Here is a 115,343-nt window from a genome sequence, read left to right as displayed (position 1 = left end):
AAGCTCTGACTGGACAGCGTGAGCTGGATGCCTCGGCTATTATCGATTACTTCCAGCCTTTGATGGCGTATTTGGAAGAGCAGAACAAGGGGCGCCAGTGCGGTTGGTAAGTGAGCGCTTCTAGAGGTTTGCCTGTCTGGAAAAGGGGAGTTTAACTCCCCTTTTTTTATGGACTTTGTTCTGCTAATCACTGTATTGGCGTTTCTCTGGAGTCTAATAGCTCTGCATACTGAGCGGTAATAACGTTCATATTCCGAAGCATCAGATCTGTTGTGCCAGTAATCACCTGAATCTGGCGCTGTTCAGAGATCTTCATCTCCCCCTCAAATCCGCGGCTGGCATAGCTAAGATGATCTTTTGCTTTCAGTAGGTTGCGGTTTATATCTGGGGTATTGAAAGGGCTTTCAAGTAGTTGGGTTAGGCGGCTGGAGTACTCGACAAGATCCTGTTGTAGCCCACTCTCTGCATCCTCTGGAGAAATACCCCAAAGTTTAGCGGCGTAGTTTTTTCCAATTCGTTGAGAGAGCATGCGCTGCCGACCGGCAATATTGATCAGTTCGGCCGAATTGTGATTAGCCAGTTGCTGTAGTTTTACAACGTAAAGATGAGCTTCTGATAAAAGTCTATTGCTGAGCTGGAATAATTCAGTTGCCCTCTCTCGGCTCACTGGTTGTTGGCTGATTTTCTTAAAAGCTTGCCACTCACTCCTTACTTTTTCTAATTGAGTTTTAATTTTTTCTGCTGCAGGGAATGCTCCGAGTTTCTGGTTGTTTCGCTCAAATTCCTGTACAGATCGCGTTAAGACCTTTTGGTGGCGCTGTGCATCGGACTGTATGCCGCAGAGAATATAGGCTTGTGTTATACGTTGTGACAGCATCCGCTGACGCCCCGCTATATTAATCGCTTCACCCATGGTTAATGCTGCAACATCCAGGCTAATCACTAATAGGAGAAATACTGCGGATAACTTCATGGTTTTACTCTTGAATTTTGGTTTGCTTTGTTTGGGTGATTCTTTTAGGTGTTTTCCGTTGGTGCATCCTGGGGCACTTTATCCGTTGCGAATTGCCAGTGGCAAAAAACAATTACTGGCTGGACGTTCTGGGCTCTAGTTTTCTTATGTCTTCAAGGTAAAGGCTTGTGTCTCTATTTTAGCGGGACCGCTATTGCGCACTATGATGGGTCGCAAAAAACGATTCAGTGTTATTTATTTTTCGATGAGATAAGGGTTTTCTATTTTTGGAAATGCGCATTTAATTTATTTGATTTGATAATAAATCGATTTCTGGTTTGATTTTTTTGGGGGTGGGGGAGGTATAACAAATTTTTGTCGGTAGATATCTAACCACTTTTCTTGAGGGTAATTCTTTGGTGGTAAAGAAATTAGGCTGGGTAGGAGGGGGATAGTTGAGAGGGGAATTAAAAAAGGCCCTACCGGGGTAGAGCCTTTCGTATACCGACAGGGGCAATTAGAAGCTGTAGTTTACAGCTGCGCTGAATAGCCAGGCCTCGGTCTTGGTGGTGCCGCCGTCGTAATAAGTAACGAAGCCGTTGATATTGGAAACTTCCTGAATTAACTCGTCGTCACCCCAGAGGTAAGCAAAGCCAGCATCAACGCTTAGGTGATTATTGTGCTTATAGGTGCCACCTATGGTTAGCCACTGGCGGTCAGTATCAGGAATTGAGAGGGTGCGCCAAGTAACCGGTAGGTCCAGCCCCGTTTCCTCCAAGAGTTCCTCTTCCTCGTTTCGGTTGAAGCCATCACGTGCCGCGCCTTCATCATAGGCGTAGCCGAATCGAACAGTGAAACGATCATTGTAGAAGTACTCGCCTGCCAGGCTGTAACGGGAACCACTCATGAAGTTCTCTTCTTTAATAGGAAGAGGATTATATCCTTCGCCGCCTGAGGGAATGAAGGCTTCAAGGCGCTCAAAGCGGCTCCAATTGGTATACATATAGCCAAAGGCGATTGCCCAGTTGTTCTCGAAGCGGTGGTACAGGCCTAGCTCCAGAGTATCCGGTAGGTTCAGGGTCAGATTACCACTGGCATCATCAAACGGTGTTATTGGGTTGGGAGCGATATCGGAACTCACATCCCCTTTCAGTTTGGGATCATATTTCGCATGATAGGAAATACCCGCGCGGGTGTTGTCATCAATACGCCATAAGCCGCCAACGCTCCAGCTTACATCCCAGCCGTCACCCTCAACGTTTAGGATGGTGGCCCCTTCAGGATTAAAGCCTAAGTTTCGCTCTAGCTGTGCGCCTACAGGAAAATCGGTGGGGAAGGTGGTTTTTAGTTTCGCATCGGCGTAGAGGAAGTTGATAGATGCGCCAATGCTAAAGGTATTATTTATATCATAGGCGATGGATGGCTGAATATTCAGAGTCAGCAAATTTGTATTGTTGGCAATAATTGTCCCGGGGAAGCTGTCGGGAAAATCAGTTTCCAGGCCAAAGTCGGTATACATAGCCAATCCCCAGGACCAATCGTCGTTGATTGGGGCAGCCAGGTAGCCATTGGGGATAAAGGCGCTGCTGGCATAGTCGCTAGCATCGGCTATTTCGCTGGATTCAACGTAAACAATGCCATCTGGGCCGACGCCGGCAGGAAGATAATAAGTAACATCACCGGCTACATCGATTTCGGGGTCGACATAAGTAATGCCGCCGGTCAGAGTGTAGGTATCAAACAGTGCAGAACCCGCTGGGTTACGAGCGAGGATGGCGGCGTTATCACCGATAGTGTTTTCGGCAGCGAAGGCGCGGCCAAGGCCGGATGCGCTGGTTTCCTGAAGGTAGAAGCCCGCGGCCATAGCGCCTTGGGAAACGGAGCCGATTGCTGCGGCTAGAACTGCATGTCGCAGGTATTTCTTATTCATGAGAGCCCATCTCTAAGTCTGCTGATTACTGATAACCATAATTAGCATTGGAAATGCCAGGATATGGAGGGAAGGCCATTAGATTTATATAGATACCTTCCGTTTTCGTAGCAAATCCCTCGCTTTAAAACAGGGTAGGCAATAAGGAATTGCCCGCGCAAGGGAATGGAATCACTTTATAAAGAGAACAGAGGCAAAAATCCATCAAATGTGAATATTTTTTTTGCCTCAGTAAAAAAATGGTAATTTATTGGCCTGCACCGACAGTTTTGCCGTTAATAGTTAAATTTTTCAAGGTGATTTGGTATTTTTTGCCATTTTCTTCCAGTTGCACCAGTTTCACCAGGGCGTAATTCCACTTGGGGGCAATCCAAACGGTCGTCTCTCTTTCTGAGTCGGCATCCCTAACCCGGCGCACCTTTATGGTTTCTACTTTCCCCATAGGTGTTTTCAAGATTTCGGTTCCTTCCTGGGCAAAAGTGTATTTACGAATCTTCTTACCATCGGCAACTTCGTACTGCAGGTTTTCTTTGCCTGAGGCGACATCTAACGCCAACTGCATTTGATAGCTCAGTTTGTCCAGGATGTTTGGCGATACATTTTCCATGTCTCGCTCGGGATTGGAGACATTAAGGACCATATTTTTGTCGGGCTCAAAACTGAGAATGGTACCGCGATCGCGACCAAGGCCCTTTCTGCGATATTCATAGTGGTAGGGAGTAATACTACCGTCCTGATTAGTGAAGCGAGAGTACTCTTTAATGCTGGCAAAAAGCGCCGACGTGCTAAAGTCCAGTCGCCAATTGCCTTCTTGCCCTGTAAGTTCACGGGTGGCAGTGACGCTGATACCGTTGTACCTTGCGGTATATGTTGCCTTAAAAGGCTCCAGTTGACTGGCGATTGATTGGCTGGAGAGAAGAAGGAAAAACAGAGAGGAGATTAAAATGCGCACGACAGAGCCTCGCAAAATCTGAATCTCCTTGAATATTAGCTGGCGGGAATCGCAAAGTACACTGCAGGGCTAATCCCGCCAGCTTGGCTTGAGCTAGCTGTCTATTCGGGCCCCGCTGGGTGGCAGAAGCTCGCCGTCCAGTTGCGAGCGGTCTTCAAGCATCTTTAGGCGCCCTTGAGCAAACCAGGTGACAGCCATAGGGTAAATGACATGTTCCTGTGCCTGAACCCGCTTTGCCAGGGATTCGGGAGTATCCCCTTCCTTTATAGGCACAGCGGCTTGAACAATGGGTGGTCCGCCATCGAGTTCTTCGGTGACAAAGTGGACAGTAACGCCGTGCTCACTATCTCCAGCTTCCAGGGCGCGTTGATGAGTGTGTAGCCCTTGGTATTTCGGCAGTAGGGAGGGGTGAATATTAAGGAGGCGACCGCTGTAGTGGCGAACAAACTCGGGAGTGAGGATGCGCATAAATCCGGCCAGGACAACCAAGTCTGGCTGATGGCTGTCGATTTCTGCGATTAGTGCCTGGTCGAAACTTTCTCTGCCGGAGAAGTTGCGATGATCAACCACCGCTGTGGGAACCCCGGCTTCGGCAGCGCGCTTGAGGCCGAAGGCCTCGGGCTTGTTGCTGATTACTGTGCAGACGGAGAAGTCTGCCCCGGCATTCGCCGAGGCATCCAGGAGCGCCTGCAAGTTGCTGCCGCTACCGGAGATCAGTACGGCAACTTTGCATACTCCTTGTGACATTACAGGCCCGCCAGCTCTACGGCTTCTGCGCCTGCAGCGGCATCTTCGATTGTGCCCACTACGAAGGCATCTTCGCCGGCTTCTTTCAGCGCTTGCAGCGCTTTATCGGCTTGTTCTGCTGGAACGCAGATCACCATGCCGACACCACAGTTAAAGGTGCGGTACATTTCACGTGCGTCAATATTGCCCGCCTGCTGGAGCCAGCGGAATACCTCGGGCATCTCCCAACTGGTGACGTCTACGCGAGCGAGGCAGCCTTCCGGGAGGACGCGGGGCAGGTTTTCCAGCAGGCCGCCGCCGGTGATATGGCTCAGGGCATTTATCTGGACGCTCTTCATCAGTTGCAGCAGGTTCTTAACATAGATGCGCGTGGGGGCCATCAATGCCTTGGCAAGCGTTTCGCCGCCCATTTCCTGTTGTAGATCGGCGCCACTAACTTCGAGGACTTTTCGGATCAAGGAGTAACCATTGGAGTGGGGGCCACTGGAAGCGAGTCCAATCAGCACGTCTCCGCTTTTTACCTTTTTGCCATCGATGATCTCTGACTTCTCCACCACACCGGTGCAAAAACCGGCTAGGTCGTAGTCGTCGCCTTCGTACATACCTGGCATTTCGGCGGTTTCGCCACCGACCAGGGCACAGCCTGCGAGCTCGCAGCCTTTGCCGATACCGGAGACAACCTCAGCGGCAATATCCACATTCAGCTTGCCGGTGGCGTAGTAGTCGAGGAAGAACAGTGGCTCGGCGCCCGCTACGACCAAGTCGTTGACGCACATGGCGACCAGATCGATACCAATAGTGTCGTGAATGCCCAGATCCATCGCCAGGCGCAATTTGGTGCCCACGCCGTCGGTACCGGAAACCAGGACTGGCTCTTTATAGCCGCTGGGAAGTTGGCACAAAGCGCCAAATCCGCCCAGGCCGCCCATGACTTCCGGGCGGGAAGTACGCTTGGCGACATGCTTGATACGCTCTACCAGGGCGTTACCCGCGTCGATATCGACACCGGCATCTTTATAAGAGAGGGATGTTTTAGTGGATTGCGGCTTGGAATCGCTCATGATTCTTCCTGCGGTGGGTATTCGAAGGGCGCGTATTCTAGCCGGGTCTTGGCCCGGTAGCCACGCCCAGTGGGCATCTCAGTGTAGGAATCTGGTATTTATCTTCAGTAAACCCTCTAATAGTGAGAACTCGGGGCTGAGAGAAGTCGCTGACGCTGATACAATAGCCCCAATTTTTATCCCGACCGTGGATTTTGGCGTCTTGCGCAACAGCATCGATTTCGTGCAAGCTCACGGGTTGGAATGAGGTTTGGAGAGAAATCCTATGCACAAGCTGCTCCGGCAGGGATTGGTGTTGCAGTTTTTGGTCCTGTTGTTCGGCGCCCTAATTCTGCCAGTCCAGGCTCGAGTTATCTCGGACCTGTATGAAGTGGTCGAGGCTGTACCGAGCCGTGGGGCTACAGACCGCGCGAGTGCCGGCAGCCGGGGGCTGGAGCGGGTATTTGTGCGTGTCACCGGGGATGCTGCCATCGGCAACAACCCAAATCTGCAGCCTGTTTTACAGAAAGCCCAACATTTTATCCAAGGCTATCGCTACACTAGCGAAGATAACCAGCTCTACCTCCATCTCTCTTTCGACCCTCAAGCCATCTCCAGGCAAATACATCAGTTGGGGCTGCCCATGTGGCCTAATAATCGCCCCGGCACCCTGGTATGGCTGGCGATGGATACCCTGAAAGAGGGGCGCAGTATTCTCCGGGAAGAGGATGCTCCAGAGCTCTTTTCCGTATTGGATGCCATGGCCGTGGAGCGCGGCGTGCCTCTGGATTTTCCCGTGATGGATCTGAACGATCAACACAATATGCCTCTGGGCGACCTCTGGGCGCAGAGTGAACAGGCCGCTGAACGTGCCGGTTTGCGTTACAGGCCGGATGCCACCTTGATGGGGCGTTTGCTCCAGGCTTCGGGACGGCGCTGGCAGGCCGATTGGTTGTTACTGCACGGCGGCCGCAGTTACGCTTTTGACAGTAATGGCGGCTCTTTAGAAGAGGTTGCGTTGCGCGGCGTCAACCAGATGGCTAATCTACTCGCCCAGCGCTATGCGGTGCGCCCCGGTGTTGAAGATACTGAACAAGATTCAATTTTTGTGGAGCTATCCGGTGTGGATAGTTTTGCTGATTACGCAGAGGCCTCGGCCTATTTGCAGGGGCTGGCGCAGGTGAGCAGTGCAAACCTCCTCTCAGTGGAGGGAGACCGGATGCGCCTGGCTCTGGACACTACTGTGGGACTCCGCAGCTTACGCGATGCTCTAGTGTTAAATCATAAGCTGCGGGCACATGGGGACGGGGACGCCATTGAATTGAATGGACACCGTGCGCCCCTGGGCAGCGCTGAAAATCCGTTGCGCTATCGCTGGGACTAAGATGAGTATTCCGCAACAGCTGCCGCTGGGCGTATCCCTGCGAGACGATGCCACTTTCGATAACTTTTATCTGTCTGAGTCGGACCCCAACCGCCAGGTTGTAGCCTTACTGCAGTCATTTGCCAGTGGGCAAAACCCCGAAGCGGTGATTTATGTCTGGGGGGATGCGGGTAGCGGCGTCAGCCATCTGCTACAGTCCGCCTGCCAGAGTGCCGAGGCTAATGGCCGCAGTTTCCAATACATTCCCATGGCCGAATTGATGACCATGGACCCGGTAGTGCTTCTCGATGGTCTTGAGCAGCTCGACCTGGTGTGTATTGATGACCTGCACCTGTTAGAGGGGCAGCCTGAGTGGCAGACGGCGATGTTCCATTTATACAACCGAGTGAGAGACAGCGGCAGGCAACTATTGCTGGGGGCGCGTAAATCCCCGCGGGGAATGGATATCTCCCTGGCAGATCTGCTTTCGCGCCTGCAGTGGTCGCTGGTATTCCAGTTGCAGCCGATGAATGATCTCGACAAGGTAGCCGCCCTGCGCAGGCGGAGCCGCCTACGCGGTTTTGACCTGCCGGAAGATGTTGCCCAATATATTTTGCACCGCGCACCTAGAGATACTCGCGCGTTGTTCCTGCTTTTGGAGCAACTGGACAGGGCCTCTCTGATGGCACAGCGCAAAATCACTATTCCTTTTGTCAAGCAGGTGCTGGATATCTAGGGCATATCCAGGCAACCCTGAAGTCCAAATAGTTGACCCGGGAGACCAGGCCTCCTGGGCCACTCCCTTTTCTAACAGCCCAGCCCAAACTCCCTGGTTACTCCTTCTTGGTGCGCTTGCTTTTTTCTCTTTTTTTGGCGACCAATCTGGCCTTTTAAGTCTTCCTCTGTGAATTGAACTGTTCGCACAGTATTAAATGGTGGTGGCCACAGGGGGCACATGGAGGTTTCCGCCTGCTTTTACCTCCAATGCTCACAGTTTGAGGAAAGTGTTATGCCAAATATTTATAAAGTCCTCTATGTGAGCCATGCCGCTGAAGATGAATCCAGTGGCTTGCTGCAGGCATTTGCTATCGCCCGTAACAATCAGGCGGAAATTAAGGTGCTGCTGGTCTGCCCTGCGGTACCGGAGGGGTTTGAGGATTTCAGTAACTTTTGTGTTAAGGCGATGCTCGAGCGGGTAAATGGAGGGATTGCGGCAGCTCGGGAGCGAATGAATCTGCCGGAAGAGCAGGTGAAGGTAGAAATTGAATCGGACTGTGGTCCCCGCCCGGCGGAGAGGGTTATTCGCCGAGTGCTCACCGAAGACTACGATCTGGTGATTAAGAATGTAGAGGGGCTGAGTCAGCTCAAAGGCTTTAAAGCCATTGATATGGAGCTGCTGCGAAAGTGTCCATGCCCGGTGTGGCTGTGTCGCCCCATAGAGCGTACGCATACGGAGATAAGGGTGGCAGTGGCGATCGATCCTGAGTGTGAAGAGGCCAGCACTTACGATCTGGCGATTCGCTTACTGCGCTGGGCGCGAGTATTGGCAGACAGTTGCAATGGTGTTCTGCATGTTGTTTCCTGCTGGGATTATGATGTGGACGAGTACTTGCGTCGCCATTTCCCCATCAGCGCCTCCGAAGAGGAGTTGGACCAAGCTACCGAAGCAGCTCGTGCCCAACATCGCTCAAAATTGGATGTCCTGATACGGGCCTCGGGTATCGGTGGTGATATCCAGGTTCATCATATGATTGCCCACCCAGATAACTATATCCCCTTATTGATCGATGAGGAGGGGCTTGACCTACTTATCATGGGCACAGTGGGGCGTGCCGGTATCCCAGGCTTTATTATGGGAAACACTGCGGAGAATATCCTACAAAAGGTGACCTGCTCTCTGCTTGCGTTAAAGCCCAGTGATTTTGTTTCTCCCATCAAGAGTTAGTGCTTAATATGGGAGTGCGGTATGTCGGCAAGATGGTTTTATGGCCGACCATAGCGCTCTCAGGGCGGGGCCGTCATGGGGCGGGGAGGCGTTAGCACCGCAATATCTTAATTAGGAGAATAAAAAATGATTAAAACCTTAGCCAAATGGCTTGGTGGTATTTTGTTATTGGGGGTTGCGGCAGTTTCTGTTTTTGCAGTCAACGCAATCTATTTTAAGCCCTGGTCGATAGATGTGTATTTTGAACGGGCTTTTTTCAAGCTCGGCAGTACCAGCCCGGAAATCCTCTCTCAATTGCGGTTGCTCGAACAGTTTGGGATCGATGGACACAACGCCCATCTCGATGATGTCTCTGAGGCAGAACAGCAGCGCCAGATGCAGATGATTAAGGATGAGCTTGCCGTATTGCAGGAGTATGATCGTGCAGGCATGAATGGTCAGCAAGCCATCTCTTACGATGTTTTTGCCTATTTCCTTGGCAATATGGTGGAAGGCGAGCGCTGGAAATACCACGATTATCCGCTCAACCAGATGTTTGGTGTGCAAAACAGCCTGCCGGAATTTCTCGCGGAAGTGCACCAGATTCATAATATTAAAGAAGCTGACTACTATCTTTCCCGCCTGAGTGAGGTCGACCGTAAATTTTCACAGGTACTTGATGGCCTAAAAATTCGCGAGGAAAAAAATATTTTGCCTCCCCGCTTTGTGATCGACAGTGTGCTGGAGGAGATGCAGGATTTTATTGCCGTACCGGCCCATGAGAATATTCTTTATACCTCCCTGGAGGAGCGTCTCAATAAGATCGAAGGCCTGGAAAATGAGGAGCGTGTACGTATCCTTGGTCAGGGAGAGGCCCTGATTGATGCAGAGGTATATCCTGCCTATAAGAGTCTGATCGCTTACTATCGCGAGTTACAGCCTAAAGTTTTCGAAAATAATGGTGTTTGGGCGCTTCCTGATGGGGATGAGTTTTACGCTTATCAGGTGCGCAGTCATACCACAACGGATTTGTCCCCCGAGGAGCTGCACCAGATTGGTGTTGAGGAAGTAGCAAGAATAGAAGGGGAGATGAATCGTATTTTCTCTTCGATTGGTCAGGATAGTGGCAGTATCAGCGCCCGCTTCTCTGCAATTAACAATGACCCCCAGTTTTTATACGAAGACTCGGATAAGGGCCGCGAGCGGATAGTTGCCGACTACCAGGCGATTATCGATGAGATTAATGCCGGGTTAGGAGGCTACTTCGATGTGAAGCCGGCAATGGGCGTTGAAGTACGGCGAGTTCCAGAGTTCAAAGAGCAGGGCGCGCCGGGTGCCTACTACAATCCTCCGGCCATGGATGGCTCCCGTCCAGGGGTTTTCTATGCAAACCTGCGCGATGTACATGAAACCAAGAAATTTGGTATGCGTACACTGGCCTATCACGAGGCGGTTCCCGGCCACCACTTCCAGTTGGCAATTGCTCAGGAGCTAAAAGGTGTGCCGACTTTCCGCAAGTTGGGTCTGTTTACGGCTTATGCAGAGGGTTGGGCGCTTTATGCTGAGCAGGTAGCCAAGGAAGCGGGTTTCCAGGAAAACCCCTATGATGATCTCGGGCGTTTGCAGGCCGAGATGTTCCGTGCAGTGCGCTTGGTGGTGGATACCGGTATGCACTACAAGCGTTGGAGTCGTGAAGAGGCCATCGAGTATATGGTGGAAAAAACCGGTATGACAGAAACCGAAGTAACCACTGAAATTGAACGTTACCTGGTTATGCCTGGACAGGCGCTGGCCTATAAGGCTGGAATGTTAAAAATTCTGCAATTGCGCGATCGAGCTCAGGTAGAGTTGGGCGAGACATTTGATGTTCGTCAATTCCACAATGTGGTGCTGACCAACGGCGCTCTGCCATTGGCGGTTTTGGAGCGCCAAGTGGATGACTGGATTGCGGCAAAAAAAGGATAAAGTAATTATTTATTACTTTTTATAGTCGTAAAAAAGGCCACTCTGTAAGTGGCCTTTTTCATTGGGCACTACTTATCTGATGCAGTTAGCTCTTAGCTTTGACACCAGCAACCCAGTCGTCCACCAATTCTTCGAGAACGTTTAGCGGTACCGCACCATTAGCCAAGATGGTGTCGTGGAAACCGCGTACATCGAATTTGTCACCCAGTTGGGTTTTGGCTTTCTCACGCAGTTCAATAATTTTTAGCATACCGATCTTGTAAGCCGTTGCCTGACCAGGCATTACAATGTAGCGTTCGATGGCTTTAACTACATCGCCTTTCGGGTTGGGTGTATTTTCAACCAGGTAATCGATGGCCTGTTCACGAGACCACTTCTTGGCGTGAAGGCCGGTGTCTACGACTAGGCGGCCGGCACGCCACAATTCCATTGCCAGGCGGCCAAAGTCGGAGTAGGGGTCTTCATAGAGGCCCAGTTCCTTCGGTACCAGCTCAGAATAGAGGCCCCAGCCTTCGGTGTAGGCGGTGTAACCACCGTATTTGCGGAATTTGGGGATATCCTGCAGTTCCTGGGCGATTGATAGCTGCATGTGGTGGCCGGGAATGCCCTCATGGTAAGCGAGTGCTTCCATTTGGTAGGTGGGCATATCTTCCATCTTATACAGGTTGGCGTAGTAGATACCTGGGCGCGAACCGTCCGGAGCCGGGCGCTGATAGAAGGCTTTGCCTGCGGATTTCTCCCGGAAAGGCTCTACCGCTCTCACATTCAGGTCGGCTTTGGGTTTGGTGATAAACAGCTCGTCCAAACGCCCCTTCATGGTGTCGATAATGGCGGTGGCCTTCTCCAGGTATTCTGTTTTGCCTTCCTCGGAAGAGGGGTAGTAGAACTGTTTATCGGTGCGCATGAATTCGAAGAATTCCTGCAGGCTGCCCTCGAATTTCACTTTGCGCATAATCGCGCGCATTTCATCGTGAATACGCGCTACTTCCTTGAGGCCCGTCTGGTGGATCTCATCGGCAGTCATATCGGTGGTGGTATACACACCCAGGCGGAATTTGTAGAAATCGTCACCGTCGGTCAGCTTCCAGGCACCGTCGTCGGTAGTGGCTTTCTTTTCCAGCTCTTGTAAGTAACTGATCAGTTTTTTGTAAGCCGGGCCGGCGCTCTCCTGTAAAGCCGTGCTGGCTTTATCTATCAGCGCTTTTTTCTGTTCGGCACTAATCTCCAGTTTTTCTACCTTGCCTTTGAAATCAGCAAAAAGCGGGCTGTCTTTTTCACCCTCAAACGGTGCGCCGCTGATCAGGTTTTGTGAATCGCTGATCACATAGGGGAAGACAAACTTCGGCACAATGGTGCCGGCCTTGGCATTGGCTTTCAGGTTTTCTTCCAGCTGGGCAAAGTATTGGGGCATGCCATTCAGGCGGGCGATGTAGGCCTCGGCATCACTCACGTCATCAATACGGTGCTGGCTAATCAGCAATGTGGCCGCACTGGTGTGGGTGGCATACATCTGGTTGACAGGGTAGTAGTGGTTGCGCCACTTGTAGCCTTCAATATCCTGCTCCAGATTACGCTTGGCAAGACGCAGGCTCAGGCGGGTCGCTTCATCCAGAGTATTTGGATCAATTTTATTCAGTTCGGCGAGCTGACGCTTGTTAATCTCCAGAGTCTCTTGGGCGAACTCCGGGGTGAGATTATCCCACTTATCGTAATCTTCTTTCTTGCCGAGGAAGGTTTTGAATTCGGGGCTGCGTGATAGGTGCTCTTGGAAAAAGTCCTCGAACATCTGGTTCACCTGCTTGATGGCCTCTTGGTTCACCTTAGCAGTGCCGCCATGGGTGGATTGGTTTTCCGCAGTGGCAGAGGCCGCATTCTGTTGCGCAGCTTCAGGGGCACTGCGGTCACAGCCGCTGATAACCAGCGCGCTTATGGCGGCTGCGATCAGGGTTGGTTTCAACTTCATAAGCATATTCCCAGTGTTCGGATAATCATTGCTACTTTGTGCCACTTGGGTGGCATTCTTTAGATTTTCTTGGCTGTTCTCTGCCGTGTTTAATGTATCTTTAACAGCACAGATCAGCGGGTATTGTGCGCACTAGTGCGGTCTTTGGCCAGGGGTAGTATTTTGGCGTCAAACCAGGAGTGACTTTCACCCGCTGAAAATAAAAAAAGCGGGCTTAGCCCGCTTTTTAGGTGATCTCGCGATTAGGCGAAATTCTGGTTTACAAATTCCCAGTTCACCAGCGCCCAGAAAGCTTCCATATACTTAGGACGCAGGTTGCGGTAATCGATGTAGTAAGCGTGTTCCCATACATCGCAGGTCAACAGTGGGGTAATGCCTTCTTCGGTCAGCGGAGTGGCCGCATTGGAAGTGTTTACGATGGCTACTGAGCCATCGGCTTTTTTCACCAGCCAGGTCCAGCCAGAACCGAAATTGTTTACCGCGCTGGTAGTGAACTCTTCTTTGAACTTGTCAAAGCTGCCAAATGCTGCAGTGATAGCCTCTGCGATAGCGCCGGTCGCTTCGCCGCCGCCGTTGGGGCTCAGACAGTTCCAGTAGAAGGTGTGGTTCCATACCTGGGCGGCATTGTTGAATACGCCACCGGAGGAGGATTTGATGACTTCTTCCAGGGATTTGTCGGCGTCTGCAGTGCCTTCCAACAGGCCGTTCAGCTTGTCAACGTAGGTCTTGTGGTGTTTACCGTAGTGGTACTCCAGAGTCTCTTCAGAGATATGGGGGGCCAGGGCATTCATCGCGTAGGGGAGTTCGGGCAATTCGAAAGCCATGGGGTCTTCCTTCCTTTGTTTCGGGTTATTGGTGAGAGCATTCTACACGCGCCGTATGCCAGAATTAAGCCGGCGCAGTTGAATAGGGGATTTTGGGACGTTTTCCTCGAACTCAAGGGGTGGTATCTGATGTCATCCTTGTTTTGCTGTCGTCTATTCTTACTTGTGGCCGCTTACTTTTTCGTCAATTTTTGGTATAACTGCCGCAGAATTCGACGAATCTGTCCCGGCTTGATTGTCCCTAAGTAGTGAATTTAGCGGTGCCGGGCGGGACAATCCCGAACTGACCAGTACCGAACCACCAGATTAGTTACCGGGTGTATTGATACATGCAACGTAGAGAGCCCACATTGGACGGCAGTGCCGCCATTGAACCCACACTGGAGCCCAGCGCCCCCGAGCGCACCGAGCCGACCCGTGAGTCACAAGTAATCGTTGAGGAGCGCCGTGGAGGCTTCTCCTTCCTGGGACTCTGTGCCCTGGTCCTGGCTATGGGCGGCCTAGCTGCTTCTGGCTTCCTTTATCAGCAGTGGCAGGAAAGCCGCACCCAGCTGGTCAATGCGGAGAACCGCATCGCTGATGCCGAGAATCGCATTGCCGAATTGGAAAAACGCTTCAGCCTCTCCGATGAGGAATCCACCGCTTCTGTTGAAGTACTGAGTGCCAAGGCCAAGGAAAATGCCTCTGAGATCCGCAAGCTCTGGGGTGTGGCTTATGATACCAACCGCAAGGATATTGCCGCCAATAAGGAGGCAAACGATGCGAACAAGAAGCAGATGGCTTCACTAAACAGCAAGCTCGGCAGCCTTGATGCCAGCGTGAAAAAGATCGCTTCGGTGGAATCTGCCCTGGCGGAATTGCGCAAAGGCAGCATTGAGAGCAAGCGTGAAATGACTGATAAAATCTCCAGCTTGGAGCGTCAGCTGGCTTCTGTGCGCAGTGACTTGACTATGCGTGTCGGCGCCAACGAAGAGGCGGTGGAGTCGATCGATGCCTACCGTCGCTCGGTGAATAAGGATCTGGTACAGCTGCGCGATGCAATTCGCTCCTTGCAGTCCAGTGAGCCAACAGCTTCCTCGATGTAAACTTTTAATAGGCTATGAAGGGCGAACCTGGGTTCGCCCTTTTTTTTTGCCTGGGGAAAATCTATTAAGGCCCTGAGTAAAACCAGTAGCCATATCAATAACGGGCCAATACCCCTACATTTCGTGTAGAATCGCCGGCCTTGAGACGTTAATCGGAGTTGGCCATGACCACTATCCGCCAGGATGATCTGATCGACAGCGTTGCTGACGCGCTGCAATTTATCTCTTACTACCACCCACAGGACTTCATTCAGGCCCTGAACAAGGCTTATGAGAAAGAGGTCAACCCGGCGGCCAAGGACGCCATGGCCCAGATCCTGATCAATTCACGTATGTGTGCCGAGGGCCATCGCCCTATCTGCCAGGATACCGGCATTGTCACCGTGAAGCTGAAAGTGGGCATGAATGTGCGTTGGGAAGCGGACATGAGCGTTACCGACATGGTGAATGAAGGTGTGCGCCGTGCCTACCAAAATGCCAGCAATGTGCTGCGCGCTTCTATTCTTGCCGATCCGGATGGTGCCCGTAAGAACACCGGTGATAACACCCCGGCAGTGATTCACTATGAAATCGTTCCCGGTGATACGGTGGAAGTTTATGTGGCAGCCAAAGGTGGCGGCAGTGAAGCTAAAACCAAGTTTGCCATGCTCAACCCTTCCGATTCCGTAGTGGATTGGGTTCTGAATATGGTGCCTCAAATGGGCGCTGGCTGGTGCCCGCCGGGCATGTTGGGTATTGGTATTGGCGGTACCGCCGAGAAAGCGATGCTGCTGGCTAAGGAATCCCTCCTCGATCCTATCGATATCCAGGAACTGCAGGAGCGCGGTGCCTCCAATCGCGCAGAAGAGTTGCGCTTGGAGCTTTACGATTCCGTCAACAAGTTGGGTATCGGTGCCCAGGGTCTTGGTGGCTTGACCACAGTGTTAGACGTCAAAGTGAAGGATTATCCCACTCATGCAGCCAATAAGGCTGTGGCGATTATCCCTAACTGTGCCGCTACCCGTCACACCCACTTTACCCTGGACGGTAGCGGACCGGCTCAACAGACTCCGCCAAAGTTGGAAGACTGGCCTGAAATTACCCGCGAAGCCGGCAGTAACACCCGCCGTGTGAATCTGAATACCGTGACCGCCGAAGACGTGCGTAGCTGGCAGCCCGGCGAGACTCTGCTGCTCAATGGTAAAATGCTTACCGGTCGTGATGCCGCGCACAAAAAGATGGTGGATATCCTTGCTAAGGGCGAGAAGCTGCCGGTGGACCTCACTGGCCGTTTTATCTACTACGTAGGCCCGGTAGACCCGGTGCGCGACGAAGTGGTTGGCCCGGCTGGCCCAACTACCGCAACCCGTATGGACAAGTTCACCCGCACTATGCTCGAAGAGACCGGCCTGCTTGGCATGATCGGTAAGGCCGAGCGCGGTCCTATGGCCATTGAAGCAATTCGCGATAACAAGGCGGTTTACCTGATGGCTGTGGGTGGCGCAGCCTACTTGGTCGCCCAGGCGATCAAGGCTTCAAAGGTCATCGCATTCCCGGAACTGGGAATGGAAGCTATCTACGAATTCGACGTGGAAGATATGCCGGTAACAGTCGCCGTGGACAGCGAAGGTGAGTCAGTGCACACCACTGGCCCGCTGATCTGGAAAGCCAAGATTGAAGAAGGTGTGGTTTAAGGGGTAGGTTAACCCGCCGCCCCTCAATAGTTGCCCACTGAAAAAGTCGATTGCCTCTGGTGATCGGCTTTTTTTATAACGGCACTTTTTATAATTGCACTTTGATTTACTGAGGCTACATAGGTATTGGGTTAAAGATCACCCTTCTCCTCAATTTTGGCCAGCATAAGTTCACGGATAATAGGCACTGGTGCGTTCCCGAAGCTTAAAAAACTCTCATGGAATTTTTTTAAATCGAATTGATCCCCGAGTTTCTTTTTTACCTCTTTACGCAGGGCGAGGATATCGGTAAAACCAGCAAAATAGCTGGTGAGTTGAACCTGGCTGAGGGTAGCTCTGCGCCACTTACCCTCGGCTTCCGCCTGTTGTTGGAAAGCTCCATCAATCATTAATTTCATTGCTTCGGCTTCCGTCATCCCTTTAACCTGTACACCGTAATCCAAAATGGTGTTGGTGATCACACGTAAATTCCACTTGTAATACATCAGCCAGAGTTCAGGCGAAAAATCACCATAGCCAGCATCCAGCATCATGCGCTCCGCATAGACAGCCCAACCTTCAATCATGGCACTGTTTCCGAGAATAGTTTTAATAATGCTGGGAGACTGGTTGGCGTAGACCAATTGTGTGTAGTGGCCGGGGATGGCTTCGTGGATATTTAGTATTTGCAAAGTGTAATGGTTGTATTCCCGTAGCAAGCTATTCGCGAGCTCATCGCTGTATTCCTCTATGGGTAACACATTGTAATAAGTGTTAGCACTTTTATCGTAGGGTCCGGGAGCATTTATAGAGGCAACGGCAAAACCGCGTAGATAGGGCGGAGTAGTGCGCACTATCAGTGGCTTCCCCTTATCCAAGTAGAGCAGGTTGTGTTGCGTAACAAAATTTGCCAGTTGAGGTATCTGCTTTTCTATCACATCTTTAAACGTGTCCTTGCTGGCATGGTTAAGTGAGAGTTTCTCGAGTAGTTTACGGATTTTTTCCATCGCGTCGGTTGGTGCCTGGGTATCGGGAAAATGCTTAGGCCAAAGTTTCCCGGCGAGTTCTGCCATTTTATTGTGAACCTGATTTTTTTCTTCCATTGCGCGTAGGTAGAGCGCACTGGCACTCGTATCGATCTGAATGTCAAAACGGAATTTTTCCTCGTAAAGCTTTTGCCCAATACGGAAATCGCGAAATCCAGAAGATTTTTCCAGTTTGGTTTGCAAGTTTTCTAGAAAGTTGATGTAGTCTTTTATCGCTTCGCGTGAAGCTTGTAGGCGCAACCTGAATACTTCTTTTTCATCGTCAAACATCTGACTGTCTTCCACCAGCTTCTCTACCTTTTCCCCGAAAACCTCCAGGGCACCTGTGTTTTGCTGAATGGCTAGTGTTAATTGTGGCGCGGCGGGATCGCGTATTGCCTGTTTTGCGGCCTGATAGTAATCGGGCACTAGGCGCATACGAGTGTTGAAAGTGCGTAGTCGATTTTTCAGCGGTGCGTATTGAGTATTTAGGATCAGAGAAAAGGGATGGGATACGTTATAAATCGAAGGATCCCACTGATAGGATTTAAAAGAAGTGTATTCCCATTGTAGGCGTTGCAAGAAATTTTTAATGAGCGCTAAATCCGTAAGGGAATTGATACTGAGCAGGTTGCTATCCAGGGCGGCAAATTTGCGCTCATAAGTTTGAGCAAAGTCCAGTAGATAGGCGCGATAGGTCTTATCGGGCACTTGTATATGTATGGCGGCTTCATAATAACCTTCACGCACTGCCCAGGAAGGGAAGAGTTTCCAAAGGCCATTGATGAACTGCTGGCTCAGTTGCTGAAAAGTCAGCTCTGTCTCGGCGCGCATCTCACTCATCGTTTCAGTTTGCGGGGGGACTATGCGCTCTTTGTCTGTACTCTGGGGACCGCAGGCACACACAAGAATGAGTGACATTAAAGTCAACATCGTAAATAGGGTTTTCATGGCGATCCTTGCCCTGGGGGTCCGTAATCACTTATGCGGCTGTTTAAAAGCTATCACATCTGCCAGCACCCCTTGTCCAGCCTGACACTGGATGTTTCCACAGCGAAGCGAATTCCAAGCATTTAGCATACTGTTCCATATTGGCAGGAAAAAACCGTATAAAATGCGTTTTTACCGCCTGTGCTTGTGTCGTTGAGAGGGCCCGGTTAGAGTGGCCCTCACGCGAAATAACCGATAATAAACAAGGTTTTGAGGACTTATTCATGACTGAACTAGCCCAACAACAGTGTGAAGCCTGCCGCGCGGATGCCCCTCTCGTCAGCGACGATGAGCTCCCTGGGCTGTTGCGCCAAATCCCTGATTGGACGCCAATGACTCGCGACGGCATTATGCAGCTGGAGCGAGTGTTTAAGTTCCGCAACTTCAAGCAGGCACTGGCTTTCACTAACCGCGTTGGCGCCATTGCCGAAGAAGTGGGACACCATCCGGCACTGCTCACAGAATGGGGGAAGGTAACCGTTACCTGGTGGAGCCATGAGGCTAAGGGGCTACACAAGAACGATTTCATTATGGCAGCGCGTACTGACCAACAAGTGGATGCCGAATAGGCAGCTACCCTGGGGCGCATCTAACGCCCCAATTTTCTACCAATCAGGCTGGCTCCTAAACTGATGTTGGTAAAGGGGGGTCTTTACCCCTCTACTCACAGCTAATACCTTTACCTCTATAGGCCTGAGCGGGAAGTTGTTCTGGAGCCTCTGAGTATCGATAGTTGAAATTGTGTGCCCTGGATAGAAGGAGATGGATATTGTCTGAGTACACTTCCACGGTAATCTGGCAACGCGACGACCAGATTTTCACTGATAATCAATATAGTCGCGCCCATACTTGGCAATTTGACGGCGGTTTATCTGTCCCTGCCTCTTCCTCCCCCCACATTGTCCCAATTCCTTATTCACACCCGGAAAATGTCGACCCAGAAGAAGCCTTTGTGGCGTCGCTATCCAGCTGTCATATGCTGTTCTTCCTCGCAATTGCAGCCAAACGCGGCTACGTGATTGATGAATACCGCGATGAGGCGATAGGGGTGATGGCCACGACTGAAAAGGGCAAACTGGCCATGACAAAAGTCACCCTGAGACCCTTGGTACGCTTCTCCGGCGATAAAAAACCCAACCGGGAGCAATTAGAGAAAATCCATCACCTTTCCCATAAGCAGTGCTTTATTGCTAACTCGGTAAAAACGGAAGTGGTTACCGAAATTCGGGAGGTATAGCTACTCATTGAAGTGGCTAGGTTTCATAAGCATTCATATAGACAGCAGTATGTTTACAGTTATTGAAACGGTGGTCTCAGTTGAGGATTTTCTTCGCCTCAGGCAGATTAGTGGGCTCTCCCCAAGAAGTAGGGAGGCAGCAGAGAAGGGGTTACCAAACAGTCTCTACGGTATTCACATTCAAACCCGCTCAACCACTATTGCCATGGGGCGGGTAGTTGGTGATGGAGCCCTGAACTTTGAGATTGTGGATGTCGCTGTCGACCCAGTTTATCAAGGTCAAGGGTTGGGGAGGATTGTGATGGAACACATTATGTCTTACCTGGATCGTGAGGCCCTTCCTTCTGCTTATATTACCCTCATGGCGGATGTCCCTAAGTTATATAAAAAATTTGGCTTTGAATTGAGTAGTCCAAATACAGAGGGTATGTACCTTATTAAGTAGCTTGTCTAAATGTTGCCGATAGTCGTTAGACTGGACTTCTCAGTTTCCTTGGGGATTTTGGCTAGTAGTGATCATTAAAAATTGAGAGTGTGGTTTATGCCGAAAAACACGTCCAGAGTGTTATTTTAAAAGTAAAATAATATCACTACCGACTATTTTATTTCTAGGGGTATATAAGTTTGGCAACGTGAAACCTAATTTTATTTCGCCTATATATTTTCCTTTCTTGCACCATTTTATGTAGCTTCACCTTGTCGTATTTTTATTATTGCCGTAAACATAAGTATATTTACATTGAAAGCTTATTCCCTGAATGAAATTTACATGCGGTAACATCGGACGACGCCAATCAAATTCTGGTGGCAAATATGTACCCTCATTGTTGAGTATTGCAGAAACTTTAAAATGGTTTTTCTTATCATTAGTTTTAGTTACAAAAATATGAAGCCAGGATGATTTTAAGTCTATGGTTTCACCCATTACGAAATCTTTAACGTTTATTGCTGGCAGAGTACTTGAGGTGGATTTGTTTGTCTTTAAAGAGCTAATAAATGACCAGCAGGTGATCAGGGTTCTTATTAGCATGAGTATGGAGGTGCTTACTACCAACCCCCATTCTGTAATTGTTCTAAACTATCGCCTTATAGGTGCTACTGAAAAATAAAAACTCAAACACCCTAATTTTGCCCCTACGTTACAATAGTGGGCCAGTTGAAGAAGCGCCTACGGGTATTACATGGGCGATGTTTATAGAGTGGAATTCCGTCAGTATCGAATTCATAGTTAATTATTTTGGCTCAACTTTAATATGGTTGATGTCCCAGATATATAATTCATGTTTAACAATTCGGTTGATAGGGCAAGACTCCAGCCGGCCTTGACTTCTATAGGTTTTGTGAGTGAGTTTACGCATGTTCACTAAACGCCAGTTTTAAGCCGAGCGCGGCAAAGCAGCTAGCAAAACCTTTTTGTATGTTGTTGCTCGCTTTTTTAGAACTTATTATAAACTCGCTGAAAAGGCCTGACATTAAACCGTATACTATAAATACCACGAAAGTCATTAACATAAACACGGCGCCTAGGATCAGCATATAGGTTAGAGCACCATTAGCTGTGGCCGGAATGAATTGCGGTAAAAATGCAAGAAAGAAGATTGAGAGTTTAGGATTTAAAATATTTAGAAGGAATCCTTTTAAGACAATGTCAGTAATTTTTTTGTTAGTTTTTTGTTCATTTGCAGATAGAAGGGTGGATGATTTCCACATTTGCCAGGCGAGATAGAGTAAATAGGCGGAGCCGGCATACTTTATGACCTGAAAAGCAAGTATGCTTGTATGAAAGATAGCGGCAAGGCCAAATGCGCTGGCCAGTAGCGCCGGAATAATGCCAAGGGTGCAACCCAGTGCTGCAAAAAGACTGGCTCGCTTTCCTACAAAGAGACCAGTTGCGACAGTATATAAAACGCCTGTACCTGGAATTAAAGCTACGATCAGAGAAGTGATTAAAAACTCAACAGAAACCATTCTATGTTCCCTTTTCTTGGGGGGGAATTTCTTAATGCTAAATTATCAAGTTTATATAGGTTTTGCACGGATAATTTTATAGTAACTGAGACGGTCCATGTAAGTTGGAAAGTACATGAGCTGCATGCTTATGATTGGATCCTATAGTAGGTGTTTATTAATGTAGAGGACTTCAAAGTTGATAATAAGGTTATGGTAGCAACGTTGTTACTTCAGTGGTATGGACTCTTATGTCCTATTAGGGTTTCCTTTGCTGGTCAGTCCCGCAAAAGTAACTTCAGTTTCATTATTGAAGTTTGGTGTGTTTGTTGATGGATTTGTATATAATTATTCCTCCATAAACTTTTAATCGGCTTTCGTGCCTTTTGCGATACCAAGTGTGTTGTATTGCATATTGATTTCTTAGAAGTTAATCGGTATGAAAGTTGGGTTGAGAATTAGTCATCAAGAATAAAATTGTTTTCCGGGTTGTAGTAGCAGAAATCTCGATCCATATTTTTGCGGAAACAATAGGGATCTATTGCGTTAGAATCCTCCCATAGCCCTAGATTAGAGTAGTAGGCAATATCCTGCTCAAGTTCAAACTTGTTCCCACAATAGTAGGCGTAATTCCAGGCGGCACCCCGTGCAACCATTTCCTGGTTGATGTTATAACCGTTGACGAAAAGATAGCCTGTTTCCCTGCCATATTGGTCCCTCCCTGTTGATTGGAAATCTACAGGACCATATGACAATAAGCTGATCAATGTTTGAGTGGATTCTGGCCCATAGGATTGGGTGCTAGGATAGGTTTCCGGTGCATCAATACACTGTAGGCGTATCTCTGTGTACTCACTTCCAATATAACCGTGAACCGTATCACCATCTATGATCCGATAATTGGTAAGTGGCGCGGCTTGTAATGTGGTAGAGAATGCACACAACAGAAGGAGTCTTTTCATTAGATTTATCCTGGTTGTTATTGGATGTGCGCAGGATAAGGGTCGGTTGTTACATACTTATTGAGTGTTCGTGATAGAAAAATTATTTTTTATTAAGAAAAGGATGGAAGCTTTAAATAGATAACTTTTTACTGTGTAAGATGTTTGTGTCTTTGTTTATTTTCTTTGATTATCTGGGCCCTTTTTATTTAAGGGCCCAGTGATGTGTGTAAATTTAGAGAAAGTAGGACATAGGTTATGAAAACCTGGCTTAGATGGTTTGCTCTCTTGATTTCTCTGTGTTCTCAATGATTGTTTTTCTGAACAGCCCAGAGTAAAAATTCCCGGTTACCGTCCCCACCTGTAATTGGGCTATCAATATATTCTTTTACCTCAAGGCCAAGTTCATCACATAAAGCTGTAATCCTTTCTTGCACTTGAGGATAGAGTTTTTCGTCACGCACTAACCCACCTTTACCAATACCCTCTGGTCCCACTTCAAACTGCGGTTTTACCAGGGTTAATAGTTGGCCTTTGGGTTTCAGTAGGGCTGGCAGTTGCGGGAGTATCAGTGTTTGGGAAATAAAGGATACATCCATAACGATGGCATCAAAGCCATCATCCGCATAGGGAGAAAGGTGTAATGCCTCTAAATGGCGTGCATTAACTCCTTCAAACAGGTGCATGCGTGGATCATCCATTAATTTCTGAGCAAGTTGGTCTCTCCCAACATCCACCCCCACTACGGAAGTGGCACCTCTCTGCAACAGACAGTCACTAAAGCCGCCGGTAGAGCAACCCACATCCAAGGCATGCCAACCATGAGGGTTCAAACCTGTTTGGTCGAGAATTGCGGCGAGTTTCAAGCCGGCGCGCGAAACATATTGGTCTTCGGGCAGTGCTGTGACCTCCAGATCGCAGTCTTCACTGACAGATTGACTGGCTTTACGTGCCGGCTCCATGGGACCGCCTTCGGATAGCATGACCCTGCCGGCATCAACCAGCTTCTTGGCGTGGGTGCGGGAATTGGCGAGTTTTCTCTGTACTAGCAGTTGGTCCAATCGGGTCATGTTTTGTTACTGGGTCCTGTCAATATGGTTAAGAATACAGTGGCCATGCTAACCTCTGGCTCCCATAGGTAGAAGTGTGGCCCCACATTTAGTAGGGCTAATCTTTAGGAAAGAGGATGTTTGTCGATGGCAAAAAGCGTTCTGAACAAGTTCAAGGTTCGCAAAGGAAAGGTTTTTGAGGCGCCGCTGGAAGAGGCATTTGGGCGCCTGGTGACACCTTTCGAAGAGTTCATCCATCGACAAAGCAGCAGTGGCATTTTACTGATGCTTTCTGCATTGGCGGCGTTAATTATCGCAAATTCCCCTTTGGAAGATACTTATAAGCACTTACTACATATGCCCATCAGCCTAAGTGCAGGAGATTGGGAGTTTTCTCTATCTCTGCACCATTGGATTAACGATGGACTGATGGCGATCTTTTTTTTCCTGGTAGGGCTTGAATTAAAACGCGAATTTATGGTGGGGGAGTTATCTGACCTGCGCCAGGCGGTTCTCCCGGTAATGGCGGCCATTGGCGGCATGGTGGTGCCGGCATTGATTTATAGCACTTTCAACTCTGGTGGTGAGGCTGAGCGCGGCTGGGGCATTCCCATGGCGACGGATATCGCTTTTGCTGTGGGTTGTATTGCGCTGCTGGGCAACCGGGTTCCCCGTGCGGTGGTGACTTTTTTGGTCGCGCTGGCGATTGTGGACGACTTGGGCGCCATCCTGGTAATTGCCATCTGGTATACCGAACAGGTGAATGTGGCAGCGCTTATCGCTGCAGGCTGCCTGATCGTGATTATGTGGTTGCTCAAGGCCGCAGGCGTACGCAACTCTCCGGCTTATGTATTCGTGGGGATTCTGCTGTGGTATGAGTTTTATCTGGCAGGGGTACATGCCACCATTGCGGGTGTTATTACCGCCATGGCGCTGCCGGCTAAACCTAAATACGATCCAGTGGCCTTTAGTACCTTTGTTAAAGATATCATCCGCAGCTTCGATCGCTGTTTTCGTCCCGGAGATAAAATTATTGCCAACGACGCCCTGCGCGCTCGGGTTATGGCGTTAGGTAATGGTGTAAATCTGGCGCAGTCTCCCTTGCAGCGTATGGAAACCCGCCTGCATATTCCCGTGGGCTTTCTGGTAATTCCCATCTTTGCCTTGGCCAATGCGGGAATCCCCTTCGACAGTTTCACCAGCTCCGCTGCAGTGTTTAATCCGGTGACCCTTGGGGTTATCGCGGGCCTGGTGTTCGGTAAACTCATTGGGATTGTGGGCGCCACCTGGATCGGTTGGAAATTGGGCTTGGGCAAATTGCCTAAGCTGGCCAGCTTCCAACATATTGTCGGCGTGGCACTGCTCGGCGGTATTGGCTTTACCATGTCGATCTTTATCTCCGAGCTGGCCTTTAGCGGTCAGGGTAACCTGCTGATTCAGGCCAAGGCAGGCATTTTACTGGCCTCTGTAATCGCCGGCATTGCTGGTTTCCTGGTACTGCGCGCTGCGCCGGTTTCCGAGGAGTTTGATGCCCAGACAGAAGATGAGGCGGTCGAGGAAGGGGAGGGTAGCAGGGCCCAGTCCGAGAGCACCGAGAAGCAAGATAATGCCACCCAGGAAAACCCCGGTCGCCAGAACTGAGGTTCTTAGCCGGCAGGCCCCGATATTTTGGGAAGGGGCCTGGCTTCCCTAACCTCTTAGCCCGGCAAATTATCTAATAAGAAATCAATTCCGAGAGAAACAATAATGAAACGAGTGGTAAAGGCGGCGTGCCTGATTCCTGTACTGGCCGCATCATTATTCTTTGTCGCCTGTGAGGGTAAAGAACCCCAGGAGGCAAAGTTACAGAAAGCAACAGATGTCGAGGCGGTACTGGCCGCAGATAAAAGGAACGGAGATATGTCGATGGGCTCTGTGGCCAGGGACTATGTTGCCTTGGTGCTGGAATTGGGTAATCACGATAAAAGTTATGTCGACGCTTATTATGGCCCGGCGCAGTGGCGAGAACAGGCAGAGCAGAGCCAGGCCAGCCCGGCGGATATTGCCAAACGCGGCAGTGCCCTGATCGCTCAGCTACCTGGGGAGGGAACGGCGGATGGTTCCCTTGACGGTCTGCGTCTGCACTACCTGCGAACTCAACTGGCGGCACTAGTGGCTCACGCCCGCAGCCTTGCTGGTGAAAGCGAGCGTAACTTTGTCAAAGAGGCCCGCGAGCTCTACGACACCGAGCCCCCAAGGCAGGACTACTCCAGTTTCGACCCTCTGTTGCAGGAGTTGAATGAACTGTTGCCCGGAGAGGGGCCTTTGAGTACGCGAGTACAGGCGTTTCGCCAACGGTATGAAATTCCTGCGGATAAGCTTCAGGGGGTTTTTGATGCGGCGATTGCGGAGTGTCGCCTGCGTACTAAGCACTATATCCCGCTGCCGCAGGATGAAAATTTTGCCCTGGAGTATGTCAGCGACAAACCCTGGAGCGGTTATAACTGGTACCAGGGAAGTTCGCATAGCCTGATACAGGTGAATCGCGGCTTGCCGATCACCATTGATCGCGCTATCGACCTGGGCTGCCATGAGGGCTACCCGGGCCATCACACTTATAACGCTCTGTTAGAACAGACTTTGGTAAAGGAGCACGGTTGGGTGGAATACAGCGTCTATCCGCTGTTCAGCCCCCAATCTTTGATCGCTGAAGGCAGTGCCAATTACGGTATCGAGCTGGCTTTTCCCGGAGAGGAAAAAACCCACTTCGAAATGAAGGTGCTTTATCCCCTCGCCGGATTGGATCCGCAAAGTGCACCGAAATATGATCGGGTAATGGCTCTAGTCGATAAGCTTAGTTTTGCCGGTAATGAAATTGCGCGCCAGTATATCGACGGTGAAATTGCCGCTGATCAAGTAGCGGCTCTGTTTGAAAAATACACTCTGATGAGCCCTGCTAAGGCAAAACAACGCAAAGATTTTGTCGATGCCTACGGTGCCTATGTGATTAATTACAACTGGGGCAAGAAGTTGGTAGCGGATTATGTGGAGCGGGATACCAACAGCGCAGAAGAGCGCTGGCAGCGCTTCGCTAAGCTGTTGTCTTCGCCGCGCTTACCCTCCTCGCTGGATTGGTAGGGCCCAATGATGCAAAGAGCGGAACTGAGAAGTTATCTACTCGCCCGGCCCGAAGTGATCGAGGATTTCCCTTTTGGTCCGGAGGTTGCGGTGTTCAAGATCAAGGGGCGTATGTTCGCTACTCTCAGCCGCTATCGTGAAGTAGATGCCACCAATTTGAAGTGTGATCCCGATGAGGCCCAGGCCCTACGGGATATCTTTCCCGGTGTGTTACCGGGTTACCATATGAACAAGAAGCACTGGAATACTGTATTGCTCGATGGCACAGTGCCGGATTATGAAATTGAGCGGATGGCGGATCGCTCCTATGGCCTGGTGGTAAAGGGGCTGCGCAAAGTTGAGCGGGAATCCCTTGAGCTGGCTTACGGCACGGATACACTCTACCGCTAGAACAACAGCAGAATAGCAAGACATTACTCAGGAGAGTTTGTGAACGATTTTATTGTCGATGTAACGGCAGAAAACGCCCAGCAGGTACTCATCGAAGAATCCATGAATCGCCCGGTCTTGGTGGATTTTTGGGCCGATTGGTGTGAACCGTGCAAACAGTTAATGCCGGTTTTGGAAAAGCTCGCGAATGAATACGCGGGCCAGTTTCTCCTGGCCAAAGTGAATGCCGACACTGAGCAGATGATCGCCGGCCAGCTGGGGGTGCGCAGCCTACCCACAGTCATGCTGCTTAAAGAGGGGCAGCCGGTGGATGGCTTTGCCGGGGCGCAGCCGGAGAGCCAGATCCGCGAAATGCTCGATAAATATCTGCCAAAACCCTGGGATATCAAACTGCAGCAGGCCCAAGCCCTGATCGGCGAGGGTAAAGTGGATGAAGCCCTGCCGTTGTTGCGTCAGGCGTATAGCGAGTCCTCCGAGCGGGTGGATATCGCTAAGCAGTTGGCGGCGTTATTACTCGATCAAAACCGCACACCGGAAGCGGAAACGGTGCTCGGTAAAATCCTTCTGGCGGACCAGGATGCAGAATACCAGCGCTTAATGGCTCAGTTGGAACTGAAGCAAAAGGCGGCGGATACACCGGAAATTCAGGCGCTGCAAAAAGCCTTGGAGCAAAACCCGCAAGATTATGATTCTGCCTATAAGCTGGCGGTTCAGTACAGCCAGGCCAACCGCCATCAGGAAGCTTTGGAGCTGTTGTTGGATATCCTGCGCAAGGATATGAATTTTGCCGATGGTGCGGCCAAGCAGGCATTTCTCGATATCGTGAAAAGCCTGGGTGCCGGCGACCCTATCGCCACCCAATATCAGCGCAAGCTGATGACACTGTTGTTCTAAAGCGTTTCAATCGTAATGCACTACTAAGGGGCCCTGATGGCCCCTTAGCTTTATCCATCTGTGAAAAGTGAATAACCGGAATGCATAAGCTTTGCATCTATATACCCGCAACGCATCTGGAAGTTGTGAAACAAGCCCTGTTTGACGCTGGAGCCGGCAGAATTGGAGATTACGACAGTTGTTGCTGGCAGGTTTTGGGTGTTGGCCAATTTCGTCCATTAGAGGGTAGCCAGCCATTTATTGGCGAATCCGGGCAGGTTGAACAAGTGGAGGAATATCGGGTTGAGATGGTGTGTGCCGATGAGTCTGTGGATGCGGCCCTTGAGGCCCTGTACCAGGCGCACCCCTATGAAGAACCGGCTTTCGATCTTTGGCGCCTGGATAGCCGTTGTGGCGGTAAAAACCTCTAAAAGCAGGATATGATCGATATCCTGCCATTCGCTTGAGAGGGTTTTAGAGGTTATCCAGTGCCTGTTGTCGCTGCTGGCTCTTTTCTTTTAGTGCCTGAACCTCTTTCAAAATTTGTGAGATTCGGTTTTCGCTTCCGCTATTTTCCTGCAGGAGTTGCGCTTGGGGCTCTTGCGGTTTTAGGTCGCCACCAGTCTGGCTGGCGGGCAGGGTATTGATAGGTTTTATCTGGTGAATATGCACATCGGTATCCATCCCCTCGGGGATCGAGTCAGAGAAGTGCCAGTTCCCCTCACTATCCTGCCAGCTAAATACTTCCCTGGTTGGCTTGTTTTGCTCTTCCGGCAAAAGGCCACTGGACTCCACCAGGGTTTCCAATTGCCCGGCTGACTTCTGTGTGCTGTCGCTCACCGCCTGAAAGGCGCGCTGGCCTTGCTGGCGTACTGAGTCCAGGGTCTGTTGATCTGGTAGCCAATCCTGGGGGGACATTATCGGCTTGCCGTCGGGGCCAGGAATAATCATAGGTAAGCCCACGCCCACCAAGAGCAGGACCGCAAGCATGTAGGCGTATTTCATCGAAACATCCTTTTTATATTTATTGAGCAGGGTTAGTACTTTTCCCGCCCAGCGCCCTCAATCAGCGCTGTTTATTCGCGTGGCTTGCGGAGCCACTATAGTTTCCGCGAAATAACACCTCGGTGCAGCTGGTATTGCCCCTGTTCTGTGTCGGCGAAATAGTGCTTGAGGGTCTTATGCATAATCGGGAAGGCAATTTCACCCCAGGGGATTTCCTCCTGGCGAAATAGCGATACCTCTAATGACTCCGGTCCAGGGCCGAAATTGGTATCGGTCAGTTCTCCGCGATACATCAGGTAGACTTGATTGATATGGGGAATGTCGTAAATCGAATAGAGTTCATCCACACGAATACTGGCGCGAGCTTCCTCCCAAGACTCCCGCAATGCCCCCTCTTCACTGGTTTCCCCGTTTTCCATAAAGCCGGCGGGCAGGGTCCACAGTCCCAGGCGCGGCTCAATGGCACGTTTGCACAGTAATACTCGGTCTTCCAGGTAGGGCAAAACACCGACGATCACACGCGGGTTGATGTAGTGAATAGTGCCGCAACTGCCACACAGGTGGCGTGGGCGGTCATCCCCTTTGGGGATGGAAAATGTGACGGCATTGCTACCGCATTGGCTACAGAATTTCATGGCGTCAGTATACCTATGCAAGATTCCAGCGCCAGCTCCCAGCTTTTTGACGCCTATAGTTGTTAAAGATGTTGAAGTTCATAAGGCGGTGCCTGCTTCACTATGGCGCGTATTTTATTTTTTGGGCTCTTAGTGATCGCCTTGTTGGCCTGTGGCGGCAAAGACGATGAGAAAAAGACACCACCGCCGCCTCCCGTAGAGGTGTTAGTGGTGCGTGAGCAGCCTGTCATTCCGCGCTTTGAATATGTTGGCCGGGTAGAAGCTACCGATGAGTATAAGGTGCGCCCACGTGTAGAAGGCTATATCCAAAGTCGCGATTTTAGGGAGGGGGAAACCGTCAAGGAAGGGCGCCTGTTATTTGAAATAGATCCGCGCCCCTTCGTTGCCGAGCTGGATAACCAGAGCGCGAACCTGGAACGTGCCGAGGCATCACTGCGTATCGCTGAGCGCAATTATCGCCGTGGTCGCAAACTGGTGGCGACGGGCGCAATCAGCCAAGTGCAGATGGATGAACTGCTGGGCACTTTCGAAGAGGCCAAGTCCCAAGTAGATGCAAATCGCGCCAAAGTGGAAAGTGCCCGGTTGGATCTTTCCTATACAAAAATATACGCGCCACTTACCGGTCGCATTGGCCGCACACAATATACCGAAGGCTCTCTGGTGGGGCCCAACTCGGACCCACTCACTACCATCGTCAAGATGGACCCGATCTATGTATTGTTTGAGGTTCCTGAGAATCAGCTCTACGCCGTGCAGGTGGATGCTGAGCGCCGCCGTCGGGAGGGGCTGCCACCTACGAGGTTGGATGTACGCATAGAGCTGCCGGATGGCAACTATTACCCCTATGAGGGGCGGATTGTGTTTATCGACAACCAGATAGATCCGAATACCGGTTCTGTGGCCGTGCGCGCGCTTTTCCCTAACCCAGGCAGTCTGTTGGTGCAGGGGCAGTTTGCGCGGGTTTCCATCCGTTTATATACCGGCAGCGAAGCGCTAAAGCCACTGGTGCCACAATCGGCGGTGATGGAGGACATGCAGGGGCGTTATCTCTTCGTTCTTGGTAAGAAAAATATCGCGGAAAAGCGCTATGTCACCCTGGGGCAGCGGGAGGGTGAGCTATGGGCGGTTAATCACGGTCTGGTTGTCGGTGAGTCGGTGATCGTCAACGGCCTGCAGCGGGTTGTTGCAGGTAAACCGGTGACTCCGCAAAACACCCCACGCGACCCCTATGACGTGACAGAAAAGCCGGCGGAGCCTGCACGCGGAGGCAGCTCACCGGAGAAAAAACCGAGTTCAAAACAGCCAATTAGTGGAGGGCAGGGGACGCTGTTGCCGGATGACATGGAGCTTCCTGAAGGTGTTGAAGACAGCGAACGCCATCGATACGAGGGAGAAGTCGATGATTATAAATAGCCCACCCAGGGCGGGGGGCTCTTAACGCTTTTATGATCAGTGCTTTTTGTATACGGCGGCCCCGATTCGCCTTTGTTATCTCTATTCTGATCACCCTTGCGGGCATCCTTTCACTGCCAATGTTGCCCGTTGCTCAGTTTCCTGAAATTACTCCAGCCACCATTAACGTCGCCGCCAATTACGCTGGAGCCAGCGCCGAAGTTGTGCGCGATAGTGTTGCCGTACCCATTGAATCCCAAGTGAACGGGGTCGAGGGTATGGAGTATATGTCCTCCACCAGTGGCAACGATGGTTCTTATAGTCTCACGGTAACGTTTAAGTCCGGTTATGACGACGATATTGCTCAGGTCAATGTCCAGAATCGAGTGGAGCAGGCTACGCCACAATTACCAGAGGATGTAAAGCGCGATGGCGTAGTGGTGTCAAAGCAGAGCAGTACTCTCTTGTTATTGGTTAATTTATTTTCACCAGATCAAAAATTCGATGACTTATTTTTAGCAAATTATGCGGAAATTTATTTAAAGGATGAGTTGGCACGTGTATTGGGTGTGAGCGGTGTAGTGATTTTTGGCTCGCGCAATTATGCAATGCGTCTGTGGTTGGACCCGAACCGGATGGCCTCTTTGGATGTCACTACCCAAGATGTGATCAGTGCGGTACAGGCGCAAAATGTGCAGGTAGCGGCAGGGCAGATTGGCTCACCTCCTATCCGCAAGGATCAGCAGTTTCAATATAACATCCTGGTGCAGGGGCGTTTAGTCGACCCTAAGGAATTTGAGGATATTACCATTCGCGCCAAGCCTAATGGCGCCATGGTCAAGGTGAAAGATGTGGCGCGGGTGGAATTGGGCAGTGAGTCCTACTCCTCCTACGGGCAATTGGATAACCAAGCATCGGCGGTAATCGGTGTTTATCAACTGCCGGATGCCAATGCGATTAATGTAGCCGAAAGCATTAAAGCCAAGGTGAATGAGTTATCCCAGCGTTTCCCTAGCGGCTTAAAGGCCGAGATTTTCTACGATACCACTCTGTTTGTGCAGGCCTCTATCAAGGAGGTAGTACTGACACTATTTATCGCCTTGATCCTGGTGATTGTGGTGGTCTTCCTATTTTTACAGGATTGGCGATCGACCCTCATTCCCGCGATAGCCATCCCGGTGTCCCTGATCGGTACTTTTGCCTTAATGTTGGCGTTTGGCATGACCATTAATACCATCACCTTGTTCGCGCTGATCCTGGCAATCGGTATTGTGGTAGATGATGCGATTATTGTGGTGGAAAACACCCAACGCCTTATGAGCGAAGGTCTGATGCCAAAAGAGGCCGCGTTGCAGTCCATGCGCGAAGTGACTGGTCCGGTGATTGCCACAACTCTGGTATTATTTGCAGTCTTCGTGCCAGTGATGTTGATGCCAGGTATCACCGGAAAAATGTACCAGCAATTCGCTATAACCATTTCTATGTCAGTGGCAATCTCCTCTCTGAATGCACTTACTTTAAGTCCGGCACTCTGCGCCAGTATTCTCAAGGTGGGTAAGGATGGCGAAGTGGCAGGGGTTAAAGAGACCGGCATTTTTGGTTTTTTCAACCGCGGACTGCATCGCTCCACCAACTTTTATGTGGGTATGGTAAAAGCCTGCGTAAAAATACCTTTGATCGGGATTGTCTCTGTTATCGGTATTTTCCTACTGGCCTTTTGGCTATTCAAAAGTATTCCCACAGGGTTTATTCCCGATGAGGACCAGGGAAATTTTATGCTGCATGTGCAGCTTCCGGATGGCTCCTCTCTGGAGCGCACCGGGCCAGTGGTGAATCAGGTTGCGGAAATATTGTTGGAAGAGCCCGCTATGGCGAATGTAGTGGGGGTGCCCGGATACAATCTTCTCACCAATAATGTCGCTTCCAATGCTGCTGTGATGTTTGCCGTATTAAAACCCTGGGATGATCGCCCCAGTAAAGAGGATCATCAGTTTGCTGTTATGCAGCGGGTACAGAAAAAACTGTCGCAGATCCCCAATGCGCAGATAATGTCTTTTGCTAGACCAGCCTTGCCAGGTATTGGCACTGTTGGAGGATTTCAATTTGTTTTGGAGGATTTGCAGGGACGCAGTATTACGGAATTATCCCAAGTACTCTTCGATCTACTGGGTGCCGCTAACCAGCGCACCGAAATATCCCAGGCTTTCACCAGTTTCCAGGCGGCTACACCGCAGTTGGAATTGAAGATCGATAAGGAGAAAGCCCATGTGCTTGGCGTGCCGCTACCGGAAGTTTACTCGACCTTACAGACTTTCCTGGGGGGCTATTACATAAATGACTTTAATTTATACGGCAAAGTATTCCGTGTTATTGCCCAGGCGGATGCGCAATTTCGAGATGATGAACAAAACCTGGCGGGCTTTTATGTGCGCGCTAATAGTGGTGGTTTAGTACCGATCACCTCTGTTTCTACTATTGAACCTGTCGTAGCCCCACAGACCGTTACTCGATATAACCTTTATAACAGTGTGACTATTAACGGCGCGCCGGCGCCGGGTTATTCCAGCGGCCAGGCTATGGATACCATGGAGGAATTGGCCTCCAGATTGCCCGAAGGATATGGTTACGAGTGGACGGGGATCAGTTTACAGGAGGTTACCTCGGGTAATTTGGCACCAATTCTGTTCAGTCTGGCCATTATATTTGTGTACCTGTTTCTGGTGGCCCAGTATGAAAGCTGGAGTATCCCTATCGCCGTGCTTTTGTGTGTACCTATTGCTATTTGTGGTGCCATGTTGGTGGTGTGGTTGGCGGGCTCCATTAATAATCTTTATACCCAGATTGGCCTGGTATTGTTAATTGGCATGGCAGCGAAGAGCGCCATTCTGATTGTTGAATTCGCTTGTGTGGAGCGCGATAAAGGCAAGTCCATTGCCGAATCCGCGATTTCCGCCACTCGTTTGCGTTTCCGAGCGGTATTGATGACGGCGATGTCATTTATTCTCGGAGTGATACCGTTATTGGTAGCCACTGGTGCCGGTGCTGTGAGCCGTATTTCTCTGGGCCTAGTGGTGTTTGGCGGCATGCTGGCCGCCAGCTTGTTTGCCACTCTACTGGTCCCGGTGTATTACGCTCTGGTGCAGGCGATTAGGGAAAAGCTCAAGGGGGGCTATACCCCTCAGTCGCAGCAGGACACAGGTGCGGCTGAACGGCAGTAACAGGCAGGGAGCCGCAAATGGGAATTGCGGCATACAACTCGGTGTTATCACCGGGAATTAGTATGATGAAAGTTAGGGAGCCTTCGTTGTTAAGGGGGCAGGGCAAGTGTATATGTTATCGATTATTGAGAAAAAAATTTCCCAGCAAATTGAGGAATTGGAGGCTGGTGTACCAACGGGACCGGAGTTGTACGGTCACGCTGCCGTGTTGATCGCACTCACTGAAGAGCCGGATCCTCATGTAGTACTGACCAAGCGCGCCGATACGCTCTCCACCCACTCTGGCGAAGTTTCCCTGCCGGGAGGACGCTGGGATGCTACCGATCCCTCCCTGCAGTACACGGCCTTGCGCGAGGCTGAAGAGGAAGTGGCTCTTCCCATGAGCCAAGTGCGGATGCTTGGCCCCCTGTGGCCCCGCACCACGCGTTGGCAGGTGCATGTTACTCCTTGGGTGGGGGTAATTCCTCCGGATACCCACCTCAGCCCCAATCCCGGTGAGCTGGACGCCATTTTTCGTGTACCCTTGTCGTTCTTTCTCGCCGATCCCCGTATCCGCACAGATCGAGTCACAATTGATGATCAGCCTATTTATCTGCCTGCCTATCAGTTTGGTGACTACGAAATCTGGGGGTTTACGGCCGGAGTGTTAACCGAGTTTCTGGTAAAAATACTGGGTGCTTCTATTGGGCGCAGGGATGATGTGCCACTGAGGACATTAAATTAGTCTCGTTCTGGAGGGGTATTTTACAATTTAAGATTTTTGGGTTCCTACTAGGTGGCAGTATTAATCCGATATCTGTTCACCCAGGTCCTTCCAAGCATCCTCCAATAGACTTATCTGATCGCGAGTATCCGGATCAGCAGTGATAATTGGAAAGTCAGGATCTTCCGGCAACTTAGCCACATCACCACGTCGACATTGAAATAACCAGTTGCCATCTATCTTGACCAATTTATCCCGGTATTCTGCAGCTACAGCAACATGATAACCAGACCGGGTCGCTAAGATAAACACGGTGGTTGCTTTGCCTGAGGCAGATTGTCCATCTTCCGAAATATGGTGTAGTGGCGAGCAAGTGATATGTCGGCTCCCCAGTTTGTTGTGGATTACGGCATAGCGCTCTAGTTTTTCCCTTCCTTGAATCACACGATTGCCATGTTCAAAACGGCCATCAGGTGTAAATAGTGACGCCCAACCATGGGCATCACAATTATCAATGGTTAAGGTGTAGCGAGCGAGCAGATCACTAATTGCAAATCGATCTTTGATTAATTGAAAATCATTCATTTTTCTATCCTGATAATTGATATGGGGAGATGTTTTTGGAAATAGCTTTTACTGAGCGTTTCAGAGTGTATATCTATTGCAGGTGCCTTCTTCCAACAAAACATAGGTGTATTTGATACACTTTTCTTATTTGTTGTCATTTTTTATCACCATGCTCCACGCTGGTGGGAATCAAGCTGCCATTGATGACTCCGCTATATTTTTATATCGCCCTACAGATATGGTGGTTATGGTAGTTGGGTATTTAGACTTGGAGTAATAATTAGGATTCCAAATGAATATTTTGATACCGCTATAAGGCCAAACTGGAGGTGGGTGATAGAGGGGCTTTTTATTTAAACGAGTTACGCTTTATGCAGCGGCTGGCCGTAGACTGCCTTTTTTGCAAGAGAGATTTCATTGAGAATCTATTCTCGTCTCCATAAAATTGAACCAAAATTTATTCTTCTGGTTTAATGTCAAATGTGGATAGCTTAAGGATAAGCGCGCCATGCAGAATGAGTTTATAGGCGGCGTCACTAAAAAACCGTTTTTTGATTGGGTGGCAAAGACTGAAAGCTTCCCACCCAAAGAGCGTTGGCGTCGCTGGAAAGATCTGATGGAAACAGGTCTACCTTACCGCAGTGAGCTTTTACTGAAATCTCATCACTGTCGCGAGTATTTTGGAGAATTTGCGGTTTCTGCAAATCCGAATACTGGCGATTCTTTTGCCCGCGCCTGTTTTTCAGGAAACACTTTTCGACGAGCGAATAATCATTTGAGTGATGGTTATGCGAATTACACATTGATTTATTTGTTGTCGGGGCGTGGCGCCATACAGCGTGGTAAGTTTTTTACTCCGCTGAACCCAGGTGGTCTCTACCTGGTAGATTTGGCGCAGACGATTACTCATGACCTAGTGCATGAGAGTCGTTCGTTGTTATGCCGGATTCCGCGGCATAAACTTGAGACGTTTCGGTCTGGCCCCGCGGATAACCGCCCCCTGGAAATCGATGGCAGTAATGGGCCTGGGCTTTTGTTGCGCAATTACCTGTTATTGTTTCCCCAAGCCAAGCAGCAATGCACTTTTACCTCTCCAGAGATACTTTTTAACCCGATTGCTGAACTGATAATTGCCTGCATCCAGGAGAGTCGTGGTAATTTGCAGGCTGAGGCGGAAACTCCAAGTCGCTTAAACGCTGTTTTTTATCAAGCCTGCCGGTTAATTCAAAAATACTGCTGTGACGTAGACTTGTCCGCTCCCCAGTTGGCCACTTCACTGGGCATCTCTCCCTCATATCTACATCGAGCAATGCGATATCATAATACCTCTTATATCAACGTGCTGCGGCGCGCCAGGGTGGAGGCGGCATCGGCCCAGTTGTTGGCCGCAGGGCGCGATGCCAGTATTTTGCAGGTGGCATTCAACTGTGGATTTAACGGTACCAGTCAGTTTTCACGAGCTTTCAGAGAAGAGCTGGGGGTTAGCGCCTCTGAATTTTTAAAGCGCTCTTTTGTGGAGCGGGGAAGAACCCTGGCACTTGAAAATTGATCCTATCAATAGGATTTGTTCTTTTCATCCATAGTGGAATTTTATTGAATATCAAGTGCAAGGTCTACCTATGCTTGTTAGGTCCTCAGTCGAAGATAACTCGGAAGCTAGTGATAAGCTGACATTAATGTTCTCAAAATCTTGGTGAAATGTTGAACTTTTGGCGGAGGCCTTTTAGAAAAAAGGTGCATATAGTGAACGGGCGTTGAAGCTACTGTAGCTAGATGCCTCAGAAGACCTTCCCTTACCAATTTTGCTGCAATAATGTCTGGTAGTCTCGCAATCCCTAAACCTATCGTTGTCATTTGTAGAATGTCATGTAGGGAGTTACAGCGTATCTTTGGAATAACTCGAATTTCTTTTTTACTATCCAGCTGATATTTCACCGGGGTGCCTTGCCAGTCATTGATGATGTGTTGCCATTTGAGTAATTCGGTGAGATCTTCAGGTACACCTCCCTGTTGCTCTATATATCCTCTACTCGCATAGAGGCTTTCCCGGAGTATTCCCAGCTTTGATACTTTGGCGGATTGCATATCCAAGTTGCCTACCCGGACGGCCAAGTCTACTTGGGCGTCAATCAAATTCATTTGGACATCATCCGCCAACAAACGAACCCCCAGTTGTGGATGCTGTTCGTTAAGCTGCCTAATTGCAGGGACTATAACCGGCTCACAGAGAGCGTGGGGAGCTGTGATTGTCAGCATGCCCGAGAGTTCCTTGTTACTACTTTTTAAATCGGCCAGGGCGTTGTTGTAGATATCCCGGATCTCGCGACAGTGAGCGTAGAATTGGGTTCCTGTCTCAGTCAGGGAAAGCGAGCGGGTGCTCCGGTAAAGCAATCTTGTGCCGAGATCTTCTTCCAATCTAGTCACTGCCTGGCTGATTGCCGACTTGGTACGTACCAGCTTGTCTGCTGCAGCAGTAAAGCTGCGGGCCTCTACTACGGCTAAAAATATCTGCATGTCCTCTAGGCTGGGTTTCATAGTTTAATTTCGCTAAACACTAATTTGATTAAATGCGGGTTTATCACAGGGGTTGCAACAGGGCAATATGCTTATGCAAATTAAGGATCAAGCCTTTATCTAGAGGAATCAGATATGAACAAGCTACTTATTGAGAAAACTATTGTGGCCAGCGAGCAGTGGAAGTCATTTTTTAATCATGGGAATGCTGAGGGTTGCGCTTCAATGTATGAACAGAATGCTCAAATGAATGCCAGGCCGTTTGGTGTATTCCATGGTCGGGAGCAGATAAAAGCTTTTTGGCAAAACCTAGTGGCTCAGGGATTCTCTAATGTGGCTTATCAGGATACCGAGATTGAGGTACTTGATGGTTCCTCAACAGTTCTCACCAGTAAATGGAAGATGAACAACGCGCAAGGAGTTATCACTCGGGAACTCTGGGTCCTGCAAGAAGATGGAACCATGCGTCTGCGCGAGGACGACTTTGAAGCTATAGAGCCAGGCTGAAGGTAACAGTGTAAATACTACTGCGATTTTTAGATTCACACTAGCGAGCTAGCAGTAACGTTAATACTCACTGCCAAAGAATTTTTGGTCAGATTTAATGGGTAGATATTTTTTATATTTATTTGATGTAACAAAAATAGATCTATCCTCGACTAAGAGATGCCTTTTCAGTTAAAAGACGTATAGCTTTCTTTGAAAATCGAAGAGAGCAGTTTTTAATATTTTAATTAAATTGGGTTAAAGTAAAGGATATACGAAATGCCAGAATATCATCATAAGTTTCAGTGTAATAAGTGTGGTATTTTTGTTGTTGAAAATGGTTCTCCGCTACCTCCTCCGGTGATGGAGCATGCCTATTACCATGCCCACAATGTTATCAGTCAGTTTGGTCCTATCTACAAGGGGATAGCCCCTAAGCGCCGGCCAATGTTGCACTGCCAGAAATATGTGAAATATATTCAGACAGTACCTAAGGCTGGATCTGCCCAAAATTTGGGAAATCAGGCCGTCAATAAAGTCAGAACACTAGCCAGGGATCGTGGCGGAAATGGCTCGAATACACCCAGTATGGTAGCAGTTATGTACGACAGTGTATTAGAACAGTGGTTTGAAGGATCAACGGGGAATGGAACCAGTCAAGGACATATCCCGAATACGATTTGGAGCACTATTCCGACAGAACTGGATGTGGACCGATATATCTTTGGCCGAACCTGTGCTGAGGTAGACTGCCTGAGAAAGGCATTCAGCCAGCGGCGTAGATCAGGAGAAAACAGCCAATCTATCAAAGACAGTATCTTTGCGGCTCGTCAGCCCAATAAGCACAAAGGTAAATCGGATAGAAGACCTCCTTGTGGTGCATGTAAAGCATGGATAGCCAGAGCTGGAGCTAAAGCACATTAATTCTTTTATTTCGTTATCGAAACATTGCAGCTTAGCGCAGGGAGTGGGGCAGGTTATCAATGTGTTTCCGCTCGCTGCACAAAGTGCACTGACTAATGCGTAATTGAAGCTCTATCTTCACTCTCTTATTAGACCTATAAGGCAGGTTTGGGAGGCATTATTTACTATATTGTCGAAATTGGAACAGATCACAATATCAGAGCCAATTACTTAAGGCCTATGCAGATACTGATTGAAGCGATTACCTCTCCTCAGGGCAAGCATAGAATACAGTAAGTTTTATTTCTGTTTTGGTAGAGCGCTAACTTGTTGAATTCTGATTGATTTTTATATCCGAAGTCTTACTGTGCCTTTGGTTGCTCGTGCAACCGTCATAGGGACCTAGAAGCCATCTCATCATTTCTTTAACGAAATCAACATACATGGAATATAGAAAAAACACGATAAGAGGACAAATAGTGCTCCCATCTAACAACCAACGACAGTAATTTACCAACCATGCAAAAGTCCGCTCAACTTTCAGTGGCGAGCTTGCTCTCTGAGCTTTCTACCATCCTGCCTTGAGGCTTTTTCCCTATTTCTCCTGTGTGGAAAGATAAGGTCGATTCAACGACTAGACAATCTATCTCGAAGATGATCAGAGACCGCCGCTTTGTCATACACTAAGCGATAAATTTTTGTATTTTTATACGGAGCATCAAGTTATGGGTGTAATAACTTCACTTTCGCTGGTGAGGCCGAAGTAATGGTGCCTCTCCGTGGAATACCTTTACCATCGTCCGCCACCATTTACTTTTGAACCCTTTCCTCTTTTTGGCCCAAGAAGGCAATGTCCTCTCAATTTCCATTGATCGTCGGTTTACTCTGACTTGAATCGGCTCACTATTGCTGGACTTTTTTCTATGTAAATGCGTGAGAATAGACGATTTCAAGTTATGAAAACGTCTCTCGGCAAATGATGCTATCAATACTTGATGGGTTCGCCCAGTTGCTGCCATGCATCTAATAAGGGTTTTATTAAATGTGCAGATTCCTGATCTGCACTGAGCAATGAAAATTCTGGTTCTTCAGGTAAACCAAATGCCTCTGCACTCCTGCGCAGGAATAGCCAGTTACTACCGATTTTGACCAGTTCATCGTCATATTGCCCAGCCATCACTACGCGGTAGCCTGCTCGGGTGGCACCTATAACTACCGTTGTCGCTTTACCAATGGCGCTGATTCCATCGGAAGAAATTTCATAGTGAGGTGAAGAGGTGATGTGTCGTGTGCCCAGCTGGCTGTGAACAACCAGGTATTGACGCAGCTTTTCCCGCCCTTTGATCATAAGTGTACCGTTTTCAAAGCGCCCGTTCTCAGTGAAGAGAGAGGCCCAACCAGTGGCATCATGGTTGTCGATGCAAAGGGTGTATCTTGCCAGTAAATCCTGGATGGCCAGCTTCTCAACGCATTTTTGCAAAGCATTCATAATCTTTCCAAGTTGGTAACCTGAGATGGAAGGTAGGCCGGAAGAAGTGCAATTGCCAGGAAATAGTAAGAAACTATTATACAGTTTGAATCGGTGACTCTAGTACAATAACGGATTAAAAAATGGATAATAGATTCAAGTCAGAGTCAACCGACGGCCAAAAAAATGGATTGAACTTTTTCTTCCTCAAATTAAGTCTGGATCGAGGGTAATGCCCATTGAATGCTAAGTATGTTGTGAAAATACTATATAGCTTTTGAAAATATTTCTACCTATAAGGGGGGAGTCTTCTCTCCTTTCTTTGCCCGGCAAAAGCTGAGTTTTAGAAAAAGGTAGATAGTTTACCTGGTGCGTGATATTACAAATTGATGAGGTATGAAGATATTTGTTGTTTAATAAAGAGGCGAAGGCTTTATAAGTTGATATTTAAACAATATGTTAATTGTACTGTTTTTTAAGGTTTCTCTCGAATTTGAAATTGGGTATGCTTGGTTAATGATGGCTTTTTCAAAGCTTTTTATACAGGCTTGCTTTGCATCACCGATATTTGTAAGCATATAACAAGGGAATAAATATGAAGATTGGCATACTATCTAGAAACAGAAAACTCTATTCTACCCGTCGACTTGTGGAAGCGGCGACATCACGTGGTCACGAAGTGCGGGTGATTGATGCGCTTAAGTGCTTCATGAACATCACCGCCAATGATCCCAATGTTTATTATCAGGGCAAGGAAAGTTATGTTGAAGAGCTTTCATTCGACGCAATAATTCCTAGAATTGGAGCAAGTATTACAAGTTATGGTTGTGCGGTTCTAAGGCAGTTTGAGGTAGCCAATACCTACTCAATCAATGAATCAATTGCAATTACACGCTCAAGAGACAAGTTGCGAGCGCATCAATTACTAGCTCGAAAAGGCATCGGTCAACCCGTCACAAGCTATGCGCACTCCGCAAGGGCAACTGCACCATTGATTGAATCTGTCGGTGGTGCGCCCCTAATTGTTAAGTTAACTCAAAGCACACAGGGCAATGGCGTGTTGCTGGCAGAAACTCAAAAAGCAGCGGAAGCGCTTATCAACGCATTTCGCGGTATCGGCTCTGATTTCCTTGTGCAGGAATTTATCAAGGAAGCCGGTGGCTCAGATATTCGCTGCTTTGTCGTTGGTGAAAAGGTGGTGGCTGCAATGCAGCGGAAAGCTGCCAAGGGCGAATATAGATCAAACCTTCACCGCGGCGGTAGCGCCGAAATGGTCAAACTCAGCGCGACGGAACGTAGATTAGCAGTTAGTGCATCACGAGTGATGGGGCTTGATATGGCCGGAGTCGATATTCTGCGCTCAGCACACGGCCCACTAGTCATCGAAGTTAACTCATCTCCAGGGCTTGAGGGTATTGAAAATGCTTCAGATATTGATGTTGCTGGTAAAATTATCGAGTACATAGAAATCGATGCGAAGCGTGGGCCGAATAAGCCTAAAGGTAAGGGTTAGCTTACTGGAAACTACTACATAAATTGAAAATGATTATTCCGTTTGGCTCACAAAGTAAAAAGAATTGTGAGTAGACTTAAGTCATAATTGATGAGCAATAATGGAAATTAATTGATTTACACATTCCTAGCTAAGATGTATGAAGGGTAGCCCAAGGCTCATTGATCAGGGAGCTTGTTTTTTTGTGGGGCCTTCATTCATGAAAGTATATTTTAAATGTAAAGAAGGGTTAGGAGAGGATAATTTTTATAAAGAATGAAAGGGTGCGATGTGAATAGGTAGGGATTAGGAGTAGATTTGGCTTTGCGGGCTGCTTTATGTCAATTTAAAACAGCCAAGCCATTTTTGGAGATAGAAGTTATGGCAAGAACCTACCTAAGGATGTATCCATTTAATGTGGGATTGAGTCACGCGGCGCTTAGTAACTTGGCGATTGTTCAAGTAGATTATGCTTATACCGGAGTGATGGAAATAACGACAGGGATTATCGATTTGTGTGGCGCTGCAGGAACAAATCCCCATTACAATACGAGAACACCTCTGCAGACCAATACATTCCCTCAATTTGTCGGTACAAGGAATGTAGCTCCGATCGTTCATGGTGGCACTGGTAGCGGGAATACCAGCCATCAAATCTTGGCACGTGAAATTATTAATGAGCCTAGACGCTTGGCATCCTCAGAAGATGATTTCTGTGGGTTTACGGTGAGGTTTAACGGCAAACCGAATGCAGAATTTTCAGGAACATCCAGGTCCCTTAATACCGGTACTGGATTTTCAAATGGTGAGCTGGAGGTTTGTTTAAGAGTAGCCATTATGAATAGGTTGTCACCTATACTAAGACTATATGAATGGAGAAATTTCATCCATGTTCCCCCTCGTACCAACCCCCATGCTGCCCAGTTGGCCAGAGGTGGTCCATTGATTCCGAATGGACTTCTGGCAAGTATAAATGCGATCCCTAAGGTCAACTAAAAGACTGAGTAAAATGAGAGCGCTCGCAAAGTGAATCATTATTCCTGCTGATGAGCGCCCTCTGAAGATCAAAGATTTGTACATATTTATTATTTGGATTGTTATTAAATTGCTTTGTGGGTCCATTCTCTTTGTGGCTTGTAATTTTCTTTTTTACTTACAAGGTACTTAGTGGTTTAAGGCGGCTAGTTCGATGACTGCCTTCAAGATAGATGGGGTGTTGGTGGGTGAGTGCTGAATCTTTATGTTGAGCCTTCCTAAGGAATCTATATTTTCAATCTATTCTAATTTTCACTTGGTTATTTAATTTTCGCTTTATCTCTGCTTAGGGGTTAAGTGTTCGCGTTAGATTATTTAGGCTTCTTTCCCCCTTTCTGGCTAATCTTACAATCACCAGTTCTTATTACATCAGAGGCATTTATACAAATGCTAGAAAAACTACAGGGCAAAGTCGCCATTGTCGTTGGCGGTAATGAAGGTATCGGTGAGGGAACTGCTCGTCGCTTTGCGGTGGAGGGCGCCAAAGTTGCTATTTTGGCGCGGCGCGCTGTAGAGGGGCGTAAGGTTGAACAATCTATACGGTCTTCCGGTGGGGAGGCCATTTATATTTCCTGTGATGTCACTGATAACAACTTAGTGAGCCAGGCTGTGATGGAGGTTATCAGCCGTTATGAGGCAATTAATATCTTATTTTACGGTGCAGGCACCGGTGCCCCAAATATGTTCCCTTATGAGAACTTACCAGAGTGGGAGGAAGTGTTTAAAGTCAATATGACTGGCTGCTTCCTAATGAGTAAGGCTGTCTGGCCCTATCTGATCGGCGCCGGCGGTGGGGCGATTATCAATGTTTCCTCACTTGCAGCACAGAGCGCACCCACGGATAACCAATTGGATCAAGTCGGTTTCCTGCCCTCGGCTTCTTATTACGCTTCCAAGGCAGGGGTGGAAGCCTTTACCCGTTATATTGCTGGGATTGGAGCCCGCCACAATATAAGAGCGAACTGCTTGCGCCCGGGGCAAATACTCACCGAAGCAGTTACCTCTGCCGAAGACAAGCATGTTTTTGCTAACTTCCTCGAGCCCGCACAGATGCTCAAGGGGCCGGGCTACCCTCTCGATGTAGCTAATGCGGCAGTATTCCTGGCCTCTGATGACTCCCGTTTTATTACCGCGGAAACGATTAATGTAGATGGTGGTTTGGTAGCCAAGGTGTGAACCGCGTTGGTTCGGTAGTGAAGCAAAGACTTCGGGTCTAGCCAATTAAAACGATTGAGCGTCTATATAACTCATCCAGTCTATTTATAATGGGCGGCTATTTTGCCTTCCGGAAATGATTATGCCGAGATCCAAGTCCACTGTTGCTCTGGATGAGGTGCACTGGGGTGCGCTTAAAACCCTGTTTCCCTATTTGTTGGAGTTCCGCCGGGCCGTCGCCCTGGCAATTTTGTGCTTGATTGGGGCGAAAGTGGCCGGAGTTACCTTGCCATTTATCCTCAAGCATATCGTCGATAATCTGGATAATGCCGGCGGTATTGCTCAGGCCATTGCTCTGCCGTTGGGGCTCTTATTGGCCTATGGTGCAGTCCGATTCTCCAGCACCTTATTTGGTGAATTACGGGATACCATTTTTGGCCGGGTAACTGAGCGTGCTCAGCGCCGGGTTGGCCTGGAGGTATTTCAACATCTCCACAAGTTGGATCTTGATTTTCATCTGGACCGACGCACCGGCGGTCTCTCCCGGGATATTGAACGAGGCAATAGCGGTATTGGCTTTCTGATGCGCTTTATGGTGTTTAATATCGTGCCAACCCTGGTGGAGATTGCCATGGTAGCCGGTTTGCTTTGGTGGAATTACAGCGGTGTGTTTGCCCTGGTGGTAGTAGTCGCTGTTGTTGTTTATATCGGTTTCTCTGTAGTGGCTACCGAGTGGCGCACCCGTTTTGTGCGCGCCCTGAATGAGGCCGAATCCCAGGCAAGCAGCCGTGCGGTGGACAGCCTGCTCAACTATGAGACGGTAAAATATTTTGCCAATGAGCGGCATGAATCGAATCACTATGATCGAGAGCTTGCAGTCTGGGAGCGGGCTCGTCGTAAAAATCGCCTATCTCTGTTTAGTTTGAACACAGGGCAGGCATTGATCATCGCCAGTGCTACGTGTGCGGCGATGATACTGGCAGCGCTAGGTGTGACCAAAGGGCAGATGACCATCGGGGATTTTGTTCTGGTTAATGCGTTTATGATGCAAATATTTATTCCGCTGAATTTTCTCGGTTTTGTTTACCGGGAGATGAAGGGCGCTTTGGCCAATATTGAAAAGATGTTCTCCCTGTTATCGGTAAAGCCAGCGGTGGCAGATAAGCCTGAAGCCCCGGATCTATTGGTACCGGAGGGGCGCATTGAATTTGATGCCGTGCGTTTTGGCTACAAAGACAACCGTGAAATTTTACGCCATGTCAGTTTTTCTGTTTTACCGCGCCAAAAAGTGGCGATCGTGGGGGCCAGCGGGGCTGGTAAATCGACCCTGTTTAAGTTGTTGTTCCGCTTTTATGACGTGAGTGACGGGGTTATTCGTATTGATGGCCAGGATATTCGCACCGTCAGCCAGGAATCCCTGCGTCGCGCGATCGGTGTGGTGCCCCAGGATGCGGTGCTATTCAACCAGTCGATCAGAGAAAATGTGCGCTATGGGAGGGTAGATGCCAGCGATGAGGAAGTAATGGCCGCAATTCACCATGCACACCTTTCGGACTTTGTTCGTCAGCTTCCCCAAGGGGTAGATACTTTGGTGGGCGAGCGTGGCCTCAAGCTTTCCGGTGGTGAGAAGCAGCGGGTCGCCATCGCACGGGCACTGCTCAAAAAACCACCAATTATGATATTTGATGAGGCCACTTCCTCCCTGGACAGCCGTTCAGAGCGCAGCATTGTCGCCTCCCTGAAGGAAATTGCCCGCGAGCAGACCACGCTGGTAATTGCCCATCGCCTCTCCACCATTGTGGATGCCGATAAAATTTTGGTGATGGATCAGGGCCAGATTGTGGAGCAGGGCTCCCACAGTCAGCTGCTAGAGGAGGGCGGGCATTATGCAACCCTGTGGCGCATGCAGCAACAGGAGCGTACGTCTGGAACCGGGGAGGAATCCTCTGTGGCTACCCAAGTGACGGAGCCTTGAGGGCCTATCTTGATAATTGTGCGCTGCCAGACTAATGTGGCGCCGAAACAAAAAAACGATAGGCAGAGCGATATGACCATTCCATTTCACACCACCAAGATCGCTGCCGCACTGCTGGCCCTGGCGCTGGTGGGCGGCTGTAGCAAAGACAAGCAGGCCGAAGAAATCCGTAAAGATGAAGCCGAGGGGCAGATCGTTGAATCTGAGACGGTAGCGCCACCCGCCGGGCAAACGATCGAGAATGCCGATAAGCGCTTTGATATTTATGTTCCGGTAGAGCTCACAGCTGACATGAGTGATCTCACCGCGAACCAGCGCAAAATGATTGGCTTACTGATCGATGCCAGCCGGGTCATGGATCGCCTGTTCTGGTTGCAGTCCTATGGCCCGGCGGAAGTACTGCTGCCCGATATCGAAGACAACCGCGCGCGCAAATTTGCCGAGATTAATTACGGCCCCTGGGATCGCCTGAATGACAACAAGCCGTTTATTACAGGCTACGGTTCCAAACCCCTGGGTGCCAACTTTTACCCGGCGGATATGACCCGTAAAGAATTTGAGAACTGGGATCAGCCAGGAAAGGATGGCCTCTATTCTTTAGTGCGTCGCAACGATGCAGGCAAACTGGAGTTGATTCCCTACAGCAAAGCCTATAATGCTGACCTGAAAAAGGCTGCGGATCTCCTGCGCCAGGCGGCTTCGCTGGCGGAAAGTAAAGAATTCGCTAATTACCTGGATATGCGTGCTGACGCGTTGCTTACCGATAATTTCCGTCCCAGTGATATGGCCTGGATGGATATGAAGGAAAATGATATCGACGTAGTGATCGGCCCTATCGAAAACTACGAAGACCAGATGTTTGCCTATCGCACGGCTTATGAATCTTATGTTCTCCTCAAAGATAAAGAGTGGAGTAAGAAGCTAGCCAAGTTCGCTGCGCTGTTGCCTGAATTACAACAAGGTCTGCCGGTAGAGGAAAAGTACAAAGCTGAAGAGCCGGGTACTGATTCTGACCTGAATGCCTACGATGTGCTCTTCTATGCGGGCCACAGCAATGCGGGTTCTAAAACTATCGCCATTAATCTGCCTAACGATGAAGAAGTTCAACTGGCTAAAGGCACTCGTCGCCTGCAGCTGAAAAATGCTATGCGCGCTAAGTTCGACAAGATTCTAGTGCCCATCAGCGATGTGTTGATTGCTCCAGATCAGCGCAAGCACATCACATTCCCGGCTTTCTTTGCCAACACCATGTTTCACGAGGTGGCTCACGGGCTTGGTATTAAGAAAACTATCACTGGCGGAGAGAATGTGCGTCAAGCACTGAAGGAGACCTCCTCCTCCCTGGAAGAAGGTAAAGCGGATATTCTCGGCCTGTATATGGTGACCCGCCTGCATGAGAAAGGGGAGATCCAAGAAGGTGAGCTGATGGATAACTATGTTACCTTCCTGGCGGGTATTTTCCGCAGTGTGCGCTTTGGTGCAGCCAGCGCACACGGTAAAGCCAATATGGTACGTTTTAACTTCTTCAAGGAGCAGGGAGCCTTTACTCGCGACCCGAAAACCGGGCAATACAGCGTGGATTTCGAAAAAATGCAGCAGGCTATGACCAACCTGTCGAGTTTGATTCTTACTATCCAAGGCGATGGTGACTACGATCAAGCTAAAACCCTGCTTGCCGAGAAGGGAGTTATTGCTCCCGAGTTACAGGCTGATTTGGACCGACTGGCTGAAGCAGATATTCCTGTAGATGTGACTTTTATCCAGGGCAAAGAAGTGCTTGGATTAAAATAAGCAAAAAGTCAGCCAAAAAACCCGGCTCCTGCCGGGTTTTTTGTTTTGATATTTTTCCAGGGGAAGGGTGTCTAAATAAATGTGTGGAGGATGGAGGATAAGTAGTGATCTGGTGATGACATTTTTTCTGTTGTGATTTTTCAGATTAGTCTTTTTGTGCATATTTGCTTGGAATGAAAGCTTCAATAGGTTGAGAAATCTATCGGCAGTAGAGTTGAATTTATTGTAATTACCATGCTATCTCGGCATACAATTGCTTCTTGAGATTTTCAAGGGCAATACATGGAACGTGTTTTACACATTGATACAACGAATGCCTCCAGTTGGGCATTTCGAGCATGGCTTCCTTTAAGAGAGCTGGGTATTGAGTTTAAAGAATAGGCTGTTGATATTCGCAAGCCACAGCTTTTCGACAACCTTCGTAGAATTGGTGAAATTTCCCCAGCGGCCTCAGTACCTGTACTGGAGGAAAACCAAAGTATCATCTTTGATTCCCAGGCCATTATGGAATATGCCAATGATATTGGCGATGGGAGTTTATTACCTTCAGATCCCTTGCTGAGGGCTAGAGCGCGATCCTTCTTAAGCTGGCAGCATGCGGGTCTCTCAGGGCTATGTCCACGGCTATCTTTTAAAAGTGCTTTTTATTCCGACAAACGGCAGATGGCCAAGGAAGAGCAAACATGTGCAGAGCGATCGTTTCGTTGCTGAGAGCAAGAACTTAACCTTAGTGGTGGCCCTTACCTGTTTGGTGATCTCTCCCTGGCCGATCTCGCACTGGTGCTCACGGTAATCAGACTTTATTCACACCGTCCTCAGATGCGAAGTTGGCCCCTGACCCAACAGTGGATAAAAAGGATTCTTGCTAGAGAGAGTGTGGAAGAGTGGATGTCGGAAGCTACGAGCTTGCCCCCGATCATTCTGGATAATTATCGCTAATCAAGAAGAATTCATTGCTATTGCATTGGGCTGCATAGAGGGCAAATCTTTAGAGGTAATGCTCCGGTCTTTCTTCCCATCTTCTCCCTGTTATCTTTTAATGGCGTGTATAGCCTGAAAAAAGAAGGAAGCTACGTATTTTCTGTGGGGAATCCCGCAAATGTGAACCTATTGGTTATCCAAGAAAAAAAGGTGACTAAAATAGGGTGTGATATACGTCAGATTCGCCTAATGGAGTTGGGCGGCCAATACTTAAAAATTAAGGATAATCATTGGAACAATGAAAATACCAGCCTTGGTTCTCGCCTTTTTCTTCAGTCAGTATGCACAAGCATCTTGCCAGTTAGAGGAGTATGAGCGTTTTCTGAACACCCAGAGTTTGGTGATGTTAGAGGCGTCTGTGCAATTGTTTGAAGAGGATAAAGATAAGTTCAAGACAATAAAGCCGTTTGTAAAACTGGAAGTTAGAAATAATAAGCTGAAAGTTTATATCGCCAAGAAGCTGAGTGAGCTTAATCCAGAAATATTAAATCTAAATGGACCGATAGCAAACTATGTTCCCAGTGTCTCTGTTCAAATAATGCCGGATGGCTCAATTCGGGATAAGGTTGACCTGGCAATGTCCGAGGATGAATTTTATAGAAGCGAAAAATCGGCGATGAAGCCAGTTGAAAAGCTATACCTTTATCATGAAGGTATGACAGAGTCGGAGAAGAAACGCTTTCTTTCTGCCAGGAACTCATTGAGTGAACATATGGAAGCCAATGAGCAGTTTGAATTTATGAAGCGTGCTTTTACCACTTCCCTGGCAAGTGTTTGCCCTTTGGATTAGCAGACTGAAAAACTTTCTTTGTTTGCTTTAAACTATTGCGCATACCTCTTGTGAGATTTTTTGTAAAGTACTGAACACGCATTATTCCATTGTTAGCGCATCTTTTTTATTCAAGGGGCATCTGAATGCCCCTTTTTAGTATCTGCTGTGGTTGCATCTTGATGATCGTCCTGTATTGTCAGCGCTATTGATAGTAATCTCTGCTTTTCCCCTTAGTATGGATAGTGCAGGAGCATATGGAGATTAATCTTTATCAGGTGGATGCTTTTGCATCTGAAGTGTTTTCTGGTAACCCAGCAGCAGTTTGTCCTTTAGAAGAGTGGTTGCCAGATATACAGATGCAAAGAATTGCTGAGGAAAATAACTTATCTGAAACAGCATTTTTTGTACCCGAGGGTGATGGCTACAGGCTGCGTTGGTTTACTCCTGAAGCTGAAGTGGATCTCTGTGGTCATGCCACTCTGGCGACGGCCCATGTGTTATTTAAGCATTTGTCCTATAAAAGGCCTGTCATCCACTTTGAGACTCGTAGTGGCCTGTTAAAAGTGGAAGTTTGTGAAGATGGCTATAAGATGTGTTTTCCTGCAAGTGTGCCCACTCCGGTTGAGTGTCCTTCCAGTTTGCCCGACGCTTTGGGTGTTTCACCACTACAAACTTTGGCTGCGTTTGACTATATCGTTGTGCTAAATAGCGAGGCTGAATTAAAGAGTATCAAGCCGAATTTTATGCTGCTTGCCGAGTTAGATTTAAGGGGCGTCGTCATTACCGCACCGGGGGATCACTGTGACTTTGTCAGCCGCTGTTTTTACCCCAAGCTGCGGGTAAATGAGGACCCAGTAACCGGTTCTGCACATTGTGAGCTTGCCCCCTATTGGAGTCAGGTATTGGGGAAATCGCATCTCAGTGCCAGGCAGCTGTCAAAGAGAGGTGGTGTGTTGACGTGTGAGGTTTTCAATAATGAGGTCGCTCTTTTCGGCCAGGCGGTAGATTATATGCGTGGTAAAATAGTGCTTTAATTAACACTTTTAATAAAAAAGCCCCGAAATATCGGGGCTTTTCTGGTTTGAGTAGAAAATAATTACGGCTGGATTATTGGTGCTGCACAGGTGAGATAGACATCTAACTTGTTGTTGCTAAGCTCCAGGCCTCTAAGAGTCAGGCGCACCTGATTAAAATCTGCCCGGGTATTTGCCAATAACAGGCGGTGATTTCGAGCACCATTGATCTTAAAGGGTGCCAGCATGTAGCCGCTGATACTTTCACCCGTGGCTGTTCCATCCAGGTAGGTACTGATGGTAATGCTATTCAGGTAAATAAGATCCAGCAGGGAGTTGGTATTCTCCACCAGGAAGCTGACCATATAGCGCCCAGTTTTTACATCGTCATGGTTGACCTGGATATAAGTGCTTCCTCCAGCGCCCCTTGCTACTTCCATTCTGGCGGCATCGGATAGTATACCGTTGCTAACCTTGCCCAAAGAGATTACCGAACAGCCTTCGCAGGGGGCATTGATACCATGCTCCAATTCAGTGCTGACCCCATCCATTATTTCTAGCCCCTCGAAGGTTGTGCAGGAGAGGAGGGTGTCAAAGTCACAGGCATCGCCAATGCCGTCCTGATCAGAGTCTTCCCCATTTGGATTCCAGCTTTGTGGACAGTTGTCGAAGGCATTTTCCACTCCGTCGTTATCAACGTCGGGGTCGCAGGCATCGCCTAGTCCGTCTCCATCACTATCGGTTTGGGTTGGGTTGGAAATAGCCGGGCAGTTATCTGCGCTGTCATCGAAGCTGTCGTTATCGACATCACTATCACAGGCGTCCCCATTGCCATCATCATCACCATCTTCCTGCCCTGAATTTGGCACATAGGGGCAATTGTCTAGGTTGTCCTCGACACCATCACCGTCGAGGTCATTATCACAATGGTCACCGGAGCCGTCGCTGTCGCTATCGGTTTGATCGTTGGGTACAAAGGGACAGTTATCTTGCCCATTAGCCGTTCCGTCTCCATCCCGGTCGTTATCACAGCTATCTCCGCTGCCGTCCTTATCCTGATCCGCCTGATCCGGGTTAGTTACTGTTGGGCAGTTGTCTACACCGTCGTCATAGCTGTCATTGTCACTATCGGTGTTCGTATCACAAACATCGCCTATGCCATCCCCATCCCGATCCTGTTGTAGGGTGTTGGAGGTGTTTGGACAATTGTCGTTAGCATTCTCGATGCCGTCATTATCCCGATCGGAGTCACAGGCATCGCCGAGGGTGTCTCCGTCGCTGTCTTTCTGGTCGGCATTGGAGGCGTAGCGACAGTTGTCGATAAAGTCGTTGATGCCATCGTTATCATCATCGCTATCACAGATATCACCGTACTGGTCGTTATCATTATTTGCCTGATTCCGATTGGGAATAGCCGGGCAGTTATCTGCTTCGTTGTCACTGCCGTCGCCATCCAGATCACTATCACAGGTGTCACCAATACCATCACCATCTCGGTCGAATTGGCTGGTGTTGGCAACGTTTACACAGTTGTCGACGCTGTCAGGAATTAGATCTCCGTCAATATCGGCGTTGTTATCACAGGCATCACCGAAACTGTCACCGTCGCTATCTACCTGATCTGCATTTGGCTCAAGTGGACAGTTGTCCGCTTCGTTGTCTACACCATCGCCATCTCGATCCGAGTCGCAGAGGTCGCCGAGGCCATCGCCATCGGTGTCGGTCTGGTCAGCGTTGGCTTCCAGTGGGCAGTTGTCGCTCTGGTCATAGATGCCATCTGCATCATCGTCAGCGTCGCAAAGGTCGCCCTGACCATCGGAGTCAGTGTCATTTTGATCGGCGTTAGAGACGTTGGGGCAGTTATCGGTTTCATTCTCAGTACCGTCGTTATCCCGGTCCGGATCGCACACATTACCTAGACCATCGTTGTCCTGGTCCTCCTGGGCGGGATTCGGAGTGCTTGGGCAGTTATCACTGTTGTCTTCGATACCATCACCGTCATCGTCGTTGTCGCAGGCGTTGCCAACGCCATCGTTGTCAGTATCCACTTGATCTTCGTTGGGTAATTGCGGACAGTTGTCTACGCCATCGTCCAGACCATCGTCATCAGTATCGCTATCGGCATCGCAAAGATCTCCAATGCCATCACTGTCTTGATCAGCCTGATCTGGGTTGGCGACATTTGGACAATTGTCGAGGGTATTGGTGTAGTCGTCGCCGTCACGGTCATTGTCGCAACTATCGCCTACACCATCGTTGTCCATATCACTCTGCTCATGGTTCGCATCTGCCGGGCAGTTATCCTCTTCATTTACCACTTCATCGCCATCGAGGTCCTCATCACAGGCATTGCCAAGGCCGTCGCCATCACTATCTGCTTGATCGGAGTTGGCGACTTGTGGGCAGTTATCCTCTGAGTCCAGGTGGTTATCATTGTCATCATCGCTGTCACAGGCGTCGCCGCTGCCGTCACTGTCCAGATCCTCCTGGGAGGCGTTACTGATGCTCGGACAGTTGTCGTCGGAGTTTCGAATGCCGTCCTTATCGCTGTCTGTGACATTGGAGCCAGGGGGTAAATCTTCGGCTGCCCTGCCTCTCCCTTTGTCGGAACCGCAGGCACTCAATAGCAGTAGCGAGAGAATAAATACAATCAGCGATATTTTGGGCATTTTGAGAATCTCCGGGACAAATACTTTTTTGTTATCTGCAGGGGAAGAGAAGGCTTATGCCTTGCGAAAAGAGAAGTGAAAATCAAATCGTCACTTTCCTATGAGTTCTTCCCGCTAGATAGATTCCGAGGGATAAATATCTGATACTTATTTCTTTTCAGAATAGATAAACCACCGAATTTTCGATGTGGGTAAATATGTGTGTTTTCTTTAGATAAAGGTAATGTTTGAGGAAATAAAGGCGGTTTATTTTGTGGGTTTTATTTTTTGTTAATGAAAAAATTAAACGGCCGACACTGCTGTAGAAGAAATGGTGACCGGATGTCGCTGCGAATTTTCGCCATTACTATCAACCAGGTAGGAATTAATGACTTTAATTATTTTTATTGTCAAGATGAGAGCAGTCGGCTTCGCCAATAAATCGGCTAAAAAGTTACAGCTAGTGTGGCCATAAACGCTATTTACTTGATCTTATCTATCCAAAATAATGAAGGTTGGACTCTTGATTTGACCACTAGGTCGGAGGTTTTTTTGGCCAGTTCCGTTTTTGACTAGTTTATTGTGCGGCGTACAAATAGACTGGAAGTCATATACGGGAGGGGCATATGAAAATTGATGCGGCAATTTGTTCCAGCGCGCGGCTTGCCCGCGATCGGCGCTTTGATGGGCGTTTTTTCACGGCGGTGAAAACGACCGGAATCTTCTGCCGCCCCATCTGCCCTGCGCGACCGCCCCTGGAGCGCAATGTCACCTATTATGCCACTGCAGCCGAGGCAGCCAATGCGGGTTTTAGGCCCTGTCTTCGCTGCCGACCGGATTCTGCGCCAGGTAGCCCAGCATGGGGTCTAGTATCGACCACGGTGCAGCGGGCCTTGAAGTTAATGCGCAGTGAAAGGGAGCCGCAATCGGTGGAGCGATTGGCCGAGCGCCTCGGCGTCAGCAGCCGCTATCTACGTCGTTTATTTGCCGAGCACCTGGGTGTGAGCCCCTTGGCGGTGTGGCAGACTGAGCGGGCGTTGTTTGCTTTTCGCCTGTTACGCGATACCCACTTGCCTATCGCTGAAATTGCTTACGAGTCCGGTTTTAATAGCCTGCGTCGTTTTAATGGCGTTTTTAAGCAGATATATCAGCGCACCCCTTCCGAAGTGCGCAGAGAGGGGAGTGGTGATCAGTTAAAACCGGGAATTGCCACTCAAGTTCGCCTGTATCTTGATTACCGCCCACCGTTGGACTGGCCTCAACTGTTGTCCTTTTTGGGAGCGCGTGCCCTGAAGGGCGTGGAGCAGGTGGATGGAGAAGTCTATTCGCGCAGCATTGCCTTGGATGGCTGCCGCGGTTCGATTCGGGTAACCAATGACGCGGAGAGAAATCGCCTGATGGTGGAGATCTCCGGCCAGGAAGGGGGGGCGGGACTCTACCTGCTCAATCAGCGCCTGCGCCGGCTATTTGATCTGGATGCGGATATTGAGGAAATCCAAACGGTATTAAATGCCGATCCGCTGCTGGAAAGGCAGCTAACCCTACAGCCTGGGTTGCGCCTGCCCGGCGCCTGGGACCCGTTTGAATATGCACTGCGGGCGATCCTCGGCCAGCAAATCAGTGTGGCGGCGGCAACTACTATCGCTGGGCGCTTGGTGGCTCGCTATGGGGAGTCATTTATGGATGTTGCCGGCGAAGAGCGATTTTTATTTCCTACGGCGCAACAGCTGGTCGGGGCGGATTTTGCCGGCTTGGGATTAACGCGCACCCGAGCCAAAACCCTGCGTGAGTTTGTTGCGGCAACTCTGGATGGCCGGGTGAATTTTACCGAGCAATCCCTGGAAGCCTGGTGTGAGCAGGTTACTGCGCTGCCAGGTATTGGCGATTGGACCGCGCAATATATCGCCATGCGTGGGTTATCTATGCCGGATGCCTTTCCGTCTTCGGATCTGGGTATTCTGCAAGCGCTTGGCAGTGAGGGTGAAAAGGCAAAACCCAAGCAGGCCCTGGCACGGGCGGAACAGTGGCGGCCCTGGCGGGCTTATGGAGCCATGTTGTTATGGCAATCCCTGAAATCAGGAGATAAGAAATGATTGTTTACGAGTGTTACACCACGGAGTTGGGAGAGGTCGCCATCGCAGCCTGCGAAGAGGGTAGTGAAGGGGATAGTAAAGGGATCGTCGCTTTGCAGTTTTTTGATACGGAGCGGCCGCTTCGTGTGGGTGTTGGTTGGCAGAGGGGAGCTTCCGAACTGGCCGACAGGGCCGCAGAGCAACTGCGCGAATTTATTGCCGGGCAGCGTCAAAGCTTCGATCTTCCCCTGGCACCTAAGGGGACCGAGTTTCAGCGTCGTGTCTGGGAGGCACTGTTAAAAATTCCTTTCGGCGAAACCCGCAGCTATAGCGAGCAGGCCCGGTCGCTGGGTCAGCCCCGTGCGATTCGCGCAGTGGCGCGGGCCAACGGCGCCAATCCGATAGCGGTGGTGATTCCCTGTCACCGGGTGATCGGGGCCAATGGCAGTCTTACAGGGTATGCCGGCGGCCTGCCACTAAAGGCTCGATTGCTTACCCTTGAGGGTGCTCATTTTATCGCTCAGGGTGCGTTGCTTTAGGTCACAGTTGCTATGCGCTAGCCACATCCCCTTCGGAGCAGGATAATAAGCGGTTCGTAACCAGATCGAACCGGAGGCCAAATGCTGTACAGATTGGGGGATAAACAGCCACAGCTGGAAGGTGAGGGCCACTATATTGCGCCCGGCGCCCATGTGATTGGCGATGTACGCATGCTCGCCCACAGCTCTGTGTGGTTTAACGCGGTGGTTCGCGGTGACTGTGCGCAGATCACTATCGGTGAAAATACGAATGTGCAGGATGGCGCCGTGCTGCACGCCGATCCCGGGACGCCATTAACAATTGGCACCGGTGTCACCATAGGCCATAAAGTGATGCTGCACGGCTGTGATATCGGCGACTACAGCCTGATTGGTATCAATGCCGTGATCCTAAACCGGGCCAAGGTCGGCAAGTGCTGTATCATTGGCGCCAATGCGCTGGTGACCGAGGGCACAGAAATCCCCGATTACTCTATGGTGCTGGGCTCTCCCGGCAAGGTGGTCAAAACTCTCGATCCCGCCACCTATGAACTGCTCAAAGCCAGCAGCGATCACTACGCGGCCAACGGCAAATATTTTGCCAGTGAGCTGGTCCCGCTCGAGTCTCTCGAGGCTAAATCTTGAGGTTTGAAGAAGTTGTCTGAACAACCGGTAAAAACCGTGCAGCCGAAAGAGCGCCCGGTGAAATCCCCCTGTATCTCTGTCTGTGCCCTGAATGAGCAGGACCTGTGCGAGGGCTGTTTCCGCAGTGGCAATGAAATCAGCCGCTGGGGTTCTATGAACAATGATGAGCGCCGTGCAGTGTTAAAGCTCTGCACTGAGCGCGCGCGGCAAATGGGCCGAATCTGGTAAACAATCGATAGCGCTTTGTCGGGGCCGGGCCTCGCAGGGCCCGGAACTAAACGCGACTATGACCCATCCCTTTGTCCACTTAAGAATTCACTCTGAATTTTCCCTGATCGATGGCCTGGTACGTATCAAGCCTGCCATTGCCCGTGCCCAGGAGCTGGAAATGCCGGCCCTGGCGATTACCGATCAGTGCAACCTTTACGGCCAGATCAAATTCTACCGGGCCTGTTTGGGCGCCGGTATCAAGCCGATTACCGCAGCGGATTTCTGGCTCAGCGAGGGTGGTGAGGGCAAGCCCACGCTGATCACGCTTTATGCGATGAATGCCGATGGTTATCGGAATGTCACCGAGCTGATCTCCCGCGCCTGGATGGAGGGGCAATACCACGGCAACGCCTATATCAAGCGTGAATGGGTCAAAGAGTACAGCGAAGGGGTGCTGATGCTGTCCGGTGCCAAGTACGGCGATGTAGGCCGTGCCTTGGTTGCGGGGCGTCGCGCCCAGGCGGAGGAACTAGCGAGGGAGTGGGCGGAGTTGTTCCCCGGTCGCTATTACCTGGAGCTGCAGCGCACCGGTCGCGCCGGGGATGAGGACTATTTGCACGCGGCGGTGGATCTGGCGCAGACACTGAATTTGCCAGTGGTGGCCACTAACGATGTGCGCTTTATGGAAGAGAGTGAGTTCGAGGCCCACGAGGTACGTGTCTGCATTCACGAAGGCCGTGCACTCGACGATCCCCGCCGCGAGCGCCGCTATTCCACCGAGCAGTATTTCCGTACACCGGAAGAAATGTGGGAGCTGTTTGGCGATATCCCCGAAGCCCTGGAAAATACCGTGGAGATCGCAAAACGCTGCTCCGCGCCAATCCAGTTGGGCAAATACTTCCTACCAGAGTACCCAATTCCCGCAGGTATGACCGAAGACCAGTTCTTCGAGAAGGTCTCATACGAGGGCATGGAGCGGCGCCTTGCGACCATCCTCGACAAGTCCGCTGCGGACTATGCCGAGCGTCGCAAGGTCTATGAGGATCGCCTGCGCTTTGAGCTGGATATCATCATCCAGATGGGGTTCCCCGGCTACTTCCTGATCGTAATGGACTTTATCCAGTGGGCCAAAGATCACGATATCCCGGTGGGGCCGGGGCGGGGTTCCGGTGCCGGCTCGCTAGTGGCTTACTCACTGGATATTACCGATCTGGACCCGCTGCAATATGATCTGCTGTTCGAGCGATTCCTCAACCCGGAGCGGGTATCGATGCCTGACTTCGATATCGACTTCTGCATGGAGAAGCGCGACCGGGTAATCGGTTATGTCGCGGATAACTATGGCCGCCAGGCGGTGAGCCAGATTATTACTTTCGGCACCATGGCCGCGAAGGCTGTGGTGCGCGATGTGGCGCGGGTACAGGGTAAGTCCTACGGCCTCGCCGATAAGCTGTCGAAGATGATTCCCCCCGATGTCGGTATGACCCTGCAGAAGGCTTACGACCAGGAAGAGATACTGCGCGAGTTCCTCGAAAGTGATGACGAGGGGCAGGAAATTTGGGAGATGGCGCTGCAGCTCGAAGGGGTTTCCCGTAACGTGGGTAAACACGCCGGTGGTGTGGTTATCGCCCCCACCAAGCTTACCGACTTTGCGCCGCTCTATTGTGATGAAACCGGCGCCGGCCTGGTGACCCAATTCGACAAAAACGATGTGGAAGATGCCGGCCTGGTGAAGTTCGACTTCCTTGGCCTGCGGACACTGACCATCATCGACTGGGCCAAGCGCATGGTGGATGAGACGCGAGCGCGCGAGGGGTTGGAACCTCTGGATATCGCCGCGCTGCCACTGGACGATGAAGAAACCTTCAAGATGCTCAAAAGAGCGGAGACCACCGCGGTATTCCAGCTGGAATCTCGCGGTATGAAGGACCTGATCAAGCGCCTGCAGCCGGACAACCTTGAAGACATGATCGCCCTGGTGGCCCTGTTCCGCCCGGGCCCGCTTCAATCGGGCATGGTGGATGACTTTATTAACCGGAAGCACGGCCGTGCCCAGGTGGCCTACCCGGATGCCAAATACCAGCACGAGAAACTGAAACCGATCCTGGAGCCCACTTATGGGGTGATCGTCTACCAGGAACAGGTGATGCAGATCGCCCAGGAGCTGGCGGGTTATACCCTCGGTGGCGCAGACCTGTTGCGCCGGGCAATGGGTAAAAAGAAACCGGAGGAAATGGCCAAACAGAGGGCCACTTTTGAAAACGGGGCAAAAGAGCAAGGCATCGACCCCGAACTTGCGATTAAGATCTTCGACCTGGTAGAGAAGTTCGCGGGTTATGGCTTTAACAAGTCTCACTCGGCAGCTTACGCGCTGGTGTCTTATCAGACGGCCTGGCTGAAAGCCCATTACCCGGCCCAGTTTATGGCGGCGACCATGTCTTCGGATATGGATAAGACCGATAAGGTAGTGACCTTTATCGAAGAGTGTCGCGCCATGGAACTGGTGTTGGTGCCGCCTGATGTCAATCTGGGCAGCTTCCAGTTCTCGGTGGATATCGACAACCGCATTATTTACGGTCTCGGTGCCATCAAGGGCCTGGGTGAGGGGCCGATTGAAAATATTATTGCGGCGCGGAAGGAAGGCGGCCCCTTTACCGACCTGTTCGACTTCTGCTCCCGTGTCGATCCGCGCAAGGTGAACAAGCGCGCGTTAGAGGCGCTGGTGCGCTCCGGTGCTTTTGACAGTATCGGGCCGGATACTGGCGGCAGTGATGGACTGGATTATTCCCGCGCGGTGCTGTTCAACGCGCTGGATGAAGCGGTGAAAGCGGCGGAACAGCAAAAGGCCAATGCCAATGCCGGCATGATGGACCTGTTCGGCGAGGTGGTGCCCCAATCTTCCGACGGCGATGTGTACGAGGATTTCCGTCGTACCCGCTGCTGGAGCATTCGCGAGCGTTTGGAAGGTGAGAAAAATACCCTGGGTCTGTACCTCACCGGACACCCCATCGACGAGTATGCCAATGAGTTGCAGCACTTGGTGAAGGCGCGAATCGCCGACTTAAAACCCGGCCGTGAAGCGCAAAAAGTGGCGGGTCTGGTGGTTGCCATGCGGGTGATGAAGACCAAGCGCGGCGATTCCATGGCTATTGTTACCCTGGATGATCGCAGCGGCCGCATTGAGGCGGCCATGTTCAGCGAGGCATTTGGCGAACACCGCGATAAGCTGGCCAAGGATGCCCTGCTGGTTCTCGAAGGCCCGGTAGCCAATGACGATTACAGTGGCGGTCTGAAAATGACCGTGAATGGGGTCTCCACCCTGGATGAGCTGCGCCAGAGCCGGGTGACCGGTGTGCGGCTGCAAATCGATACTGGTGTTGTGGCACCTGGGCTAGCCAAGCGTCTAGCCTCGTGTTTACAACCCTATACCGGCGGACAGTGCGGGGTTAGCCTGGAGGTGTTGCGCCACAATGCGCGAGGGCTCTACCGCCTGCCTTCACAGTGGAATGTGGAGCCGAATGACCAGATGGTCCAGTCCCTGCGGGAGCTGCTGGGCCGGGAGCGGGTGGCGCTTCAATACGCCGAACGGCGTTAAAGTCCACTAGGCTCGACTGGTCGGTTCTGTACAGTTAAGCTATGTCGTTGTGATTGCCCAGTGGCATGGAAAAGAGTTAAGGCGCAGATTTCATGAATTTCAACTTTCTCGAGTTTGAGCAGCCGATTGCAGAGCTGGAAAGCAAAATTAAAGAGTTGCAGCTGGTCGGGGACGACAATGAGCTGAATATCGCCGATGAAGTGACCCGGCTGCGGGATAAGAGCAGAACTCTGACCGAGTCTATCTACTCAGACCTGAGCCCCTGGCAGGTAGTCCAGGTGGCCAGGCACCCGCAGCGCCCTTACTCCAAGGACTATATCGAACGCTTGTTCACCGATTGGGACGAGCTGCACGGCGATCGTCATTTCGGTGATGACAAAGCGATTATTGCCGGCATCGCCCGCTTAAATGGCAAGCCGGTGGCGGTGATCGGCGAAGAGAAGGGGCGCACGGTTAACGAAAAAGTCGCTCGTAACTTCGGTATGCCCAAGCCTGAGGGCTACCGAAAGGCTCTGCGTATTATGGAGATGGCGGAGCGCTTCAAAATGCCGGTGCTGACGTTGATCGATACTCCGGGAGCCTATCCCGGAATTGATAGTGAAGAGCGTGGTATCAGTGAGGCTATTGCCCAGAACCTGGCGGTAATGTCTCGCTTACGTACGCCGATTATTTGCACCGTGATCGGAGAGGGTTCCTCCGGTGGTGCCCTGGCGATCGGTGTTGGCGATCAACTCAATATGCTGCAGTACTCCACTTACTTTGTGATTTCCCCGGAGGGCTGCGCCAATATTATCTGGAAAACCGTAGAGAAGGCCCCGCTGGCAGCCGAGGCGATGGGGGTGACTTCCAGTGTATTGGAGGAGTTGGGTATTGTGGATGAAACCATACCAGAACCACTCGGCGGTGCCCATCGCGATCCGGATGCTATGGCCGCGAGCCTGAAGGAGCGCCTCAGTGCGCAACTGGAGCAGCTGAGTGCTATCCCTATCGATGAGCTGCTGGAAAAACGCTACCAACGCCTGATGAGCTACGGCAATATCGTTTCTTAATATTCTCGAAGGGACAGCTCCTGACCACGGAGCTGTCCCTTTTCTCGCTCCTCAGAATCTTCCCTCTTTATCCGATTCAAGCTCTCTGTTTGAAGATTTCCCCTTGTATTAGACTGGCCATTCGCCTTCAGTTATTTATTCGCCTCCCCGCAAAACCACGCCTGTGGCACTTTGCGTCGGGCCTATTTCCCCCATTTTTGACCCCCTTTATCGAAAACCGCTGCAAAGCCTCAATGCCCCCATGGTAGAAAGTAAAAAGAATAACAAGTGTTTAGATGTTGGCTTGCCATTTACGGTAGCGCCACGGCAGAAGTTTCTGGAAAATAAATATGGCAATTTTGCAAAGTAATACGGCAACGGATGCTGGTCAGTTGCAAACTGGTGATCAGGCGGGGCAAAAATTTGCACTGCTAGCTTTGACCTCGCTTTTTTTTATGTGGGGATTTATAACGTGTTTGAACGATATCCTGATTCCTTATCTTAAGGGCATTTTTGAGCTGAACTATGCCCAGGCAATGCTGGTGCAATTCTGCTTCTTTGGAGCCTATTTTTTAGTTTCCCTGCCGGCGGGCAGCCTGGTGAGTAAAATCGGTTATCAAAAAGGTATCGTTACTGGCCTCACTATTGCGGTACTGGGTTGCTTGTTATTTATTCCCGCGGAGCGTATGGAGGTCTATGGATTATTCCTTGGGGCTCTGTTTATTCTCGCTTCCGGTATTACTATTTTGCAGGTATCGGCCAACCCCTATGTCGCCGCTTTGGGGGATGAGCGCACGGCGCCTAGCCGCCTGACATTAACCCAGGGATTTAACTCTCTCGGTACCACTGTAGCCCCACAATTTGGCGCTTTGCTTATTCTTCCGGCTGCGGGAGTTGCCGTTGGCGCTGCCAGTGCCTCGGTGATTGAGGTGCCCTACCTAATTCTGGCGGCTACCCTAGCCATACTAGCCCTGGTTTTTGCGTTTCTGAATCTGCCAACTATTGTCAGCAATACTTCTCTGACATCGGCAGCGGTAGGGGAGGCTTCGGCCTGGGGTTATCGTCATCTGGTTTTAGGGGCGGTAGCGATTTTTGTCTATGTCGGTGCGGAAGTTTCTATTGGCAGTTTCCTGGTGAATTTTATTGGCGAAGACGCCATTGCCGGTCTTGAAGAATCCGAGGCGGCCTTTTATATCTCTCTCTATTGGGGTGGGGCCATGGTTGGTCGCTTTGCCGGTGCCCTGATTATGCGCTTTATTTCCGCGGGAAAAGTACTGGCAATTTGTTCTCTGGGCTCCTGTCTACTTTTACTTATCACCGTAGCGGGTACTGGCTACCTGGCAATGTATGCCGTTTTGGCGGTGGGCCTGTGTAACTCCATTATGTTTCCAACAATTTTCAGTTTGGCTCTTGCGAAACTTGGCAAGGTGGCCAGTCAAGGTTCTGGTATTTTATGCCTGGCTATAGTCGGTGGTGCTATCGTGCCGTTACTACAGGGATTGTTGGCAGATCAAGTGGGTATCCAGTTGGCATTTGTGCTGCCTATTTTCTGCTACCTCTATATTCTTTATTACGGTGCCATTGGTCACCGCCCAGACAAGCGCGCTTAATTATTTCTTCTCTTCTGAGCTCGTTTAGCCGGTATTTTTATACCGGCTTTTTTTGCTCCTAAAGAAAAGGATACTTTGTATTAACTGGATGGCGATGGCCTGATATTTCTTTGTTTGGATGTTTTATAAGTGAATTGCAAATCCCTGCAGTATTGAATAGGAAGTCTGGTAATTTTTTCAGGAAACTTCGGAAGCTATACGCCGGTTGGCTTCGAGAAATTCCTTGATCGGTAGGCGATAGTTGCGGCTGACTTTGACTTTAGCGCCGCTAGTTAAGGTGAGAAAGTACTCGCCCTTGGTAAGCACTTTGATGTGTTCTATATAGTTGAGATTCACCAGTGTCGAGCGGTGTATACGCTTAAAATTATCCGGGCAGAGCTGCTTCTGTAAGTCTTTAATGGTGCTGCGCATAACATGGGTTTCCCCTTTTACATGCACGCACATATAGTCACCGGCGGCATCAATCCATTCGATATCCTGCTGATTGACCATGGTAATACAGCCGCGATCTTTAATCGCCAGGCGATTGTTGATCGCTGGACTGGGAGTCTCAGAGGCTTGTTCCTTGGCTGTACTCAATTCTTCAATAGAGCGCAGCAGTCGATTTTTTTCTTCCTGGTGGATATCCTTTTTGCTGACAAGTGCCAATTGCAAACGCTGGCGTGCGCGATCAATGGCGGTTTCTAGGCGAGCGATATCTAAGGGCTTTAAAACATAATCGACAGCGTGAACCTCAAAAGCTTTCAGGGCATACTCGTCGAAAGCGGTGGCGAATATTACCAATGGCATGGTATCGGCCTGTAGACGACTGACCACATCAAAGCCATTCATACCAGGCATTTGCACATCCAGAACCAGCAGGTCTGGACTGTATTCGGATACGGCTTGCAACGCTTCACGCCCATTGCGGCAGCAGGCGGTAATTTCTATATCCGGGAATTCCTCAAACATGCTTTGCAGCAAGCGCAGGGCTAGGGGTTCGTCGTCCACCAGCACGACAGTGAGTTTGTTCATCGGGCTTCTCCCTGTGTTTTATTGGTGGGGTGCGTGGATATTTCCAGCGGGATATCAATTCGTATCGACATGCCACAATCGGGCTTTTCCTGTTGTTCTATATGGTAATTTTGCGGGTAGAGGCTGGAGAGGCGCTCCCTTACATTCTTTAGGCCAACACCGGTGGAGTTGGCCTGAAAATTTCTCTCGCCGGCGCAATCTTCTGGGCAGCCCGAGTCTTGTACTTCCAATAACAGGCGTTGGCCACTACTCTTCGCATGGATTCCAATGGTGCCGCCCAGTTCATTGGGAGCGATGGCATATTTAACTGAATTCTCAACCAGTGGTTGCAGCAACATGCTGGGCACTAGTGCATGCCGGGCCTCCTCATCGATACTGAGGTCAACGGCCAAGCGGTCAGCAAAACGGGTTTTCTCAATATCCAGATAAAGTAACACCGCTTCAACTTCCCGTTCGAGCTCTACTTTTTGCATGGGGCTCTCCTTAAGGGAGAGGCGTAAAAAATCGCTGAGGCGTATCACCATTTCGCGGGCTTCGTCGGCCTGTTGAAAGCGAATCAGGGCATTGATGGAATTCAGCGTATTAAACAAAAAATGAGGGTTGAGCTGATAACGCAGCATTTTAAGCTGGGCTTCATTGGCGATGGCCTCTGCCTGGAGTCTGCGCAGCTGCTCACGCTCGTTGACCGCAGCTACCTCAAGCATCTTCTTGTGTTCACTTTGAAGCAGTATGTGGTATTTAACCCCGCAATAGAGTGCACTCCAGAAGAGAAAGACAAAGAGGGAGGCATAATACCAGCCGCCGAATTCAGACCAGATGGAGTGTTCCCCGCTCAGGCGGATATAGGCCTCCATGCGCACCAGGGTCCAGATGCCGGAAATTACTGCAACAGCGAGTAGATAAATAACTGTGCGAACGGCCAGTTCAGAGTCCCAGGCGATATCAAAAATGGGTCTCAGGAATACCGAGAGAACAAAAGCCACAGCACACTGGAAAATAGTATTTGCCGGCTCGAAGCGCGGCCACTCAGTGGGTGAATGCCAGAGGGTCAGGGAGAGGAATGTCACCAACAAAATTCCAATCCAGCTGACCAACTGTAATTTCCAAAACCAGCGGGTCGAAGGAATTTCCGCAGTTGCATTCCAGTATTGACGGGTAGAGTACTGCATGATGTCCCGTATATTTAATTTTGTGAAAATGACGGGATAGACGCTCATCATCGCGTTCATTATTATCCGGAAGATATTACCTTGGCTTACAGGTGCCCGCTAGTGGGCCTGTACGCCGGGATTCCAACTTAGCCCTTATTTGGTCCTTTTTGTCGTTTTTCGGGGTGATTAGTCAAGTTACTTTCGGCAATCTGGACCCATATGACAACTTTCATTGAGTGAAAGTGTTTTTTATTAAGGGCTTTAAAAATTTGCACATTTTGTCCTTAATTTTCCACTGGCGACTCAAAAGCGTTTAGGAAGAACAGTATAATCGCCGAGAAACGAGTTTGAAATTTGGGGATCGGTTTCCAATGCGCCAGATGTTGCCCGAGTCGAGTCTACACTCGAACGATATGGCTGTTTGTGATTCGGGTGCCCAAGCTCAAGAGGGGCGCTCTCCAGGGTATTTAAATCTTGCGGCGTTGACTTCTCTTTTTCTTCTGTGGGGTTTCATCACCGGGTTGAATGATGTTCTGGTGCCACATCTTAAAAATGTTTTTGAGCTGAGTTATACCCGCGCTGTCCTGGTACAGTTTTACTTTTTTGCGGCCTATTTTCTGGTTTCTGTTCCAGCTGGGTTGCTGTTGCGTAGAGTTGGCTACCAGTTGGGGTTGGTCTTTGGATTATTAGTGGCTTGCGCTGGTTGCCTGGTTTTTATTCCTGCGGCACGCCTGCAAATCTATGAAGTGTTTCTATTGGGGCTTTTCGTACTGGCTTCCGGTATTACAGTATTGCAGGTATCGGCAAACCCTTACGTTATTGCTCTGGGCAGTGCCCAAACGGCTCCAAGTCGTTTAAATCTGACTCAGGCATTTAATTCTCTGGGAACCACCTTGGCGCCGGTTGCCGGTGGTGCCGTTTTTTTTGCCGCGATTTCAATGGGGGCCGATCCCGATACGGCAACTAATGTTGCTGAATTTCGTGCCAGGGAGGCGGCCCTGGTGGAAAAGCCCTATTTCTGGTTAGCGGTAGTGCTGTTGATGATGGTGGCTTTTTTCTCCTGGATTCGACTGCCGGCGATCCCCGAACACCGCCTTTCACACAGTACAGATCCATCTTGCAGTACAAGCCCATCCCGCAGTGAGACTTTTTCCATCTGGCGCTTTCCCAGGTTGACACTGGGGGCGATTGGTATTTTCGCCTACGTGGGCGCTGAAGTGGCAATAGGAAGTTTCCTGGTTAGCTTTTTTAGTGAATCCTCTGTTGCTGAAATGCAGTTATTTGAAGCAGCAAAGTATGTTTCCTACTACTGGGGTGGCGCTATGGTAGGCCGCTTTGCCGGGGCTCTGCTGCTGCGCTATGTCTCTGCGGGAAAAACACTGGCAGTGTGTTCGCTGGGTTCCGTAGTGCTTATCGGGGTGGCGATGCTCTCCTCTGGTTATCTGGCTGTATGGTCGATTGTCGCTGTGGGGGTTTGCAACTCCATTATGTTTCCTACCATATTCAGCCTGGCCCTGCGAGGTCTGGGCCAGTACACCAGTCAGGGCAGCGGTGTCCTGTGCATGGCGATTGTTGGCGGTGCGATTATTCCACTGCTACAAGGAGTGCTCGCCGATGAAGCGGGTATTCAGATTTCTTTTTTAGTACCACTGCTGTGCTACTGCTATATCGCTTATTACGGTGCTTTTTCTCCGACTCTGCGTGGTGCTGCGATGGAGTAGTGGGCAAAGGCAGTTGAAACTTTGCACCAGGCTATTTTTTTTAGTAGTCCGGCTAGAAAATGTTTTCCGCCTTGTCTGTGATTTGGCCCAATCCATCGGATTTCTATTGGCGCTCCTCGGCAAGTATTGCACTTTGCTCCGTTGATACCGTTGCGTGGAATATCTGAAATCCAATTGAGGCCTTATTGGCTGTGACTGGAGTTTGGGATTTACACTGAAATAATAATATCTGTGTTACTCATTCTGGTAGCTATGGAATTGGTAGGGCAGAAGGATAAGCGTGGGAAAACTTTGGGAGTTATCCGTGAAATTTAAAAAACGATTTTCACTGGGCTTAATGCTCTGTGTCTCGGCACTTGTTGGCTGTCAGCCGCAGGGGGAAGAAGTTCCGGCAAAAGAAGATAACTCCCAGATAAACAGTGGCGGTAGCCTGGAAAACTGGCCACTACTCGAGCCCGCATTTGCGCGCAGTGAAAAGCTGGAAGCGCGTATTACCAAGATCATGTCGCGCATGTCTCTGGAAGAAAAAGTGGGGCAAATGATTCAGGCGGAGATCCGTCATGTCACGCCCGAAGATGTTAAGAAATACCATCTGGGCTCAGTGCTAAACGGTGGGGGTGCCTTTCCAAACAACGATAAGTTTGCGACGCCTCGTGATTGGCTCGCACTTTCCGATGCCTTCTTCAAGGCTTCCATGGACACCTCCGATGGAGGTGTTGCTATTCCCCTGATTTGGGGCTCCGATGCAGTTCACGGTCACAATAACGTTATTGGGGCAACCCTTTTCCCCCACAATATTGGCCTCGGGGCGGCGAGGGATGCCGAGCTGATTGAGCGTATTGGCCGCGCGACCGCCCGCGAGGTCGCGGTTACTGGCATCGACTGGACCTTTGCGCCCACTGTGGCGGTAGTGAGAGATGATCGCTGGGGGCGTACTTACGAAAGTTATTCTGAAGATCCTGCTGTAGTGGCTGACTACGCGGAAGCCATGGTGAAAGGATTACAGGGGGCCAAGAATGACACAGGTTTCCTGCGTGGGGAAAACCTGGTGGCCACGGCTAAGCATTTTGTCGGTGATGGTGGAACGACACGTGGAATCGACCGCGGGGATAACGCTGTGCCTGAAAAGGAACTGGCAGAAGTGCATGCGGCTGGTTACCTGACCGCTTTGCCTGCTGGTGTGCAAACGGTAATGGCTTCTTTTAATAGTTGGAATGGTGAGAAACTGCACGGCCATAAATATCTGCTGACTGATGTTCTGAAAAAGCGTCTCGGCTTCGACGGCTTTGTTGTAGGGGACTGGAATGGACACAGTTTCGTGCCCGGATGCACTGTGGAGAGTTGTGCGGCGGCAATCAATGCCGGCCTGGATATGTTTATGGTGCCTGCGGATTGGAAAGCCCTCTACAGCAATACCTTGGCGCAGGCGAAGAGCGGTGAAATCCCAGCTGAGCGTTTGGATGATGCGGTGCGCCGCATACTACGAGTGAAGCTTCGCGCGGGTCTGTTCGAGCGCAATATGCCTCTGGCGGGTAAGGCTGGTATTCTCGGTAATGCAGAGCACCGCGCTATCGCCAGAGAAGCCGTGCGCAAGTCTTTGGTGTTAATGAAAAACAATGATCAATTATTGCCGCTGGCCGCGAAGCAGAATGTTCTAGTCGTCGGCGATGGGGCCGACAACCTCTCCAAGCAAAGTGGCGGTTGGACAATATCTTGGCAGGGCACCGGTAATAGCCGTGAAGATTTTCCTGGTGCCACTTCCATCTTTGAAGGCATCGCCGCAGCGGTAAAGGGAGCGGGTGGTGATGCCATACTGAGTGAGGATGGAAGCTTTAACGATGCCAGCTTTGCCAATGGCAAGGCACCCCAAGTGGCTATTGCCATTTATGGTGAGGCACCCTATGCGGAATGGCATGGGGATATCACCAACCTTGAGTATCAGCGGGGCAACAAGAAAGATCTGGCACTGTTGAAGAAATTACGCGATCAGGGCATTCCGGTTGTCAGTGTGTTCTTATCCGGTCGCCCGCTCTGGGTGAATAGTGAACTGAATGCTTCGGATGCTTTCGTGGCTGCTTGGCTACCGGGCTCTGAGGGCGCCGGCGTGGCCGATGTGTTATTCCGAGATGCCAAAGGGAAGATTCGCTACGACTTCACTGGTAAGTTGCCCTTTAGCTGGCCGATGTACACCAACCAAACGGTTTTGAACCCATACCACGAGCACTACGATCCCCTATTTGCCTTGGGTTACGGCTTGAGCGCGAGTGAGGAGTCACTGGTCAGCAACGATTTGCCGGAGACCAGTGAAAATATGGCTGTGGGTGGACTGGAAGATGCCTGGCTATTGGTTTCTCGTCCCCGGGCTCCCTGGGTGATGAATATTGTCGAGGATGGAGCCGAGGTGGTTCCAGTGTATGGCAACCGTGCGGCCAGTGGTGAGGATAACAATATCGTTGTAACTTCGATTGATATGTCCTCTCAGGAAGATGCGCGTTTGATCGAGTGGAAGGGCTTGCGCCCCGGTGCCGTGCAGTTGTCTGCGGAGTATATGCAGAACTTGGGTGTTTATTTGGAGGAGGGCTCAGCCCTGAGCCTGAATATTCGCGTTGATCAGGAGCTGCGAGAACCGTTACAAGCTGCAGTGACCTGTGGAGAGGGCTGTATTGCCAGGGTGCCGCTGCAGTCCGCCCTGAAAACCATGCCGCTGAATGATTGGACTCGTCTCTCGGTAGACCTGCAATGCTTTGCCAAAGCTGGTGCCGACTTTAGCAGGGTTTCCAGTGCGTTCCGCTTGGAGAGTGAGGGTGCCGCAGCGATAGCCGTAGCCAATGTGCGATTGGTGCCCGATGCGGCAGTGTCTGCCGATATTCGCTGTGAGGGCTAATTCCTAGCTACTTTTATTAATAAAGCGCCCAGGCCAGTCAGCATTGTGGCCTGGGCCGCATCTCTTAAACACTCAAGCTTAGAGGTTAAAACTCCAGCATCGAAAGTGTTGTACCCGTGGTGAGTCATTGCGCAGGTGCCTATCAAGAACCTATCTGATAGCTTGCTGGCAAGCCGCAGCTCTTCAATATTCTGCTTCCCGCTTAAAAGTCCATCAACGCTAGTTCCCTGCATCGGTATACTGTGTCGATCTCAGTTCCAGGGTATAAGCAGTGATCTCCAAATCTGCAGCAAATTCTCTTCCGCAACTTATAAAGTCCGCGATGCAGCGTCACCCGGCAAAGGGGCAGTTGTGGGTAGGGTTTTCTGGTGGTTTGGATTCAACTGTTCTACTACATCTCCTTAGTCAGAATGGTATTCCTGTTAGGGCAGTGCATGTACACCACGGCCTCAGCAATAATGCCGACCGCTGGCTTCGCCATTGTGAAGCCTTTGCCGGCGAACTCCAGGTGCCTTTCAGTGCGGTGCGTGTGCAAGTTGATAGAAGCGATGGAGGGGTGGAGCAGGGGGCGCGCGAGGCGCGCTACAAGGCTTTTGATTCGGTGATGTCCCCAGGTGATCAAATTTTGCTCGGCCACCATGGGGATGATCAGGCGGAAACCTTTCTATATAGGCTAATGCGAGGAGCGGGTGTGCTCGGGCTTTCGGGTATGGCGGAGAGTCGGCCGTTGGGTGAGGGTAAATCCTTGCTCCGCCCTTTGTTGTCAGTCGGGCGCAGCGAGTTGGAGGCTTGGGCCCTTGAATACGGGCTCAGCTGGATTGAGGATGAGAGTAATGCTGATGAGGCCTTTGAGCGCAACTATTTACGCCGACAGGTCATGCCTCTGTTATCCGCACGTTGGCCGGCGCGGCAGAGTATTCAGCGGGCTGCGGATAATCTCAGAGAGTCAGCGTTACTACTGGAGGAGTTGGCACTTGGAGACTTGCAGGCCTGTGATATCAGGAAAGAAAGGTTTGGGGAGAGCCTCCTTATTTCGGCATTTAACGATTTGAGTCTTGCACGACGCAAAAATCTATTGCGGAGCTGGGTTTTGCGACAAGCTGGTATGGCGCCGGAATCCGTGGCTTTACAAGAAGCGTTGGCGCAGATTGAGAGGGCGAGTGCCGATGCGCAAGTGGAAGTGCGCTTGAGTCGACGCGTTGTACGCTGCTTTCAGCAGCGTTTATACCTGACCCCCATTCTGGAATCCTTTGCCAGCACCGATGAAGAACTCCTTTGGGATGGTGTGTCAGTACTACCTCTCCCTAGAGGCGGCGTGCTGGAACCGGCGCCAGACTGGCCCCAGGGAGCATATCAAGTCGGGTACCGCCGGGGTGGTGAGCGTACTCAGCCTTGCAATCGGTCACGTTCCCAGACGCTCAAGAAGGTTTTGCAGGAGTGGGCACTGGAACCCTGGCTGCGAGACAGGGTACCCCTGGTGTATCGGAATGGGGAGCTGGTAGCTGTCGCCGGGTTGTTCTGCTGTAAGGTGGGCTCAACTGTGCCAGGAGCGCCTTTGCTGAAACCGCCCAGCTGGCGGTTTTTCGATTGAGCGGGAAGGGGTTTTCTGCTACCCTGGCGCCCCGTCTCAAAGGCACCGGGAGAAGCTGGATTATCCGCCCGGGCCAGCCCTGTAAGCTCGACATTCATCGAGCGCTCAACTGACCAAGGTTTTGCATGACGCGCTATATTTTTGTAACTGGTGGCGTGGTTTCCTCGTTGGGGAAAGGTATCGCCTCCGCCTCTCTGGCCGCCATTCTGGAGGCCCGTGGCCTCAAGGTTACCATCCTCAAACTGGACCCCTACATCAACGTAGACCCGGGTACCATGAGCCCCTTCCAGCACGGTGAGGTGTATGTCACCGAGGATGGTGCCGAGACTGACCTGGACCTGGGTCACTATGAACGCTTTATCCGTACGCGGATGTCCAAGCGTAATAACTTTACCACCGGCCGTGTGTACGAGACCGTACTGCGCAAAGAGCGCCGTGGTGACTACCTGGGTGGCACCGTACAGGTGATTCCCCATATCACTGACGAGATCAAGCGTCGTGTGGTAGAAGGCGGCCGCGATGTCGATGTGGCTATTGTTGAAATCGGTGGCACCGTAGGTGATATCGAGTCCCAACCATTCCTGGAGTCCGTGCGTCAGCTGCGTGTGGAAATGGGCATCAATCGTGCTCTGCTAATTCACTTGAGCTATGTGCCGTTTATCGCTACTGCTGGTGAAACCAAGACCAAGCCAACCCAGCACTCCGTAAAAGAGCTGCGTTCTATCGGCCTGCAACCGGATATCCTGTTGTGTCGCTCCGAGCGCGAGATCGACGAAGATTCCCGCCGCAAGATCGCATTGTTTACCAATGTTGAAGAGCGCGCTGTAGTACCGCTGCCCGATGCCAAGACAATCTATGGCGTACCGCGTCTGCTGCACGGCTATGGCCTTGACGATATCGTTGTGGAAAAGTTGCAGCTGGACTGCCAGACACCAGACCTGTCCGAGTGGGACGAAGTGGTTGATGGCAAGTTGAATCCTCAGCACGAAGTGAAAATTGCCATGGTTGGCAAATACATGGAGCTGCTGGATGCTTATAAGTCCCTGATTGAGTCCCTGACCCATGCGGGCATCAAACACCGCTGTAAAGTGGATATCGACTTTATCAACGCGGAAGACGTTGAAGGTGAGAATGGTATTGACCTGATCAAAGAGGCCGATGCAATTCTGGTGCCCGGTGGTTTTGGTGAGCGCGGCCTGGAAGGTAAGTTGGAATCCGTGCGCTATGCCCGTGAAAACAATATTCCTTTCCTGGGTATCTGCCTCGGTCTGCAGTCGGTGGTTATCGAGTATGCGCGCAACGTGCTCGGCCTCGAAGGGGCCAACAGTACTGAATTCAATACTAAAACGCCGCACCCGGTGATCGGCCTGATCACCGAGTGGATTGATAGCGAAGGCAATATCGAGAAGCGTGACGAACAGTCTGACCTCGGCGGTACCATGCGCCTGGGTGGCCAGGAGTGTCGTCTGGCGAAGGACTCTAAGGCCCGTGAAATTTACGGCGCGGATGTCATTGTTGAGCGTCACCGTCACCGTTATGAAGTGAATAACAACTATGTTGATCGTCTGCAGCAGGCCGGTTTGAAAATTGGTGGCTGGTCTGCCGATGATACTCTGGTTGAAATGGTTGAGTTGCCGAACCACCCCTGGTTCGTTGCCTGTCAGTTCCACCCGGAGTTTACCTCTACCCCGCGTGACGGCCACCCGCTGTTCGAAAGTTTTGTTGCGGCTGCAATGAAGCAGCGTGAAAACCAGGGTTAAACAGTAGTTTCCCCCTAACCCAAGTGGTTGGGGGGAGATGACAGGGAGCAGACAATGAAAACCATTGAAGTCGGAAATATCCAGGTTGCCAACGACAAGCCTTTTGTATTGTTTGGTGGCATGAATGTACTGGAGTCCCGCGACCTGGCGATGCAGGTGGCTGAGCACTATGTAAAAGTCACTGAAAAGCTGGGTATTCCCTATATTTTTAAAGCGTCTTTTGATAAGGCCAATCGTTCTTCCGTTCACTCCTATCGTGGACCGGGAATGGAAGAGGGCCTGAAGATTTTCCAGGAAATCAAAGACACTTTTAACGTTCCTTTGATTACCGATGTTCATGAGATCTATCAAGCTGCGCCTGTAGCTGAGGTCGTGGATATTATCCAGCTGCCAGCCTTTCTTGCTCGCCAGACCGACCTGGTTGCAGCTATGGCCGCTACCGGTGCGGTAATCAATGTGAAAAAACCGCAGTTCATGAGCCCACCCCAGGTAAAAAATGTGGTGGAGAAATTTGCGGAATGCGGTAACGAAAACATTATCCTGTGCGAGCGTGGAGCCTGTTTTGGCTACGACAATCTGGTCGTCGATATGCTGGGTTTTAGCACCATGATCAATGCTTCCGGCGGTGCACCACTGATTTTTGATGTGACGCACTCTTTGCAAATGCGTGATCCTTCCGGTGCAGCCTCTGGTGGTCGTCGCGCCCAGGTTACCGAACTGGGCCGTGCAGGCCTGGCTATTGGCATTGCTGGCTTGTTCCTGGAAGCACATCCAAACCCAGATAAAGCCCTGTGCGATGGCCCCAGTGCATTGCCCCTGGACAAGCTTGAGCCATTCCTCGCACAGATGAAAGCCGTGGATGATTTGATTAAAGGCTTTGCGCCTCTGGATACCGAATAAAAGTAAGAAATAGTTTGTGTGCGCCCTTTTGGGGTGCTTGATACTTACTCTGAGGCTGTTTTATTTATAGAGGCGGCCATCAGAAACATTCTCAATAACAAATTTTGAAATAAGTATCCCAGAATAAGCGTCCTTAGTTTTGCGCACAGTTGTTTGTAAATTTCTTACAGTAATTACCTATTTTTAATAAGTAACAAGTTTAGTTAGTACCAATACGGAGCCCATTGTTAATGAGCAAGATTGTCGCTGTTAAAGCCTATGAAGTGCTGGATTCCCGCGGAAACCCTACCGTTGAAGCCGATGTAATTCTGGAAGATGGTTCCATTGGTTCCGCCTGCGCTCCTTCTGGCGCCTCTACCGGTTCTCGCGAAGCTCTGGAATTGCGCGATGGCGATAAGAGTCGTTACCTTGGCAAAGGGGTATTGAAGGCGGTTGAGAATATCAACACGACTATTGCCGACCTGCTTAAAGGTATGGATGCAACCGATCAGCGTGCCCTGGATAAAGCGATGATCGATGCCGATGGTACTGAAAACAAAGCCAAGCTGGGTGCCAATGCCATCCTGGCAGTTTCCCTGGCGGCAGCCAAGGCTGCAGCAGCTTCCAAGAAAATCCCGCTGTATCAGCATATTGCCGAAGTGAATGGCACTCCCGGTCAATACACCATGCCGGTGCCGATGATGAATATTCTCAACGGTGGTGAGCACGCCGACAACAATGTAGATATTCAGGAATTTATGGTGCAACCGGTTAAGGCTGAGTCTTTTTCCGAAGCTCTGCGTCAGGGTGCTGAGATTTTCCACTCACTGAAAAAAGTACTGTCTAGCAACGGCCTCAGCACCGCTGTTGGCGACGAAGGTGGTTTTGCTCCGAACCTGCCTTCCAACGAAGCTGCTCTGAAAGTCATTGCTGAAGCCGTGGAGAAAGCCGGTTACACCCTGGGTGATGACATTACCCTGGCTCTGGACTGCGCTTCCTCTGAATTCTACAAAGATGGAAAGTATGACCTGGCAGGTGAAGGCAAGCAGTTCGATAGCGAAGGTTTCGCCAGCTACCTGGCCGAGCTTTCCGCAAACTATCCGATCCTGTCAATCGAAGATGGCATGGATGAAAGCGATTGGGATGGTTGGAAAGTGCTCACCGATAAGATTGGTGACAAAGTACAGCTGGTAGGTGACGACCTGTTCGTAACCAACACCAAGATCCTCAAAGAAGGTATCGAGAAAGGTGTGGGTAATTCTATTCTGATCAAATTCAATCAGATCGGCTCCCTGTCCGAGACTCTGGATGCGATCAAGATGGCTAAAGATGCCGGCTACACCGCTGTGATCTCTCACCGCTCCGGTGAAACAGAAGACACCACTATTGCCGACTTGGCTGTAGCTACCGCTGCCGGTCAGATTAAAACCGGCTCCCTGTGCCGCTCCGATCGCGTAGCCAAGTACAACCGCCTGCTGCGTATCGAAGCTGAATTGAATGGTTCTGCACCATACCGCGGCCGTGCTGAATTCAAATAATCAACTTTTGAATTGCACACGGGTATTGCAGAGGGCTTCCTCTGCAATACCTCTAATACGAACAAGCGAAATATCGTAATCTCGTATGAAATGGCTGCTGGGAATTCTTACCTTTATTCTGCTTGCCACTCAGTATCGTCTCTGGGTCGGTGATGGCAGTCTTGCCGAAGTTACCCGTCTCAAACGACAACTCGCTCAACAACAGGAAAAAAATGCAGCTTTGGCGCGGGAAAACCGCCAGTTGTTGAGGGAAGTGCGAAGCCTGAAAGAGGGCACTGATGGTGTCGAAGCCAAGGCACGCTATGATCTGGGGTTGATTAAAGAAGGGGAAACCCTGTTTATCTTCCTGGATTCGGAAGAGGCTAAAAAGTGATTACAGATTATTGGGTGATTGTACCCGCTGCAGGCATTGGTAAACGCATGGGGGCAGACCGTCCCAAACAGTATTTACCATTATTGGGGCGCCCCTTGTTGTCCCTCACCCTGCGAAATATTTTAACCTGGCCGGGGCTCGCTGGTGTTGTTGTGGCCTTATCAAAAGATGATGCATTTTTTCCACACCTGAAAGAAGCTTCACACCCGCTAATACATACCGTGATTGGTGGTGTTGAGCGGGCAGATTCTGTCCTCTCGGCCTTGGAGTTTCTCGCCCAACGGGAGCAGGCAGATACCCCAGTGCTGGTACACGATGCCGCGAGGCCATGTGTTGCATTGGAAGACATTCATGCACTGTTGGATAGCCAGGTTGCACAGACTGCACTGTTGGCGCGTCCCGCCAGCGATACAGTCAAGCGAAGCCGTGAGATAGGCGGCATTCAATGTGTTGAGCAAACCCTGGATCGCAAACAGGTCTGGCTTGCGCAGACCCCCCAGCGAGCCCCTCTTGAGCTACTGCGCTCCTGTCTTAGCCAGGCCTTACAGCAAGATGAAGCTGTTACCGACGAAGCCAGTGCCCTGGAAATTTTTGGTCACTCTCCCCAACTTGTTGAAGGGCGGAGCGACAATATCAAAGTGACCCATCCCACCGATATTGTAGTGGCAGAGACCATTTTACGCCTGCGCTACGCTCCCACAGAGGATCATCGATAGTGAGTTTTCGAGTTGGCCAGGGCTTTGACGTCCATGCGTTTGGCCCTGGTGATCATGTTGTGCTTGGTGGAGTAAAAATCCCCCATAGCTTTGGTTTAAAGGCCCATTCTGATGGGGACGTGTTGCTACATGCCTTGTGCGATGCACTCCTTGGTACTTTGGCCCTCGGTGATATCGGTCATCATTTTCCCGATACGGATGAGCGCTATAGTGGTGCTGATAGCCGTATCCTTTTGCAGCATGTTATGGCCCTTCTTAGAGAAAAGGGATATCGCCTGGTGAACGCGGATACCACACTGGTTGCCCAGGCACCCAAGATGGCTCCTCATATCGAAGCCATGCGTGACAACATTGCCGCGGACTGTGGCGTGGATGTCGCTGATATCAGTGTGAAAGCAACGACTACGGAGAAACTTGGTTTTACCGGTCGGGGCGAAGGAATTGCGGCTCAGGCCGTTGTGTTAATTGAGCGAAGTGATGTCTGAGGTTTGGAATCTGAATTGGCCCCGCGCTTTGGGTGGGGCGGCAATCTCCGCTGATTTCCGTACGGTTGCGGAAGATTTTGTTGTCGATGAGCTGGCATTTCCCGAGCCATCAGAGGATGGCGAGCATGTCTACCTGCATATCAAGAAGCGGGGTGCCAACACTGCCTGGGTGGCAAAGCAACTGGCTAAACTCGCCGGAGTACGTCCTCTGGATGTGAGCTACTTTGGGCTAAAGGATCGGCATGCAGTAACCACGCAGTGGTTTAGTGTTTGGCTCGGACAGAAGCCAGAGGTGGACTGGTCACAGATCAATAGTGATGAGGTTTCACTTCTGCAGTTTTTCAGGGGTGCCCGTAAGCTGCGTCGCGGTGAGCATGCTGGTAATCGGTTTAAAATTCGTCTTCGCAACGTCTGCGGAGATCGGACGGCTGCGGAAAAGGTACTTGAGCAAATTGGCGGTGGAGTGCCAAATTATTTTGGTGAGCAGCGCTTCGGTATTAATGGCGGCAACCTGGATTTGGTACGTAATCTGGCAGAAGAAGAGGGGCGTTGCCGCAAGAGTGAAAAGGCCTTCGCGATGTCGGCTGCACGCAGCTGGCTGTTTAATCAGATATTGGCTGAGAGAGTTACTATCGATAACTGGCAGCAAAGCCTTGAGGGTGAACCGCAAAGTGAGTCAAGTGGCCCTCTGTGGGGGCGCGGCAGGAACCTCGCCTTGGGTCCTCAAGGCGAAATAGAGCAGCGAGTATTAGAGAAATGGCAGGCTTGGTGTAACTGGCTGGAGCATTGCGGGCTCAAGCAGGAGCGCAGACCTCTGATTCTCCGCCCGGAGGCCTTTCGTTTTGAGTGGCAGTCTGACGACCTCCTTTTGGAGTTTGCTTTACCGCCCGGCGCATTTGCAACAGCCCTACTCAGGGAGGTGGCACAGCTGGTCAATGTGAACTCGGACACATAAAATTTGTGGCTGAAAGCGAGAGAGTTATACAGGGGATGGAATTAAACAGCTTATGGACCGCTTGAGACACGAAGGCTTGGGAATGACCTCCCAGCGCACCCGTAATCGCTTGATCCAGCGATTGCGGGATGAGGGTATTAGCAATGAAGAAGTCCTCGAGGTAATGGCTTCAACCCCAAGGCATTTGTTTCTGGATGAAGCCCTGGCGATCCGCGCCTATGAGGATACCGCCCTGCCAATAGGTTATGGTCAGACGATATCCCAACCCTATATCGTTGCCCGTATGACGGAATTGCTACTGAGTAGAGCCAAGTCCCTGCACCGGGTTTTGGAGGTAGGCACTGGTTCCGGCTATCAAACCGCCATACTCTCTCGACTGGTTGAACAACTTTTTTCTGTCGAGCGTGTCGAACCGCTATTGGATAAGGCCCGACAGCGCCTGACCGAGCTGGGATACCAGAATATTGAATACAATCTCAGTAGTGGTGGTTTTGGTTGGCCGGAAAAAGGCCCCTACGATGCAATCCTGGCAGCAGCGGCTCCTTCGACAATCCCCGATGAACTGAAACAGCAGTTAGGCCCCAACGGTGTCTTGGTTATTCCGGTGGGGTCGGAGCAGCAGCACCTGATGATGATCTCCCGGCGCCAGGATACTGATCAATTCGATGTGGAAAAGCTAGAAGCAGTGCGTTTTGTACCGCTGCTAAGTGGTATTGTTCGATGAAATTTAGTGAGTTATTCAAAAGCCGTTACCCGGGCGTAGTACTGCGTGGAATGGGGATGGGCGCAGCAGATGTGGTTCCGGGGGTTTCCGGGGGTACCATTGCTTTTATTACTGGTATCTACCAGGAGTTACTCGACTCTTTGAGCCGGATAGGTCCCCACTGTATCACAATACTGCGGGAGGAAGGGCTGTCGGCAACTTGGAAGCATATTAATGGCAGCTTCCTGTTATCCTTGTTTTTAGGGGTGTTGATCAGTATTTTCAGTCTGGCAAGGATAATTAGCAGCCTATTGGAGCAATATCCTATTCTGGTTTGGTCTTTCTTCTTCGGCCTGGTGTTGGCTTCTACCTTCCCGATCCTTCGCAATATTCCCAAGTGGTCTCTTTCGACGGTTGTCTTTCTTTTGTTGGGGATTGCGCTGGCAGTTGCTGTCAGTGAACTTCGTCCCGGAGATATCCCAGCGACTCCGCTCACATTATTTTTTTCAGGGGCACTGGCTATTTGTGCGATGGCATTACCCGGAATTTCAGGCGCCTTTATCCTGCTCATGATTGGGATCTACCCTAAGGTGCTTACTGCAGTGCATGAGCTGCAAATATCGAATTTATTATATTTCGCTGCTGGAGCAGCTTTGGGACTTATGCTCTTTAGCCGATTACTTTCCTGGTTGATGCATAAATATGCTGCAAGAACGTTGGCTTTTCTTGCCGGAATTTTACTGGGTAGTCTAAAAATAATTTGGCCTTGGAAGCTCCCAATGGATGGCGCTGAACCAGTTTCCAGTAAGCTCACGCCTCTGCTCGCTAATACGTCTCCGTCGAACTTCATGGCCCAAACTGGTGAAAATGCGAGTCTGGGGCCGGCAGTTATTGCGGCCCTGGCAGCAGCAATACTGGTTCTTGCGGTGGACTATTTTGGCGGGGGGCAACGAGGAAAATCCTACGCCACGCCGCAATAAGATCTGGAATATCTCGGTATGGCAGCTTTTTATGAAGCTTTTTCAGAGATTTTTAGAGCTTTTCTTTAGACACTTTTTCCATAAATGCCGTGATCTGATGTAAAAAGAGAATAATGGAATGTCATCTTTTACGACATGTTAAGGGCCTTTTTTGGCGGAACAATAACCCTAATATTGGTCATTTTTTAACTTTGCCGTTAAAAATATTAGGCGTCGCTATAGTGCTCCTGGCCCTGGTTTCCTGTGCCGGCCACAGGGCACCCAGCAGTTCCCTAAAACAGCCTCCTAGTATCCGCCTCAACCATCATACTGTGAGCCGCGGGGATACCCTGTATTCCATTGCCTGGCGTTACGGTAAAGACTTCCGGCAGTTGGCGGCTATTAATGGTATTAAACACCCTTACAGTATCTATCCCGGTCAACGTTTGAAACTTAGTGGAGACGTACCGCTCCAAACTGCATCAAAACCTTCTGTGATCACTAAAAAATCAGTGGTTAAACAGGCAGCCACAAAGAAAGTTATTCCCGCCAAGACTAAAAAATCTTTAACGGAAAGTTTTACGCGCCAGCGGCCCAGTACTAAGCACGCGGGGGCTATTCATTGGCGCTGGCCTGCCAGTGGGCAAGTCATTAGTAAGTTCCGCCCTGGAGATCCCTTGAGGAAGGGTGTTGATATCGCCGGTGAAAAGGGAGAATCTGTATCGGCAGCAGCTGATGGCACCGTTATCTACGCTGGTAGCGCGTTGAGAGGGTATGGAAAACTGCTGATCGTTAAGCACAGTGAGGTATACCTCAGTGCTTATGCTCACAATCACCGGTTACTGGTGAAAGAGGGTAGTAAGGTCAAAGCTGGACAACGGATAGCGGAACTGGGTTCGAGTGGTACCGACCGCGACAAGCTCCACTTTGAAATACGAAAAAACGGTCAGCCAGTGGACCCTCTTACGTATCTACCGTGAGTCGGGAGGGTGCTCTAAAGCTCTGCAAATAAAAATGGACTTTTAACTAATACCACTTGGGGTAGTCACCGTAATCGTGGCGACCAAAGGGTCAAGCCGATTCAGTGGCTGTCGCACATGTGCACATTGTTGGTTGTATTTTTGACCGATTCTGAGCTCATGCTATGCGGTTGATATTGGCAAAGTACAAGGAGCAGGGGAAATGGAAGCACAACGGCAAGACCAGTCCTTGGCGGCTGGCCAGGCAGAAGACTTTCCTCCTGAGTTGGCGGTTGAGAATGATGAGCAGAAACTAAATCCCAAAGAAGGAAAAGGTAGTGGCCGTACGCGGAGAAACACGGCAAAAAATAACTCCGTATCCTCCCCCACTGAGAAGAGTAGGGTTAGCAGGTTGGATGGCGATAGCCATTTGCAGAAGAACCTGGACGCCACCCAACTCTATCTAAATGAAATTGGCTTTTCCCCCCTACTGACCGCTGAAGAAGAGGTCTATTACGCTCGCAAGGCTTTGCGTGGTGATGCTGCGGCAAGAAAGCGTATGATTGAGAGTAATCTACGCCTTGTTGTAAAAATCGCTCGTCGCTATGTCAGTCGTGGCCTTGCCTTGCTGGACCTGATTGAGGAGGGCAACTTGGGGTTAATTCGCGCTGTTGAGAAGTTCGATCCAGAGCGAGGTTTCCGCTTTTCTACTTACGCTACTTGGTGGATACGTCAGACAATAGAACGAGCCATTATGAATCAGACTCGTACTATTCGCCTGCCAATTCACGTAGTAAAAGAGTTAAATGTGTACCTTCGAGCATCTCGTGAGCTTGCGCAGAAGCTGGATCATGAGCCATCCGCAGAAGAGATTGCTAACTTGCTGGAGAAACCTGTAGAGGATGTTGAGCGGATGTTAGGGCTCAACGAAAGGGTCACTTCCGTTGATACCCCTATAGGTCCCTCTTCAGAAAAGACATTGGTTGATACCATTCCTGACCAGCAGGAGTCTGATCCCGCAGAGCTTCTTCAGGATAGCGATCTTTTCGACAGCATTAACCGTTGGCTTGGTGAGCTTCCAGACAAGCAGTGTGAAGTTGTTTCCAGGCGATTTGGGTTGCGTGGTTTTGAAGCGAGCACTCTGGAAGAAGTTGGGCGTGAAATTGGCCTTACTCGTGAAAGGGTTCGTCAAATCCAAGTAGATGCACTCAAGCGATTAAGGGAAGTTATGGAAAAGCAGGGACTTGATGGGCAATCCCTGTTTGGAAATCTTTAAAGTTGGCCCCTAGATAAGGAAACCCCATGAACGGCGTGTTCTATGGGGTTTCCTGGGACAGCTTGGTAGAGTCATGTAATTTGTTAGAGTTACAATTTCCTCTGGTCCAGCTTATTTTCTTACCCAGCGACCAAGATTATCCTGATAGTACTCACCTCGGGACAAACGAGCCTCTAGTTTCTCTGCAGCACGTGCCGCGACCTGGGCAATATCCACATTGTTGCTTTTGGCGATTTCGGTATATGCCTGCTTGCGCTCAGCATTGACCTTTTTTACCAGCTTCTCAAGCTCGGGTGAACTGGCGTCTACGATGGCGATGTAGCCGCTATTTGCTTCACCCACCAGCCCTTGCTTTTTGGCCTCATCCAGGGAGATCGCCATTGCGGGTAACGCCACTATCAAGCCCAACAATAATAGAGCTCTTTTAAACATACTCATATTGTGTCTCCTCAGAAAATGCCTTCCTTGTCGTCAAACAGGTTTTCAAGATCTTTGTCTACTTTGACTCGGATTTCATGCTCAATCTTAACATTCAGGTTAACAGTAATCGGCTCACTAGGGGCCTTTACTGCCACAGTGGGCGTACACCCTGCAGCAACCATAACGTATAGCAGTCCTATAGGAATCAGCCGGCTGGCCCTCATCTGATACTCCTTATGGTACCTCTTTGGCACCTTATATTTGTTGCTACTTAAGCAGTTACGTCAATATTCAGGCCAGGTTCGCCAACTGTGTCGGGAATGACCACATTTGCTTATTGTATAGGTCCTACCTTAACCAGCTCTGAATTAGCCGACCTTTCTGCCTCGAATGGGGAAAGCCTACTTTACTACTAACCTATTGGTCCAGTTGCTTTTCCAGGGCTGTGGTCAGGTCGCGGCTGGCCTGCAAAGAGCGCAACATCGTAGGGATATTATTCTCAAGGTTGAGATTAATAATCAGGTCTCGCTCTGCGTCCATCGACTCACTACGCCCTACAAGTTTTAGGTTGAGTTGTAGGTCTCCACTAGGGGGATATTGCAGATTGCCCTCCAGTGTGCGGAAATCGTAGTCTTCAAGAGCGTTGGAAATCAATTTAAGTTGCGGGTTACTTGCGAGCATTTGCGGAGAGAATGCCCCGTAATATCTAAGCTCACCACCAGGCTCGATTGCTTCCAGGTGGCCATTTTTTACAGTAATCCCACCGGGACCAGTAGTGACAGGAATGGTCAAGTTAAGGCGCCCTTTAGCCTTAAAACTTTCAGACTCGGTTACCTCAGCTAGTTGCTCTAAAGATACATCCTTTGCGTACAATATACTGCTGCGTTCTTTATTATCCAGATTCCAATATAGTGCATTGGAGCTTAACATTCCTTCGAGAAATTCTGCGGAAAAATCTTTCAAAGCAAGATCTTTAGCTCTGTCCAAGAACAGGGAAAAGGACACATTACTTAAAGGTAAACCAGCGTTGATGGATTGTATTGTCAAAGGTTGTGGCTCAGGTGTAAGCCAATGCTCACCATGGTTTTCTACCAGGATATTCCCGTCAATCCCTGTAGCAAAACTACCATCATAAACCACAGCAACCTTGTTAAGGGTCATATCAATAGTATCCTTTGGCTTTGAGGGCCAGGATAGAGTTCCATTGGCAGTAAGGCTTCCAGAAACAATATCTACAGGTAAACCACGGACAGACTTGCTGAGAGGCGTTTTGGAATCAAAATTGACTTTTGGTAAAGAGAATCGAATTCTCCCATTAGCCCGCTCTAGATCATGTTGCCAGCTCGAATTAAATTGTAAGGTGCCGGCCTTTAGCTGGCTTTGCCCTTGTAGTTTATTTCCGTTTACAGAGAATGACCCAATAACAGAGGCCTGCAGGGCATAATTTTCAGGTGATTCTATTTCAAGCCTACTACTGCCAAAGTTGCCACTGAACTCTGTGTTTCCTAGTGAGGATGCTAGCTTAAAGTTGCTAACATCGAGATTTCCAGAGAGAGTCGTATACTCGCTAGTGAAAGTATTAAACTGGTTACTCCATTTCTCACTGGTGCAACTTGTAGTATTTTTTGAAAATTTGCAGTTGGCATTAGGGGACTGAATTTCCCCTTGGCTAATGTGGAAATCTTTAGTCTTTATCTCATCGAATGATGCTTTCACCTGCTCAAGTTTTATAGTCTGGGTGTTAGCACTTGTCAGGAAGTGAACTCTAGAATCTATATTTATTTCGCTTAAACGAATATCGGTCTGCTTGTCGATAAACTCAGGTGACTTAGCTTTTAAGTCAAAAATGCATTCGACATTATCGTCCATTCTGCATTGAATTTGTTCAATCTTTGCGTGTATTGAAGTAGGAGAGTTTTTAGCTTTTAGTTGAGCATCAATTGCCCCTTCGGTGGCTTTTAATTTAAAGGAATCAGACTTTGAGGACTCCCCGATAAGTAAAACCTCCTTCATGATCTCTATTTGAGCCTGACTATGGTCTAATCCGGTCGAAAGTAAGGGAGACTCTTCCTTTAGCCCAGTGACTTCTGTGTCAAGCTGTAATTTACTGTTGGGTAATAAGGTTAAGTGAATTTTTTCAAGCCAGTCTTGCTCGGTGAACGAAGTGCCAGTGAGATTCAAAAAAGCTTCACTTTGGAAGTTAAGCTCACCCTTGAGATTAGTAAATGTTACTGAGGGAAAGTATTTCTTCACAAGCTGTGATTCTAATAGTGGTTTTGCAGCAAACAGATCAACAGAGCCGGTTACCTGCAGCTTAGGATCGGCCACGAGGTTGGCAGAGTTAAATCTTAAGCTTGCTAAATGGCTTTTAGTTACTGCGTCTTTAACCGTTGAGAGCTCAATAAAGCCGGAACCAGTAGCAGATTCAAATTTTACTGGGTTGAGAGTTTTTAATTTGAGTTCTATAGGTGATTGAGCCGATAAACGAGCCTTTATCTTGCTATTAAGAGATTCGCTGAGAAAGGTTAACTCTAGTCCATTGCTTTCAACTTTAACTAGGGTGTCCTGATAGTTTGCTATGGATAAGAAGTTGTTTGGTATAATAGATTTGGTATCAATGGAAATTTTTCCGTTTGCGCTCATTCCATTCGAAGGGAATACAGCCAACGCCTCAGAAAAACTTAGAATAGGATCAATAGACTTTAAGTTCGAATTCGCAGTCGAGTGAAATTCCCACTGATCAAGGTTAACTCTTGAAATGTTTATCTTTAGTTGAGAAGCTTCTTCAGAGAAATCAGATGCTACTTGTGCTTTAGCAGTTATACTATTTGAAGTTAAATTAGCTATTAGAGTGACATTGAGCTGCCCTGTTTCTGTGGAATTATATGGTAGCTCTACAAAGAGCTCTGTATTGCTTCGAGTAACCCTTAGTGGGCCGGCTTTAAATTCCTGGCCAAGTGTGATTTTTTCTACGGACACCACTCCAGGCATATATCTGGTAATACCTTGAATAATATTATCTAGAGTTAAAGCACTTTCCTCATTCGGATCAATTATCGACGGGTTATTTATGATAGAGGTTGTCTCTTTGACTTTTTGATAGGTCAGTTCGGCAATAGATAGTTCAACCTCTTGAATATTATCCCGATCAAAAACTATATGAAAAGGATTGAGGATCTGAACCTTATTAAGGACTAGATTGCTATCATGACTGGACTGAAGACGGACTTGCTCGATAGAGGCTTCCCTAAAACTCAACTTCAATCCGGATAGTTTCTGAATAACAATTTCATCAGCAAACAGATTGATCAGCTGTGAGGCAACAATATCTTTTTTCCACCAGCTAGCAACCAATAAGGTGATTACACATGCTATAAACGTAGTGACAAGAATGCGGGGCTTTCGCACACTAAACCTCTAAACTCCTGGACGGAGGTAACTTTGTAATACCGCTAGTAAGCCGCAGTAGTCTGTGAGTAAGTGACGTCTTCTGCGTACTTGAGAAAGGACATCTTATCAAATTGGCAGGATAATACCGTGTGGAAATTGGATTATTAACGATCGAAATGGTTCATTAAACTGCCAATAAGCATTGAAATGAATGTACGGTCATGGGCCATCAGTCATGGTTTCTTGTAATAGTTTCAGGCGCCATATGTTCTGCTCCTTAACCCAGATACTGGATGTGAATAGCCAAGAGGAGACTGGGTCACCTTCAAAGCTGCCTTCAAAAGAGGTATACATAGTCATCAAGGCAGTTTTAGGTCCCAATGGCATTACAGCGATCTTGTAAGAGGGGTGCTTTTTGATATCCAAGGCCTCGAATTTCGCAGCAATTTGCTCAGAAGTTAAGGGTTTCTTGTAATAGGGAGTAACTATCAGTCCATCTTTTGTCATTATTTCCTTGATGGCTTCCCCATTATGTTCCATGAATGCCACTTTAAGGCTATCCATACGCGACTTTAGCTCCATATCCAAGTTAGAGGCCAGGATTGAGGTGCTAGCGAACAACAAACTTGCGGCTATCAAGAGGTAGGAAAAAAGTTTGTTGCCCATTGAGTCATCCTCTCAATCTGAAGCCTATAGAGGTCAATGAAGGTCGCCTTGATCATATTCGGCAACCAGTAACGAGATACTGTAACTACTGAAGAAATTGCACCAATGCTAGTGTCCGCTAGGGGTCTAAGCAAACGATGCAGCAAGGCTTGTATCGGCTGAGCATTTGGAGAGGTTTAGCCCTGTGAAACCGATAGAAAAGGAGGGGGATTCGCAGAGCATAAATTCTGAAGAGGTAAAACATACACAGAGTTTTTTACTTGTATTGACATATTTTACCCCAACTTATAACGCCCTACTGTTCCATTGGGAACGCACTTATCGAGGATTTTTTAAAATGCAAGACGCCCAGCCGAAGACTATTTATCTCGAGGATTATCAAGTACCAGATTACCTGGTGGATAACACCGTTCTGCACTTCGAACTGGAGCCCGAAGCAACCCTGGTGAAATCACAGCTTAAAATCCGAAGAAATCCTAAAGCCGGTAAAGATCTTCCGCCCTTGGTGCTGGATGGCATCGATTTAGAGTTGTTGTCTGTAGCCATTGATGGCTCCATTCTCTCGCAGCCTACTTATCAAGTAACACCCCATGGGTTATCCATTTCAGTAGAGAAACCTGAATTCTTACTTGAGATCCACAACCGAATTAATCCTGAGGACAATACATCCTTAGAAGGCCTGTACCTATCCAATGGCATGTATTGCACACAGTGCGAGGCGGAAGGGTTCCGAAAGATTACTTTTTACCCGGATCGACCGGATGTGATGTCAAAATTCACCACTACCATAGTGGCACCAAAAGATCACCCCATATTACTTTCTAATGGTAATCAGATTGATCGGGGGTATTGTGACGATGGGCGTCACTTCGCTACCTGGGAGGACCCTTTTGCGAAACCGGCTTACTTATTTGCTTTGGTAGCTGGGGATCTGGAACATGTAGAGGATACCTTTACTACAAGCAGTGGTCGAGTAGTCAAACTGCAGATTTTTACTGAAGAAAAGAATATCGGTAAATGCGATCATGCTATGCGATCCTTGAAAAAAGCCATGCGTTGGGATGAAGAAACGTATGGCAGAGAGTATGACCTGGATATTTTTATGGTAGTGGCGGTAGACCATTTCAATATGGGGGCCATGGAAAATAAGGGGTTAAATATATTCAACTCAGCTTGTGTACTGGCGAGCCCGGAGACTGCAACTGATTCAGCTTTCCAAAGAATAGAATCTATTGTCGGGCATGAATATTTCCACAACTGGTCTGGAAATAGAGTTACATGCCGAGATTGGTTCCAACTCAGTCTAAAAGAAGGTTTTACCGTATTTCGTGATGCAGAATTTTCTGCAGATATGAATTCCCGAGCAGTAAAACGTATCGAGGATGTTTCTCTGCTGCGCACCAATCAGTTTGCAGAAGACGCTGGTCCTATGGCCCACCCGGTACGGCCAGATTCTTACATGGAAATATCGAATTTCTACACGTTGACGGTATACGAAAAAGGTGCGGAAGTCGTTCGGATGTTACATACCCTGTTGGGGCCGGAGAGATTTCGCAAGGGAAGCGACCTTTATTTCGAACGCCATGATGGGTGTGCAGTAACCTGTGATGATTTTATTGTAGCGATGGAGGATGCCAATCAGGTAAACCTTGCACAGTTTCGGCATTGGTACAGTCAGGCTGGTACTCCAGTCTTAGATGTTACAGATGACTTTGATCAGGCCAAGGGAGTTTATAGAGTTAAAATCTCCCAATCATGCCCACCAACACCTGATCAGGAGGAAAAGCTACCTCTTCATATACCAGTAAAAATTGGCTTATTGGACGAGAATGGTAATGATTGTGTCCTGAATACAGAGGGATCAACTGAAGAAGTACTTGAAATTACTAATTCCGAGCAAATATTTCAGTTTAGTGGCTTTCAAGAAAAGCCTTTACCTTCACTATTACGTAGTTTTTCAGCACCAGTCAAGGTTCGCTACCCTTATACTGAAAAACAGTTGATTTTCCTAATGCGCCACGATTCCGATACTTTTAATCGCTGGGATGCTTCGCAGCGGCTAGCTTTTTTAGCGCTTTCGAAACTACAGAACGACTATCGGAATGGGAAGGCATTGCAGTTGCAGCCAGAACTGGTTGAGGCGTATCGGGATGTGCTGAGTAATACCGCACTGGATCCTGCCTTAGTGGCTGAAATATTAAGATTGCCCAGTGAGCAATCCATTGCCGAGATGAGCGACATAATTGATGCTGAAGCTATAGTGGCAGCTCGAGAGTTTACTTATAGATCCTTGGCTGAGGCATTATTCCCAGAGTTTTGGTCGAAATACTCTGAATTGAATATTCAAAAGCCTTACAGCCCTAATGCACAGGATATCGCTGAACGTGGCTTGAAAAATACCTGTTTGACCTATCTTGCGGCCACAGAAAAGGGTGATGCCCTAAATCTTGTGCAAAAGCAATTTGAAACGGCTGGAAATATGACCGATAGTGCCGCCTCACTAAGCGCATTGATTAACTTTGCAGATGCTCAAAAGGCTGATGCTGCCATCCAAGATTTTTATCAGCGCTGGAAAGATGATACACAGGTTGTAGAGCTCTGGTTGGGATTACAAAGTGGTAGTGCTCGAAACGGCACTTTGAATAAAGTAAAAGACCTTATGAATCATCCTGCCTTTGAGTTTAAAAATCCGAATAAAGTTCGGGCGGTAATCGGGGGTTTTTCTAATAGAAATTTTAAACAGTTCCATAAGGAAGATGGAAGTGGATTTCACTTTGTTGCCGAGCAGGTGATTTTACTCGACAAGTTAAATCCTCAAATAGCTGCTCGACTTGTGGTTCCGATTACCCGTTGGAAAAAATATAATGAGACCATTTCTGAAAAAATGAGAGCTGCACTTCAGCATGTTCTTGATGCGGGTGGTTTATCAGCAGATGTTTTTGAAGTGGTGAGCAAAAGTCTTAAGTAAGTTTCTTTGAAGGAGTTAATATATGTGGGGGCGATAAAGCGCCCCTATTTTCTGTTTTATGAAAAGCCTTAATTTGTTAGCTAAGAAATTTTACTAATACGCTCTCTGCCAAGTTGAACTAGATTGAGGTTTCCTTTGGTGAGTCTGAGTTCGGTGATTGATGTGTAATCAGGCCGGAATTGTTGGATTTTAGAGTCCTCTAATATGTGTGCTATTACAGAATTGATCACCATGAAGTGGCAAAAGACTATGGTATCTTCATGAATACTTAGTAGGTAACTAATGATCTCGTTACGCCATTTCTTTTGTTGTCTATTGTTTGGATCCCAATTCTGAGTTAGTAAGGAGCGTAGCCAAGGTAGGCGTTGCTGTAACGAGATTCCTTTGGGGGTGGGTATTTCACTAACCCTGCTTTCTATGGTAATTATTTGCCCCCACTTTTCAGCCAACGGTTGTGCAGTTTGTTGAGCGCGTAATTTGGGGCTGCTAACCAACTCTAGATACGTATCTCTAGGCAGGCTTTGAGCCAGAAGAGAGGCTTGTCTATGTCCCAGAGTAGTAAGGGTAGGGTCTGAAATTGAGGGGCCTTTTGCTGCCTCTCCATGACGGGCAAGTAGAATTTTTATCATATTGCTACTGAATTACAGATACTTATTTAAGACTTCATCGGGAATATCTTGCCACAAACTAAGAAGTTCAGGGGTGTTAAATTTTCTGGCATCTGGGTAATGACCAAATCTCTTGCTGTTTATACCAGAATAAACGGGCCAATCCACTCCTGGATCACCCTTTTCGGCGAAACTTAACCAGGCCTCCTGGATGGAAGCACTTAGCATGTGAGCCTTGGTTTCACAGCCATAAAGTGTCTGAAGGGAATCTTCACCATGAGTTCCAAAGACATAACCGAGTTCCACCGCATGGCAAGCGCCCAGTAGGGGTTGAGCGGCAAGTGGTTGAGTAAAGTGGTAGTGATAACAGCTTCCTTGATATATACCTAGATGCCTCAGCCCTGGAAGGGTAAATACCATATCTGTAAGCATGAGATTCCAAGTCTTACTCCATTTGGGCCAGAGGTTGTCTTTTGTGATTGATGCCTGCTGGTAATAGTAATCAATGATTGGCTTTAAGCTGCTCTCGGGTATTAACCACTCTAAGTGCTTACAGATTTTCTGATAGGTTAGGGTGTATATTTCTGGGTTGGGGGCGCTAAATAAGTTCCATTCATCTAAATTGCTCCCTAAAAGAAGGGGTATTTTTTTTGAAATAGCTAAATCGTTAGGTTTGTTATCCTTTATAAGATTGTGGTCAATGACCGGTTTAAAGGGAAGTTGCCCCCAGTGTTTAGTCATTTGAGGATCTTTGAGTATTTCATTCTGAGCTCTAAGAAGATCTTTTACAGGGTAGTTTCGAAGTGATTTTTCGCCGCAGTTTTTTCTTAGATGGGAAATAAAAGCTTCGGCCATATGGTTGGCCCGATCAATAGAGTGAAGGGCCTTAGGATGGCCGCTTTGTACAATTGCACGAGAATAAAGGCCTTGACATTCGGGTATGTTTAAAAGTGAAGCAATGCTCATAGCACCAGCAGACTCACCAAAAATTGTAATGTTATCGGGATCGCCACCGAATGCGGAGATGTTATTCTTTACCCATCTGAGGGCAGCAATTTGATCCTGAAGTCCCTCGTTACCTGTAGAAGGAATATCGCTGATATCCTTTAGCCTTAAAAATCCCAAAGAACCAAGCCGATAGTTGATGGTAATCACAATCACCCTACTACTGGAGGCGAGGTAGCTGCCGTTGTAAATAGGTTGGCAACCAGATCCCATATAGAAAGAGCCTCCATGAATCCAGAACATGACAGGGAGCTTTTTACTGTTCTTAATAGGTGGAGAAAATATATTGAGATATAGGCATTCCTCACTTTCCGGGAGGGCTCCATCTCGTCCGCGCACTTCCATCAAGGTGGAAGGGTTTTGTGCGGCTGGCGTACCAAACTCTTCCGCATGAAATGGAGCTGTCCAGGGAGGTAGCTCTTCAGGTGCACTCCAACGCAGCTCTCCCACTGGAGGTCTTGCATAAGGTATCCCGAGAAACTTATAAACACCTGATTTTGTATCTCTAGTGCCGATGATCGGACCGGCATTTGTTTCAACAATTGGCGTTAGATTTGTATTTAAGTGCTTTCCAATGCCTGGGTCCGTTGTCATTGTTGGCGTCCACTATATGAAAAGATCAATTAGCTTCTTACTCTTACATTTAAGTCCCTGAGGAGTCTTTTGTAAGATTGCGTCTGGGTGATGTTTAAGCGAGAGAAACATATATGAAATAATTGGCACTGATATACCTTTGCCCTTCTTGTAAGTTAATAGTAAATTTAGTTGTGAGTGGATAGTTGGTGCGGTAATAAATGTCTTTTGGTCCAGTTCTGTAGGTTTTATTACGATTTGCTGTTTTGTTAAAATTTTATTCTGCGAGCAATATGCCAGTCGACCTTGTGAAAGGTGGCGCTAATTGTCTTTCGGGATTTATTGTTTGGAGTGGTCTGGCTTTCTATTCATATAAACGTAACAAACTAAATATTAATTTGTACTTTCTATATTTTTAGTTTGGTCATGTGTTAATGGAAAAGGGCTAGGATTGAGGGTGATTGCAATTGGTTGAGGCTCATTTAAGTCCAGGCTTTAGGTGGAAATTGTAAACATTTCTTTAATGAGTTGTTTTTGTGAGTGTGGAGTAATGGTATCTGGGTTTTGTCAGCTGTACAGTTTGCATATTTCCAGGGGGCATCAGGTATTTTGTATTGTGGTAGATGTTGGTCTGAATGTATTGCTTATTATTGTGTTATTAGTTGTAAAGTTCACTGTTTTGAAATGGGATGCACGAAGTAGATAATGTAAGTGTATTTGCAAGTGCTGGACCTTATTTGTGAGGTCGTAAATGGTTGAGTGTTACTTGTGTGCACTAACCTTTTATGAGTTTTGGTTGTTCTGGTGCAGAATATCCTAACTGGTGTTTAGGGGATCATTGATCTTTCTAAAAGTGCAAAAAGCCCATGGTTTTTGTATGTTTGGTTTTATCAGGCTGAGTTGGGTTGTCGGTATATTCCAGCTTTTTATGAGCCTGACTCAGTAAGAATTCTCGATAAGCGATAAGCCCAGAAAGGTAGTGTCCAATATCATCAATCTGAATTTTAAAGGCATGGTCGCGAATAAAAAAGCTGCCTGTTATTTTCTTCGGATTTTTGAAGAACATGGTAAATTCTGGCCAAAAGTATCCATTTAGTAAGTGTTTGGCCCTTTTAGTTAATGCGTGATAGAAATACTCTAGATCAAGCTGGTCGAGAAGATCTTGGAATAACTCTTGAGAACGTAGGTGGGAAATCATCTTCTCTGCGGACATCATCAACTCAAGCAGGGTTGGAAAAGTGGTCTTGCAGTTTTCAACAAAGTCCAGATGATTAGCAAAGTTGCGGATGCCAAGTTGATAATACTTTTCCTTGGGTCGGTACTTGGTGAGTTCATTTACACAAGAGTTTAGCTTATAGTCATGAGTGCGCCATTGTTCAGTAACTATAAAGTGATCAAGGGCTTTTTCTACCATTGTGAGCCAGCGGGGGTTTTTGTCCCAGCTATATAAACGTATCAATCCGAGGGCTGCCTCACTGTCGTATTGTATGGTTAAACGCTGTTTTTTGATATTGAGTGAAGGGTAGTCGAGGACATGAAAAAACTGGCCGCTGGCTTGGTTTTGCATTAATTCGATGCCTTTAGCCAGCTGTTCCATTAGATCCGCATAGGCTCTCCCCCCCATAGCCTCGGAATATTTAACCAGTGCCAATAGACTTAGTGCATTGCCTCCTAAATTGATTTCACCATTGGATTCCACCAAGAAGGCAGCGGTTTCTCCTGTTTTTATCGGTATCGTCTTGATCAAATCTCTGGTGAGTGCCTGTAATGATCGCTCTATTGTTGCTAGTAAGGCGGGGTCTTTACTGACTTCCCAGGCTTCTATCATGGCATAAGTACAGCTGACGTGACGTAGACTGTTGTCGTCTTCAATTTCAAGATCGAAACAGGGGTACCAACCAGGATGAAAATGGCCGCTGGACTTAAGTTGGCGCTCTAGGTAGGTGCTGGCATTTTCGATGAGTTGGGTGAGAAGTTTTGTATTGAAGTTATTGATGATCCTTCGTCCAGTATTCGGGCCGGTCCCATAGAGATATACTGGCTCTGTATGGCTTTCGCAAAAAAGCCCTTCTGTGGATAAAAGAACAACATTCCTTTCTTCGGCAAAATCTAGTTCGACTTGATCTCCAAATCTATGCTGGTAATAGGATCTGAAGTTTCTTTTGTTGAGGACTGCATGATCTATACGGTTGCTCCCATAGAGCATGGCATTAGCATTTAGTTCTTGCTCCAGAAAAGCAATCTTGCAGTCTAGATCCAATGCTAGACCGTAGCGGAAATAACAGCGTTTGGTGTCAGAAAGAATTTCATAGAGGTTGGCAAGGGTGGTTGAACTTCTTCTGGTAACCCAGTCGATCCTCAGCCAACAGGGGTTCATCTTAGCTTGCCAAACAGCCTGATGGATATCGGTAGTGAGGGTTTGCCAGGCGCTGGAAAAGTCTGCAGCGGTAGTATGCCTGACTTCGGCGCGCTGTTTGCTGTCGCTGATTGAAAAAAAAAGTGTATAAGGTGGGGCCACCTTGCTCAAGGCCCGCTCCACCAGTGGGCGTGCCCGCATAAGCATGCTGGATAGGGACATATGCTAGTGCTCTCTTTGGATCAAGGTGTGGGCAGCTTTTCCATTTTATTTATTTTGATAATCATCGGAGGACTTTTCTGCTGGAGTATAGACTTGTGTACAGATCCTGCAGGATAGGAAGCGATGCCCGTATGGGAAATTGCTTTCAATTAAATTTTTTAAATTTAGTGAATATTGGGTTTTCAAAATGAATCCACTTGGATAGTATTGGGATACCTCGCTAGAGAATGAAAGGCACGCAAAGTGCTGAAGGTTTTCACGATTAACCCTTAGGGAATTTCGAGGGTTAATATCCAGGTTGAATGATTTTGCAGGTTTTAAACTTGCCAATCCCTAAAACCCGAAAGGCGATCCTTTCGGGTTTTTTGTCCGAAAACTATTGACCGATCAATTGAATATCGGTTTTCGTGGTTGATTACCCTGTCGACTTTCAATGTGGCACATGGGCGTTAGGTCTATGTGACGGGCTGTCCTCCCTGGTTTTTAATGGGAACTTGCCTCTTTGGCGCGGAGTTCAAAAAGTCTCTATGGGCTATTTGAAAACAAGGAAGCAATTGATGTGGAGTAAAAGGCAATGCGTTGGAAATGGTGGCAGAACCTCAGGGGTTTTCCCCCTCTGGTCTGGATAATATTAATAGGCAGTTTTTTTAGCCGTGGCACTTACTTTATGGTTTGGCCTTTCCTGGCCATTCTTCTCTTCAATAAATTTGAGTTGGGTGCAGCGGAAATAGGCTTGATTCTCAGTGCCTCGGCTATTGGTGCGGCGCTGTTGGGGTTTTATGTGGGGGCACTGTCTGACCGCTATGGGCGTCGGAATATTCTGTTATTAGGTTCGCTAATCAATCTGTGTTCTTTTGCTCTACTGGCAGTGACTGAGACATTATCGGGATTTATTCTGGCAATGACTCTTTGCTCGATCGGTCGCGCCGTTTGGGAGCCACCAGCTAGTGCATTAATTGGCGACTTAATCGAGAATCAGGCAAGTCGTGAGTTAGCCCTGCAGCTGCGTTACTTCCTTATAAATGCGGGAGCGGCATTAGGACCCATTGTTGGTGTCTGGGCGGGGCTCAGTGCACAGCAGTCCACCTTTGGCTTAACTTCTCTCAGTTATTTGCTATTGGCGCTGGCGTTTATCTGGGGATTTGCAAAAACAGAGACGGGGCAGCTCGTAAAGAGCAAAGGCGATGGCTCTGTCGATTTGGGCAATACCCTATCGATATTGCGCAAGGACCAGGTGTTTATGGTGGTGATTGTTGCCAATATCCTTACGATGTTTATCTATGCCCATATGGATTCCAGCCTGGTGCAGTATCTGACACGGGCAGAGGCTCCGAGCTTGGTTGAGCTGATCTCCAGCATGATTTTTGTGAACGCAATGACCATCGTATTGTTGCAGTTTCCGCTCATGCAGTTGATGCGTAAGCTGGATATTAATGGTCGAATAATGATAGGACTGGTGATATTGGCTGTAGCTCAAATGTGGTTTGCCTTAAATCCGGTGCATTGGTTTTGGGGCTGGATGGGGGCGACCTTTGTCCTCAGTTTGGCTGAAGCGATTCTCTTTCCAACCATGAGTGTACAGATTGACCGGTTGGCACCTGAGCACTTACGCGGTACTTACTTTGGGGCCTCTTCCTTTTATGCCCTAGGCTGGGCCCTGGCCCCCTTGGCTGGGGGAGTGGTTTTAGAGTGGTGGGGTGGACCGGCGCTTTATTGGATATTACTGATGCTATGTGGTGTCGTTTTCGTGCTTTATCGCACTACGGCTTACCTTACCCGTCCGCAATGGCCGGAACAGGCAGAACAAACACTATCCTCAAATGAAAATGCCAAAGCGACTGGATAGTTAAGGCACTCTAAATATTGGGTATGCGGATGAAAAAAAGTAGAAAAGTGCCGACAAGACATAAAAAAACGGGAAATCCAAAAATTAGTAGCTGGAGTATCCCGTTCTGATTCGCCAGAGAAAATCCCCCGGCAAGAATACTGCCGGGGGATTTTTTTAGATCTCTGCTGCGAGGCGTGAGCCCTGGTCGATCGCGCGTTTGGCGTCGAGTTCTGCGGCTTCATCAGCACCACCGATCAGGTGGGTTTTCACACCGCGCTCCTGCAGCGCTTCATACAGTTTGCGAGCAGGTTCCTGGCCGGCGCAGACAATAATGTTATCCACTTCCAGCAGTCGCTCTTCTTCGCCAACGCGAACATGCAGACCCTTATCGTCAATTTTGTCGTAAAGGGCGCCGGCAATCATCTCTACGTTGCGGTGTTGCAGGCTACCACGGTGAATCCAGCCAGTGGTTTTACCCAGGCCTGCACCCACTTTGGTGATTTTACGTTGCAGCAGGTAAACCTGGCGTGGGGTGCTTACCGCTTCGCGGGGTTTCAGGCCAGAGCGTTGTTCCAGCTCAATATCCACACCCCATTCGTTGAAGAACTCCTCTTTATCACTGGCAACCACTTCCTCTTCGTTGGAGTGAGGTCCGTCGTGAGTCAGGTATTCGGCCACATCGAAGCCGATACCACCGGCGCCGATAATGGCCACTTTTTCGCCGACTGGCTTCTTGTGCTTCAGTACGTCCAGGTAACCCAACACCTTGTCGCTCTCAATACCGGGGATCGGTGGAGTGCGCGGCTCGATGCCGGTGGCGATAATCACTTCGTCAAAAGACTGTAGGTCTTCTGCGGTAGCGATAGTGTTGAGTTTGACCTCAACGCCAGTTACTTCCAGGCGGCGCTTGAAGTAGCGCAAGGTTTCCTGGAATTCTGCCTTGCCGGGAATCTGCTTGGCGATATTGAACTGGCCACCGACTTTGTCACTGCCTTCAAACAGGGTTACCTGGTGTCCGCGCTCGGCGGCAACGGTGGAGGCAGCCAAGCCGGCGGGGCCGGCGCCGATAACGGCAACTTTTTTCACGTTGTCGGTAGGCAGGTAGTTCAGCTCCGTCTCATGGCAAGCGCGTGGATTAACCAAACAGGAAGTGAGCTTCAGCTGGAAGGTGTGATCCAGGCAGGCCTGGTTACAGCCAATACAGGTATTGATTTCATCGGCGCGGCCCTCTGCGGCCTTGTTGACGAAATCAGAATCTGCCAGGAATGGGCGTGCCATGGAGATCATATCGGCCTGTCCGGAGGCCAGCACTTCTTCGGCCACTTCCGGCACATTGATACGGTTACTGGCAACTACCGGGATAGTCAGGTGCTTTTTCACCTTGGCGGTAATATCGGTAAATGCGGCGCGGGGTACATTGGTGGCGATAGTGGGAACACGCGCTTCGTGCCAGCCGATACCGGTATTGATAATTGTGGCTCCAGCTTTTTCGATAGCTTGGCCCAGGGCTACTACTTCATCGAAGTCACTGCCGTCTTCCACCAGATCCAGCATGGATAGGCGGTAGATAATAATAAAATCCTCGCCAACAGCTTCGCGCACACGGCGAACGACTTCGATTGGTAGGCGGATACGATTTTCGAAGCTGCCGCCCCACTCATCGGTACGCTTGTTAGTGCGTTTCACGATGAACTGGTTAATGAAGTAACCCTCGGAGCCCATGATCTCCACACCGTCGTAGCCGGCTTCGCGGGCCAGGGTGGCACAGCGTACGTAATCGTCGATTTGGCCTTCGATTTCCTCGCTGGTCAGTTCGCGCGGAGTGAAAGGATTGATCGGAGCCTGGATGGGGGAGGGGGCAATCAGGTTCTCGTTGTAGGCGTAGCGGCCGGTGTGCAGGATCTGCATACAGATCTTGCCGCCTTCGGCGTGAACGGCCTCGGTCACTTCCCGGTGCTGTTGCGCTTCTTCCGGGGTGTTCATTTTGGAAGCACCCTTGAATACGCCACTCTCTTCGTTGGGCGCGATACCCCCCGTTACAATCAGGCCAACGCCACCGCGGGCGCGCTCAGCGTAGAAGGCCGCCAAACGGGTAAAGCCACCGGGGTGTTCTTCCAGGTTGGTGTGCATGGAGCCCATCAGCACCCGGTTTTTCAGGGTGGTGAAGCCCAGGTCCAGGGGGGCAAGCATATTAGGGTAGGCTTGGGACATGGCAAAATTCTCTTCTTGTAACCTTTGGGGTTCATTTATATATGCAAAAAAGTGCATATCGTTGCCCTGCAGGATAACAAGAGCCTTTGACGCGAAACAGTGACCTTTCCGGTCGAATTCAGTGATCAATTCCTGACGTTTTATTAACCTATTTGCGTCCCATTCTCATTTGACGAAAGTGCCTGTTTTTAAAGGGATTTTCGTCTGCTCATTTACACAGCCAAAACCGCCAGAAGCTGCTCTCGCAGCCAGCGATTGGCGGGATCTTCTTGTAGATTTTTGTGCCACAACAAATGCCAGTCCATCAGGGGTATTTGGAACGGCAGTTCAAATAGACGTGCAGAATACTGACTGGCCAGACTCGCTGGTACGGTTAGGGCCAAATCCGTGCGTAACACGATTAAAGGTGCCACTTGGTAGTGTTGTACACGCAGCTTGATAGTGCGTCGCCGCCCCAGTTTATTCAGTGCTATATCCGCCAACCCAGGACCTGTGCGCCTACTGGAAACATGGATATGTTCCAGTTGTAGATACTGTTCCAGCATCAGGCTCGACTCCCCAGCCAAGGGGTGCTCATTGCGCAACATGCAGAGATAGCGGTCCTGGTGAAGGCGTTGTTGTTGTAGCTGGGGTGCTGTTGCCAGAGGGATATCCAGGGCGAAATCCAATGTATTGGCTGCCAGCTCTTTGGCCAGTTGATCCCTAGGGACATGAAATGACTCTACTGTCACACCCGGCGCCTCTTTTTCCAGGCGCTCTAAGAGGGGCGGCAGCAATAGGGTTTCCGCCATGTCGTTCATAGATAGTCGCAATGTTTTGCGTGCCAGGGCGGGGTTGAATTGGCGGTGTTCATTCAGGCTGGTACCCAGTAGGGAAAGGGCCTGCTGCACCCTGGGCATAATGGACTCCGTAAGAGGAGTGGGAGTCATGCCGGATGGGCCGCGAATAAATAATGGGTCGTCAAGAGTACGGCGCAGACGTGCCAGGGCATTACTCACCGCCGGCTGGGTAATATGCAACTGCTCAGCCGCACGGGTGAGGTTGCCCGAGTTATAAATGGCCTCCAGAACCAGGAACAGGTTCATATCCATTTTTTGCAGCTGCATCTGTGTCTCAATCATAATCAGTGTGAATGATCATATATTCGCATAATAAACTTTGATGATTCAAACGAGAGGACTAGGGTTGGAGTTCCATAAAAAGAGGAACTCGCTGTGGCCGAATCAATTGTGGTGCGCCATGGACAGGCGTCCTTCGGCGCCGATGATTACGACAATCTCTCCGATGTTGGCTGGCAGCAATCCCGTTGGCTGGGAGAATACTGGCGGGGCACTGGCCAGAAGTTTGACCGGATTTTCTGCGGCAGCCTGCGCCGTCATCGGCAGACTACCGAGGGTATCTGTGCAGGCCTTGGCATCGACTTAGAGAGCCACTTGACGGTGGTTCCCCAATTGAATGAGTTCGACTTCCTTGAAGTAGCTCGCCTCTACAGTGAGAAAAACCCCGCAGCTACACCTAAACCCGATGCTTCCCGTGCCGACTTTTACCGTTTTTTAATGCAGGGCATGCTCGCCTGGTCCGCAGGGGAAATTGCGCCGGCAGAGAGTTGGCAGACATTCGAAAACCGCATCCGTGAAGTTTTGGATTTAATCAGTGATAGCCCCAAAGGCAGTAAAACTCTGGTGGTCAGTTCCGGTGGAGCTATTGCCATGATGGTGCGGCAGGTATTGGGCGGTCCCGCCGAGTCGGTAATCAAACTCAATATGCAGATACAGAATACCGGCACTACCCGTTTTTTCTCTAGCGCAGGGCAGGGGCTGAGCTTAAACAGTTTTAACCACGTGCCTCATTTGGAGAGAGATGAGCGCCACACTTCCGTGACTTACAGCTGAATTAAAACCTACAGCACAATTAAAGGTGAAAAGACATGGAGTTTGAATATTCAGAAAAGGTACAGGGCCTATTGCTACGGCTCAAAAACTTTATGCAGGAATATGTGTATCCCGCTGAGAGTTCCTATATAGAGCAGTTGCAGGATGACCCTTGGGGCGAGCCCCCTATCATGAAGGCCTTAAAAGAAAAGGCCCGTGAGGCTGAGCTGTGGAATTTATTCTTACCCGATTCCCGCTATGGTGCCGGCCTTACCAACTTGGAATATGCGCCTTTGGCGGAGGAGATGGGCAAGGTCTTATTTGCCTCAGAAATTTTTAATTGCAGCGCCCCGGATACCGGCAATATGGAAGTGCTGGCCCAGTACGGATCGGAAGCGCAGCGGGAAACCTGGCTGAGGCCATTATTGGCGGGCAATATTCGTTCGGCATTCGCCATGACCGAACCCAAGGTGGCCTCCTCCGATGCTACGAATATCGAAACTTCTATCGTGCGCGATGGCGATGAATATGTGATTAATGGCCATAAATTTTATATTAGTGGCCTGATGAATAAGCGCTGTAAGGTCATGATTGTGATGGGCAAGACCGATCCCACTAATCCGGATCGGCACCACCAGCAGTCGCAAATCCTGGTTCCCACTGATACCCCAGGGGTAAAAATAATTCGGCCCATGCAGGTATTCGGCTACGACGATGCCCCGGAAGGTCATGCGGAAGTGATTTTTGAGAATGTTCGGGTGCCTGCGTCTAATCTGATTCTCGGAGAAGGGCGTGGTTTTGAAATTGCCCAGGGGCGACTGGGACCAGGCAGAATTCACCACTGCATGCGTTTAATTGGCCAGGCCCAACGCGCCCTGGAAATGATGGCGGGCCGTGCGGAAACCCGTATTGTGTTTGGTCGCCCCATGAGCAAACAGGGCTCTGTACGAGAGGATATTGCCAAGTCCGCCTGCGAAATTGAGCAGGCGCGCCTATTAACTTTAAAAGCTGCGGCACAAATGGATCGGCTTGGCAATAAAGCGGCCAAAGACCTGATTGCCATGATTAAAATTGTTGCACCGCAAATGGCCTGCAAGGTGATTGACCGCGCTATCCAGATTCACGGTGCGGCAGGGTTGAGCCAGGACTATAGCTTGGCCCATCACTATGCTTACGCGCGGACTATCCGTTTAGCCGATGGACCAGACCAAGTACATATGATGCAGCTGGGACGCAACCTGGCTGCCCGTTATGCCGCAGAGACTGCACAGGGAGAGGAGCATGTCTGAAACCGTAAAGGAGTCACGTAACTCAGTGGAAGCTTTGCCACTGGAAAAGTTGCAGGAATACCTCAGCGCAAATGTTGAAGGTTTTTCTGGGCCACTAAACGTCAGTAAATTTTCCGGCGGTCAATCCAATCCCACTTTTAAGTTGGAAACCCCTTTAAATACCTACGTGCTGCGTCGGCAGCCGCCGGGAAAACTGTTGAAATCCGCCCATGCTGTGGATCGAGAATACCGCGTCATGTCTGCATTGGCCAATACTGATGTGCCGGTGCCGAAGGTTGTGCATTTATGTGAAGACCGGGATTTGATCGGCTCCATGTTTTACCTGATGGAATACTGTGAGGGGCGAATTTTCTGGAATGCGGCAATTCCCGAAGTGGAAAATCCTGAGCGCAGTGCCATGTACGATGAAATGAATCGGGTTCTCGCCGCTTTACATAGTCTCGATATCGATTCTTTGGGGCTATCCGATTACGGCCGCCCAGGAAATTATTTTCAGCGGCAGCTGGAGCGCTGGACGGGGCAATATCGGGCTTCCGAGACACAGCCTATTGCGGCGATGGAAGAGTTGATTGAATGGCTTGGTAGTGCCCTACCGAAAGACGATGGTCGGGTAGCTCTGGTGCACGGTGACTACCGCCTCGACAATATGATTTTCCATCCTAAAGAACCCAAAGTGATCGCCCTGCTGGATTGGGAGCTTTCTACCCTGGGCCACCCGTTTGCGGATCTTGCCTACCAGTGTATGCAGATGCGCATGCCTGCTGGGGGTGACAAAATGTCTGGACTGTTGGGGTTGGATATTGCCTCGCTGGGTATTCCCTCGGAACAGGCCTATGTGGCCAAGTATTGTGAGCGTATGGGCATCGAGCGTATTGATCACTGGCCCTTTTTTTTAGCGTTCAGTTTTTTCCGCCTGGCGGCGATAGTCCAGGGTGTAGCTAAGCGCGCACAGGATGGCAATGCCTCCAATCGCAATGCCGCGAGCCTCGGTGCTTTGGTGGCGCCCCTGGCACAAACGGCAATGAGCATAGCCAGCAAGGCGGGTTAGAAGGTCATTCCAATTTAATGTATTACGCATTTGAAAAAGTGATAAGGATAAATAATGGCAAAGAATCTTTTTGATCTCACCGGAAAAATTGCCCTGGTAACCGGTGCCAGCCGAGGTATTGGTGAGGCAATTGCAAAACTGCTGGCTGAGCAGGGCGCCCATGTGCTGGTATCCAGCCGAAAAATAGAGGGCTGCCAAGCCGTTGCCGATGCAATTATCGATGCCGGTGGTATAGCGGAAGCGGTGCCTTGCCATATAGGTAATATGGAAGACATCCAGAGAATGTTTTCCGATGTCCGCGAGCGCTTCGGAAAATTGGATATCCTGGTAAACAACGCAGCAACCAATCCTTACTTTGGTCATATTCTAGATACCGATCTCGCAGCTTTCGAAAAAACCGTTGAGGTGAATATTCGCGGTTATTTCTTTATGTCTGTGGAGGCGGGTAAGTTGATGCGTGAGCAGGGTGGTGGTGTGATTGTCAACACCGCCTCAGTCAATGCCTTACAGCCTGGTGTGGGCCAGGGAATTTACTCTATCACCAAGGCGGCGGTAGTCAATATGACTAAGGCCTTTGCCAAGGAATGTGCCCAGTTCAATATCCGTGTTAATGCCCTGTTGCCTGGGCTGACCAAAACCAAGTTTGCTGGGGCACTCTTCACCCATGAGGATATTTACAAAACCGCAATTGGCCATATCCCCATGCACCGCCACGCTGAACCGGAAGAGATGGCGGGGACAGTGCTCTATCTGGTTTCCGACGCTTCCAGTTACACCACAGGCGAGTGTGTAGTGGTAGATGGTGGAATGACTTCTTGCGGGGGAATTTAACATGCAAGATCCAATATTGGATTTCAGTAACCAGATTGCCCTAATTACCGGCGCGGCCAGTGGTTTTGGCAAACTGCTGGCTAAAGAGTTGGGATCTCGCGGAGCGCGGTTGGTGCTTGGAGATATCAATGAAGAGGGGCTGATGCAACTCACCGATGACCTTGGGAGTGATGATATCCAGGTGCGCGCTCAACGCTGCGATGTTTCCTCTGAAGCAGATTGTGTTGCCCTGGTGCAGCTGGCTGAGTCTGAATTCGGTGGCCTGAATATCGCAGTTAATAATGCTGGTATCGCTCCGCCGATGATGTCCCTAAAACAGACTGACGAAGCGATGATGGACCATCAATACAACGTAAACTTAAAGGGGGTATTTTTTGGTCTCAAGCACCAGTTGCCACTAATGAAAGATCGTGGCGGTGTGGTGCTCAACGTTTCCTCTATGGCCGGACTGGGTGGCGCACCCAAAATTGCCTCATATGCTGCAGCCAAGCATGGTGTTATTGGGTTGACCAAAACTGCGGCAATGGAAAATGCCAAGTATGGTATTCGAGTCAATGCGATATGCCCCTTTTATTGCCTGACACCTATGGTGACCTCTGTGGAGGCCCCAGGGGCCAGCGCGGAAGATGTTCAGGCCTTTCTCGCTCAGGGTTGCCCGATGAAGCGCCTTGGCGAGCCAGAAGAGGTGGTGGCGGCCATGTTAATGCTGCTCTCCCCGAAAATGACTTATGTTACAGGGCAGGCACTGGCGGTGGATGGCGGTTTATCGGCTTATTAACTAAAGAGTAGGAATAGCTAGTTTTTTTGGTTGTGTTTTCTTTAAGGGCATAGCCAAAAAACTAGTTAGTGATAGGTAGCTCCAAGCGTTATTTTACCTCTGGTACTTTTGACAGATATTAGTCTCTGAAGAAACGCCGTATACACAGGTATATCTTTATCAAGAATCTCCTGGAGGAAATGTCGACCCAATTTCTGCGAATCATTCAGACAACAGTAAGCTGGGATGATTGAATTTAAAATTTCAGAGGGACGTCAGGGATTGACGCACGATATTTAGATGAGAAACCAGTATTTCTTTTTTGAAATAGTCCCCGGTAAAATCTATTTGCTGTACTTCAATATAATTTGATTTTAAAGGACATCCCCAGTAAGGGTTTATTCCCCACCAGCCGTATTGACCCGCGCTTCTCGGATTTCTCTGGAAGAAATTATGTGCCTGGTTGATGTTGTTGTATCTCAGAGTGAAGGTTTTGTTATCGAAGACACTGTGCGCATCGAAAATGACCAGATGGCTCAGGGAGACTCCCAGACGCCCGAGAACATTTGCTAATTTAATAGCAGAGGTCCCACCCCGGCTGTAACCTATCAATATCAGAAATTTTCCCTGTGAAGCCCCCTGAATAAGATATTGTCTTGCTCGTCGTTTAGCTATTGGGCTGAACATGGTTCCTCCCATTTGCGAGACCCAGGCGTTGAGCGTTCGATTGTCCCCTGCATTAGGGCCGCCGGCACCGTAAAAGCCAGCTACTGCCAGAGTGTTTTTTGATACTAAATTTTGGGCGGTGGGAACTCTGTTAATGGTCAGGGTCATTGCAATACAAATGCACTATCCCGAAGGGGCATAACTCTCTAAGTCATACAGTTTTCTAAGCCATCCAGTTTTGCTTAAACACTTCCCGAGCACTGTTGGGCCTGCAAGAGCCACGAAAATTTCCAACTCCTATTGCTAGGGCAGAATGCGGCAGCGCTTCTGGGCAGCTTTTCGCAGTTCGCGGGGTAAGCCTTGCTCCGCGATATTATTTTGTTGTTGCCGCCATTCCTGGCAGAGAGCAACATAGTTTTCGGCGCTGACCTGGTTGCGTAGTGTTTGCCAGGGGTCATCTTGTATTTCGGGCTCTGGGGCTGGAAGTTGCCACTGGGCTATTTCCTGGGCGGAAAGCTGGAATTCATTATTTTGAGTCATTGTGGGGGTCCTGGCACCTAGGTGCTGTGCCGGATGGGCCAACATCAATAAAGCGGTCACTAGAGCGCAACTCATGGAGGTACCGGATAACATCCGACCTATATCCTTTTTCGGCTGATAGCCCTTTGCCTGTAGTAGGACTTCACAATCTAACTGTTGCGGTGAGGTAAAAGCTGACGCCTCTTCGCGGTATTGGTGCTCCCAGTTACTCATGCTTCTACCTCTATCACTCTTTAATGGCCTCCACTTGCCAGGGTTGTGCTTGAGATCCGTAAATTAGGGTTTCAATTTGCTGCCGAGCTAATTGGTAATACTCTCGACATTTTTTCAGTGATATGCGCTCTATATCTGCTACTGCAGCCAGGGAGAGTTTGCACTCTATGTGTAGCAGCAATACGTTGCGTTGAAGTTTGGGGAGTTTCTGAATAGCTTCGATAACCTTATTTTCCCCGGCTAAAATCTGAGGTTGTGTGGTGTTGCCAGTTTGCTCCTGTAGAGATTTGTTGATTTGAATAAACAGCCAGTTTCTAAATAGCCGGCCGTGGAGCTCAGGAGGGTTTTCCATAACCCTTTGCCAAAGTGTTTGTAATAATTGTGTAGTCGAAGTTGGCGCCATCTGGATGCAGTAACGGTATAGGGCATCCTTGTGCCGGTTATACAGTGGCTCAAAAGCAGCAAGCCGACGTGACTCCCGGTAGTGGTCGAGTAGTCTCTCATCGGAATAGTGTTGGAAAGCCTTGCGAGACAAAATGCCGTGCCTCCGTACGCAAATAACCCGCAAGCCAGAGGTGGCTTAGACCTGGGTTTATGCGTCGTTGATCATAAAAATTGTAGTCGGTATAAACATTAAACTTGTCACCTTTGAGAACGAGCGGGATTCCTATTGGTTTTGGAGTAGACCGAGTTCTCTTGGCCTGCGAAGTATAGATGGCCCAGCTCTTCAGGGTCTTACACAGGGTAACGGGTAACGCCATATCTTGATAAACGGTCGTTTGGCGCGTTAAGTCTTTCCCTTTCAACAATATGGCGCCAAAATTTTTATTTTGGCAAATTATTTCTTTATTAAGGAAGGCGTTTTCTGGCTCGTGATTAATGTTTAGCTTGTTGGAAACTACGACCGATCTGAAAAGTTCAGAGTGAATTATTTGTGAAAAATTAAATTGCCTGAGGAGTGGCCAGGTTAGTGATGTATCAGTAAATCTGGCAGTGGGAGAGGGAGTTGTAATGGGCCGCGTTCGGCGCGTAGGTCTGTTAGTCTTAGGCCCACGCCTAGTAGACGAATAGGGCTAGAGCGTTTATCCCAGCACTCCTGCAGTAATTGACGAAATTCAGAAATACGCCCAGAACGACTGTTGCGCTCATGAGTACTCTGGGAAAAATCGGCGTATTTTACCTTTATAGTGGCACCATTTATTTCATAGCGATCACCGAGTTTTTCCAGGCGCTCCAATAGGCGCATATATAAGCTTGTCATCTCTTCCAGCCAGTCATTAAATTCACAGAGATCCTTGTTAAAGGTGCGCTCCACACTGACACTCTTGCGGGAGCCATCTCCACTCACCGGGCGATTGTCGATACCACGGCTCAGTTCGTAGAGGCGACGCCCAAACTTCCCAAAGGTTTTACTTAGCTCTACCTGGGAATAGCGCCTCAAGTCGGCGCAGGTATGGATACCTTGGCGGTGCATTTTCTCTGCTGTGACTCTGCCTACCCCATGAATCTTATTTACCGGCAAACGTAATACGAACTGGTCAACCTCCTCGGGGGTGATCACCGTAAGCCCATCGGGTTTGTGCCAGTCGCTGGCGATCTTGGCTAGGAATTTATTCGGGGCAACTCCGGCGGAGATAGTAATACCAAGGGTCTCTCTAACCCTCTGGCGGATCTCCTCAGCCATCAAAGTGGCGCTACCGTGGCAGCGCCCACTATTACTGACATCAAGAAATGCCTCATCCAAGGAAAGTGGCTCAATATCGTCACAGTAATCGAGGAAAATCTCGCGAATCTGGTGGCTGACTTCCCGGTATTTGGCCATGTTACCGGGTACTACAATCAAATCAGGACAAAGCTTCTTGGCCTGGGCGGTGGGCATGGCGGAGCGAACACCGTAACTGCGGGCCTCATAGTTGCAGGTGGAGATCACTCCGCGTCGGTCACTGCTACCGCCAACAGCGAGCGGACGCCCACGGAGGTTGGGATCGTCTCGCATTTCGACCGAAGCGTAAAAACAATCGCAGTCGCAGTGGATGATCTTTCTCATGCTGTGATTATATACAGTGTTTTGTGGCGCCAGGAAGCTATTTCTGCCAGTAGGCAATAGACAGCTGGATAACAGGAAGGTGAATGATGAGCAGCATCCCTTTAGTGGAGACCCCTGACTCGGAAGAGGCTTCCAGGGTATTTGCGGAAATCCAGGATGAGCTGGGTGGAATTCCCAGTCTGTTTAGGGTTTATGCCCATCACGAGGGGCTGTTATTGGCCAATTGGCAGAAATTCAAGGCGCTGATGCTCCATGGCTGCCTGTCGGCTCAGTTGAAAGAAGCCATTGGTTTGGCGGTTTCTGCGGATAACCACTGTGACTATGGCATTTATCACCACAGCACCTCCCTGCAAATGCTTGGGGTCACCCCCGATGAGGTGATGCGTATTCGTACAGACCCAAAACATGTGCACTTTTCTGAGAAGGAGCACGCGCTGTTTGACCTGGCCCGCAATGCCAATAAGTCACCAGATGATCACCGACAACACTTAATTGCAGAGGCACGCAAGCTGGGGGCGGGCGATGACGAGTTGCTGGAGGCCCTGGGGGTGATGGAATTGGTGTTGGGTTTTAATCACTTGGCAGAAATGTTGAGTCTTGTGCCTACCAGGACACCGCACCAGAAATAACCCCGGCAAGGTGCCGGGGTTTGGTGAGTAGAATACTGCAGAAACTCTATTTAGGTGGCCGACCCCTGCCGAAGATCAATGCCAGGACAAAAAGTACAATAAAGACAAAGAACAGGATTTTGGCGATCTCTGTTGCCGTAGTTGCAACACCGCTAAAGCCAAAAAAGGCGGCAATCAGCGCAATCACCAGGAAGATAATGGCCCAACGTATCATGGTGGTCTCCATATAAGATAGAGGGAACCGGTGGTAGTACTTTGGGGGCCGACTCCCAACGACTTAATTGGTAGTGTATTGAGACGGTAATTACAAATTTCCGACACTGCCAGTATCAATGATCTGCGCCAGGCTGACAAAGTAAAACCCCCGTTCTGTGACCTGTGTATAGATCAACGGCAGCGCCTCCGCCACTTCTTTGCTGTGCTCATACATGGGGTGCAGCATAATTACACTGCCATCTATGGCATTTTGGACTATATAGTCGGCAATGGCCTCGGGCTTGTTCATTTCTACATGCAGATGTGGCTCCAAATCCCACCGGGCCACCTGAAAATTTTGAGCGGCCAACAAGCTACCAAGTTCTTTTGAAAGGCTTCCAAATGGGGGCAGGATGGTTGGCCGTTCCTGATATCCATAGTGCTGCAGTAACTTGCAGGTTTTTTTTATTTCGGCTTTGGCGCTGCTTAGTGGCAGGCTTGCCAGGTCGATATAGGAATAGCCGTGATTTCCCAGCTGATGGCCGGCATTGATAATAGAGCGAGTCTGTTTGGGGAAGCGCTCCATTTCTTTGCCCACCAGAAAGAATGTTGCAGGTATTTGCAGGGTTTCTAGCTGTATGAGTAGAGACTCAGTGACACCTGGTACTGGCCCTCCGCTAAAAGCGAGAGCGATGCGTTTACCTTCGCTGGATTTTGCAGAGACTGTGATAGATAGACATAAGAATATACTCGAAATCGCAGTTATTATTATTCTCATTTACTATCCCGAATTTTTCTGACCCAGAAAAGAAAAAAGCCGTCTGAGACGGCTTTTTTGTGTTTTGTTATCGCTCGAGAAGTTCGAGCTTGCCTTTCTTGCCATCCCACTCCTCGGCGTCTGGCAGGGGGTCTTTTTTCTCGGTGATATTGGGCCAAACCTCAGCGAGTTCAGCGTTTAGCTCAATATATTCCTGTTGGTCGTCGGGCACTTCGTCTTCGGAGAAAATCGCATTGGCGGGGCACTCCGGCTCGCACAGGGCGCAGTCGATACACTCGTCAGGGTGGATCACCAGGAAGTTGGGGCCTTCGTAAAAACAGTCTACCGGGCAAACTTCTACACAGTCGGTGTATTTGCACTTAATGCAGTTTTCCCCAATTACGAATGTCATGATTGTCCCTCAATAGTGCACTGATTCTTTCGTGCACGGATTTTATCAATTACTGGCGCGAATTGTAGTGGCTTTTCAGTCGATTTAGTTCGCTGTTTATAACAAGTTGCATGGGCGACATTGTGTCGCCCAGCCTTTTACTTCAATAACTTACGTAACGCATAAAGCGCTTCCAGCGCTTGGCGCGGCGTCAGATCGTCCGGGTCCAACTCCTCTAGGGCATCCACGGCCGGGTGGCTGGGGCTGCCGAACAGGTCGACCTGTTGGGGAGAGCCGGGCTGAACTGACGCTGCAACCACCGGAGTCGCAACCGCTTCAGGTTCTTGTTTAGGCGTTGCATCAGGTTTAGAAACAGCCGCGGGTACATCTACCGATTGGGCACCAGCTTCCAGCGCTGCCAAGCGGGCGCGGGCCTCGGTCAGTACATCCGTAGGAATGCCCGCCAGCTTGGCAACCTGCAAGCCATAACTCTTGGACGCGGGCCCCTCCTGGATGCGGTGCAGGAAGACGATGCCCTCGCCGTGTTCGGTGGCATCCAAGTGGATATTGGCCGCTTCCGCACACTGGTTAGGCAGATCGGTCAGTTCGAAGTAGTGAGTGGCGAACAGGGTGAATGCGCGCACTTCTCCGGCCAGGTAGTGGGCGCAGGCCCAGGCCAGGGAAAGACCATCGTAGGTGCTGGTACCGCGACCGATTTCATCCATCAGCACCAGACTGTGCTCGCTGGCATTGCGCAGGATATTCGCGGTTTCGGTCATCTCCACCATAAAGGTGGAACGGCCCCCGGCCAAATCATCGGCGCTGCCGATTCGAGTGAAGATGCGGTCGAGTAGGCCGATCTGGGCACTGTCGGCAGGGACATAACTGCCGCAATGTGCCAGCAGGGCAATCAGCGCAGTCTGGCGCATATAGGTAGATTTACCACCCATGTTCGGGCCGGTAATGACCAGCATGCGGCGATCGTCGCGTAGTTCGATATCGTTGGCGACAAAGGGCTCATCCAATACCTGTTCCACCACCGGGTGGCGTCCGCCGCTGATATGCAGGCCCGGCTCAACACCTAGCTTGGGGCGGCAGAGACTCAGGTTATCGGCACGTTCGGCCAAACAGGCCAGAACATCCAATTCAGAAATACCTGCCGCAGCGGCTTGTAGCTCTGCCAGGGATTCGTTCAGCTGGTTGATCAGCTCCTCATAGAGGGCTTTCTCTCGTGCCAGGGCACGGCTTTTGGCAGAGAGTGCCTTGTCCTCGAATTCTTTCAATTCGGGCGTAATAAAACGCTCGGCATTCTTCAGGGTCTGGCGGCGAATATATTCCGCCGGTGCCTTATCGCTCTGGCCACGGCTAATTTCAATAAAGTAGCCATGCACTCGGTTGTAACCCACTTTCAGGGTGGGGATACCGGTGCGCCCCTTTTCCTGAAGCTCCAGTTGTACCAAGTAATCGCCCGCGTTCTCGCTGATAGCGCGCAGCTCATCAAGCTCTTCATCGTAGCCGGTAGCAATGACGCCGCCATCGCGTATCACGACAGGCGGGTTTTCAATAATGGCTTTTTGCAGCAGTTCTACGGTTTCCGGCCACTCACCAATCTGGCCGCAAAGCTCTTTGATTAGGGTGGCACCCGAATCCGCTAGCTGTTCTTGGATTTCGGGGAACTGCGCCAGAGACTGGCCCAGTCTTGCCAAGTCGCGGGGGCGAGCAGAACGCAGTGCCAAGCGACCCAGAATACGCTCCATATCTCCCACGGGTTTCAGGGCATCACGCAGTGGCTCGAAACCATACTCTTCAATCAGCGCAGCAATGGCATCCTGGCGGTTGTGCAGCGTAGTGAGCTGGCGCAGCGGGTTGTTCAGCCAGCGGCGCAGAAGACGGCTACCCATGGCGGTTTTGCAACTGTCGAAAACAGATAGCAGGGTATTGTCATCGCCGCCATTCAGGTTCAGGTCGATTTCCAGGTTGCGTCGGCTGGCGCCATCCAGAGCGACGGTTTCGTCGCCGCTTTCGGTGTGCAGGCTGCGAATATGGGGTAGCTCGGTGCGTTGGGTATCCCGTGCGTATTGCAACAAGCAGCCAGCAGCTACTATGGCGCCGTGCATATGGCTGCAACCAAAGGCTTCTAGATTCATAGTGCCAAACTGCTGATTGAGCAGGCGCAGGGCGGTTTCCAGTTCAAACTCCCAGGGCGCACGACGGCGCACACCGGCGCGGCGCTGAATTTCTACTGGCAGAGTGAGGTCTTCTGGAACGAGCAACTCAGCTGGGTTGTGACGCTGAACCTGTTCGGCCAGGGACTCCAGGGTTTCGGTCTCCTGAACCACAAAGCGACCGGTCGCCAAGTCCAAGAGCGCGAGACCGAATACATCTCCTAAGTGGGAAATAGCTGCCAGCAGGTTATCGCGGCGGTCATTCAACAGCGCCTCATCGGTGACGGTACCGGGCGTGACAATACGTACCACCTGCCGCTCCACTGGGCCCTTACTCGTCGCCGGATCGCCAATCTGCTCGCAAATGGCAACAGACACACCAGCCTTGATCAAGCGCGCTAAATAACCCTCGGCCGCATGGTAGGGAATGCCTGCCATGGGAATTGGCTCACCACCAGATTTGCCCCGCGCGGTCAGGGTGACATCTAAAAGCTCCGATGCCTTCTTGGCATCGTCATAGAAAAGCTCGTAGAAATCCCCCATGCGATAGAAAACCAGCTCCTGGGGGTGCTGGGCTTTGATGCGTAAATATTGCTGCATCATTGGGGTGTGTTCGGGTTTCGCGGCCTTGGTCTTGGTTGCGGTTTTTGGCATTGTTCTAAGAAAATCAATAAGTTACAAAAGTGTTCGCAAACCTCGTAAGCCCCGCAGGAAGTGCGGTCAGCTAAGGTCGAGGTTGAGGGCAGGCATGTTTAGGGGCTTATTAATGGAAAAGTCCGCTTAAAAATCGAACAGTAAGCCCAAGCCTGATGTTCCTGAAGCACACAATCGAGGCTGAACTGAGCCGAGAGGCCCAGCCCAAAGTTCGAAGGGCTTCTTTAAGGGGGCGCAGAATAGCAGAGTGGGGGGCAAACCACTACGGATGGCTGATCACTACCAAGAGGGATGAATTGCAGTATCCCAATTTTTGGGGAGGAGTTTTCATTGGGGAGTAAGGCTCTTAACTTATGGGATAGCTACCTATAGCCATACATCCTCCTTTGGGAGGATGTTACCTACGAAAGTAATAGCATTTAATTCCGGCTAACTTTTATTATTTTCTCATCGTTAGTGTGAGCAAAGAAACCCATCAAAGCGGCTGCTTGTGCTTTCAATTTAGACACATATACATCATCAAATGGAAAAATATAGTATTGAACGCTATGTCCTGCTGCATATATCAGAATTAAGGAGAAGCTTCTCCTATTTCTTTGAGAAGTTGTCTAAGTTGTTGATTTTTAAGTGGGCTGAAAAGTGATATAAAGCAGAGAAAGCTTGGAATTTTAAAGAGGCTGCTATATATCTACCTGTTTGAATTCATGCCGACTGGTGTAGCCCTTTGATTTTGTGGGCTATTTAAGCTGATTTTGGTTGAAGGCTTTAGAATTATATAGAAGGGTGATATAGAGACGCTTCTTTTGAATTAACTGTTACAACTACTAGAAGACTAAGATGATCGAGACAATTCTGAAGAAAGGATACTTCCCTAGAGAGCTTCCTCCACCATTCAGTAGTGGTATGTTTTCTGCGATAATTCAGAAAAACATCGCATCACTTCCAAGTGGATATGATTGGTCAGGCAGCAAAAAACCGAATTACGTTAGTCGTCCGACAGTCTTTAACCTAGCAAGGAATGGTGACTTAAGGAGAAAACTTTCTATTCCAAATCCAGTAAATTCTTTTCAGCAAGCAAAAGTTGTAGCTGAAAATTGGACTGAACTTGAAGCACACTATCACACAAGCAATAAATCACTTAGTCGGCCGGAATTTAGCAAAACACAGGTTAGAGCTTTAAATTGGGCAAAAGGGTTTGATGTAGCAAACCTTGAAAGGCTTAGGATAAGAGCTTCTAAAAGATATATCCTCAAAACGGATATAAGCAAGTTTTACCCAACACTTTATACCCACAGTATACCGTGGGCATTACATGGAAAACCTATTGCAAAATCTAAGCGCGCCTTTGCTGATCTTGCTGGCAATAAGTTAGACAGGGTAATTCAAAATGGTCAAGATGGGCAAACGAAAGGAGTTCCAATTGGCCCTGATATATCTCATGTAATAGCCGAAGTTATATTAACGAATGTTGACGCATCTATCTCTAGAGAAATTGGTAACAATTATTTTCGGTTTATGGATGATTACGAGTTTTCCTTTAATACATATACTGAAGCGGAAAGAGCTTTAGCGGTTCTTTCTGAAATATTTAATGAATATGAGCTTGATCTATCTTCTGAGAAGACAAGTATATTTAGCTTGCCTCGATTGATTGAGGAAGCATGGGTAACCGATTTGAAGGCAATAGAAATTGGGTCCTCTCATTTAGCCCAGCAGAATGGTCTGATTTCATTGTTCAACAAGGCCATAGAGCTTCAGGCGAAGGACAGCAGTCAGGCGGTAATAAAGTACGCTCTCCAACGCACAACACAGTGTGAAATAAAAAGCGAAAATTGGGATTTGTACCAAAATATACTTTATAACTTTCTCGTCGCGGAATCCGGCACGATTCCCGTACTTATAGATATATTGAAGTATCATGAAGAAAATGGATTTGCCATTAACAAAGAACTACTCAATGAAGCTCTTTCAAGAACAATACTGGAGCATGCAGCTAAACTCCATTCTAGTGAACTGTCCTGGGCTGTTTGGGCTTGTTTATGCTTTGGTATAAAACTGGATTCTGAAGTTACGAGAGCGCTATGCCGAGTTAAAGATCCTGTAGTCGCATTAATATGTCTTGATGCACATGATTCCGGTTTGTTGCATTCGGATTTCGATGCCACATTGTGGACGCCTATTATGGTGGCTGAGGAGTTGAAGGGACCATTTTGGATGTTGGCATATGAAGCTTTGTTCAAAGGTTGGCTGCCTTCAGCGGGAACAAAGAATTACTTAGACACACAAAAAGAGTTTAAATTTTTAAAAGATAACAATGTTACTTTTTATAATAGAAAAAGGACATCTACATACAAAGGTGGCTTGAAACTTAGGGGTAAGAAAAATAGCACTCTCAAGGAATTGATTGAGAAAATGAAGAGTCAGAGTGGCCCGTACTAAAAAGTTGTAACAAAGCAATGCAGGGGATGGCCAAAAGCTGTCATTAATTTTGTTCCAAAATTGCCGCCATCTTTCGTCCACCCCTGATTGCGGCGTTATGTCAGATCCATTTTTCTCAGCTAACTAGTCGACCCTGAAAAAAACCAAACACCAGCCTCCAGTACAGTGTAATAAGGGCTTACGGAACGATTCGCACTAAATTCACCTTCCAAAACATGAGCAAATGAACCGTATTGTCAGCCA

General features: G+C 49.4%; 96 protein-coding genes and 1 pseudogene (1 of these 97 running past the window's edge). 60 read left to right on the top strand and 37 right to left on the bottom strand.

From position 1 onward, the window contains the following. On the top strand, positions 1-110 hold the final stretch of the coding sequence (locus LC073_RS08315; protein ID WP_226646003.1) for a M2 family metallopeptidase. 1,753 nt of this gene lie to the left of the window's left edge; 110 of the gene's 1,863 nt are visible here — the last part of the coding sequence; its start codon lies off the left edge, out of view; its stop codon occupies positions 108-110. 77 nt (positions 111-187) lie between these two features. On the opposite strand, the gene LC073_RS08310 is transcribed toward LC073_RS08315, so the two are convergent. The 5 genes from LC073_RS08310 to purM all read right to left on the bottom strand — a co-directional run bounded on the left by LC073_RS08310 (position 188) and on the right by purM (position 5,642). Continuing rightward, positions 188-943, bottom strand: coding sequence for a type IV pili methyl-accepting chemotaxis transducer N-terminal domain-containing protein (locus LC073_RS08310; RefSeq protein ID WP_226646001.1), 756 nt, complete (start codon positions 941-943; stop codon positions 188-190). Between the two features lie 526 nt (positions 944-1,469). Next, positions 1,470-2,882 carry an OmpP1/FadL family transporter gene (locus LC073_RS08305; RefSeq protein WP_226645998.1) on the bottom strand — a complete coding sequence of 471 codons (1,413 nt, stop codon included), beginning with the start codon at positions 2,880-2,882 and terminating at the stop codon, positions 1,470-1,472. Between the two features lie 247 nt (positions 2,883-3,129). Further along, entirely contained in the window at positions 3,130-3,849 is a 720-nt protein-coding gene (locus LC073_RS08300; protein WP_226645995.1) for a DUF3108 domain-containing protein, read from the bottom strand. A 78-nt stretch (positions 3,850-3,927) separates the two neighbouring features. Continuing rightward, on the bottom strand, positions 3,928-4,581 hold the full coding sequence (gene purN, locus LC073_RS08295; RefSeq protein ID WP_226645993.1) for a phosphoribosylglycinamide formyltransferase: 654 nt from the start codon (positions 4,579-4,581) through the stop codon (positions 3,928-3,930). Beyond that, a complete protein-coding gene (gene purM, locus LC073_RS08290) occupies positions 4,581-5,642 on the bottom strand; it encodes a phosphoribosylformylglycinamidine cyclo-ligase (RefSeq protein ID WP_226645991.1) in 1,062 nt (353 codons plus the stop codon). Before purM ends, purN begins: the two co-directional genes overlap by 1 nt. 265 nt (positions 5,643-5,907) lie before the next feature. Here purM and LC073_RS08285 point away from each other — a divergent pair, with 265 nt between their 5' ends. The 4 genes from LC073_RS08285 (at position 5,908) to LC073_RS08270 (ending at position 10,873) form a co-directional block, all read left to right on the top strand. After that, positions 5,908-7,005: a DUF2066 domain-containing protein gene (locus LC073_RS08285; protein WP_226645988.1), complete on the top strand. Its 1,098-nt coding sequence runs from the start codon at positions 5,908-5,910 to the stop codon at positions 7,003-7,005. A 1-nt stretch (position 7,006) separates the two neighbouring features. Next, positions 7,007-7,720: a DnaA regulatory inactivator Hda gene (hda, locus tag LC073_RS08280; RefSeq protein WP_226645986.1), complete on the top strand. Its 714-nt coding sequence runs from the start codon at positions 7,007-7,009 to the stop codon at positions 7,718-7,720. A gap of 273 nt (positions 7,721-7,993) precedes the next feature. After that, on the top strand, positions 7,994-8,929 hold the full coding sequence (locus tag LC073_RS08275; RefSeq protein WP_226645983.1) for a universal stress protein: 936 nt from the start codon (positions 7,994-7,996) through the stop codon (positions 8,927-8,929). A gap of 126 nt (positions 8,930-9,055) precedes the next feature. Then, positions 9,056-10,873, top strand: coding sequence for a DUF885 domain-containing protein (locus LC073_RS08270; RefSeq protein WP_226645981.1), 1,818 nt, complete (start codon positions 9,056-9,058; stop codon positions 10,871-10,873). A gap of 85 nt (positions 10,874-10,958) precedes the next feature. Here LC073_RS08270 and LC073_RS08265 read toward each other — a convergent pair whose 3' ends face one another. Continuing rightward, entirely contained in the window at positions 10,959-12,836 is a 1,878-nt protein-coding gene (locus LC073_RS08265) for a DUF885 domain-containing protein (protein ID WP_226645979.1), read from the bottom strand. Positions 12,837-13,078: 242 nt separating this feature from the next. Next, positions 13,079-13,660, bottom strand: a complete 582-nt coding sequence (locus tag LC073_RS08260) for a superoxide dismutase (protein ID WP_226645978.1) — start codon at positions 13,658-13,660, stop codon at positions 13,079-13,081. A gap of 329 nt (positions 13,661-13,989) precedes the next feature. Between LC073_RS08260 and LC073_RS08255 the strand changes: the two genes are divergently transcribed. Both LC073_RS08255 and LC073_RS08250 read left to right on the top strand, forming a co-directional pair. Then, positions 13,990-14,745, top strand: a complete 756-nt coding sequence (locus LC073_RS08255) for a hypothetical protein (RefSeq protein ID WP_226645977.1) — start codon at positions 13,990-13,992, stop codon at positions 14,743-14,745. Positions 14,746-14,909: 164 nt separating this feature from the next. Further along, entirely contained in the window at positions 14,910-16,418 is a 1,509-nt protein-coding gene (locus tag LC073_RS08250; RefSeq protein WP_226645976.1) for a fumarate hydratase, read from the top strand. Positions 16,419-16,549: 131 nt separating this feature from the next. On the opposite strand, the gene LC073_RS08245 is transcribed toward LC073_RS08250, so the two are convergent. Then, positions 16,550-18,373: a DUF885 domain-containing protein gene (locus tag LC073_RS08245; protein WP_226645975.1), complete on the bottom strand. Its 1,824-nt coding sequence runs from the start codon at positions 18,371-18,373 to the stop codon at positions 16,550-16,552. A gap of 263 nt (positions 18,374-18,636) precedes the next feature. Between LC073_RS08245 and LC073_RS08240 the strand changes: the two genes are divergently transcribed. From LC073_RS08240 to LC073_RS08230, 3 genes are all read left to right on the top strand, one after another. Further along, a complete protein-coding gene (locus LC073_RS08240; protein WP_226645974.1) occupies positions 18,637-18,981 on the top strand; it encodes a 4a-hydroxytetrahydrobiopterin dehydratase in 345 nt (114 codons plus the stop codon). A 200-nt stretch (positions 18,982-19,181) separates the two neighbouring features. Then, positions 19,182-19,649, top strand: coding sequence for an OsmC family protein (locus LC073_RS08235; RefSeq protein ID WP_226645973.1), 468 nt, complete (start codon positions 19,182-19,184; stop codon positions 19,647-19,649). Between the two features lie 49 nt (positions 19,650-19,698). Then, entirely contained in the window at positions 19,699-20,094 is a 396-nt protein-coding gene (locus LC073_RS08230; protein WP_226645972.1) for a GNAT family N-acetyltransferase, read from the top strand. A 246-nt stretch (positions 20,095-20,340) separates the two neighbouring features. Here the strand turns inward: LC073_RS08230 and LC073_RS08225 are convergent, their stop codons facing one another. From LC073_RS08225 to LC073_RS08210, 4 genes are all read right to left on the bottom strand, one after another. Continuing rightward, a complete protein-coding gene (locus LC073_RS08225; RefSeq protein ID WP_226645971.1) occupies positions 20,341-20,574 on the bottom strand; it encodes a hypothetical protein in 234 nt (77 codons plus the stop codon). 425 nt (positions 20,575-20,999) lie between these two features. Further along, positions 21,000-21,617 carry a LysE family translocator gene (locus LC073_RS08220; RefSeq protein WP_226645969.1) on the bottom strand — a complete coding sequence of 206 codons (618 nt, stop codon included), beginning with the start codon at positions 21,615-21,617 and terminating at the stop codon, positions 21,000-21,002. 437 nt (positions 21,618-22,054) lie between these two features. Continuing rightward, complete coding sequence (locus LC073_RS08215) at positions 22,055-22,558, bottom strand: thermonuclease family protein (RefSeq protein ID WP_226645967.1); 504 nt, start codon at positions 22,556-22,558, stop codon at positions 22,055-22,057. A gap of 284 nt (positions 22,559-22,842) precedes the next feature. Then, positions 22,843-23,607 carry a TlyA family RNA methyltransferase gene (locus tag LC073_RS08210; RefSeq protein WP_226645965.1) on the bottom strand — a complete coding sequence of 255 codons (765 nt, stop codon included), beginning with the start codon at positions 23,605-23,607 and terminating at the stop codon, positions 22,843-22,845. Between the two features lie 126 nt (positions 23,608-23,733). On the opposite strand from LC073_RS08210, the gene nhaA reads away from it, so the two are divergent. From nhaA to LC073_RS08185, 5 genes are all read left to right on the top strand, one after another. After that, entirely contained in the window at positions 23,734-25,227 is a 1,494-nt protein-coding gene (gene nhaA, locus LC073_RS08205; protein ID WP_226645964.1) for a Na+/H+ antiporter NhaA, read from the top strand. Between the two features lie 105 nt (positions 25,228-25,332). Continuing rightward, positions 25,333-26,703, top strand: a complete 1,371-nt coding sequence (locus tag LC073_RS08200; protein WP_226645962.1) for a hypothetical protein — start codon at positions 25,333-25,335, stop codon at positions 26,701-26,703. 9 nt (positions 26,704-26,712) lie between these two features. Next, complete coding sequence (locus LC073_RS08195; RefSeq protein WP_226646212.1) at positions 26,713-27,093, top strand: MmcQ/YjbR family DNA-binding protein; 381 nt, start codon at positions 26,713-26,715, stop codon at positions 27,091-27,093. A 39-nt stretch (positions 27,094-27,132) separates the two neighbouring features. Beyond that, positions 27,133-27,987 carry a thioredoxin gene (gene trxA, locus LC073_RS08190; RefSeq protein WP_226645960.1) on the top strand — a complete coding sequence of 285 codons (855 nt, stop codon included), beginning with the start codon at positions 27,133-27,135 and terminating at the stop codon, positions 27,985-27,987. An 80-nt stretch (positions 27,988-28,067) separates the two neighbouring features. Then, positions 28,068-28,397 (top strand): YqfO family protein, encoded by a 330-nt coding sequence (locus LC073_RS08185; RefSeq protein WP_226645958.1) that lies wholly within the window; start codon positions 28,068-28,070, stop codon positions 28,395-28,397. A gap of 43 nt (positions 28,398-28,440) precedes the next feature. On the opposite strand, the gene LC073_RS08180 is transcribed toward LC073_RS08185, so the two are convergent. Then, positions 28,441-28,971 carry a hypothetical protein gene (locus LC073_RS08180; RefSeq protein WP_226645955.1) on the bottom strand — a complete coding sequence of 177 codons (531 nt, stop codon included), beginning with the start codon at positions 28,969-28,971 and terminating at the stop codon, positions 28,441-28,443. A gap of 95 nt (positions 28,972-29,066) precedes the next feature. Continuing rightward, positions 29,067-29,606, bottom strand: coding sequence for an NUDIX hydrolase (locus tag LC073_RS08175; RefSeq protein ID WP_226645953.1), 540 nt, complete (start codon positions 29,604-29,606; stop codon positions 29,067-29,069). A 102-nt stretch (positions 29,607-29,708) separates the two neighbouring features. Here LC073_RS08175 and LC073_RS08170 point away from each other — a divergent pair, with 102 nt between their 5' ends. From LC073_RS08170 to LC073_RS08160, 3 genes are all read left to right on the top strand, one after another. Then, positions 29,709-31,019, top strand: a complete 1,311-nt coding sequence (locus LC073_RS08170) for an efflux RND transporter periplasmic adaptor subunit (RefSeq protein WP_226645951.1) — start codon at positions 29,709-29,711, stop codon at positions 31,017-31,019. Positions 31,020-31,051: 32 nt separating this feature from the next. Beyond that, on the top strand, positions 31,052-34,216 hold the full coding sequence (locus tag LC073_RS08165) for an efflux RND transporter permease subunit (protein WP_226645948.1): 3,165 nt from the start codon (positions 31,052-31,054) through the stop codon (positions 34,214-34,216). Positions 34,217-34,328: 112 nt separating this feature from the next. Then, the gene (locus LC073_RS08160; protein ID WP_226645946.1) at positions 34,329-34,940 is read left to right on the top strand and encodes an NUDIX hydrolase; all 612 of its coding nucleotides are present in this window, start codon (positions 34,329-34,331) and stop codon (positions 34,938-34,940) included. Between the two features lie 60 nt (positions 34,941-35,000). Here LC073_RS08160 and LC073_RS08155 read toward each other — a convergent pair whose 3' ends face one another. Then, entirely contained in the window at positions 35,001-35,504 is a 504-nt protein-coding gene (locus tag LC073_RS08155; protein ID WP_226645944.1) for a nuclear transport factor 2 family protein, read from the bottom strand. 490 nt (positions 35,505-35,994) lie between these two features. Between LC073_RS08155 and LC073_RS08150 the strand changes: the two genes are divergently transcribed. Continuing rightward, positions 35,995-37,035, top strand: a complete 1,041-nt coding sequence (locus LC073_RS08150; RefSeq protein ID WP_226645942.1) for an AraC family transcriptional regulator — start codon at positions 35,995-35,997, stop codon at positions 37,033-37,035. A 107-nt stretch (positions 37,036-37,142) separates the two neighbouring features. Here the strand turns inward: LC073_RS08150 and LC073_RS08145 are convergent, their stop codons facing one another. Continuing rightward, positions 37,143-38,021 carry a LysR family transcriptional regulator gene (locus LC073_RS08145; protein WP_226645939.1) on the bottom strand — a complete coding sequence of 293 codons (879 nt, stop codon included), beginning with the start codon at positions 38,019-38,021 and terminating at the stop codon, positions 37,143-37,145. A gap of 114 nt (positions 38,022-38,135) precedes the next feature. Between LC073_RS08145 and LC073_RS08140 the strand changes: the two genes are divergently transcribed. Together LC073_RS08140 and LC073_RS08135 are read left to right on the top strand one after the other, a co-directional pair. Then, positions 38,136-38,507 carry an isochorismatase gene (locus tag LC073_RS08140; RefSeq protein WP_226645937.1) on the top strand — a complete coding sequence of 124 codons (372 nt, stop codon included), beginning with the start codon at positions 38,136-38,138 and terminating at the stop codon, positions 38,505-38,507. A 258-nt stretch (positions 38,508-38,765) separates the two neighbouring features. Continuing rightward, positions 38,766-39,410: a hypothetical protein gene (locus LC073_RS08135; protein WP_226645935.1), complete on the top strand. Its 645-nt coding sequence runs from the start codon at positions 38,766-38,768 to the stop codon at positions 39,408-39,410. Between the two features lie 964 nt (positions 39,411-40,374). Here the strand turns inward: LC073_RS08135 and LC073_RS08130 are convergent. Beyond that, a complete protein-coding gene (locus LC073_RS08130) occupies positions 40,375-40,878 on the bottom strand; it encodes a nuclear transport factor 2 family protein (RefSeq protein WP_226645933.1) in 504 nt (167 codons plus the stop codon). A 574-nt stretch (positions 40,879-41,452) separates the two neighbouring features. On the opposite strand from LC073_RS08130, the gene rimK reads away from it, so the two are divergent. The 9 genes and pseudogenes from rimK to LC073_RS08090 all read left to right on the top strand — a co-directional run bounded on the left by rimK (position 41,453) and on the right by LC073_RS08090 (position 51,092). Beyond that, positions 41,453-42,370 (top strand): 30S ribosomal protein S6--L-glutamate ligase, encoded by a 918-nt coding sequence (gene rimK / locus LC073_RS08125; protein WP_226645931.1) that lies wholly within the window; start codon positions 41,453-41,455, stop codon positions 42,368-42,370. A gap of 297 nt (positions 42,371-42,667) precedes the next feature. Further along, complete coding sequence (locus LC073_RS08120) at positions 42,668-43,345, top strand: hypothetical protein (protein WP_226645929.1); 678 nt, start codon at positions 42,668-42,670, stop codon at positions 43,343-43,345. 426 nt (positions 43,346-43,771) lie between these two features. Beyond that, a complete protein-coding gene (locus tag LC073_RS08115; RefSeq protein WP_226645927.1) occupies positions 43,772-44,560 on the top strand; it encodes an SDR family NAD(P)-dependent oxidoreductase in 789 nt (262 codons plus the stop codon). A gap of 121 nt (positions 44,561-44,681) precedes the next feature. Continuing rightward, positions 44,682-46,514: an ABCB family ABC transporter ATP-binding protein/permease gene (locus LC073_RS08110; protein WP_226645925.1), complete on the top strand. Its 1,833-nt coding sequence runs from the start codon at positions 44,682-44,684 to the stop codon at positions 46,512-46,514. 72 nt (positions 46,515-46,586) lie between these two features. Next, on the top strand, positions 46,587-48,305 hold the full coding sequence (locus LC073_RS08105; protein ID WP_226645923.1) for a dipeptidyl-peptidase 3 family protein: 1,719 nt from the start codon (positions 46,587-46,589) through the stop codon (positions 48,303-48,305). A gap of 390 nt (positions 48,306-48,695) precedes the next feature. Further along, entirely contained in the window at positions 48,696-49,016 is a 321-nt protein-coding gene (locus tag LC073_RS21925; protein ID WP_226646210.1) for a glutathione S-transferase family protein, read from the top strand. Positions 49,017-49,037: 21 nt separating this feature from the next. After that, positions 49,038-49,244 (top strand): annotated as a pseudogene (locus LC073_RS21920) (glutathione S-transferase); the annotation flags it as partial. 280 nt (positions 49,245-49,524) lie between these two features. After that, on the top strand, positions 49,525-50,076 hold the full coding sequence (locus LC073_RS08095; protein WP_226645921.1) for a hypothetical protein: 552 nt from the start codon (positions 49,525-49,527) through the stop codon (positions 50,074-50,076). Between the two features lie 236 nt (positions 50,077-50,312). Continuing rightward, a complete protein-coding gene (locus LC073_RS08090; protein ID WP_226645918.1) occupies positions 50,313-51,092 on the top strand; it encodes a PhzF family phenazine biosynthesis protein in 780 nt (259 codons plus the stop codon). A 62-nt stretch (positions 51,093-51,154) separates the two neighbouring features. On the opposite strand, the gene LC073_RS08085 is transcribed toward LC073_RS08090, so the two are convergent. Further along, positions 51,155-53,740 carry a thrombospondin type 3 repeat-containing protein gene (locus LC073_RS08085; protein ID WP_226645916.1) on the bottom strand — a complete coding sequence of 862 codons (2,586 nt, stop codon included), beginning with the start codon at positions 53,738-53,740 and terminating at the stop codon, positions 51,155-51,157. A 605-nt stretch (positions 53,741-54,345) separates the two neighbouring features. Between LC073_RS08085 and LC073_RS08080 the strand changes: the two genes are divergently transcribed. The 7 genes from LC073_RS08080 (at position 54,346) to LC073_RS08050 (ending at position 63,397) form a co-directional block, all read left to right on the top strand. Further along, on the top strand, positions 54,346-55,812 hold the full coding sequence (locus tag LC073_RS08080; protein WP_226645914.1) for a DNA-3-methyladenine glycosylase 2: 1,467 nt from the start codon (positions 54,346-54,348) through the stop codon (positions 55,810-55,812). Next, entirely contained in the window at positions 55,809-56,330 is a 522-nt protein-coding gene (locus LC073_RS08075; protein WP_226645912.1) for a methylated-DNA--[protein]-cysteine S-methyltransferase, read from the top strand. Before LC073_RS08080 ends, LC073_RS08075 begins: the two co-directional genes overlap by 4 nt. Before the next feature lie 81 nt (positions 56,331-56,411). Then, positions 56,412-56,954, top strand: a complete 543-nt coding sequence (locus tag LC073_RS08070) for a gamma carbonic anhydrase family protein (RefSeq protein WP_226645910.1) — start codon at positions 56,412-56,414, stop codon at positions 56,952-56,954. A 3-nt stretch (positions 56,955-56,957) separates the two neighbouring features. Beyond that, positions 56,958-57,182 carry a DUF1289 domain-containing protein gene (locus LC073_RS08065; RefSeq protein WP_413231440.1) on the top strand — a complete coding sequence of 75 codons (225 nt, stop codon included), beginning with the start codon at positions 56,958-56,960 and terminating at the stop codon, positions 57,180-57,182. Positions 57,183-57,240: 58 nt separating this feature from the next. Next, a complete protein-coding gene (gene dnaE / locus LC073_RS08060) occupies positions 57,241-60,759 on the top strand; it encodes a DNA polymerase III subunit alpha (protein ID WP_226645908.1) in 3,519 nt (1,172 codons plus the stop codon). 92 nt (positions 60,760-60,851) lie between these two features. Further along, positions 60,852-61,808 carry an acetyl-CoA carboxylase carboxyltransferase subunit alpha gene (locus LC073_RS08055; protein WP_226645906.1) on the top strand — a complete coding sequence of 319 codons (957 nt, stop codon included), beginning with the start codon at positions 60,852-60,854 and terminating at the stop codon, positions 61,806-61,808. Between the two features lie 329 nt (positions 61,809-62,137). Beyond that, positions 62,138-63,397, top strand: a complete 1,260-nt coding sequence (locus tag LC073_RS08050) for a sugar MFS transporter (RefSeq protein WP_226645903.1) — start codon at positions 62,138-62,140, stop codon at positions 63,395-63,397. 177 nt (positions 63,398-63,574) lie between these two features. Here the strand turns inward: LC073_RS08050 and LC073_RS08045 are convergent, their stop codons facing one another. Continuing rightward, positions 63,575-64,411: a LytR/AlgR family response regulator transcription factor gene (locus LC073_RS08045; RefSeq protein ID WP_226645901.1), complete on the bottom strand. Its 837-nt coding sequence runs from the start codon at positions 64,409-64,411 to the stop codon at positions 63,575-63,577. Then, positions 64,408-65,580, bottom strand: coding sequence for a sensor histidine kinase (locus tag LC073_RS08040; RefSeq protein ID WP_226645899.1), 1,173 nt, complete (start codon positions 65,578-65,580; stop codon positions 64,408-64,410). Before LC073_RS08040 ends, LC073_RS08045 begins: the two co-directional genes overlap by 4 nt. A 353-nt stretch (positions 65,581-65,933) precedes the next feature. Between LC073_RS08040 and LC073_RS08035 the strand changes: the two genes are divergently transcribed. The 14 genes from LC073_RS08035 to rpoS all read left to right on the top strand — a co-directional run bounded on the left by LC073_RS08035 (position 65,934) and on the right by rpoS (position 82,361). Beyond that, positions 65,934-67,283, top strand: a complete 1,350-nt coding sequence (locus LC073_RS08035; protein ID WP_226645897.1) for a sugar MFS transporter — start codon at positions 65,934-65,936, stop codon at positions 67,281-67,283. 304 nt (positions 67,284-67,587) lie between these two features. After that, positions 67,588-70,167, top strand: a complete 2,580-nt coding sequence (locus LC073_RS08030; protein WP_226645894.1) for a glycoside hydrolase family 3 protein — start codon at positions 67,588-67,590, stop codon at positions 70,165-70,167. Between the two features lie 271 nt (positions 70,168-70,438). Continuing rightward, complete coding sequence (gene tilS / locus LC073_RS08025) at positions 70,439-71,758, top strand: tRNA lysidine(34) synthetase TilS (protein WP_226645892.1); 1,320 nt, start codon at positions 70,439-70,441, stop codon at positions 71,756-71,758. Between the two features lie 125 nt (positions 71,759-71,883). Then, positions 71,884-73,518, top strand: a complete 1,635-nt coding sequence (locus LC073_RS08020; RefSeq protein ID WP_226645891.1) for a CTP synthase — start codon at positions 71,884-71,886, stop codon at positions 73,516-73,518. Between the two features lie 54 nt (positions 73,519-73,572). After that, positions 73,573-74,418: a 3-deoxy-8-phosphooctulonate synthase gene (gene kdsA, locus LC073_RS08015; RefSeq protein WP_226645890.1), complete on the top strand. Its 846-nt coding sequence runs from the start codon at positions 73,573-73,575 to the stop codon at positions 74,416-74,418. Between the two features lie 230 nt (positions 74,419-74,648). Continuing rightward, the gene (gene eno, locus LC073_RS08010) at positions 74,649-75,935 is read left to right on the top strand and encodes a phosphopyruvate hydratase (RefSeq protein ID WP_226645889.1); all 1,287 of its coding nucleotides are present in this window, start codon (positions 74,649-74,651) and stop codon (positions 75,933-75,935) included. A gap of 85 nt (positions 75,936-76,020) precedes the next feature. Next, positions 76,021-76,308, top strand: coding sequence for a septum formation initiator family protein (locus tag LC073_RS08005; RefSeq protein ID WP_226645888.1), 288 nt, complete (start codon positions 76,021-76,023; stop codon positions 76,306-76,308). Continuing rightward, the gene (ispD, locus tag LC073_RS08000; protein ID WP_226645887.1) at positions 76,305-77,024 is read left to right on the top strand and encodes a 2-C-methyl-D-erythritol 4-phosphate cytidylyltransferase; all 720 of its coding nucleotides are present in this window, start codon (positions 76,305-76,307) and stop codon (positions 77,022-77,024) included. The genes LC073_RS08005 and ispD overlap by 4 nt, the downstream gene beginning before the upstream one ends. Continuing rightward, on the top strand, positions 77,024-77,509 hold the full coding sequence (gene ispF, locus LC073_RS07995; RefSeq protein WP_226645886.1) for a 2-C-methyl-D-erythritol 2,4-cyclodiphosphate synthase: 486 nt from the start codon (positions 77,024-77,026) through the stop codon (positions 77,507-77,509). The genes ispD and ispF overlap by 1 nt, the downstream gene beginning before the upstream one ends. Then, positions 77,502-78,464 (top strand): tRNA pseudouridine(13) synthase TruD, encoded by a 963-nt coding sequence (gene truD, locus LC073_RS07990; protein ID WP_226645884.1) that lies wholly within the window; start codon positions 77,502-77,504, stop codon positions 78,462-78,464. The genes ispF and truD overlap by 8 nt, the downstream gene beginning before the upstream one ends. 52 nt (positions 78,465-78,516) lie before the next feature. Then, positions 78,517-79,188 (top strand): protein-L-isoaspartate(D-aspartate) O-methyltransferase, encoded by a 672-nt coding sequence (locus LC073_RS07985; RefSeq protein ID WP_226645883.1) that lies wholly within the window; start codon positions 78,517-78,519, stop codon positions 79,186-79,188. Then, positions 79,185-80,147, top strand: a complete 963-nt coding sequence (locus LC073_RS07980; RefSeq protein ID WP_226645881.1) for a DUF368 domain-containing protein — start codon at positions 79,185-79,187, stop codon at positions 80,145-80,147. Before LC073_RS07985 ends, LC073_RS07980 begins: the two co-directional genes overlap by 4 nt. Positions 80,148-80,368: 221 nt before the next feature. Further along, complete coding sequence (locus tag LC073_RS07975) at positions 80,369-81,106, top strand: peptidoglycan DD-metalloendopeptidase family protein (RefSeq protein ID WP_226645879.1); 738 nt, start codon at positions 80,369-80,371, stop codon at positions 81,104-81,106. Positions 81,107-81,308: 202 nt separating this feature from the next. Continuing rightward, positions 81,309-82,361 carry an RNA polymerase sigma factor RpoS gene (rpoS, locus tag LC073_RS07970; RefSeq protein WP_226645876.1) on the top strand — a complete coding sequence of 351 codons (1,053 nt, stop codon included), beginning with the start codon at positions 81,309-81,311 and terminating at the stop codon, positions 82,359-82,361. A gap of 111 nt (positions 82,362-82,472) precedes the next feature. Here the strand turns inward: rpoS and LC073_RS07965 are convergent, their stop codons facing one another. The 4 genes from LC073_RS07965 to LC073_RS07950 all read right to left on the bottom strand — a co-directional run bounded on the left by LC073_RS07965 (position 82,473) and on the right by LC073_RS07950 (position 86,837). Beyond that, entirely contained in the window at positions 82,473-82,799 is a 327-nt protein-coding gene (locus LC073_RS07965) for a YdbL family protein (RefSeq protein ID WP_226645874.1), read from the bottom strand. 11 nt (positions 82,800-82,810) lie between these two features. After that, the gene (locus tag LC073_RS07960; protein WP_152454390.1) at positions 82,811-83,005 is read right to left on the bottom strand and encodes a YnbE family lipoprotein; all 195 of its coding nucleotides are present in this window, start codon (positions 83,003-83,005) and stop codon (positions 82,811-82,813) included. A gap of 193 nt (positions 83,006-83,198) precedes the next feature. Continuing rightward, positions 83,199-86,189 (bottom strand): YdbH domain-containing protein, encoded by a 2,991-nt coding sequence (locus LC073_RS21805; RefSeq protein WP_226645871.1) that lies wholly within the window; start codon positions 86,187-86,189, stop codon positions 83,199-83,201. Between the two features lie 201 nt (positions 86,190-86,390). Then, entirely contained in the window at positions 86,391-86,837 is a 447-nt protein-coding gene (locus LC073_RS07950; RefSeq protein WP_226645870.1) for a nuclear transport factor 2 family protein, read from the bottom strand. Between the two features lie 337 nt (positions 86,838-87,174). Here LC073_RS07950 and pepN point away from each other — a divergent pair, with 337 nt between their 5' ends. Then, positions 87,175-89,805: an aminopeptidase N gene (pepN, locus tag LC073_RS07945; protein ID WP_226646204.1), complete on the top strand. Its 2,631-nt coding sequence runs from the start codon at positions 87,175-87,177 to the stop codon at positions 89,803-89,805. A gap of 80 nt (positions 89,806-89,885) precedes the next feature. Here the strand turns inward: pepN and LC073_RS07940 are convergent, their stop codons facing one another. The 3 genes from LC073_RS07940 to LC073_RS07930 form a co-directional block, all read right to left on the bottom strand. Continuing rightward, the gene (locus LC073_RS07940; protein ID WP_226645869.1) at positions 89,886-90,434 is read right to left on the bottom strand and encodes a histidine phosphatase family protein; all 549 of its coding nucleotides are present in this window, start codon (positions 90,432-90,434) and stop codon (positions 89,886-89,888) included. A 12-nt stretch (positions 90,435-90,446) separates the two neighbouring features. After that, positions 90,447-92,012, bottom strand: coding sequence for a carboxylesterase/lipase family protein (locus tag LC073_RS07935; RefSeq protein WP_226645868.1), 1,566 nt, complete (start codon positions 92,010-92,012; stop codon positions 90,447-90,449). Positions 92,013-92,838: 826 nt separating this feature from the next. Continuing rightward, a complete protein-coding gene (locus LC073_RS07930; RefSeq protein WP_226645867.1) occupies positions 92,839-94,518 on the bottom strand; it encodes a hypothetical protein in 1,680 nt (559 codons plus the stop codon). Between the two features lie 625 nt (positions 94,519-95,143). On the opposite strand from LC073_RS07930, the gene LC073_RS07925 reads away from it, so the two are divergent. Continuing rightward, complete coding sequence (locus LC073_RS07925; RefSeq protein WP_226645866.1) at positions 95,144-96,415, top strand: MDR family MFS transporter; 1,272 nt, start codon at positions 95,144-95,146, stop codon at positions 96,413-96,415. A gap of 156 nt (positions 96,416-96,571) precedes the next feature. Here LC073_RS07925 and LC073_RS07920 read toward each other — a convergent pair whose 3' ends face one another. Both LC073_RS07920 and LC073_RS07915 read right to left on the bottom strand, forming a co-directional pair. Further along, positions 96,572-98,608, bottom strand: coding sequence for an NADPH-dependent 2,4-dienoyl-CoA reductase (locus tag LC073_RS07920; RefSeq protein ID WP_226645864.1), 2,037 nt, complete (start codon positions 98,606-98,608; stop codon positions 96,572-96,574). A 212-nt stretch (positions 98,609-98,820) separates the two neighbouring features. Continuing rightward, a complete protein-coding gene (locus LC073_RS07915; protein ID WP_226645862.1) occupies positions 98,821-99,714 on the bottom strand; it encodes a LysR family transcriptional regulator in 894 nt (297 codons plus the stop codon). A 108-nt stretch (positions 99,715-99,822) separates the two neighbouring features. Between LC073_RS07915 and LC073_RS07910 the strand changes: the two genes are divergently transcribed. Genes LC073_RS07910 through LC073_RS07890 form a run of 5 tightly spaced genes read left to right on the top strand, consistent with a single transcriptional unit; the run spans position 99,823 to position 104,425 of the window. Further along, positions 99,823-100,500 (top strand): histidine phosphatase family protein, encoded by a 678-nt coding sequence (locus LC073_RS07910; protein ID WP_226645859.1) that lies wholly within the window; start codon positions 99,823-99,825, stop codon positions 100,498-100,500. Positions 100,501-100,535: 35 nt separating this feature from the next. Further along, the gene (locus LC073_RS07905) at positions 100,536-101,768 is read left to right on the top strand and encodes an acyl-CoA dehydrogenase family protein (protein WP_226645857.1); all 1,233 of its coding nucleotides are present in this window, start codon (positions 100,536-100,538) and stop codon (positions 101,766-101,768) included. Beyond that, positions 101,761-102,816: a phosphotransferase gene (locus LC073_RS07900; protein ID WP_226645856.1), complete on the top strand. Its 1,056-nt coding sequence runs from the start codon at positions 101,761-101,763 to the stop codon at positions 102,814-102,816. Before LC073_RS07905 ends, LC073_RS07900 begins: the two co-directional genes overlap by 8 nt. A 54-nt stretch (positions 102,817-102,870) precedes the next feature. Next, entirely contained in the window at positions 102,871-103,647 is a 777-nt protein-coding gene (locus LC073_RS07895) for an SDR family oxidoreductase (RefSeq protein WP_226645855.1), read from the top strand. A 1-nt stretch (position 103,648) separates the two neighbouring features. Then, positions 103,649-104,425: an SDR family NAD(P)-dependent oxidoreductase gene (locus LC073_RS07890; RefSeq protein ID WP_226645854.1), complete on the top strand. Its 777-nt coding sequence runs from the start codon at positions 103,649-103,651 to the stop codon at positions 104,423-104,425. Positions 104,426-104,668: 243 nt separating this feature from the next. Here the strand turns inward: LC073_RS07890 and LC073_RS07885 are convergent, their stop codons facing one another. From LC073_RS07885 to dinB, 4 genes are all read right to left on the bottom strand, one after another. Further along, positions 104,669-105,238 (bottom strand): hypothetical protein, encoded by a 570-nt coding sequence (locus LC073_RS07885; protein ID WP_226645853.1) that lies wholly within the window; start codon positions 105,236-105,238, stop codon positions 104,669-104,671. Positions 105,239-105,373: 135 nt separating this feature from the next. Next, the gene (locus tag LC073_RS07880; RefSeq protein WP_226645852.1) at positions 105,374-105,823 is read right to left on the bottom strand and encodes a hypothetical protein; all 450 of its coding nucleotides are present in this window, start codon (positions 105,821-105,823) and stop codon (positions 105,374-105,376) included. Between the two features lie 13 nt (positions 105,824-105,836). Next, positions 105,837-106,358, bottom strand: coding sequence for an RNA polymerase sigma factor (locus tag LC073_RS07875; protein ID WP_226645851.1), 522 nt, complete (start codon positions 106,356-106,358; stop codon positions 105,837-105,839). Positions 106,359-106,790: 432 nt separating this feature from the next. Further along, positions 106,791-107,870, bottom strand: coding sequence for a DNA polymerase IV (dinB, locus tag LC073_RS07870; RefSeq protein WP_226645850.1), 1,080 nt, complete (start codon positions 107,868-107,870; stop codon positions 106,791-106,793). 83 nt (positions 107,871-107,953) lie between these two features. On the opposite strand from dinB, the gene LC073_RS07865 reads away from it, so the two are divergent. Next, on the top strand, positions 107,954-108,499 hold the full coding sequence (locus LC073_RS07865) for a carboxymuconolactone decarboxylase family protein (protein WP_226645849.1): 546 nt from the start codon (positions 107,954-107,956) through the stop codon (positions 108,497-108,499). A 46-nt stretch (positions 108,500-108,545) separates the two neighbouring features. Here LC073_RS07865 and LC073_RS07860 read toward each other — a convergent pair whose 3' ends face one another. The 4 genes from LC073_RS07860 to mutS form a co-directional block, all read right to left on the bottom strand. Then, entirely contained in the window at positions 108,546-108,713 is a 168-nt protein-coding gene (locus LC073_RS07860; RefSeq protein ID WP_226645847.1) for a DUF1328 domain-containing protein, read from the bottom strand. A 90-nt stretch (positions 108,714-108,803) separates the two neighbouring features. Beyond that, on the bottom strand, positions 108,804-109,472 hold the full coding sequence (locus tag LC073_RS07855; protein WP_226645844.1) for a polysaccharide deacetylase family protein: 669 nt from the start codon (positions 109,470-109,472) through the stop codon (positions 108,804-108,806). 67 nt (positions 109,473-109,539) lie between these two features. Beyond that, on the bottom strand, positions 109,540-109,863 hold the full coding sequence (fdxA, locus tag LC073_RS07850; RefSeq protein ID WP_020411359.1) for a ferredoxin FdxA: 324 nt from the start codon (positions 109,861-109,863) through the stop codon (positions 109,540-109,542). A 137-nt stretch (positions 109,864-110,000) separates the two neighbouring features. Then, positions 110,001-112,661 carry a DNA mismatch repair protein MutS gene (mutS, locus tag LC073_RS07845; RefSeq protein WP_226645842.1) on the bottom strand — a complete coding sequence of 887 codons (2,661 nt, stop codon included), beginning with the start codon at positions 112,659-112,661 and terminating at the stop codon, positions 110,001-110,003. An 837-nt stretch (positions 112,662-113,498) separates the two neighbouring features. On the opposite strand from mutS, the gene LC073_RS07840 reads away from it, so the two are divergent. After that, positions 113,499-115,100 (top strand): RNA-directed DNA polymerase, encoded by a 1,602-nt coding sequence (locus LC073_RS07840; RefSeq protein ID WP_226645838.1) that lies wholly within the window; start codon positions 113,499-113,501, stop codon positions 115,098-115,100. Positions 115,101-115,343 lie beyond the last annotated feature (243 nt).

The sequence above is a fragment of the Microbulbifer variabilis genome (assembly GCF_020524905.1).
GTDB lineage: Bacteria > Pseudomonadota > Gammaproteobacteria > Pseudomonadales > Cellvibrionaceae > Microbulbifer > Microbulbifer variabilis_A.
Note: the sequence above shows the minus strand (reverse complement) of the source record. Positions and strands in the feature narration are given on the sequence as shown.

Excerpts from the sequence above, each read along its gene's own strand:
- LC073_RS08225 (WP_226645971.1), bottom strand. The coding sequence starts at position 20,574 with ATGGGTGAAACCATAGACTTAAAATCATCCTGGCTTCATATTTTTGTA.
- LC073_RS08275 (WP_226645983.1), top strand. The coding sequence starts at position 7,994 with ATGCCAAATATTTATAAAGTCCTCTATGTGAGCCATGCCGCTGAAGAT.
- LC073_RS08160 (WP_226645946.1), top strand. The coding sequence starts at position 34,329 with ATGTTATCGATTATTGAGAAAAAAATTTCCCAGCAAATTGAGGAATTG.
- LC073_RS07890 (WP_226645854.1), top strand. The coding sequence starts at position 103,649 with ATGCAAGATCCAATATTGGATTTCAGTAACCAGATTGCCCTAATTACC.
- LC073_RS08050 (WP_226645903.1), top strand. The coding sequence starts at position 62,138 with ATGGCAATTTTGCAAAGTAATACGGCAACGGATGCTGGTCAGTTGCAA.
- pepN (WP_226646204.1), top strand. The coding sequence starts at position 87,175 with ATGCAAGACGCCCAGCCGAAGACTATTTATCTCGAGGATTATCAAGTA.
- dnaE (WP_226645908.1), top strand. The coding sequence starts at position 57,241 with ATGACCCATCCCTTTGTCCACTTAAGAATTCACTCTGAATTTTCCCTG.
- LC073_RS08135 (WP_226645935.1), top strand. The coding sequence starts at position 38,766 with ATGCCAGAATATCATCATAAGTTTCAGTGTAATAAGTGTGGTATTTTT.
- LC073_RS07960 (WP_152454390.1), bottom strand. The coding sequence starts at position 83,005 with ATGAGGGCCAGCCGGCTGATTCCTATAGGACTGCTATACGTTATGGTT.
- LC073_RS08265 (WP_226645979.1), bottom strand. The coding sequence starts at position 12,836 with ATGAAGTTGAAACCAACCCTGATCGCAGCCGCCATAAGCGCGCTGGTT.
- LC073_RS08285 (WP_226645988.1), top strand. The coding sequence starts at position 5,908 with ATGCACAAGCTGCTCCGGCAGGGATTGGTGTTGCAGTTTTTGGTCCTG.
- LC073_RS08105 (WP_226645923.1), top strand. The coding sequence starts at position 46,587 with ATGACCATTCCATTTCACACCACCAAGATCGCTGCCGCACTGCTGGCC.
- mutS (WP_226645842.1), bottom strand. The coding sequence starts at position 112,661 with ATGCCAAAAACCGCAACCAAGACCAAGGCCGCGAAACCCGAACACACC.
- LC073_RS08110 (WP_226645925.1), top strand. The coding sequence starts at position 44,682 with ATGCCGAGATCCAAGTCCACTGTTGCTCTGGATGAGGTGCACTGGGGT.
- LC073_RS08045 (WP_226645901.1), bottom strand. The coding sequence starts at position 64,411 with ATGAACAAACTCACTGTCGTGCTGGTGGACGACGAACCCCTAGCCCTG.
- LC073_RS08130 (WP_226645933.1), bottom strand. The coding sequence starts at position 40,878 with ATGAATGCTTTGCAAAAATGCGTTGAGAAGCTGGCCATCCAGGATTTA.
- LC073_RS08095 (WP_226645921.1), top strand. The coding sequence starts at position 49,525 with ATGAAAATACCAGCCTTGGTTCTCGCCTTTTTCTTCAGTCAGTATGCA.
- purN (WP_226645993.1), bottom strand. The coding sequence starts at position 4,581 with ATGTCACAAGGAGTATGCAAAGTTGCCGTACTGATCTCCGGTAGCGGC.
- LC073_RS08250 (WP_226645976.1), top strand. The coding sequence starts at position 14,910 with ATGACCACTATCCGCCAGGATGATCTGATCGACAGCGTTGCTGACGCG.
- hda (WP_226645986.1), top strand. The coding sequence starts at position 7,007 with ATGAGTATTCCGCAACAGCTGCCGCTGGGCGTATCCCTGCGAGACGAT.
- LC073_RS08305 (WP_226645998.1), bottom strand. The coding sequence starts at position 2,882 with ATGAATAAGAAATACCTGCGACATGCAGTTCTAGCCGCAGCAATCGGC.
- LC073_RS07865 (WP_226645849.1), top strand. The coding sequence starts at position 107,954 with ATGATGAGCAGCATCCCTTTAGTGGAGACCCCTGACTCGGAAGAGGCT.
- LC073_RS07925 (WP_226645866.1), top strand. The coding sequence starts at position 95,144 with ATGCGTTGGAAATGGTGGCAGAACCTCAGGGGTTTTCCCCCTCTGGTC.
- LC073_RS07950 (WP_226645870.1), bottom strand. The coding sequence starts at position 86,837 with ATGGGCAACAAACTTTTTTCCTACCTCTTGATAGCCGCAAGTTTGTTG.
- LC073_RS08115 (WP_226645927.1), top strand. The coding sequence starts at position 43,772 with ATGCTAGAAAAACTACAGGGCAAAGTCGCCATTGTCGTTGGCGGTAAT.
- LC073_RS08145 (WP_226645939.1), bottom strand. The coding sequence starts at position 38,021 with ATGAAACCCAGCCTAGAGGACATGCAGATATTTTTAGCCGTAGTAGAG.
- LC073_RS08150 (WP_226645942.1), top strand. The coding sequence starts at position 35,995 with ATGCAGAATGAGTTTATAGGCGGCGTCACTAAAAAACCGTTTTTTGAT.
- LC073_RS07860 (WP_226645847.1), bottom strand. The coding sequence starts at position 108,713 with ATGATACGTTGGGCCATTATCTTCCTGGTGATTGCGCTGATTGCCGCC.
- LC073_RS08085 (WP_226645916.1), bottom strand. The coding sequence starts at position 53,740 with ATGCCCAAAATATCGCTGATTGTATTTATTCTCTCGCTACTGCTATTG.
- LC073_RS07915 (WP_226645862.1), bottom strand. The coding sequence starts at position 99,714 with ATGCAGCTGCAAAAAATGGATATGAACCTGTTCCTGGTTCTGGAGGCC.
- LC073_RS07905 (WP_226645857.1), top strand. The coding sequence starts at position 100,536 with ATGGAGTTTGAATATTCAGAAAAGGTACAGGGCCTATTGCTACGGCTC.
- LC073_RS08090 (WP_226645918.1), top strand. The coding sequence starts at position 50,313 with ATGGAGATTAATCTTTATCAGGTGGATGCTTTTGCATCTGAAGTGTTT.
- LC073_RS08005 (WP_226645888.1), top strand. The coding sequence starts at position 76,021 with ATGAAATGGCTGCTGGGAATTCTTACCTTTATTCTGCTTGCCACTCAG.
- LC073_RS08270 (WP_226645981.1), top strand. The coding sequence starts at position 9,056 with ATGATTAAAACCTTAGCCAAATGGCTTGGTGGTATTTTGTTATTGGGG.
- LC073_RS07840 (WP_226645838.1), top strand. The coding sequence starts at position 113,499 with ATGATCGAGACAATTCTGAAGAAAGGATACTTCCCTAGAGAGCTTCCT.
- LC073_RS08195 (WP_226646212.1), top strand. The coding sequence starts at position 26,713 with ATGCAAAGAGCGGAACTGAGAAGTTATCTACTCGCCCGGCCCGAAGTG.
- LC073_RS07885 (WP_226645853.1), bottom strand. The coding sequence starts at position 105,238 with ATGACCCTGACCATTAACAGAGTTCCCACCGCCCAAAATTTAGTATCA.
- LC073_RS08185 (WP_226645958.1), top strand. The coding sequence starts at position 28,068 with ATGCATAAGCTTTGCATCTATATACCCGCAACGCATCTGGAAGTTGTG.
- rpoS (WP_226645876.1), top strand. The coding sequence starts at position 81,309 with ATGGAAGCACAACGGCAAGACCAGTCCTTGGCGGCTGGCCAGGCAGAA.
- LC073_RS07935 (WP_226645868.1), bottom strand. The coding sequence starts at position 92,012 with ATGACAACGGACCCAGGCATTGGAAAGCACTTAAATACAAATCTAACG.
- nhaA (WP_226645964.1), top strand. The coding sequence starts at position 23,734 with ATGGCAAAAAGCGTTCTGAACAAGTTCAAGGTTCGCAAAGGAAAGGTT.
- LC073_RS08215 (WP_226645967.1), bottom strand. The coding sequence starts at position 22,558 with ATGAAAAGACTCCTTCTGTTGTGTGCATTCTCTACCACATTACAAGCC.
- purM (WP_226645991.1), bottom strand. The coding sequence starts at position 5,642 with ATGAGCGATTCCAAGCCGCAATCCACTAAAACATCCCTCTCTTATAAA.
- LC073_RS08140 (WP_226645937.1), top strand. The coding sequence starts at position 38,136 with ATGAACAAGCTACTTATTGAGAAAACTATTGTGGCCAGCGAGCAGTGG.
- LC073_RS08240 (WP_226645974.1), top strand. The coding sequence starts at position 18,637 with ATGACTGAACTAGCCCAACAACAGTGTGAAGCCTGCCGCGCGGATGCC.
- LC073_RS08020 (WP_226645891.1), top strand. The coding sequence starts at position 71,884 with ATGACGCGCTATATTTTTGTAACTGGTGGCGTGGTTTCCTCGTTGGGG.
- LC073_RS08080 (WP_226645914.1), top strand. The coding sequence starts at position 54,346 with ATGAAAATTGATGCGGCAATTTGTTCCAGCGCGCGGCTTGCCCGCGAT.
- fdxA (WP_020411359.1), bottom strand. The coding sequence starts at position 109,863 with ATGACATTCGTAATTGGGGAAAACTGCATTAAGTGCAAATACACCGAC.
- LC073_RS08055 (WP_226645906.1), top strand. The coding sequence starts at position 60,852 with ATGAATTTCAACTTTCTCGAGTTTGAGCAGCCGATTGCAGAGCTGGAA.
- LC073_RS08230 (WP_226645972.1), top strand. The coding sequence starts at position 19,699 with ATGTTTACAGTTATTGAAACGGTGGTCTCAGTTGAGGATTTTCTTCGC.
- eno (WP_226645889.1), top strand. The coding sequence starts at position 74,649 with ATGAGCAAGATTGTCGCTGTTAAAGCCTATGAAGTGCTGGATTCCCGC.
- LC073_RS08255 (WP_226645977.1), top strand. The coding sequence starts at position 13,990 with ATGCAACGTAGAGAGCCCACATTGGACGGCAGTGCCGCCATTGAACCC.
- truD (WP_226645884.1), top strand. The coding sequence starts at position 77,502 with ATGTCTGAGGTTTGGAATCTGAATTGGCCCCGCGCTTTGGGTGGGGCG.
- kdsA (WP_226645890.1), top strand. The coding sequence starts at position 73,573 with ATGAAAACCATTGAAGTCGGAAATATCCAGGTTGCCAACGACAAGCCT.
- LC073_RS08210 (WP_226645965.1), bottom strand. The coding sequence starts at position 23,607 with ATGACCCGATTGGACCAACTGCTAGTACAGAGAAAACTCGCCAATTCC.
- LC073_RS08165 (WP_226645948.1), top strand. The coding sequence starts at position 31,052 with ATGATCAGTGCTTTTTGTATACGGCGGCCCCGATTCGCCTTTGTTATC.
- rimK (WP_226645931.1), top strand. The coding sequence starts at position 41,453 with ATGAAGATTGGCATACTATCTAGAAACAGAAAACTCTATTCTACCCGT.
- LC073_RS08245 (WP_226645975.1), bottom strand. The coding sequence starts at position 18,373 with ATGAAAACCCTATTTACGATGTTGACTTTAATGTCACTCATTCTTGTG.
- LC073_RS07895 (WP_226645855.1), top strand. The coding sequence starts at position 102,871 with ATGGCAAAGAATCTTTTTGATCTCACCGGAAAAATTGCCCTGGTAACC.
- LC073_RS07920 (WP_226645864.1), bottom strand. The coding sequence starts at position 98,608 with ATGTCCCAAGCCTACCCTAATATGCTTGCCCCCCTGGACCTGGGCTTC.
- LC073_RS08180 (WP_226645955.1), bottom strand. The coding sequence starts at position 28,971 with ATGAAATACGCCTACATGCTTGCGGTCCTGCTCTTGGTGGGCGTGGGC.
- LC073_RS08155 (WP_226645944.1), bottom strand. The coding sequence starts at position 35,504 with ATGAATGATTTTCAATTAATCAAAGATCGATTTGCAATTAGTGATCTG.
- LC073_RS08070 (WP_226645910.1), top strand. The coding sequence starts at position 56,412 with ATGCTGTACAGATTGGGGGATAAACAGCCACAGCTGGAAGGTGAGGGC.
- LC073_RS08035 (WP_226645897.1), top strand. The coding sequence starts at position 65,934 with ATGCGCCAGATGTTGCCCGAGTCGAGTCTACACTCGAACGATATGGCT.
- LC073_RS08170 (WP_226645951.1), top strand. The coding sequence starts at position 29,709 with ATGGCGCGTATTTTATTTTTTGGGCTCTTAGTGATCGCCTTGTTGGCC.
- LC073_RS08200 (WP_226645962.1), top strand. The coding sequence starts at position 25,333 with ATGAAACGAGTGGTAAAGGCGGCGTGCCTGATTCCTGTACTGGCCGCA.
- dinB (WP_226645850.1), bottom strand. The coding sequence starts at position 107,870 with ATGAGAAAGATCATCCACTGCGACTGCGATTGTTTTTACGCTTCGGTC.
- LC073_RS08175 (WP_226645953.1), bottom strand. The coding sequence starts at position 29,606 with ATGAAATTCTGTAGCCAATGCGGTAGCAATGCCGTCACATTTTCCATC.
- LC073_RS08040 (WP_226645899.1), bottom strand. The coding sequence starts at position 65,580 with ATGCAGTACTCTACCCGTCAATACTGGAATGCAACTGCGGAAATTCCT.
- LC073_RS08075 (WP_226645912.1), top strand. The coding sequence starts at position 55,809 with ATGATTGTTTACGAGTGTTACACCACGGAGTTGGGAGAGGTCGCCATC.
- LC073_RS07900 (WP_226645856.1), top strand. The coding sequence starts at position 101,761 with ATGTCTGAAACCGTAAAGGAGTCACGTAACTCAGTGGAAGCTTTGCCA.
- LC073_RS07985 (WP_226645883.1), top strand. The coding sequence starts at position 78,517 with ATGGACCGCTTGAGACACGAAGGCTTGGGAATGACCTCCCAGCGCACC.
- LC073_RS07965 (WP_226645874.1), bottom strand. The coding sequence starts at position 82,799 with ATGAGTATGTTTAAAAGAGCTCTATTATTGTTGGGCTTGATAGTGGCG.
- LC073_RS07880 (WP_226645852.1), bottom strand. The coding sequence starts at position 105,823 with ATGAGTAACTGGGAGCACCAATACCGCGAAGAGGCGTCAGCTTTTACC.
- LC073_RS07940 (WP_226645869.1), bottom strand. The coding sequence starts at position 90,434 with ATGATAAAAATTCTACTTGCCCGTCATGGAGAGGCAGCAAAAGGCCCC.
- LC073_RS08220 (WP_226645969.1), bottom strand. The coding sequence starts at position 21,617 with ATGGTTTCTGTTGAGTTTTTAATCACTTCTCTGATCGTAGCTTTAATT.
- LC073_RS07980 (WP_226645881.1), top strand. The coding sequence starts at position 79,185 with ATGAAATTTAGTGAGTTATTCAAAAGCCGTTACCCGGGCGTAGTACTG.
- LC073_RS07855 (WP_226645844.1), bottom strand. The coding sequence starts at position 109,472 with ATGAGAATAATAATAACTGCGATTTCGAGTATATTCTTATGTCTATCT.
- LC073_RS08260 (WP_226645978.1), bottom strand. The coding sequence starts at position 13,660 with ATGGCTTTCGAATTGCCCGAACTCCCCTACGCGATGAATGCCCTGGCC.